The 112807-nt window shown below is 71.1% G+C and carries 110 protein-coding genes (2 of these 110 running past the window's edge); 56 read left to right on the top strand and 54 right to left on the bottom strand.

The features are described 5' to 3' along the window. The 4 genes in view from hutI to hutU are tightly spaced (at most 2 nt apart) and all read right to left on the bottom strand, a layout consistent with a single transcriptional unit that may run on beyond the window. Nucleotides 1-495: the beginning of an imidazolonepropionase gene (gene hutI / locus ACO0E1_RS01605; RefSeq protein ID WP_422872568.1), read on the bottom strand. Its footprint begins 732 nt before the window's first position; only the first 495 of its 1227 coding nucleotides appear in the window; its start codon is at nucleotides 493-495; the stop codon falls past the left edge of the window. Continuing rightward, nucleotides 492-1904 (bottom strand): formimidoylglutamate deiminase, encoded by a 1413-nt coding sequence (locus ACO0E1_RS01600; protein WP_422872567.1) that lies wholly within the window; start codon nucleotides 1902-1904, stop codon nucleotides 492-494. Before ACO0E1_RS01600 ends, hutI begins: the two co-directional genes overlap by 4 nt. Beyond that, the gene (locus ACO0E1_RS01595; protein ID WP_422872566.1) at nucleotides 1901-3115 is read right to left on the bottom strand and encodes an allantoate amidohydrolase; all 1215 of its coding nucleotides are present in this window, start codon (nucleotides 3113-3115) and stop codon (nucleotides 1901-1903) included. The genes ACO0E1_RS01600 and ACO0E1_RS01595 overlap by 4 nt, the downstream gene beginning before the upstream one ends. Before the next feature lie 2 nt (nucleotides 3116-3117). Next, nucleotides 3118-4803 (bottom strand): urocanate hydratase, encoded by a 1686-nt coding sequence (hutU, locus tag ACO0E1_RS01590; RefSeq protein ID WP_422872565.1) that lies wholly within the window; start codon nucleotides 4801-4803, stop codon nucleotides 3118-3120. Between the two features lie 192 nt (nucleotides 4804-4995). On the opposite strand from hutU, the gene ACO0E1_RS01585 reads away from it, so the two are divergent. The 10 genes from ACO0E1_RS01585 (at nucleotide 4996) to ACO0E1_RS01540 (ending at nucleotide 12896) form a co-directional block, all read left to right on the top strand. Beyond that, the gene (locus ACO0E1_RS01585; protein ID WP_422872564.1) at nucleotides 4996-5769 is read left to right on the top strand and encodes an IclR family transcriptional regulator; all 774 of its coding nucleotides are present in this window, start codon (nucleotides 4996-4998) and stop codon (nucleotides 5767-5769) included. A gap of 70 nt (nucleotides 5770-5839) precedes the next feature. Further along, a complete protein-coding gene (locus ACO0E1_RS01580; RefSeq protein ID WP_422872563.1) occupies nucleotides 5840-6502 on the top strand; it encodes an IclR family transcriptional regulator in 663 nt (220 codons plus the stop codon). Between the two features lie 33 nt (nucleotides 6503-6535). After that, nucleotides 6536-8071, top strand: a complete 1536-nt coding sequence (locus ACO0E1_RS01575; RefSeq protein WP_422872562.1) for an HAL/PAL/TAL family ammonia-lyase — start codon at nucleotides 6536-6538, stop codon at nucleotides 8069-8071. Continuing rightward, nucleotides 8068-9411: an MFS transporter gene (locus tag ACO0E1_RS01570; protein ID WP_422872561.1), complete on the top strand. Its 1344-nt coding sequence runs from the start codon at nucleotides 8068-8070 to the stop codon at nucleotides 9409-9411. Before ACO0E1_RS01575 ends, ACO0E1_RS01570 begins: the two co-directional genes overlap by 4 nt. Next, entirely contained in the window at nucleotides 9408-9926 is a 519-nt protein-coding gene (locus ACO0E1_RS01565) for a HutD/Ves family protein (RefSeq protein ID WP_422872560.1), read from the top strand. Before ACO0E1_RS01570 ends, ACO0E1_RS01565 begins: the two co-directional genes overlap by 4 nt. Nucleotides 9927-10018: 92 nt before the next feature. After that, complete coding sequence (locus ACO0E1_RS01560; RefSeq protein WP_422872559.1) at nucleotides 10019-10354, top strand: hypothetical protein; 336 nt, start codon at nucleotides 10019-10021, stop codon at nucleotides 10352-10354. Between the two features lie 260 nt (nucleotides 10355-10614). Next, a complete protein-coding gene (locus tag ACO0E1_RS01555; RefSeq protein WP_422872558.1) occupies nucleotides 10615-10953 on the top strand; it encodes a PadR family transcriptional regulator in 339 nt (112 codons plus the stop codon). Between the two features lies 1 nt (nucleotide 10954). Then, a complete protein-coding gene (locus ACO0E1_RS01550; RefSeq protein ID WP_422872557.1) occupies nucleotides 10955-11311 on the top strand; it encodes a DUF1048 domain-containing protein in 357 nt (118 codons plus the stop codon). Next, nucleotides 11308-12138 carry an ABC transporter ATP-binding protein gene (locus ACO0E1_RS01545; RefSeq protein ID WP_422872556.1) on the top strand — a complete coding sequence of 277 codons (831 nt, stop codon included), beginning with the start codon at nucleotides 11308-11310 and terminating at the stop codon, nucleotides 12136-12138. Before ACO0E1_RS01550 ends, ACO0E1_RS01545 begins: the two co-directional genes overlap by 4 nt. Beyond that, nucleotides 12135-12896 (top strand): ABC transporter permease, encoded by a 762-nt coding sequence (locus ACO0E1_RS01540; protein ID WP_422872555.1) that lies wholly within the window; start codon nucleotides 12135-12137, stop codon nucleotides 12894-12896. The genes ACO0E1_RS01545 and ACO0E1_RS01540 overlap by 4 nt, the downstream gene beginning before the upstream one ends. A 73-nt stretch (nucleotides 12897-12969) precedes the next feature. Here the strand turns inward: ACO0E1_RS01540 and ACO0E1_RS01535 are convergent, their stop codons facing one another. Further along, nucleotides 12970-14445 carry an MFS transporter gene (locus ACO0E1_RS01535; protein ID WP_422872554.1) on the bottom strand — a complete coding sequence of 492 codons (1476 nt, stop codon included), beginning with the start codon at nucleotides 14443-14445 and terminating at the stop codon, nucleotides 12970-12972. A gap of 109 nt (nucleotides 14446-14554) precedes the next feature. Here ACO0E1_RS01535 and ACO0E1_RS01530 point away from each other — a divergent pair, with 109 nt between their 5' ends. The 4 genes from ACO0E1_RS01530 (at nucleotide 14555) to ACO0E1_RS01515 (ending at nucleotide 17816) form a co-directional block, all read left to right on the top strand. Further along, complete coding sequence (locus tag ACO0E1_RS01530) at nucleotides 14555-15136, top strand: TetR/AcrR family transcriptional regulator (protein ID WP_422872553.1); 582 nt, start codon at nucleotides 14555-14557, stop codon at nucleotides 15134-15136. Nucleotides 15137-15234: 98 nt separating this feature from the next. Further along, nucleotides 15235-15933 (top strand): ANTAR domain-containing protein, encoded by a 699-nt coding sequence (locus ACO0E1_RS01525; RefSeq protein ID WP_422872552.1) that lies wholly within the window; start codon nucleotides 15235-15237, stop codon nucleotides 15931-15933. A 12-nt stretch (nucleotides 15934-15945) separates the two neighbouring features. Then, nucleotides 15946-16659: an ANTAR domain-containing protein gene (locus ACO0E1_RS01520; RefSeq protein WP_422872551.1), complete on the top strand. Its 714-nt coding sequence runs from the start codon at nucleotides 15946-15948 to the stop codon at nucleotides 16657-16659. Between the two features lie 83 nt (nucleotides 16660-16742). Further along, nucleotides 16743-17816: a fatty acid desaturase family protein gene (locus ACO0E1_RS01515; RefSeq protein WP_422872550.1), complete on the top strand. Its 1074-nt coding sequence runs from the start codon at nucleotides 16743-16745 to the stop codon at nucleotides 17814-17816. Between the two features lie 3 nt (nucleotides 17817-17819). Here ACO0E1_RS01515 and ACO0E1_RS01510 read toward each other — a convergent pair whose 3' ends face one another. Continuing rightward, the gene (locus tag ACO0E1_RS01510; protein WP_422872549.1) at nucleotides 17820-18302 is read right to left on the bottom strand and encodes an ATP-dependent zinc protease family protein; all 483 of its coding nucleotides are present in this window, start codon (nucleotides 18300-18302) and stop codon (nucleotides 17820-17822) included. 95 nt (nucleotides 18303-18397) lie between these two features. On the opposite strand from ACO0E1_RS01510, the gene rimK reads away from it, so the two are divergent. Next, nucleotides 18398-19588 (top strand): 30S ribosomal protein S6--L-glutamate ligase, encoded by a 1191-nt coding sequence (rimK, locus tag ACO0E1_RS01505; protein ID WP_281265616.1) that lies wholly within the window; start codon nucleotides 18398-18400, stop codon nucleotides 19586-19588. Nucleotides 19589-19649: 61 nt separating this feature from the next. On the opposite strand, the gene ACO0E1_RS01500 is transcribed toward rimK, so the two are convergent. Next, nucleotides 19650-20477 (bottom strand): hypothetical protein, encoded by an 828-nt coding sequence (locus ACO0E1_RS01500; RefSeq protein ID WP_422872548.1) that lies wholly within the window; start codon nucleotides 20475-20477, stop codon nucleotides 19650-19652. Then, entirely contained in the window at nucleotides 20467-21006 is a 540-nt protein-coding gene (locus ACO0E1_RS01495) for an RNA polymerase sigma factor (protein WP_422872547.1), read from the bottom strand. The genes ACO0E1_RS01500 and ACO0E1_RS01495 overlap by 11 nt, the downstream gene beginning before the upstream one ends. A 104-nt stretch (nucleotides 21007-21110) precedes the next feature. Between ACO0E1_RS01495 and ACO0E1_RS01490 the strand changes: the two genes are divergently transcribed. After that, complete coding sequence (locus ACO0E1_RS01490; RefSeq protein ID WP_422872546.1) at nucleotides 21111-22103, top strand: nitronate monooxygenase; 993 nt, start codon at nucleotides 21111-21113, stop codon at nucleotides 22101-22103. A 159-nt stretch (nucleotides 22104-22262) separates the two neighbouring features. Continuing rightward, a complete protein-coding gene (gene pgi, locus ACO0E1_RS01485; protein WP_422872545.1) occupies nucleotides 22263-23981 on the top strand; it encodes a glucose-6-phosphate isomerase in 1719 nt (572 codons plus the stop codon). A 165-nt stretch (nucleotides 23982-24146) separates the two neighbouring features. Here pgi and ACO0E1_RS01480 read toward each other — a convergent pair whose 3' ends face one another. Further along, nucleotides 24147-25064 carry a LysM domain-containing protein gene (locus ACO0E1_RS01480; protein ID WP_422872544.1) on the bottom strand — a complete coding sequence of 306 codons (918 nt, stop codon included), beginning with the start codon at nucleotides 25062-25064 and terminating at the stop codon, nucleotides 24147-24149. A gap of 160 nt (nucleotides 25065-25224) precedes the next feature. Between ACO0E1_RS01480 and ACO0E1_RS01475 the strand changes: the two genes are divergently transcribed. The 4 genes from ACO0E1_RS01475 to ACO0E1_RS01460 all read left to right on the top strand — a co-directional run bounded on the left by ACO0E1_RS01475 (nucleotide 25225) and on the right by ACO0E1_RS01460 (nucleotide 30953). Then, a complete protein-coding gene (locus ACO0E1_RS01475; protein WP_422872727.1) occupies nucleotides 25225-26298 on the top strand; it encodes a 3-oxoacyl-ACP synthase III in 1074 nt (357 codons plus the stop codon). 8 nt (nucleotides 26299-26306) lie between these two features. Continuing rightward, nucleotides 26307-28988 (top strand): alpha/beta fold hydrolase, encoded by a 2682-nt coding sequence (locus ACO0E1_RS01470; protein WP_422872726.1) that lies wholly within the window; start codon nucleotides 26307-26309, stop codon nucleotides 28986-28988. Beyond that, nucleotides 28985-29965: an NAD-dependent epimerase/dehydratase family protein gene (locus ACO0E1_RS01465; RefSeq protein ID WP_422872543.1), complete on the top strand. Its 981-nt coding sequence runs from the start codon at nucleotides 28985-28987 to the stop codon at nucleotides 29963-29965. The genes ACO0E1_RS01470 and ACO0E1_RS01465 overlap by 4 nt, the downstream gene beginning before the upstream one ends. Nucleotides 29966-30047: 82 nt before the next feature. After that, nucleotides 30048-30953, top strand: coding sequence for an NmrA family NAD(P)-binding protein (locus tag ACO0E1_RS01460; protein ID WP_422872542.1), 906 nt, complete (start codon nucleotides 30048-30050; stop codon nucleotides 30951-30953). Here ACO0E1_RS01460 and ACO0E1_RS01455 read toward each other — a convergent pair. Then, entirely contained in the window at nucleotides 30939-31073 is a 135-nt protein-coding gene (locus ACO0E1_RS01455; RefSeq protein ID WP_422872541.1) for a hypothetical protein, read from the bottom strand. The two genes, ACO0E1_RS01460 and ACO0E1_RS01455, sit on opposite strands and share 15 nt — an antisense overlap. A 106-nt stretch (nucleotides 31074-31179) precedes the next feature. Between ACO0E1_RS01455 and ACO0E1_RS01450 the strand changes: the two genes are divergently transcribed. The 5 genes from ACO0E1_RS01450 (at nucleotide 31180) to ACO0E1_RS01430 (ending at nucleotide 36428) form a co-directional block, all read left to right on the top strand. Continuing rightward, on the top strand, nucleotides 31180-31677 hold the full coding sequence (locus tag ACO0E1_RS01450) for a hypothetical protein (protein ID WP_422872540.1): 498 nt from the start codon (nucleotides 31180-31182) through the stop codon (nucleotides 31675-31677). 121 nt (nucleotides 31678-31798) lie between these two features. After that, nucleotides 31799-33253, top strand: coding sequence for a sugar porter family MFS transporter (locus ACO0E1_RS01445; protein WP_422872539.1), 1455 nt, complete (start codon nucleotides 31799-31801; stop codon nucleotides 33251-33253). Between the two features lie 76 nt (nucleotides 33254-33329). Further along, nucleotides 33330-33965, top strand: coding sequence for a hypothetical protein (locus ACO0E1_RS01440; RefSeq protein WP_422872538.1), 636 nt, complete (start codon nucleotides 33330-33332; stop codon nucleotides 33963-33965). 129 nt (nucleotides 33966-34094) lie between these two features. Next, entirely contained in the window at nucleotides 34095-34559 is a 465-nt protein-coding gene (locus ACO0E1_RS01435) for a MarR family winged helix-turn-helix transcriptional regulator (RefSeq protein WP_422872537.1), read from the top strand. Nucleotides 34560-34643: 84 nt separating this feature from the next. Continuing rightward, nucleotides 34644-36428, top strand: coding sequence for a chloride channel protein (locus tag ACO0E1_RS01430; RefSeq protein WP_422872536.1), 1785 nt, complete (start codon nucleotides 34644-34646; stop codon nucleotides 36426-36428). A gap of 101 nt (nucleotides 36429-36529) precedes the next feature. Here ACO0E1_RS01430 and ACO0E1_RS01425 read toward each other — a convergent pair whose 3' ends face one another. From ACO0E1_RS01425 to ACO0E1_RS01410, 4 genes are all read right to left on the bottom strand, one after another. Continuing rightward, nucleotides 36530-37504, bottom strand: coding sequence for a zinc-binding dehydrogenase (locus ACO0E1_RS01425; protein ID WP_422872725.1), 975 nt, complete (start codon nucleotides 37502-37504; stop codon nucleotides 36530-36532). Between the two features lie 18 nt (nucleotides 37505-37522). Next, a complete protein-coding gene (locus ACO0E1_RS01420) occupies nucleotides 37523-37945 on the bottom strand; it encodes an organic hydroperoxide resistance protein (RefSeq protein WP_422872535.1) in 423 nt (140 codons plus the stop codon). A 38-nt stretch (nucleotides 37946-37983) separates the two neighbouring features. After that, complete coding sequence (locus tag ACO0E1_RS01415; protein ID WP_422872534.1) at nucleotides 37984-38433, bottom strand: MarR family winged helix-turn-helix transcriptional regulator; 450 nt, start codon at nucleotides 38431-38433, stop codon at nucleotides 37984-37986. A 75-nt stretch (nucleotides 38434-38508) separates the two neighbouring features. Next, a complete protein-coding gene (locus tag ACO0E1_RS01410) occupies nucleotides 38509-39261 on the bottom strand; it encodes an alpha/beta fold hydrolase (protein WP_422872533.1) in 753 nt (250 codons plus the stop codon). Nucleotides 39262-39327: 66 nt separating this feature from the next. Between ACO0E1_RS01410 and mvk the strand changes: the two genes are divergently transcribed. From mvk to ACO0E1_RS01380, 6 genes are all read left to right on the top strand, one after another. Further along, nucleotides 39328-40305 carry a mevalonate kinase gene (gene mvk / locus ACO0E1_RS01405; RefSeq protein ID WP_422872532.1) on the top strand — a complete coding sequence of 326 codons (978 nt, stop codon included), beginning with the start codon at nucleotides 39328-39330 and terminating at the stop codon, nucleotides 40303-40305. Next, complete coding sequence (gene mvaD, locus ACO0E1_RS01400) at nucleotides 40302-41303, top strand: diphosphomevalonate decarboxylase (protein WP_422872531.1); 1002 nt, start codon at nucleotides 40302-40304, stop codon at nucleotides 41301-41303. The genes mvk and mvaD overlap by 4 nt, the downstream gene beginning before the upstream one ends. Then, nucleotides 41300-42394, top strand: coding sequence for a phosphomevalonate kinase (locus ACO0E1_RS01395; protein ID WP_422872530.1), 1095 nt, complete (start codon nucleotides 41300-41302; stop codon nucleotides 42392-42394). Before mvaD ends, ACO0E1_RS01395 begins: the two co-directional genes overlap by 4 nt. Before the next feature lie 10 nt (nucleotides 42395-42404). After that, nucleotides 42405-43475 (top strand): hydroxymethylglutaryl-CoA reductase, encoded by a 1071-nt coding sequence (locus tag ACO0E1_RS01390; protein ID WP_422872529.1) that lies wholly within the window; start codon nucleotides 42405-42407, stop codon nucleotides 43473-43475. Further along, entirely contained in the window at nucleotides 43472-44635 is a 1164-nt protein-coding gene (locus tag ACO0E1_RS01385; RefSeq protein ID WP_422872528.1) for a hydroxymethylglutaryl-CoA synthase, read from the top strand. The genes ACO0E1_RS01390 and ACO0E1_RS01385 overlap by 4 nt, the downstream gene beginning before the upstream one ends. Nucleotides 44636-44699: 64 nt before the next feature. After that, a complete protein-coding gene (locus ACO0E1_RS01380) occupies nucleotides 44700-45056 on the top strand; it encodes a DUF7882 family protein (protein WP_422872527.1) in 357 nt (118 codons plus the stop codon). 209 nt (nucleotides 45057-45265) lie between these two features. On the opposite strand, the gene ACO0E1_RS01375 is transcribed toward ACO0E1_RS01380, so the two are convergent. The 12 genes from ACO0E1_RS01375 to ACO0E1_RS01320 all read right to left on the bottom strand — a co-directional run bounded on the left by ACO0E1_RS01375 (nucleotide 45266) and on the right by ACO0E1_RS01320 (nucleotide 63861). Then, nucleotides 45266-47047, bottom strand: a complete 1782-nt coding sequence (locus tag ACO0E1_RS01375) for a sulfite reductase subunit alpha (RefSeq protein WP_422872526.1) — start codon at nucleotides 47045-47047, stop codon at nucleotides 45266-45268. Beyond that, a complete protein-coding gene (locus tag ACO0E1_RS01370; protein ID WP_422872525.1) occupies nucleotides 47044-52611 on the bottom strand; it encodes a glutamate synthase-related protein in 5568 nt (1855 codons plus the stop codon). Before ACO0E1_RS01370 ends, ACO0E1_RS01375 begins: the two co-directional genes overlap by 4 nt. 292 nt (nucleotides 52612-52903) lie before the next feature. Continuing rightward, nucleotides 52904-53059, bottom strand: coding sequence for a hypothetical protein (locus tag ACO0E1_RS01365; RefSeq protein ID WP_422872524.1), 156 nt, complete (start codon nucleotides 53057-53059; stop codon nucleotides 52904-52906). A 46-nt stretch (nucleotides 53060-53105) separates the two neighbouring features. Next, nucleotides 53106-54389 (bottom strand): bifunctional glycosyltransferase family 2/GtrA family protein, encoded by a 1284-nt coding sequence (locus ACO0E1_RS01360; RefSeq protein WP_422872523.1) that lies wholly within the window; start codon nucleotides 54387-54389, stop codon nucleotides 53106-53108. 69 nt (nucleotides 54390-54458) lie between these two features. After that, nucleotides 54459-55097 carry an ABC transporter ATP-binding protein gene (locus ACO0E1_RS01355; RefSeq protein ID WP_422872724.1) on the bottom strand — a complete coding sequence of 213 codons (639 nt, stop codon included), beginning with the start codon at nucleotides 55095-55097 and terminating at the stop codon, nucleotides 54459-54461. Further along, nucleotides 55097-57124 (bottom strand): hypothetical protein, encoded by a 2028-nt coding sequence (locus ACO0E1_RS01350; RefSeq protein WP_422872522.1) that lies wholly within the window; start codon nucleotides 57122-57124, stop codon nucleotides 55097-55099. Before ACO0E1_RS01350 ends, ACO0E1_RS01355 begins: the two co-directional genes overlap by 1 nt. A gap of 57 nt (nucleotides 57125-57181) precedes the next feature. Further along, nucleotides 57182-57565 (bottom strand): lactococcin 972 family bacteriocin, encoded by a 384-nt coding sequence (locus tag ACO0E1_RS01345; protein ID WP_422872521.1) that lies wholly within the window; start codon nucleotides 57563-57565, stop codon nucleotides 57182-57184. A gap of 61 nt (nucleotides 57566-57626) precedes the next feature. Then, a complete protein-coding gene (locus tag ACO0E1_RS01340) occupies nucleotides 57627-59069 on the bottom strand; it encodes a sensor histidine kinase (protein WP_422872520.1) in 1443 nt (480 codons plus the stop codon). A gap of 116 nt (nucleotides 59070-59185) precedes the next feature. Continuing rightward, complete coding sequence (locus ACO0E1_RS01335; RefSeq protein ID WP_422872519.1) at nucleotides 59186-59896, bottom strand: response regulator transcription factor; 711 nt, start codon at nucleotides 59894-59896, stop codon at nucleotides 59186-59188. An 11-nt stretch (nucleotides 59897-59907) separates the two neighbouring features. Next, nucleotides 59908-62067, bottom strand: coding sequence for an ArnT family glycosyltransferase (locus ACO0E1_RS01330; RefSeq protein ID WP_422872518.1), 2160 nt, complete (start codon nucleotides 62065-62067; stop codon nucleotides 59908-59910). A gap of 84 nt (nucleotides 62068-62151) precedes the next feature. After that, nucleotides 62152-62964, bottom strand: coding sequence for a fructosamine kinase family protein (locus ACO0E1_RS01325; RefSeq protein ID WP_422872517.1), 813 nt, complete (start codon nucleotides 62962-62964; stop codon nucleotides 62152-62154). 48 nt (nucleotides 62965-63012) lie between these two features. Next, entirely contained in the window at nucleotides 63013-63861 is an 849-nt protein-coding gene (locus tag ACO0E1_RS01320; RefSeq protein ID WP_422872516.1) for a LysR family transcriptional regulator, read from the bottom strand. A 70-nt stretch (nucleotides 63862-63931) separates the two neighbouring features. On the opposite strand from ACO0E1_RS01320, the gene ACO0E1_RS01315 reads away from it, so the two are divergent. Genes ACO0E1_RS01315 through ACO0E1_RS01305 form a run of 3 tightly spaced genes read left to right on the top strand, consistent with a single transcriptional unit; the run spans nucleotide 63932 to nucleotide 66385 of the window. Next, nucleotides 63932-64840 carry a DMT family transporter gene (locus ACO0E1_RS01315; protein ID WP_422872515.1) on the top strand — a complete coding sequence of 303 codons (909 nt, stop codon included), beginning with the start codon at nucleotides 63932-63934 and terminating at the stop codon, nucleotides 64838-64840. 9 nt (nucleotides 64841-64849) lie between these two features. Beyond that, nucleotides 64850-65521 (top strand): NUDIX hydrolase, encoded by a 672-nt coding sequence (locus ACO0E1_RS01310; RefSeq protein ID WP_422872514.1) that lies wholly within the window; start codon nucleotides 64850-64852, stop codon nucleotides 65519-65521. Nucleotides 65522-65530: 9 nt separating this feature from the next. Then, on the top strand, nucleotides 65531-66385 hold the full coding sequence (locus tag ACO0E1_RS01305; protein WP_422872513.1) for a UbiA family prenyltransferase: 855 nt from the start codon (nucleotides 65531-65533) through the stop codon (nucleotides 66383-66385). A 5-nt stretch (nucleotides 66386-66390) separates the two neighbouring features. Here the strand turns inward: ACO0E1_RS01305 and ACO0E1_RS01300 are convergent, their stop codons facing one another. From ACO0E1_RS01300 to ACO0E1_RS01290, 3 genes are all read right to left on the bottom strand, one after another. Next, nucleotides 66391-67596, bottom strand: a complete 1206-nt coding sequence (locus ACO0E1_RS01300) for an FAD-dependent oxidoreductase (protein ID WP_422872512.1) — start codon at nucleotides 67594-67596, stop codon at nucleotides 66391-66393. A 35-nt stretch (nucleotides 67597-67631) separates the two neighbouring features. After that, nucleotides 67632-68831 (bottom strand): acyltransferase family protein, encoded by a 1200-nt coding sequence (locus ACO0E1_RS01295; protein ID WP_422872511.1) that lies wholly within the window; start codon nucleotides 68829-68831, stop codon nucleotides 67632-67634. 67 nt (nucleotides 68832-68898) lie between these two features. Next, nucleotides 68899-69474, bottom strand: a complete 576-nt coding sequence (locus ACO0E1_RS01290) for a TetR/AcrR family transcriptional regulator (RefSeq protein ID WP_422872510.1) — start codon at nucleotides 69472-69474, stop codon at nucleotides 68899-68901. A gap of 90 nt (nucleotides 69475-69564) precedes the next feature. On the opposite strand from ACO0E1_RS01290, the gene ACO0E1_RS01285 reads away from it, so the two are divergent. After that, nucleotides 69565-70470, top strand: a complete 906-nt coding sequence (locus tag ACO0E1_RS01285; RefSeq protein WP_422872509.1) for an SDR family oxidoreductase — start codon at nucleotides 69565-69567, stop codon at nucleotides 70468-70470. A 105-nt stretch (nucleotides 70471-70575) separates the two neighbouring features. On the opposite strand, the gene ACO0E1_RS01280 is transcribed toward ACO0E1_RS01285, so the two are convergent. The 3 genes from ACO0E1_RS01280 to ACO0E1_RS01270 form a co-directional block, all read right to left on the bottom strand. Further along, nucleotides 70576-71874, bottom strand: a complete 1299-nt coding sequence (locus ACO0E1_RS01280; RefSeq protein WP_422872508.1) for an NAD(P)/FAD-dependent oxidoreductase — start codon at nucleotides 71872-71874, stop codon at nucleotides 70576-70578. A 95-nt stretch (nucleotides 71875-71969) separates the two neighbouring features. Further along, nucleotides 71970-72518 (bottom strand): dihydrofolate reductase family protein, encoded by a 549-nt coding sequence (locus ACO0E1_RS01275; protein WP_422872507.1) that lies wholly within the window; start codon nucleotides 72516-72518, stop codon nucleotides 71970-71972. Between the two features lie 16 nt (nucleotides 72519-72534). Beyond that, nucleotides 72535-72951, bottom strand: a complete 417-nt coding sequence (locus ACO0E1_RS01270; protein ID WP_422872506.1) for a hypothetical protein — start codon at nucleotides 72949-72951, stop codon at nucleotides 72535-72537. Nucleotides 72952-73038: 87 nt separating this feature from the next. Here ACO0E1_RS01270 and ACO0E1_RS01265 point away from each other — a divergent pair, with 87 nt between their 5' ends. Beyond that, nucleotides 73039-73770, top strand: coding sequence for an esterase/lipase family protein (locus ACO0E1_RS01265; RefSeq protein ID WP_422872505.1), 732 nt, complete (start codon nucleotides 73039-73041; stop codon nucleotides 73768-73770). Nucleotides 73771-73798: 28 nt separating this feature from the next. Here ACO0E1_RS01265 and ACO0E1_RS01260 read toward each other — a convergent pair whose 3' ends face one another. From ACO0E1_RS01260 to ACO0E1_RS01250, 3 genes are read right to left on the bottom strand one after another with little or no spacing between them, the layout of a single operon-like run. After that, nucleotides 73799-74185 (bottom strand): VOC family protein, encoded by a 387-nt coding sequence (locus tag ACO0E1_RS01260; protein WP_422872504.1) that lies wholly within the window; start codon nucleotides 74183-74185, stop codon nucleotides 73799-73801. After that, nucleotides 74182-75204 carry a LacI family DNA-binding transcriptional regulator gene (locus ACO0E1_RS01255; RefSeq protein WP_422872503.1) on the bottom strand — a complete coding sequence of 341 codons (1023 nt, stop codon included), beginning with the start codon at nucleotides 75202-75204 and terminating at the stop codon, nucleotides 74182-74184. The genes ACO0E1_RS01260 and ACO0E1_RS01255 overlap by 4 nt, the downstream gene beginning before the upstream one ends. Nucleotides 75205-75240: 36 nt before the next feature. Then, nucleotides 75241-75972, bottom strand: a complete 732-nt coding sequence (locus ACO0E1_RS01250) for a class I SAM-dependent methyltransferase (protein WP_422872502.1) — start codon at nucleotides 75970-75972, stop codon at nucleotides 75241-75243. A gap of 135 nt (nucleotides 75973-76107) precedes the next feature. On the opposite strand from ACO0E1_RS01250, the gene ACO0E1_RS01245 reads away from it, so the two are divergent. The 3 genes from ACO0E1_RS01245 to ACO0E1_RS01235 all read left to right on the top strand — a co-directional run bounded on the left by ACO0E1_RS01245 (nucleotide 76108) and on the right by ACO0E1_RS01235 (nucleotide 79657). Further along, a complete protein-coding gene (locus ACO0E1_RS01245; protein ID WP_422872501.1) occupies nucleotides 76108-77106 on the top strand; it encodes an ABC transporter permease in 999 nt (332 codons plus the stop codon). A gap of 80 nt (nucleotides 77107-77186) precedes the next feature. Further along, nucleotides 77187-78029, top strand: a complete 843-nt coding sequence (locus ACO0E1_RS01240) for a carbohydrate ABC transporter permease (RefSeq protein WP_422872723.1) — start codon at nucleotides 77187-77189, stop codon at nucleotides 78027-78029. Between the two features lie 5 nt (nucleotides 78030-78034). Beyond that, nucleotides 78035-79657 (top strand): type 2 periplasmic-binding domain-containing protein, encoded by a 1623-nt coding sequence (locus ACO0E1_RS01235; protein WP_422872500.1) that lies wholly within the window; start codon nucleotides 78035-78037, stop codon nucleotides 79655-79657. Nucleotides 79658-79738: 81 nt separating this feature from the next. On the opposite strand, the gene ACO0E1_RS01230 is transcribed toward ACO0E1_RS01235, so the two are convergent. Next, complete coding sequence (locus ACO0E1_RS01230; RefSeq protein ID WP_422872499.1) at nucleotides 79739-80212, bottom strand: nucleoside deaminase; 474 nt, start codon at nucleotides 80210-80212, stop codon at nucleotides 79739-79741. 63 nt (nucleotides 80213-80275) lie between these two features. Beyond that, on the bottom strand, nucleotides 80276-80944 hold the full coding sequence (locus tag ACO0E1_RS01225; protein ID WP_422872498.1) for a CatA-like O-acetyltransferase: 669 nt from the start codon (nucleotides 80942-80944) through the stop codon (nucleotides 80276-80278). A gap of 36 nt (nucleotides 80945-80980) precedes the next feature. Here ACO0E1_RS01225 and ACO0E1_RS01220 point away from each other — a divergent pair, with 36 nt between their 5' ends. The 4 genes from ACO0E1_RS01220 (at nucleotide 80981) to ACO0E1_RS01205 (ending at nucleotide 83236) form a co-directional block, all read left to right on the top strand. Continuing rightward, a complete protein-coding gene (locus ACO0E1_RS01220; RefSeq protein ID WP_422872497.1) occupies nucleotides 80981-81526 on the top strand; it encodes a YbaK/EbsC family protein in 546 nt (181 codons plus the stop codon). 2 nt (nucleotides 81527-81528) lie between these two features. Further along, nucleotides 81529-82038: a P-loop nucleotide/nucleoside kinase family protein gene (locus ACO0E1_RS01215; RefSeq protein ID WP_422872496.1), complete on the top strand. Its 510-nt coding sequence runs from the start codon at nucleotides 81529-81531 to the stop codon at nucleotides 82036-82038. Nucleotides 82039-82117: 79 nt separating this feature from the next. Further along, nucleotides 82118-82675 (top strand): hypothetical protein, encoded by a 558-nt coding sequence (locus ACO0E1_RS01210; protein ID WP_422872495.1) that lies wholly within the window; start codon nucleotides 82118-82120, stop codon nucleotides 82673-82675. 12 nt (nucleotides 82676-82687) lie between these two features. Then, nucleotides 82688-83236, top strand: a complete 549-nt coding sequence (locus ACO0E1_RS01205) for a hypothetical protein (RefSeq protein ID WP_422872494.1) — start codon at nucleotides 82688-82690, stop codon at nucleotides 83234-83236. Between the two features lie 156 nt (nucleotides 83237-83392). Here ACO0E1_RS01205 and ACO0E1_RS01200 read toward each other — a convergent pair whose 3' ends face one another. The 10 genes from ACO0E1_RS01200 to ACO0E1_RS01155 all read right to left on the bottom strand — a co-directional run bounded on the left by ACO0E1_RS01200 (nucleotide 83393) and on the right by ACO0E1_RS01155 (nucleotide 95347). Further along, nucleotides 83393-83764: a phosphotransferase family protein gene (locus ACO0E1_RS01200; protein WP_422872493.1), complete on the bottom strand. Its 372-nt coding sequence runs from the start codon at nucleotides 83762-83764 to the stop codon at nucleotides 83393-83395. Nucleotides 83765-83768: 4 nt separating this feature from the next. Then, a complete protein-coding gene (locus tag ACO0E1_RS01195; RefSeq protein WP_422872492.1) occupies nucleotides 83769-84155 on the bottom strand; it encodes a hypothetical protein in 387 nt (128 codons plus the stop codon). Next, a complete protein-coding gene (locus ACO0E1_RS01190; RefSeq protein WP_422872491.1) occupies nucleotides 84156-84524 on the bottom strand; it encodes a VOC family protein in 369 nt (122 codons plus the stop codon). Next, the gene (locus tag ACO0E1_RS01185) at nucleotides 84521-85273 is read right to left on the bottom strand and encodes a CPBP family intramembrane glutamic endopeptidase (RefSeq protein ID WP_422872490.1); all 753 of its coding nucleotides are present in this window, start codon (nucleotides 85271-85273) and stop codon (nucleotides 84521-84523) included. Before ACO0E1_RS01185 ends, ACO0E1_RS01190 begins: the two co-directional genes overlap by 4 nt. A gap of 33 nt (nucleotides 85274-85306) precedes the next feature. Further along, nucleotides 85307-89155, bottom strand: coding sequence for an ATP-dependent RNA helicase HrpA (gene hrpA, locus ACO0E1_RS01180; protein WP_422872489.1), 3849 nt, complete (start codon nucleotides 89153-89155; stop codon nucleotides 85307-85309). 25 nt (nucleotides 89156-89180) lie between these two features. Next, complete coding sequence (locus ACO0E1_RS01175; RefSeq protein WP_422872488.1) at nucleotides 89181-91046, bottom strand: thioredoxin domain-containing protein; 1866 nt, start codon at nucleotides 91044-91046, stop codon at nucleotides 89181-89183. Between the two features lie 79 nt (nucleotides 91047-91125). Then, nucleotides 91126-91656 carry an AAA family ATPase gene (locus tag ACO0E1_RS01170; RefSeq protein ID WP_422872487.1) on the bottom strand — a complete coding sequence of 177 codons (531 nt, stop codon included), beginning with the start codon at nucleotides 91654-91656 and terminating at the stop codon, nucleotides 91126-91128. A 3-nt stretch (nucleotides 91657-91659) separates the two neighbouring features. Beyond that, entirely contained in the window at nucleotides 91660-92724 is a 1065-nt protein-coding gene (locus ACO0E1_RS01165) for an NAD-dependent epimerase/dehydratase family protein (protein WP_422872486.1), read from the bottom strand. Nucleotides 92725-92774: 50 nt separating this feature from the next. Further along, a complete protein-coding gene (locus tag ACO0E1_RS01160) occupies nucleotides 92775-93635 on the bottom strand; it encodes a sulfurtransferase (RefSeq protein WP_422872485.1) in 861 nt (286 codons plus the stop codon). A gap of 173 nt (nucleotides 93636-93808) precedes the next feature. Continuing rightward, nucleotides 93809-95347, bottom strand: coding sequence for an MFS transporter (locus ACO0E1_RS01155; protein ID WP_422872484.1), 1539 nt, complete (start codon nucleotides 95345-95347; stop codon nucleotides 93809-93811). A 166-nt stretch (nucleotides 95348-95513) separates the two neighbouring features. Here ACO0E1_RS01155 and ACO0E1_RS01150 point away from each other — a divergent pair, with 166 nt between their 5' ends. Next, nucleotides 95514-96176: a TetR/AcrR family transcriptional regulator gene (locus ACO0E1_RS01150; protein WP_422872483.1), complete on the top strand. Its 663-nt coding sequence runs from the start codon at nucleotides 95514-95516 to the stop codon at nucleotides 96174-96176. A gap of 115 nt (nucleotides 96177-96291) precedes the next feature. Here the strand turns inward: ACO0E1_RS01150 and ACO0E1_RS01145 are convergent, their stop codons facing one another. Continuing rightward, nucleotides 96292-97923: a dolichyl-phosphate-mannose--protein mannosyltransferase gene (locus ACO0E1_RS01145; RefSeq protein WP_422872482.1), complete on the bottom strand. Its 1632-nt coding sequence runs from the start codon at nucleotides 97921-97923 to the stop codon at nucleotides 96292-96294. Nucleotides 97924-97977: 54 nt separating this feature from the next. On the opposite strand from ACO0E1_RS01145, the gene rsmI reads away from it, so the two are divergent. The 4 genes from rsmI (at nucleotide 97978) to rsmA (ending at nucleotide 102259) form a co-directional block, all read left to right on the top strand. Then, nucleotides 97978-98799, top strand: coding sequence for a 16S rRNA (cytidine(1402)-2'-O)-methyltransferase (gene rsmI, locus ACO0E1_RS01140; protein WP_422872481.1), 822 nt, complete (start codon nucleotides 97978-97980; stop codon nucleotides 98797-98799). Nucleotides 98800-98919: 120 nt separating this feature from the next. Further along, nucleotides 98920-100497, top strand: coding sequence for a methionine--tRNA ligase (gene metG / locus ACO0E1_RS01135; protein ID WP_422872480.1), 1578 nt, complete (start codon nucleotides 98920-98922; stop codon nucleotides 100495-100497). Further along, nucleotides 100494-101411 (top strand): TatD family hydrolase, encoded by a 918-nt coding sequence (locus ACO0E1_RS01130; protein ID WP_422872479.1) that lies wholly within the window; start codon nucleotides 100494-100496, stop codon nucleotides 101409-101411. Before metG ends, ACO0E1_RS01130 begins: the two co-directional genes overlap by 4 nt. Then, nucleotides 101408-102259, top strand: coding sequence for a 16S rRNA (adenine(1518)-N(6)/adenine(1519)-N(6))-dimethyltransferase RsmA (gene rsmA / locus ACO0E1_RS01125; protein ID WP_422872478.1), 852 nt, complete (start codon nucleotides 101408-101410; stop codon nucleotides 102257-102259). Before ACO0E1_RS01130 ends, rsmA begins: the two co-directional genes overlap by 4 nt. Nucleotides 102260-102315: 56 nt before the next feature. Here rsmA and ACO0E1_RS01120 read toward each other — a convergent pair whose 3' ends face one another. Both ACO0E1_RS01120 and ACO0E1_RS01115 read right to left on the bottom strand, forming a co-directional pair. Then, nucleotides 102316-102786, bottom strand: coding sequence for a YbaK/EbsC family protein (locus tag ACO0E1_RS01120; RefSeq protein ID WP_422872477.1), 471 nt, complete (start codon nucleotides 102784-102786; stop codon nucleotides 102316-102318). Next, complete coding sequence (locus tag ACO0E1_RS01115) at nucleotides 102783-103310, bottom strand: hypothetical protein (RefSeq protein ID WP_422872476.1); 528 nt, start codon at nucleotides 103308-103310, stop codon at nucleotides 102783-102785. Before ACO0E1_RS01115 ends, ACO0E1_RS01120 begins: the two co-directional genes overlap by 4 nt. Before the next feature lie 114 nt (nucleotides 103311-103424). Between ACO0E1_RS01115 and ACO0E1_RS01110 the strand changes: the two genes are divergently transcribed. Further along, a complete protein-coding gene (locus ACO0E1_RS01110) occupies nucleotides 103425-103628 on the top strand; it encodes a hypothetical protein (protein WP_422872475.1) in 204 nt (67 codons plus the stop codon). A 189-nt stretch (nucleotides 103629-103817) separates the two neighbouring features. Here the strand turns inward: ACO0E1_RS01110 and ACO0E1_RS01105 are convergent, their stop codons facing one another. Beyond that, nucleotides 103818-104162 (bottom strand): SDR family oxidoreductase, encoded by a 345-nt coding sequence (locus ACO0E1_RS01105; protein WP_422872474.1) that lies wholly within the window; start codon nucleotides 104160-104162, stop codon nucleotides 103818-103820. 54 nt (nucleotides 104163-104216) lie between these two features. Here ACO0E1_RS01105 and ACO0E1_RS01100 point away from each other — a divergent pair, with 54 nt between their 5' ends. Further along, complete coding sequence (locus ACO0E1_RS01100) at nucleotides 104217-105059, top strand: helix-turn-helix transcriptional regulator (protein WP_422872473.1); 843 nt, start codon at nucleotides 104217-104219, stop codon at nucleotides 105057-105059. A gap of 132 nt (nucleotides 105060-105191) precedes the next feature. On the opposite strand, the gene ACO0E1_RS01095 is transcribed toward ACO0E1_RS01100, so the two are convergent. After that, nucleotides 105192-105905, bottom strand: a complete 714-nt coding sequence (locus tag ACO0E1_RS01095) for a DUF3800 domain-containing protein (RefSeq protein WP_422872472.1) — start codon at nucleotides 105903-105905, stop codon at nucleotides 105192-105194. Between the two features lie 95 nt (nucleotides 105906-106000). On the opposite strand from ACO0E1_RS01095, the gene ACO0E1_RS01090 reads away from it, so the two are divergent. The 4 genes from ACO0E1_RS01090 to ACO0E1_RS01075 all read left to right on the top strand — a co-directional run bounded on the left by ACO0E1_RS01090 (nucleotide 106001) and on the right by ACO0E1_RS01075 (nucleotide 110373). Continuing rightward, nucleotides 106001-106999, top strand: a complete 999-nt coding sequence (locus ACO0E1_RS01090; RefSeq protein ID WP_422872471.1) for an ATP-grasp domain-containing protein — start codon at nucleotides 106001-106003, stop codon at nucleotides 106997-106999. A 90-nt stretch (nucleotides 107000-107089) separates the two neighbouring features. Then, nucleotides 107090-108127: an LLM class flavin-dependent oxidoreductase gene (locus ACO0E1_RS01085; RefSeq protein ID WP_422872470.1), complete on the top strand. Its 1038-nt coding sequence runs from the start codon at nucleotides 107090-107092 to the stop codon at nucleotides 108125-108127. Beyond that, the gene (locus ACO0E1_RS01080; RefSeq protein ID WP_422872469.1) at nucleotides 108127-109431 is read left to right on the top strand and encodes an O-acetylhomoserine aminocarboxypropyltransferase/cysteine synthase family protein; all 1305 of its coding nucleotides are present in this window, start codon (nucleotides 108127-108129) and stop codon (nucleotides 109429-109431) included. The genes ACO0E1_RS01085 and ACO0E1_RS01080 overlap by 1 nt, the downstream gene beginning before the upstream one ends. Before the next feature lie 9 nt (nucleotides 109432-109440). Further along, nucleotides 109441-110373, top strand: a complete 933-nt coding sequence (locus ACO0E1_RS01075; RefSeq protein WP_422872468.1) for a 4-(cytidine 5'-diphospho)-2-C-methyl-D-erythritol kinase — start codon at nucleotides 109441-109443, stop codon at nucleotides 110371-110373. Between the two features lie 29 nt (nucleotides 110374-110402). Here the strand turns inward: ACO0E1_RS01075 and ACO0E1_RS01070 are convergent, their stop codons facing one another. Further along, a complete protein-coding gene (locus tag ACO0E1_RS01070) occupies nucleotides 110403-110918 on the bottom strand; it encodes a GNAT family N-acetyltransferase (protein WP_422872467.1) in 516 nt (171 codons plus the stop codon). A 40-nt stretch (nucleotides 110919-110958) separates the two neighbouring features. Next, the gene (locus ACO0E1_RS01065) at nucleotides 110959-112620 is read right to left on the bottom strand and encodes a glycosyltransferase family 39 protein (protein WP_422872466.1); all 1662 of its coding nucleotides are present in this window, start codon (nucleotides 112618-112620) and stop codon (nucleotides 110959-110961) included. A 129-nt stretch (nucleotides 112621-112749) separates the two neighbouring features. Between ACO0E1_RS01065 and ACO0E1_RS01060 the strand changes: the two genes are divergently transcribed. Continuing rightward, nucleotides 112750-112807 carry the start of a TOBE domain-containing protein gene (locus ACO0E1_RS01060; RefSeq protein ID WP_422872465.1) on the top strand. It continues 350 nt past the right edge of the window, so 58 of the gene's 408 nt are visible here — the first part of the coding sequence; the start codon lies at nucleotides 112750-112752; its stop codon lies off the right edge, out of view.

The raw sequence follows: 112807 nt of genomic DNA, 5'->3' as shown, positions 1-112807 counted from the left end.
GACGTCCGCGACCTGCGCGGCGATCCTGGCGAGCCGGAGCTCGGTGTCGACGTCCAGGCCGTAGCCGGTCTTGGCCTCGATCGTCGTCGTGCCCTGTGCGACGGCCTCGTCGACGAGGGCCGCGGCGCTCCGGCCGAGCTCGTCGCCGGTCGCGTTCCGGGTCGCCGCGACCGTGGTCATGATCCCGCCCGCCTCGTACGGGCGCCCGGCCATCCGGTCCACGAACTCGGTCGCGCGGTCGCCGGCGAAGACGAGGTGCGTGTGCGAGTCGACCCAGCCGGGCAGGCAGGCGCGGCCACCGACGCTCGTGCGGTGGTCGGCGGGAGGAGCGCCGGCTGCCGGGCCGATCCACGCGATGCGGCCGTCCTCGACGACGACGGCGTGGTCGCGGCGGACGACGGACGCGGCGGCTGCGTCGGACGTGCCGGGGCCGTCGGCGTCCGCCGGGTCCATCGTGCGGAGTTCGCCGATGTCCGTGATGAGTTCGCTCGTCATACGCGCGGTCCCTTCGTCGGGTCGATCGGGTCGGTCGGTTCGGCAGGGTCGGCAGCGTTGGTCGGGTCGGTCGAGTCGATCACGTCGATCGCGTCGTGGAGCAGCGCCGCGGGGGAGCGGCCGTCGACGAGCACGCCGCGGTCGGCGACGACCCGGCCACCCACGACCACCCGGAGCACGTCGGACGCCGTCGCCGCGAGCAGGAGCTGCTCCGTCCGGGCGCCGACGGTGCGGACGGTCGCGGGGTCGATCTCGACGAGGTCGCACACGGCGCCGACGCGGATGCCCCCGGTGACGCCCAGGGACCGGTAGCCGGCGGTGGACCGCACGGCGTCGAGCTCCCGCGGGGAGAAGACCCCGCGCTGCCGGGCGTGGAGGCGTTCGCCCGCCTCGAGCCCGCGGACCTCGAGGAACGGGTCGACGACGGCGTTCTGGTCGGACCCGAGCGCGATGGTCGCACCGGCGTCGGCGAGCCGCCTGGCTGGGCCGACGCCGTCGCCGAGGTCCGCCTCGGTCGTGGGGCAGAGCACCGCGGATACGCCGGCGTTCCCCAGCAGGACGATCTCGTCGTCGGTCAGGTGCGTGGCGTGCACGACGCTCAGCCGAGGACCGAGCGCCCCGGCGTCCGCGAGCACCCGCGTCGGGCGGACGCCGTAGGCGGCGACGCTCTGCTCGTTCTCGGCGGGCTGCTCGGACAGGTGCACGTGGAGCGGGACGTCCTCGGGGAGCCCGCTCGCGATCACCGCGACGTCGGAGGGTGCGACGGCGCGGACGGAGTGCACCGCGGCGCCGACCGTCACGAGCGGGTCGTCGCCGACCGCGGCTCGGAGGCCGTGCCAGCGGTCGAGCCATGCCGCCGCCGACCCGTCACCGAACCGGCGTTGCTCCCCCGCGAGGGGCAGCCCCGGCGCTCCGGTGAGGTAGCAGGTGTCGAGCAGGGTCAGGCGGATGCCGACCTCGCGCGCGGCGTCGGCGAGGGCCAGCCCGACGGCGTTCTCGTCGTCGTACCGGGACCCGTCGGGGCGGTGGTGCACGTAGTGGAACTCCCCGACGGCGGTCCAGCCGGCGGCGACCATCTCCGCGAAGACGCCGACCGCGAGCTGACGGTACGTGTCCGGGTCGAGGGCTGCGGCGGTTCGGTACATCGCGGTGCGCCACTGCCAGAAGTCGCCGCCGTCCGCGTGGGTCCGGCCGCGGAGCACCCGGTGGAACGCGTGCGAGTGGGCGTTGCCGGAGCCGGCGAGGACGGTGCCGAGCCGCAGGTCCCCGACGCGGGGCGAGACGCCGACCGCCACTGCGGTGATGCGACCAGCCCCGTCGACGTTGAGGCGGACGTCGGACCGTGCGACGCCGTCGACGACCGCGGTCCCGCAGTGGACCGCGGCCGCACCGGCGGTGCTGCCGGTCACGTCGACGCCCGCATCACGGTCGTGAGCGCCTCGACCCCGGCGGCGCAGTCGTCGGCGTCCGACCACTCCTCCGGCGCGTGCGAGACGCCGGTGGGGTTCCGGACGAAGAGCATCGCGGACGGGACGTGCGCGGAGAGGACCCCGGCATCGTGGCCGGCGCCCGTGGGGAGCACGGGGACGTCCCCCGCGAGCACGCGGTCGATCGCCGCCCGCGGTCCCTCCGGGAAGTCGACGCGGCTCGACCAGGACTCCTCGGTCACCTCGAGTGTGCAGCCGTTCGCGGTGGCGGCGTCCTCGGCCGCGGCGACGATCGCCTCGACGACGGCGCGGGTCACGGTGTCCTCGCCGGCTCGGGCATCGAGCCAGAACTCGGCGGTCGACGCGATCACGTTCGTCCCGCCGGGGACCGTTCGGAGTCGTCCGACCGTCGCTCGGGCGTCCGCCGCGGCACGGGCGATCCCGGGCACGCCGGCGATGGCTGCTGCGGCCGCGACGACCGGGTCGCGCCGGTCGCTCATGAGCGTCGCGCCCGCGTGGTTGCCCTGCCCGGAGAACCGGAAGCGCCAGCGGCCGTGCCCGAGGATGCTCGACGCGAGCGCGACGGGCGACCCGAGGTCGACGAGTCCGCGTCCCTGCTCGACGTGCAGCTCGACGAACGTGCCGATGCCGGCCAGACGATCCGGATCCGGACCGACGGCGGACGGGTCGATGCCGGCGGAGGCGAGCACTGCCTCCAGGCTGGTGCCGTCCGCATCGGTCAACGCGAGCGCGCGTTCCGGGCTGATGGCACCGCTCAGCAGGCGCGACCCGAGGCAGGCGACACCGAAGCGTGCGCCCTCCTCCTCGGCGAAGACGGCGATCGCCGTCGGTCGCGACGGGCGGTGCCCCTCCTGCTGCAGACGCGCGACGGCGTCGAGCGCCGAGACGACGCCGAGCGGGCCGTCGAAGGCGCCGCCGCCGGGGACCGAGTCGAGGTGCGAGCCCGTGACGAACGCATCGGGCCCAGGTACGCCCCACCACGCCCAGGTGTTGCCGTTCCGGTCGTGCTCGACGTCGAGGCCGAGGCGCTCCGCCCGCTCGACGAACCAGTCGCGGAGGTCGCGCTCGGCGTCGTCGAGCAGGTGCCGGGAGTACCCGCCGCGGACGGTGTCCCGCCCGACCTCGGCGATCTCGGCCAACCCCGGGAGGACCGTCGCGCCCGAGTCGGTCACGCTCAGACCTCCCACATGGGGACGCGGAGGCCACGTTCGCGGGCGACCTCCTCGGCACGCTCGTAGCCGGCGTCGACGTGGCGCATCACACCGGTGCCCGGGTCGTTCACCAGCACGCGGGCGATCTTCTCCGCGGCGAGGTCGGTGCCGTCCGCGACGATCACCTGCCCGGCGTGGATGGACCGGCCGATGCCGACGCCGCCGCCGTGGTGGATGGACACCCAGGTCGCGCCGGACGCGGTGTTGAGCAGGGCGTTCAGGAGCGGCCAGTCGGCGATCGCGTCCGAGCCGTCCCGCATCGACTCGGTCTCGCGGTAGGGGGACGCGACCGATCCGGAGTCGAGGTGGTCGCGGCCGATGACGATCGGTGCGGAGATCGTGCCGTTCGCGACGAGCTCGTTGAACTTCAGGCCGGCGAGGTGCCGCTCCTGGTAGCCGAGCCAGCAGATGCGTGCGGGGAGCCCCTCGAACTGCACCTTCTCGGACGCCGAGGTGATCCAGCGACGGAGCTTCTCGTCCTCGGGGAAGAGCTCGAGGATCGCCTGGTCGGTCGCCGCGATGTCGGCGGGGTCGCCGGACAGGGCCGCCCAGCGGAACGGGCCCTTGCCCTCTGCGAAGAGCGGGCGGATGTAGGCGGGCACGAAGCCGGGGAACGCGAACGCGCGGTCGTAGCCGGCGAGCTCGGCCTCGCGCCGGATGGAGTTGCCGTAGTCGAAGACCTCGGCGCCTGCGTCCATGAACCCGACCATCGCCTCGACCTGCTTCGCCATGGACCGGCGCGAGTCGTCGATGAACGTGTCGCGGTCCTGCTCGGCGCGGTCGTGCCACGTCGGGACGTCGTAGCCCTCCGGCAGGTAGCTCAGCGGGTCGTGCGCGCTGGTCTGGTCGGTGACGACGTCGATCGCGACGCCGCGCCGGAGGAGCTCGGGGAAGACCGTGGCCGCGTTGCCGACGAGCCCGACCGAGAGCGCCCGCCGCTCCGCCTTCGCGCGGGTGACCCGCTCGATCGCGTCGTCGACGTCGTCCGTCATCTCGTCGAGGTACCGGTGCTCGACGCGGCGCTGCAGGCGGCTCGCGTCCACGTCGACGACCAGGGCGACGCCGCCGTTGAGCGTCACCGCGAGCGGCTGTGCGCCGCCCATGCCGCCGCAGCCGCCGGTGAGCGTGATCGTGCCGGCGAGGGTGCCCCCGAACCGCTTGTCGGCGACGGCGGCGAAGGTCTCGTAGGTGCCCTGCAGGATGCCCTGCGTGCCGATGTAGATCCACGATCCCGCGGTCATCTGCCCGTACATCGTCAGGCCCTCCGCCTCGAGCTTGCGGAACTCGGGCCACGTCGCCCAGTCGCCGACGAGGTTCGAGTTCGCGATGAGCACCCGCGGCGCCCACTCGTGCGTGCGGAAGATGCCGACGGGCTTGCCGGACTGCACCAGGAGCGTCTCGTCGGACTCCAGGTCGCGGAGTGCGTGCACGATCGCGTCGAACGCCTCCCAGCTGCGGGCGGCGCGGCCGGTGCCGCCGTAGACGACGAGGGCGTCCGGGCGTTCCGCGACCTCGGGGTCGAGGTTGTTCATCAGCATCCGCAGCGGTGCCTCGGTCTGCCAGCTCTTCGCGCTGAGCTCCGTGCCGCGGGCCGCACGGACGGGGCGGGCGCCGACCGTGCTCGGGGTGGGCTGTCCGGTGGGGGTCATGGTGCTCCTTCTCGGGCTGTGCGTCGTCGCGTGGGGGCCGGGGGCCGGCGGAGGTGCCTGGCGGCCGGGGCGTGTGCCGGCCGGTCCACGGCTGCCACGACCATCCGACACGAACGCCGCGCTCCGCAGGGCGCTCCACGACAGGTAGTGTCCGGGATACCGGACACGAAACACGGCGGCGACAGGAGGACCGTGCCCAAGGCCCCTGCGGCGGACTCGACGCTGCGCATCCTGACCGTGCTCGGCGCACAGCGTGGTCCGATGGCGGCGACCGTCATCGCGACGCGGCTCGGACTCCCGCGTTCCACCGTGTACCAACTGCTGGCCACGCTGGTCGACCACGGGTTCGTGATCCACCTCCCCGAGAGTCGGCGGTACGCGCTCGGCCTCGCGTCGTTCGAGCTCGGGTCCGGGTTCACGCGCCAGCAGCCGCTCTCGTTGCTCGGCGCACCGCTGCTCGCGACCCTGGTGGACCGGACCGGGGAGAGCGCCCACCTGGCGGTCATGCACGGCGCCGAGGTCGTGTACGTCGTCGAGGAGCGCGCGCGGCACCGGCCGACGCTCATCACCGAGGTCGGGGTCCGGCTGCCGGCGCACCTCACCGCGAGCGGGAAGGCGATGCTCGCCGCGCTGCCACCGGCACAGCTCCGTGCGCTGTACCCGTCCGACTCGGCGTTCGTGTCGCGGACCGGCACGGGGCCGTCCGACGGTCGCGCGCTCCGGGCCGAGCTGGCGTTGATCCGGGAGGCAGGGGTCGCCACCGAGGTCGGCGCCGTCACGCAGGGACTCGCCTCGGTCGGCGTGGCCGTGCTCGACGGGAGCGGGTGGCCGGTTGCGAGCGTGGCGTGCACGTACCGGTCCGACGACGACGGCACGCCCCCGGACGGTCTGGTGCAGGAGGTGGCGCGCGTCGCGGGGGAGCTGTCGCGGCGGATCGGCGGATCGGACGGTCCGGCACAGAAGTGAGCGATCCGATTTCATCCACCCGAAACGACAACTGCTACTCAGTGGCAGCACGTTTGCATAGGGTGGCAGCATGGAGCAGGAACCCACCGGCGGGCCCGGCATGCGGACGATCGACCGAGCGCTCCGCCTGCTCGGGCTGGTGTGTGACGCGGACGGACTCACCCTCACCGAGGTCGCACGGCGCGCCGACCTGTCCGCGAGCACGGCGCTCCGACTGCTCCGGGCGCTCGAGTCGCACGAGTTCGTCCGCCGCGACGAGGACGGGCTGTTCACCGCCGGCCCGCACCTCGTGCAGCTCGGCGCCGCAGCACTCTCGAACACGGCCCTGGTCGTCCAGGCCCGCGATGCGATGCGACGTGTCGCGGACGGCACGACCGAGTCCTGCTACCTCAGCGTCTTCGGGACGGGGAACACCGCGGTGCACCTCGCGATCGCGGAGGGCACGCAGTCCATCCGACACGTCGGGTGGGTCGGGCGCGCCATCCCCGTGGAGGACACGGCGGTCGGCAGGGTCCTGCTCGGCGACGTCGGGCCCGACGGGTTCGTCGTGGTCGTCGAGGGCGCCGAGAAGGACGTCACCGCGGTCTCCGTGCCGATCTCCGCCGGCAGCCGGGTCGTCGCCGCGATGTCCTGCCTGGTCCCGAGCTACCGCCTGACCACCGCCGACGACGTCGCCCGGATCGGCGGCTGGCTCGTCCGCGAAGCAGCGTCGGTGTACGAACCCGCCCGCTGACACCCTCCGTCCCGCAGGAAAGAACGACGCCCGATGCAGCCCACCGATGTGCACCTCGACGACGCGCAACTGTCGATCGAGCAGGTCGTCGCCGTCGCCAGGCACGGCGCCGCGGTCTCGTTCTCGGCCGCGTACGAAGCCCGGGTCGACGCCGCGGCGGCACTCGTGACGAAGTTCGTCGCCGACCGGCGCGTGGTCTACGGCGTCACGACGGGGTTCGGCGACAACTACACCGAGACGATCTCCCCGGAGGACACCCGGCGGCTCCAGGAGAACATCATCGTGTCCCACGCCGTGTCCGTCGGCGCGCCGATCCCCGACGAACAGGTCAGGGCGATCCTCGTCACGATGCTCGGCCACCTCGGCCGCGGGTACTCCGGCACCCGCCTGCAGACCCTCGAACTCGTCCGCGAGCTGCTGAACCGCGGCGTCACGCCGGTCGTGCCCGGTTCGGGTTCCCTCGGCTACCTCGCGCTCGAGGCGCACATCGCCCTCGTCCTGATCGGTCGCGGGCGCGCCCGGTTCGGCGGCGCGGTGCTCCCGGGGGCGGACGCGCTGCACGCCGCGGGACTGTCGCCCATCCGGCTCGAGGCCAAGGAGGGGCTGACGCTCCTCAACGGCATCATGAGCGTCACCGGCATCGCCGCCCTCGCCGTGCACGACGCCACGAGCGCACTGCGGCACGCGGACGTGATCGGCGCGCTGTCGTTCGAGGCGCTCCGCGGCACGACCAGGGCCCTCGACCCGCGCCTGCACGCACTCCGCCGCGCCCCCGAGCAGCAGCGGTCGGCCAGCACCATCGCGCGGCTGCTCGACGGCAGCTCCCTCGCCGAGCGGCACCGGGACCACCGCGTGCAGGACCCCTACCTGATCCGCGCGATGCCCCAGCTGCACGGGTCCGTCGCACGGGCCTTCGGCGACGCTGCGACGATCGTCGACGAAGCCCTGGGCTCCCTCGGCGACAACCCGGTGCTGTTCGGCGACGGCAGCGGTGACGGTGACGCGGTGATGGGCGGGAACTTCGACGCGACGTCGATCGGCCTCGCGATGGACTCGCTCAAGGCCGCAGCCGCGGTCCTCGCCCACCACAGCGAACGCCGGGTCGACCGCATGGTGAACAGCACGGTCAGCGAACTGCCGCCGTTCCTGGCCGGGAACCCGGGGCTCGACAACGGCCTGATGATCCCGCAGTACACCGCCGCCGCCCTCGTGATGGAGATCCGCGGCGAGGCGTCCCCGGCGACGATCGACTCGATCCCCACGTCGGCCGGGCAGGAGGACCCGATCAGCAACGCGTACCTCGCCACCCAGCAAGCGACCCGTACTGTGGACCGCCTCCGGTACGTGCTCGCGATCGAGCTGCTCACCGCCGCACAGGCCACCGACCTGCTCGACTCGATCGACGCGAGCTCCCCGGCGCTCGCCGCCGTCCGGACCCGCGTCCGCCGTGACGTCCCCTTCGCCGAACACGACCGTGCGTTCGGCGAGGACATCGAGACCCTCTACGCCCTGGTCTGCTCGGACGAGCTCATCGAGATCACGGGAACACCGACCATCGGAGCACCATGACATCGTCCTCGACCGGCACCCCCGCGGTGCACCAGGACCGTCCCGAGAAGCTCAGCCGCTTCCACCTCCGCATCACCGCGCTCACCTTCGGTGCGAACTTCTCGGACGGCTACGCCCTCGGCAGCATCGGGATCGCACTGACCCTCATCGGCCCAGGCATGCACGTCGACGCCCTGTGGTCGGGCCTCATCGCCAGCTCGGTGCTCATCGGCATCTTCGTCGGCAGCATCACGTGCGGGTGGCTCGGCGACCTGTTCGGCCGCCGACTCATCTACATGCTCGACTTCGTGCTCATCGTCGTCGCGTCGGCAGCGCAGTTCTTCGTGCACGAACCCGTGTCGCTGTTCGTGCTGCGCCTGCTCATCGGCTTCGGCGTCGGCGCGGACTACGCGCTCGGGCCGACCCTCGTCGCCGAGTTCGTCCCGGCACGCTTCCGCGGCGGCCTGCTCGCCTCGCTCACCGTCGCGTGGACCGTCGGGTACACGGCGGCGTACTTCATCGGCACCTGGATCAGCACGATCCCGTCCGACCTCGGCTGGCGCTTCCTGCTCGCGAGCGGCGCGATCCCGGCCATCGTCGTGCTCATCCTGCGGGTCGGCACGCCGGAGTCACCGCGGTGGTTGATCACGAAGGGCCGCATCGAGGAAGCCCGCGCGATCGTCGCGGAGTACCTGCCGGGACAACTCGACGTCGACGCGGTGGCGGCGACGCACTCGACCGCGCGCCCCGGTCGCTACCGGGACCTCTTCACCGGTCGGAACCTGCGGCGGACCGTCTTCGGCACCGTGTTCTACAACGCGCAGGTCATCCCGTACTTCGCGATCTACACGTTCCTGCCCGTCATCCTGCTGAGCCTCGGGATGGACGCCGACGGGTTCGCGTCAGGACTGCTGCTCAACGTGTTCCTGCTGCTGGGCGGGATCGCGGGACTCTGGGCGGTCGCCAGGATCGGTCGTCGTCCGCTCGTGATCTGGACGTTCGGCATCATGGCCGTCGCGCTCGCCGTGGTCGCACTCGGCAGCCACGCACCGGTCTGGGCGGTGCTCCCGCCGTTCCTGGTCTTCACGTTCGTGATGTCGGGCAGTTCGAACCTCGACCAGGTCTACCCGCCTGAGCTCTTCCCGACGAACGTCCGCGCGGCCGGCGTCGGCCTCCTCAACGGGGTGAGCCGCATCGGGTCGGCCATCGGCACCTTCCTGCTGCCGATCACGCTCGCCGGGTGGGGCATCAGCGCGACGCTGCTCGCCCTCGCCGCCGTGCTCGTCGTCGGCATGGTCGTGTCGATCCTGCTCGCGCCGGAGACCTCGCACACGTCGCTCGACGACGACGGACTCGCGTGACGGTCGTCCGCTTCGCCGAGACCGGGTCGACCCGGTGGGCGAACGGACTCGGGGAGACCGTGGAGCTCTGGCGGACGCCGTCAGCGGGGGACTTCGACGTGCGGCTCAGCATCGCGACGGTGGGTTCGTCGGCGCCGTTCTCCCCGTTGCCCGGCGTGGACCGGATGCTCGTGGCCCTCGGTGAGCACGGGCTCGTGCTCGACGTGGACGGCGTCCGCACGGTGCTCGGGCAGTACGACGGCATCGCCTTCGCGGGGGAGTCGGCGGTCGCAGCCGTCGGGGTGACCGAGGCCGCGTACGACCTCAACCTCATGGTCCGCCGTGGGGTGGGCCGACCCGACCTGTGCGTCGCGACCGTCGCCGGGTCGTTCTCGCCGGGCGCCGACGCGCTCGCCGTGGTCCTGCTCGACGGCGACGTCCGGTGCGACGGGCGACCGCTCGCGTTCGGGGACACGTGCATCGGCCAGGGAACGCTGACGGGCTCCGGCCGGGTTGCGGTGGCCCGCACGTCCTGAGCGGGCGCTACCGCATGTCGGTGTGTGGACGTATCCTGATCGTGGAAGCAACGGCGGTTCCCATCCCTGCATGCCGACCCGAAGCCCCTTCTGTGACCGAACACATCATCGAGTACGTCGCCCGCGACCGAACGGGCATCACCGCCGTCGTCACCACGACGAGCGTCATCGACGTGGACACGGTGATCCGCAACATCCACTCCGGGCACTCCGGGTACGTCGTCCGAGCGGGCGAGTGGCACCGGGCACGGGTCCGCAGCCTGTCGATGATCGGCGGCTCGTACCTCTTCGCCAACTGGGACGGCTCCAAGCGCAACAACCTGCACGACGTCGCCTTCCAGGCACCGCAGCGCGTCGCCCGTCCGGCGAAGCCGTCCGGTGGCCTCCGCGCGGTCGCGCGCTTCTTCTTCCGCCGCACCGCGCGCTGATCGCGACCTCCTGACGGACAGGAGGCACAGTGCCAGCCGGCACCGGGCCTCCCGTCCGTCTGTGCCAGGCCGCGGACGGCGTTGCGCCCCGCTGCGGACACCGCGCCCGCGCGCGACGGGGCGCGATGTCCGCACGGGGGCGCGACCCGAGCCGGCTCCTCGAAGGAACCGCGGATTTGTCGGTACTCGGTGTTGCTATGTACCGGTAGTCAGTGTTACTTTGTACCGGTAGTCATCAATACTGAGTAGCAGGAGGGGTCATGGGCAAGCAGGACACCGAGATGCTCAAGGGCGTCCTCGAGGGCATCGTCCTCGCCGTCGTCGCATCCACACCATCGCACGGAGCCGACATCACCGCATGGTTGCGGGACCAGGGCTTCAGCGACATCGCCGAGGGCACCGTCTACGCACTCCTCGTCCGCGTCGAACAGCGCGGCCTGGTCGACGTCGAGAAGGTGCCGTCGGAGAAGGGCCCGCCACGGAAGGTGTACTCCATCACCGACCAGGGGCGGGACCGTCTCACCGAGTTCTGGAGGACTTGGAGCTTCCTCGCAGAACGACTCGACCAGCTCCGCACACAGACCACGCAGGGGAACTGACATGTCCATCATCACCAAGCTCATCGGCGACAAGCGGGAGTGGCGCGAGTACAAGGCTTGCGTCAAGGCGCTCCCGGCCGGCTACGGCACCGCGGTCGAGGGCATCGAGCGCTACCTCATGGTCACCGGCCCGAGCGACGCCGAGCGTCTCATGCGCATGCTCGACGACCTCGCGGACCTCTTCGAGCGCGCAGCCGCGGACGGTACCCCCGTCGCGAGCGTCGTCGGGGACGACGCGATCGAGTTCGCTGAGGAGTTCAAGCGCAACTACGGCCTCGGCGCCTGGCTCAGCAAGGAGCAGCAGCGGCTGCAGGACGCCATCGCCCAGGCGACCGAGGAACAGGCGGCGGAGTCATGACCGCCCGGGACACCGCCGCCCGGGACACCGCCGCCCGGGACACCGCCGTCCGGGACACCGCCGTCGCGGCGATCGCTGTCCGGGGGCTCGACAAGTCCTTCGGCACCCTCCACGTCCTCCGTGGCCTCGACCTCGAGGTACAGCGGGGCAGCATCACCGCCCTGCTCGGCTCGAACGGCGCCGGAAAGACCACGGTGGTGCGGATCCTCGCCACCCTGACCAAGCCGGACGGCGGCACCGCGAGCGTGCAGGGGCACGACGTCGTGACCCGTGCCTCGGACGTCCGTCAGGCGATCAGCCTCACGGGGCAGTTCACCGCGGTGGACGACGTCCTGACCGGCCGCGAGAACCTCGCCCTGATGGCGCGGCTCCGGCACCTGGCCGATCCCGGCGGGGTCGCGGACCGCCTGCTCGCCCGGTTCGACCTCGTCGACGCCGGGGCCCGGCGTGCGGGCACGTACTCCGGCGGGATGCGGCGTCGACTCGACATCGCGATGAGCCTGATCGGGGACCCCGCCGTCGTGTTCCTCGACGAGCCGACCACCGGCCTCGACCCCCAGGCCCGCATCGAGGTCTGGACGGCGGTCCGCGAGCTCGCCGCCGCCGGCACGACGGTGCTCCTCACCACGCAGTACCTCGACGAGGCCGAACAGCTCGCCGACCACATCGCGGTCCTGCACGAGGGTCGGATCATCGCCGACGGCACCCTCGCCGACCTGAAGCGACTGCTCCCACCGACGCGCGTGGAGTACGTCGAGCAGCAGCCCACCCTCGAAGAGGTCTTCCTGGCGATCACGACCGGGACGAGCACCAGGAGCGCAGCATGAGCACGCACGTCATCGCCGACACCACCGCCCTGACCGGCAGGTCGCTGCGCCACGTGCTGCGGAGCCCGGACACGATCATCACGACCGCAGTGATGCCGATCGCGTTCCTGCTGTTGTTCACGTACGTGTTCGGCGGCGCGATCGACACCGGCACGGGGTCGTACGTCGACTACCTGCTGCCGGGGATCCTCCTGATCACGGTGGCATCGGGCATCGCGTACACGTCCTACCGCCTGTTCCTCGACATGCAGAAGGGCATCGTCGAGCGGTTCCAGTCCATGCCGATCGCCCGGTCGAGTGCGCTCTGGGGGCACGTCCTGACGTCGTTGGTCGCGAACACGGTCTCGCTCGTCGTGGTCGTCGGTGTCGCGTTCGCCATGGGGTTCCGCACCGGTGCGGGTGTCGGAGCGTGGCTCGCGGTCGCCGGGATCCTGCTGCTCTTCACGCTGGCGCTGACCTGGGTCGCGGTGATCGCGGGGCTGTCCGCCAAGACGGTCGACGGCGCGAGCGCCTTCAGCTACCCGTTGATCTTCCTGCCGTTCATCAGCTCGGCGTTCGTCCCGACGGACACCATGCCGGGGCCGGTCCGCTGGTTCGCCGAGCACCAGCCCGTGACGTCGATCGTCGACACGATCCGCGCCCTCTTCGCGCAGCAGGCGGTCGGATCCGACATCTGGGTGGCGCTCGCCTGGCTCGTCGGGATCCTCGTGGTCGCGACGGTCGTCGCGACCCTGCAGTACCGACGCAAGGTCGGCTGAGCGCGGGCCACCCACCGGACGGGAGGCTCGGTGCCAGCTGGCACCGAGCCTCCCGTCCGTCACCGGTCCGGTGCTACTCGGCGACCTCGTCGAGGTCGGTGATCCCGGCCGCCCGGGCTGCTGCCCGGCGGGCGCGCATCGACGGCGCGGCCAGTGCGGCGAGCACCGCGAGGACCGCCACACCGGTGCACGCCCAGAACCCGATCGTGAACGCGTCGTCGGTCGGCAGCCCCTGGGGCGTGCTGTGCGAGGTGATCAGGGCGGCGATGACGGCGGTACCGACGCTCGAGCCGATCGTGCGGACGACGGTGTTGGCGCTGATCGCCTCGCCGGTCTGGTTCGCCGGGACGCTCTCGATGATCGCGTTCGAGCACGCCGCGAGCGCCAAGCCGATGCCGATGCCGGTGAGGACGCCCGAGACGACGACCTGCCAGAGCTCGCCGTGCGCGATCGCGGGCAGCAGGAACGCGGCGACGATGGCGATCCCGCCGAGGAGCATCGGCGGCTTCGGGCCCACCTTCCGCACGAGCACGCCGGCGATCGGCCCGGCGACGACCATCATGACGACGGTCGGCAGCAGGAAGAGCCCGGCCTCGGTGACGTCCTTGCCGAAGCCGTACCCGACGGCCGTCGGGAGCTGGAGCAGCGTCGGGACGAGGACGAACGTGCCGAACATCGCGAAGCCGAACACCAGCGCGACGACGTGCGCGGTCCAGACGCCACGGACGGCGAAGAGCCGCACGTCGATGAGGGGTTCGGCGACCCGGAGCTCGACCAGCACGAACGCGACGAGTGCCACGGCGCCGAGGACCAACAGCCCGATGGTCTTGCCGTCGCCCCAGCCCCAGGTCTCGCCCTCGCTGATCGCCATCAGGATCGACACGAGCGAGACGGCGAGCACGAGGGTGCCGACCATGTCGAGTCGACCGGGCTTGCGGACCGGGGACTCCGGCATGCCGAAGATCGCTCCGAGCAGCGCGATGACCACGAGCACGGCGGGCAGCCAGAACAGCCAGTGCCACGACAGGTGCTCGACGATCGGGCCTGCGGCGACGATGCCGACCCCCGCGCCGATGCCGAAGATCGCCGAGAGCAGGCCGATCGTCACGCTGACCTTCTCCTTCGGGAGCTCGTCACGGACGATGCCGATGGAGAGCGGCATCACGGCGCCAGCGGCACCTTGCAGGGCACGCCCGACGATGAGCGTCCCGAGGTTCGGTGCGAGGGCTGCGGTGCCCGCGCCGACCAGGAGGATCGTGAGGACCACGATGAGCACCTTGCGCTTGCCGATCATGTCGCCGAGACGACCGAGGATCGGCGTGAGCACCGACGCCGACAGCAGGTAGGCGGTGAGCACCCAGCTCGCGGCGCTCGTCGAGACGCCGAGGTCCTGGCCGATGGTCGACAGGGCGGGTGCGACCAGCGACTGCAGGACGGCGAAGGACAGGCCGCCGAGGGACAGGTAGACGATGATCGCCGTGCTGTTCGGTCGGCGTCCGTCGGTGGTCGGGTGCGATCCGGTCCGCGGGCTCTGCAGTGTCTCGGTCATCGTGCTCCGTGCTCGTCGTGTAAACAGTTGTTGACTCGACGATCGTACGGAGTTCCCGCCAGATGTCAACAGTTGCTTACATCGTGGCTCGTCCCGGTACGCTTCGACCATGAGCAAGGACGCTGCGGCCACCCGGCGGCTCCTCGTGGAGGCCGCCAGGCGCCGGTTCGCCTTCGACGGGTACAAGGCGACGACGGTGCGGGACATCGCGGCGGACGCCGGGGTCAACGTCGCGTTGATCAACCGGTACTTCGTGTCGAAAGAGGGCCTGTTCCGCGCGTGCCTGGACCGCGTGGTGCACGACCTCGACCCGGACGTCGTCCGTCCCCCCGACCTCGAGCACGCGCTGCGCGAGCTCGTCGGGCACAGCGTTCGGTCGCCGAGCGACGACGACTCCGTCCAGCTCATGCTGCTGCTGCGGTCGTCCGGCGACGACGGTGCCGACGCGATCCGGCGGGAGACGCTCCGGCGCTACGCGGAACGGCTCGCGGGCGTGGTCGCCGCCGACGTCACCGAGGACCTGCTGCTCCGCGCCGAGATCGCATTGTCGGTCGTGCTCGGCATGACGATGCTCCGGACGTCCACCCGGGTGGAACCGCTCGCGTCCGCCTCGGACCCGGCGATCGCCGGGCCGCTCGACGACGCGCTCCGTGCCCTGCTCCGTGCACCGGGTACCGACCAGGTCGAGTAGCGTGGAGCGCGAATCGGACAGTGCCGTGCGCGGCGTCCGATCGCGCGGCCGAAGGAGCGCTTCATGTCCAGCACGGTCTACCTCCACCGAAGGCCCCGATGAGCGAGTTCACCGCCGCCGCGAATTCCATGCAAGCCGCCCCCGACGGTGCCGACCTCTGCCCGGCGTTCCTCGCCGTCCTGCCGGTCTCCGGAGTCGGTATCTCGACGCTCGGCGACCCGCTCGGCTCCGCGACGGTGTGCGCCAGCGACGCCATCGCCGAACGGGTCGACGAGATCCAGCTCGACCTCGGTGAGGGGCCGTGCTGGGAGTCGCTCGCGATCCGCCGGCCGGTGCTCGAACCGGATCTGTCGGCGACGACCGGTGACCGCTGGCCCGCAGCGCTGGAGGCACTGCTCCGCGCCGGCATCGGCGCGGTGTTCTCGTTCCCCATGCGGATCGGGAACATCCCCGTCGGTGCGGTCGACCTGTCCGTCGACCGGGCGCACGTGCTCACCGTCGGGCAGATCCGTGGCGCGGTCGAACTCACCGAGGTGGCGGCCAGGCGTGTCCTGCGCGGCGCCCTCCTCGACGCGGCGTCCGACGGACGCGCTGACATGGACCAGGGACGATACTCGCGGAGAGAGGTCCACCAGGCGACGGGGATGGTGGCCGCGCAGCTCGGTGTCACCGTCGCGGACGCGCTGCTCGTCCTGCAGGCGCACGCGTTCGCCACCGAGCGGACCGTGCGGGAAGTGGCATCCGACGTCATCGCCAGACGCATCGACCTCGACCGACCGTACGGTCACGAGAGCTAGGGAGCACACATCATGGCATCGACACGCGAGCACCGCCTCGTCGAGACGTTCGTGGCGCTCACCGACACCCTCGTCGACGACTACGACGTCGTCGAACTCCTGCAGAACCTCGTCGACACCGTCGTGGACCTCTTCGACGCGTCCGCCGCAGGGATCCTGCTCGTCAACCAGCACCAGGAGCTCGAGGTGCTGGCGTCGACGAGCGAGCGGTCGAGCTTCGTCGGGTTGCTGCAGCTCAACGCCGGCGAGGGGCCGTGCGTGGAGTGCTTCGCCACCGGACGACAGGTCTCCGTCCGCAACCCCGCCGAGATGCAGGAGCGGTGGCCGCGGTTCGCGAACGCCTCGGCGCAGTTCGGCTACGCGTCCGTGCTCTCCATCCCGATGCGACTGCGCGAGACGACCCTCGGGTCGCTCAACCTGTTCCGTGAGTCCGAGGGGGAGCTGAACCCGGACGACGCCCTCGCCGCGCAGGCCCTCACCGACGTCGCGACCATCAGCATCCTGCAGCAGCGGACCCTCGAACACGCCGACATCGCACAGCGCCAGCTCCAGCACGCTCTGGACAGCCGGGTCGTCATCGAGCAGGCGAAGGGCTTCGTGGCGCACACCCACCAGGTCGACATGGAGACGTCGTTCGCGCTGATCCGCCGGTACGCCAGGTCGCACCAGGAACCGCTGGCCGACGTCGCGCGGGCGATCATCGAGCGGCGGCTGGTCCTGCCCTGAGGAGCGCGAGGATCGTCGGCGTACGATCCGGTGTGTAGCCCTGGTCCCTGGTTACGGCAGCGGAGCCGAACCAGGAGGCCACCATGGCTGAGACGTACACTCCCACCGGGCACCGGCCCGCGGGACCGAGCGGGACGTCGAGCTACACCGCGCTCCTCGGCCGCATCAAGGACGAGGGGCTCCTCGCGCGGCGTACCGGCTGGTACTGGGGGCTGATCGTCGTCCTCACGGCCGTGCTCGCGCTCGCCGGGGGATCGTTCGCCGTGCTGGGCGATTCCTGGTGGCAGCTGATCGTCGCCGGCGTCCTGGGCCTGGTCTTCACGCAGTTCGCGTTCCTGTCCCACGAGGCCGCGCACCGGCAGGTCTTCGCGTCCCACACCTGGAACGACCGTGCGGCTCGGTACGCGGGCACGTTCCTGACCGGTGTGAGCTACGCGTGGTGGATCACCAAGCACAACCGGCACCACGCCAACCCGAACACCGTCGGCAAGGACCCGGACATCTCCTTCGACGCGATCTCGTTCCGACCGGAGGACGCCGCGAGCCGCACCGGGTTCCTCAGGGTGCTCGTGCGGGTGCAGGGGTACGCGTTCTTCCCGATGCTCCTCGTCGAGGGCGCGAACCTGCACTGGCAGTCCATCCGCACCTACACCAGTGGCGACGGTGTGAAGCGGCGCTGGGCGGAGGGTTCGGTGTTCCTCGGACGGTTCGTCCTGTACTTCGGCGCCGTGTTCTGGTTCCTGCCGCTCGGCGTGGCGTTCGCGTTCCTCGGCGTCCAGCTCGGCGTCTTCGGGTTCTGCATGGGCATCGCGTTCGCGCCGAACCACAAGGGGATGCCGATCATCGAGGCCGGTCGCCGCGTGGACTTCTTCTCGCGCCAGGTGCTGACCTCCCGCGACATCACCGGCGGCCGGTGGGTGGAGTACTTCATGGGCGGGCTGAACCACCAGGTCGAGCACCACCTGTTCCCGAGCATGGCGCGGCCGAACCTGCGGGCTGCGCGAGGGATCGTCCGGCAGTACTGCGCCGAGCAGGACGTGCCGTACACCGAGACGACGCTCGTGCACTCGTACGCGATCGTCGTCCGGTACCTCAACGAGGTCGGGCTGTCCGCGTCCGACCCCTTCGCGTGTCCGATGGTCGAGCGGTTCCGCTAGGCGTCAGACCCGTCCGCGGTTGCGTCGGCGGATCTCCTTCGGTGCCCGTCCGGCGAGGAACGACCGGGCGGGGTCGACGACGAAGCCCTGTCGCAGTGCTTCTCGCCCGATGAGCATCCGGAAGCCCATCTGGTCGCGGTTGCTCAGCGTGACCTCGGCGTCGACCGAGTGACCCGCGAGCTCGATCGCCATGCGGACGACGATGCGCTCCTGGGTGTGCCCCGAGGAACTGCGGATCACGCGACGGTCGTGGACCTCGCACTCGACGGTCTGCGGGTCGGCGTCGGAGTCCTGCCAGGGGTGCACCGAGAAGCGGACCCGGTTCCCCGGGAGCTCGTCGAGGTCGAACGCGTGCAGGGCGGAGGTCCGTGCACCGGTGTCGAGCTTGACCTTGATCCACGGGATGTCGAGGTCCGGCAGCGCCGCCCACTCACGCCACCCGGAGACGATCGGCCCGCGACGGGTGGTCTTCGGGGCGTCGGCCATGTCCCCATCCTGGCAGGACCACGCGCGGTATGCGTGGTCCGTCTGACAGCATGGAGCGTCGCCGTCGCCATCCCAGAACCCGCGGAGCCTCCTCGATGAAACTCGCCATCCTCTCGCGCGCCCCGCAGGCGTACTCGACGCAGCGGCTCCGGGCGGCAGCGCTCGACCGTGGTCACGAGGTGAAGGTCCTCAACACCCTGCGCTTCGCGATCGACCTGACCGGGGACGCGCCCGACCTGCAGTACCGCGGCAAGCTGCTCTCGGACTACGACGCGATCCTGCCCCGCATCGGGAACTCGATCACGTACTACGGCACCGCGGTCGTCCGGCAGTTCGAGCAGATGGACGTGTACACGCCGAACACCGCGAACGGCATCACGAACTCCCGTGACAAGCTCCGCGCGAACCAGATCCTGTCCCGCCACGACATCGGCATGCCGGCCACCACGTTCGTCGCCGGGCGTGCCGACGTCCGCGGAGCGATCGAGCGCGTCGGCGGAGCCCCGGTCGTGATCAAGCTCCTCGAGGGCACCCAGGGCATCGGCGTGATCCTGGCGCCGGAGGCGAAGGTCGCCGAGTCGATCGTCGAGACCCTGCACTCCACCAAGCAGAACGTCCTCATCCAGAGCTTCATCTCGGAGAGCCGCGGCAAGGACATCCGCGCGCTCGTCGTCGGCGACCGGGTCGTGGCGGCGATGCGCCGGAGTGCGAGCGGCGACGAGTTCCGCTCGAACGTGCACCGTGGCGGCACGGTCGAGCAGGTCACGCTGACCCCGGAGTACGAGGAGGCGGCGGTCCGGTCGGCGCAGATCATGGGCCTGCGGGTCGCCGGGGTCGACATGCTCGAGGGCAACGACGGGCCCCTCGTGATGGAGGTCAACTCGTCCCCGGGGCTCGAGGGCATCGAGCGGGCGACGGGCCTCGACATCGCCGGCGCGATCATCGACTTCATCGCGAACCAGGTCGCGTTCCCCGAGATCGACGTCCGGCAGCGGCTGTCGGTGTCGACGGGCTACGGCGTGGCCGAACTCCTCGTGCACACGAACGCCGACCTGGTGGGCAAGACCATCAAGGACTCCGGGCTCTGGGACCGTGACATCACGGTCCTCACCCTGCACCGTGGGTCGAACGTCATCCCGAACCCGCGGAGCGGCGTCGCACTCGAGCCGGGTGACCGGTTGCTGTGCTTCGGCAAGCTCGAGGAGATGCGCTCGATGATCCCCGAGCGTCGGAAGCGCCGTGCCAAGCTGCGGAAGCTGCCGAAGGAGCCCCTGCCCGAGCAGTGACCCCACGCCGGGCGGGAAGCGCCCCCCATGAACGCTTCCCGCCCGGCACGTTCCGGCGCCCTCAGTCGCAGGAGACGCTGGACATCTCCCCGATGAGGACGTTGTCCACGTGCACCCCGTCGTCACCGAGGACGAACGTGATCCAGCCCGTCTCGGTCTCGGTCTTCCACGCCTTGTACGCATCCGGGGCGGGGAGGGGCTCGATGTCCTTGGTGTTGACGGGGTCGTCGACGAGGTCCGGGTAGGCCGCGCGGAGTTCGTCGATCGTCGACCCGATCCCGATGCCGGACGACGTGGTCGGGCCGATGACGCCGCGTTCTGCGACTCCGGGCGGTACCCATGCGTTCACCCCGATGACCCGTCCGTTCGCGGACCAGACGAGAAGGGTCGGCTGGCCGTCCCGTACCCAGGAACTTCCGAACTCCGGGCCGCAGACGTCGTCGGCGCTGTCGTGCTGGTAGGCGCCCACGAGGTCGTCCGTCTCGGCTCCCGTCTCACCTCCGATCGCGAGGGGGCCGAACTCGTCGCCGCTGATCGTCCAGGTGGACGGATCGTCGAGCGCGAAGGGCTTGCGGGTCGGTGTCGGCGTGGGAGTGGCCGTCGGCTCGCTGATCACGGGTGCGGAGGACTTCGTCGGGGTCTCCGGCGGCTCGGTCACGGTCGGCGAGGGTGCCGGTGCGGCGGTGAAGGGCTGCGGGACCATGCCGAGTGCGACGGCACCGCTGCCGACGCCGATGCCGAGGACCGCGATGATGCCGATCACGATGCCGGCGCGACGTCCGCGGCGCTCGGGTGCCGGTCGATCGGCCTCGGCGCGGGCGAGCACGTTCTGCTTCATCGAGACGAGCATCCGCTGCAGGTCGTCTCCCTGGGGAGGTTCAGTGTTCATCGTGCGTCACCGCCTTCCTGAGTCGTGCACGTGAGCGTGAGACCCGTTGGGTGACCGCGCCGACACTCAGACCGAGCATCGTGGCGGCTTCGGAGTAGGTGTGCCCCTGGAGGAGGCAGAGTTCGCAGATCTCCCGGTCGACCTCGGGGAGCGCGGCGATCTCGTCGCGGACCCAGCGGAGCCGTTCGCGGGCGTCGTCGGCATCGGCCGGCGCGGCGAGCTCCTGGGGGAGTTCGTCGCCGGCGTTCTTGGCGATGCGGCGGGCCTGGTTCTTGGCGTGGTTGCGGCAGACGACGAGCAGCCACGGCAGGAGTGTGCCGGTGGGCAGGTCGATCGTCGCTGCCTTCTGCCAGAGCGTGAGCATCGTGTCCTGCACGAGTTCCTCGACGTCCTGCTTGCTGGCTGCCAGGGCCCAGGCGTAGCGGGTCAGTGTCGGTGCGAAGCGGTCGAACGCCTCGGCCAGTGCGGCGCGGTCGCCGAGTGCGAGCCGACGTGCCAGTGCGGCGTCGGCGTCGGTGGGTTGGTCCACGGTGCCCCCTCTCACCCCAGAAGTGTCGAGGAATCCGCGATCCTGACAGCGGCCGGCACGACTCCGGCGTGTCGGGCGTGCCACCGCGGGTGCAGGATCGAGGGGTGACCGACCTCCCCGCACCGCTCCGCACGCCCGTGCACGTCGCCCCGATGGCGGGCGGTCCGACGACCCCGGCGCTGGTGGTGGCCGCCGCCCGTGCCGGTCACTTCGCACAGCTCGCCGCCGGCTACCGCACCGTCGACGACCTCGCCATGCAGATCGCCGAGGTCCGCAGCGCGACCGACCGCTTCGGTGTGAACCTCTTCGCGCCGAACCCGGTGCCGATCACCGACGATGCGTACGACCGGTACCGCGATGCCCTCGGAGTCGAGGGCCTGCCGGACAAGTGCGAGGACGACGACGCCTGGGCGGACAAGGTCGCGCTGCTCCTCGACGACCCGGTGCCGGTCGTGTCGTTCACGTTCGGGCTGCCGGACGCCGACCTGGTGTGGGAGTTCCGGAAGCGCGAGACCATCACGATGCAGTCCGTGACGAACCGGGCCGAGGCACTCGCCGCCGCCGAACGCGGTGTCGACGTCCTGGTCGTGCAGGGCGAGGCCGCCGGCGGACACTCGGCCGTGCTGGACCCGGCCGCCGAGCCGCTGTGGGAACCGCTGCCGGAACTCGTCAGGGCCGTCCGTCGCGCGGTCGACCTGCCCGTCATCGCTGCGGGCGGCATCGGGGGAGCGGCCGACGTCGAGGCCGTCCGGCTCGCCGGCGCCGGTGCCGCGATGGTCGGCACCCTCGTGCTCCGTGCCGACGAGGCAGGGACGAACCGGACCCACCGCGATGCCCTCGCCGACCCGGTCTTCGACCGGACCGCGTTGACCAGGGCGTTCACCGGACGTCCGGCACGGGCACTCGTGAACCGCTTCGTCCGCGAGCACGAGGACGCGCCGCTCGGGTACCCGGCCCTGCACCACCTGACGAAGCCGATCCGCACCGTGGCCGCCGCCGCGGGCGATCCGCATGCGCTCCACCTCTGGGCGGGTCGGTCCTGGCGAGCGGCGGCCGACCGGCCGGTCGCGGACATCCTGGAGGCCCTGCTCACGTGAGCCGCGCCGGCCACCCGACCCGGGCCTCCCGTCGTTCTCCACAGGCCTGACCGTGCGGTGCACGCGCCGTCTCGGAGCGCACTACGCTCGGATGCGGCCCGCGTCGCAGCGTTGCGGAGGTCTGCGGACCGTTCCCGTTCATGCGCTCAGGAGGAATCCGTGACCGAATCCGCACCCGTCGACCCCACGACGACCGAAGCCTGGAAGACGCTCGCCGGCATCGCCGACGGCTTCTCGCCGGACTTGCGAGGGTGGTTCGACAGCGACCCGGGCCGGGCCGAGCAGTACACGTTCCAGGCCGGTGACCTCACGGTCGACCTGTCCAAGGGCCTGGTGACCGAGGAGATCCTCGCCGCGCTGCTGCAGCTCGCCGAGGACACCGGCGTCGCCGCGCGCTACCAGGCGATGATCTCGGGCGAGCACGTCAACCCGACCGAGGACCGTGCCGTCCTGCACACCGCGCTCCGTCGTCCCAAGGGCGGCGACCTCACCCCGGCCGCGCCGCTCGTCGTGGACGGCCAGGACGTCGACGCCGACGTGCACGCCACGCTCGACAAGGTCTACGCCTTCGCCGAGCAGGTCCGCTCCGGTGCCTGGAAGGGCGTCACCGGCAAGCGCATCGAGACCGTCGTGAACATCGGCATCGGTGGCTCGGACCTCGGCCCCGTCATGGTCTACGAGGCGCTCAAGCCCTACGTCCAGGCCGGCATCGAGGCACGCTTCGTCTCGAACATCGACCCCGCCGACATCTACGAGAAGACCGCGGACCTCGACCCCGAGACCACGCTCTTCATCGTCGCGTCGAAGACCTTCGGCACCCTCGAGACCCTGACGAACGCCCGCCTGGCGCGGCAGTGGCTCTGGGAGAAGCTCGGCCTCACCGATGCTGCGGACGACGCGAAGAACGACGCCGTCGCCAAGCACTTCGTCGCCGTGTCGACCGCGCTCGACAAGGTCGCCGCGTTCGGCATCGACCCCGAGAACGCGTTCGGCTTCTGGGACTGGGTGGGCGGCCGCTACTCGGTCGACTCGGCCATCGGCACGAGCGTGGTCATCGCGATCGGCAAGGAGAACTGGCAGGACTTCCTCGCCGGCTTCCACACGATCGACGAGCACATGCGCACCACCCCGCTCGCGCAGAACGTGCCGGTCCTGATGGGTCTGCTCAACGTCTGGTACTCGAACTTCCTCGGTGCCCAGAGCCACGCGGTCCTGCCGTACACGCAGTACCTGCACCGCTTCGCCGCGTACCTGCAGCAGCTCACCATGGAGTCGAACGGCAAGCGCGTCCGCTGGGACGGCTCGCCCGTCACGACGGACACCGGCGAGGTCTTCTGGGGCGAGCCCGGCACGAACGGCCAGCACGCGTTCTACCAGCTCATCCACCAGGGCACCCGCCTGATCCCCGCGGACTTCATCGCGGTGGCGAACCCGGCCCGTCCGCTCAAGGACGAGACCGGCGACGGCAAGGCCGTGGAGCCGGGGCAGGACGTCCACAACCTGTTCCTCGCGAACTTCTTCGCGCAGACCAAGGCGCTGGCGTTCGGCAAGACCGCCGACGAGGTCCGCGCAGAGGGCACCACCGACGAAGCGATCGTCGCGGCGCGCACGTTCACGGGCAACAAGCCGTCGACGTCGATCCTCGCGCCGGCGCTCACCCCGAGCGTCGTCGGGCAGCTCATCGCGCTGTACGAGCACATCGTCTTCACCGAGGGCACCATCTGGGGCATCGACTCGTTCGACCAGTGGGGCGTCGAGCTCGGCAAGCAGCTCGCACTGCAGATCGCTCCCGCGGTCGACGGTGACGCCGATGCGCTGGCGTCGCAGGACTCCTCGACGAAGGCCCTCATCGCGAAGTACCTCGAGCTGCGCAAGTAGCACGAACCCCTACGACACCCCGTCGCCCTCGTGCGGCGGGGTGTCGTCGTGTCCGGCGGCCGCCTTGCCGCGGCGCCGAGATCGCACTTCGTGTCGGTTCCCGACGCGCGGATGCGACACGAAGTGCGATCTCACCGGCGCTGTGACCGGCGTCGGGGGTCCGCGTCAGCGTCGGAGCGGGTCCAGGTTGAGGGTCGTGCCCTCGTAGAGGTACTGCTGCCTGCCGTACACCTGCATGCCGTCGTTGAGCCAGATGAGCGTCTCGACGGTGATCCCGAACCGGGCCGCGACGTCCCCGATCAGGTCGCCAAGGGCGATCACGTAGGTCGCCGGCGCTCCCGAGGCCGTGGTCGTGGCGACCGATCCGCTCGCGTTCGCCGTCGCGCCGCCGTCGACAAGGTGCACGTTCGTCGTCCTCGCGGGCACCGACCACGAGACCTTCGTCACCGCGAGCACCTTGTCCGGGCCGATCTCGACCGGGAGGGACGGGTCAACCGTCGCCGACGAGTACGTCACGAGGGCGCCGAGCCACGACGGGTCGGAGCCGGCCGCGTCGATCGGCACGGATACGGCGGCCGACGGCGTGGTCGTGGCTCCACCGAGCTGATCGTCGCCGATGCCGTGGTAGGTCAGCCCGTCGCCGACCGCGGGTGGGTCCTGGAGGAACGTCGCACTCACGGGAACCGGGAGCGTCGACGTGAACCCGGAGTACTGCACGACGAAGTGGTCATCGGCACCGGCGACGACCCGGTAGTGGAAGTGGACGCTGCCCTTCGGCGAAGCGACGTCGCCCTCGGTGACGACCGTGCCCGCCGGGATGGTCGAGATCGTCGGCGCTGGTGCTGACGCCTGCGACGGTTCCGGCGTCGGCGGGCGCGGCGACGCTGACTCGCGCAGCAGGTCCGCGGCCGAGTCGCCCGCATCGGCCGAGGTCGACGGGGTCGGAGTCGGTGATGCGGAGATCGAGCGCGTGGGAGCAGGCAGGTCGCCACCGCCACCCCGCAGCAACGAGCACCCGCCGAGGCTCGTGGCGACGACGACGGCCACACCGACCACGGCGATCGCGTTCTTCCTGACGTGCACGGTTCCCCCTCGCCGAAAGATCGTATCCGACGGATCGTCACGGCACCGGTCCGTCTCCACCGCCTGTGTCGAACGGCCCATGCGGACGGCGTCCCCCACCGCTCAGCGCATCCGGATCGCGCATCCAGCCCGGATGCGGAAGTATGTATCGGTGACGATCATGACGGAACGGCCGGTCGACCAGTCGACGAGCAGCGAACCGGAGCGGCCCGGCAATGCCACGGCCAAGCACGACAACGTCGCTCTGCTGTCCGTCGCGACCACTGTTGCTGAGCGGGTGACCACCTCGGCGGACATCGAGGAGCGGCTCCGCGGGGTGCTCCGGCGCCTCCGCCTGCCGATGGGCCTGCTGGAGCGTGTCGCCGGGGTGAAGGAGCGCCGCAACTGGGGCGACGGCCAGACCTTCCAGGACGCGGCGATCGATGCCGGACGCCGTGCGATGGCCGAGGCCGGCATCCGCCCGGAGGACGTCGGGCTCCTCATCAACACCTCGGTGACCCGGCCGCACCTCGAGCCGAGCGTCGCCGTGCGCCTGCACCACGGGCTCGGGCTGCCCTCGTCCGCGATCAACTTCGACATCGCGAACGCGTGCCTCGGGTTCGTCAACGCGATGAGCGTGGCCGCGGGCATGATCGACTCCGGCCAGATCAAGTACGCGCTCGTCGTGGACGGCGAGGACGCCGACCAGGTCCAGCTCAACACGATCGACCGCCTGAACCAGGGTGGGCGGAACCGCAAGGACTTCATGAGCGAGTTCGCCAGCCTGACGCTCGGCTCCGGTGCCGCCGCAGCCGTGCTCGGCCCGGCGGACATGCACCCGGGCGGCCACCGGATCGTCGGTGGCGTCACCCGCGCGGCGACCCAGTGGTACGACCTCTGTGTCGGCAGCGTCGACGGTATGTTCACCGACGCGAAGATGCTGCTGAAGGGCGGCATGGAGCTCGTCGTGGCCGCCTGGAACGAGGCGCGCTCGCACTTCGACTGGGCCGACATGGACCGCTACGTCCTGCACCAGGTCTCCGACGTGCACACGAACGCGTTCGTCGAGGCGATCGGCGTCCCGCGCGACAAGGTCCCCACCACCTACGAGCGCTTCGGCAACGTCGGCCCGGCGTCGATCCCGATCACCCTCGCCGACGAGGCCGCGAACGGGCGGATCCGCCCCGGCGACCGCGTCTTCCTCGGCGGTGTCGGCTCCGGCATCAACACGGCGATGATGGAACTCCGCTGGTGACACCCGGGCTGCCCCGCGTGGCCGCGAGCACCGCTCCGGCCACGCAGCCGCCCTCCCTGCCCGGACTCGACCCCGCGTGGTCGCGCCTGGTGACGGCCGTGCCTGGAGGGACGGATCCGGTCCGGCGGACCTGGCACCTCCTCGACACGGCCGGGTCCCTCGCCGCACTCGGCGTGGAACCGGTCGGCACGCTGCTGTGCGTGCACGGCAACCCGACGTGGTCGTACCTGTGGCGGTCGGTGCTCCGCACCTCGCTCGAGGTCGCCGCGGCCGGCGGTCCCGCGTGGCGCGTCATCGCCGTCGACCAGCTCGACATGGGCTTCTCGGAGCGGACCGGGGTCGAGCGGGGGCTGCCCCAGCGCGTCGCCGACCTCGGCGCCCTGACCGACGAACTCGGGCTCACCGGACCCGTGGTGACCCTCGGCCACGACTGGGGCGGCGTGGTGTCGCTCGGCTGGGCGGTCGACCACCCCGACCTCGTGGTCGGCGTGACGACGTGCAACACCGCCGTGCACCAGCCCGACGACGCCCCGATCCCCGCTCCGCTGCGCCTGGCGCTCCGTCCGGGCCTCCTCGGTCGTGCGACCGTGGTGACCCCGGCGTTCCTCGAGACGACCCTCGCGATCGCGCACCCGAAGCTCGAGCGTCCCGTCGCCGACGCCTTCCGTGCGCCGTACCGGGGTGCTGCGCGCCGCGGTGGCATCGGCGGCTTCGTGGCGGACATCCCCGTCGACATCGGGCACCCGAGCGCGCGGGAGCTCGACCGGGTCTCGTCGGGCGTCGCTGCGCTCGACGTCCCCGCGCTGCTCATGTGGGGGCCGCGAGACCCGGTGTTCCTCGAGCGCTACCTCGACGACCTCGCCGAGCGGCTCCCGCACGCGGACGTGCACCGGTTCGAGGGGGCCGGGCACCTGCTGCCGGAGGACGCCGACGTCGCCGGGACCGTGTTCGACTGGCTGGGCGACCGCCTGCCGGACGGTCGCGGGCCCGCCGGGGCCGAGCCGAGCCTCCAGACCGACGCTTCCGAGGCGGCCGCGAGCCGCCCGCTCTGGGCCGCACTCGACGAGCTGCGCGACTCGGACGAACCGGCGCTCGTCGAGATGGCGGCACCCGGCGGGGCCCGGACGATCAGCTGGCGGCTCCTCGCCCGGCGGGTCGACGAGGTCGCCGCTGGGCTCCTCGACGTCGGCGTCCGCCCCGGCGACCGCGTCTCGCTCCTCGTCACCCCCGGAGCCGACCTCACGGCGGCGCTCTACGCCTGTGTCCGCGTCGGCGCGACGGTCGTCGTCGCCGATGCCGGGCTCGGGCTCCGCGGCCTCACGCGTGCCGTGAAGGGCGCGCGGCCGGACTGGGTCATCGGTGCGCTGCCCGGCCTGGTCGCGGCGCGTGCGCTCGGGTGGCCGGGACGGCGGATCGCGACCGTGGCGCTTCCCGCTCCGGCGCGTGCCGCGCTGCGTGTCGAGCACACCCTGGCATCGGTCGCACGGCGCGGAGCGCGTCGTCTCGCGGCCGGGACGGCGCTGCCGGACGCACCGCCGTCCGACGCACCGGCGGCCGTGCTCTTCACCTCGGGGTCGACCGGTCCGGCGAAGGGCGTCGTGTACACGCACGGCCAGCTCGGCGCCGTCCGTGACATCCTGTCGGCGCAGTACGACGTCGGAATCGGGACCGGCCTCGTCGCCGGGTTCGCGCCGTTCGCGCTGCTCGGTCCGGCGCTCGGTGCGCGGTCCGTCGCGCCCGACATGGACGTCACCGCGCCCCGGACCCTCACGGCGAAGTCGGTGGCGGACTCCGTCGCCGCGGCCGACGCGACCGTGGTGTTCCTGTCGCCGGCGGCCATCGCGAACGTCGTGGCGACGGCGCCCGCGTTGACGGGTGCCGACCGTGCCGCGCTCGGCCGCGTCCGCCTGTTCCTGTCGGCGGGCGCTCCCGTGTCGGCCGCGCTGCTGACGGCCGCGACCGAGCTGATGCCGAACGCGAGTGCGCACACCCCCTACGGCATGACCGAGGGACTGCTCATGACCGACGTCGACCTCGACGGCATCCGTGGTGCCGCTGCGCCGTCGTCGGGTGCGGGTGGGGTGTGCGTCGGTCGACCGGCCGCCGGCGTCTCCGTCCGCATCGCAGCCCTGTCGGCATCGGGAGCGCCGACGGGCGAGCTCACGGACGCCCCCGACGTCACGGGGGAGATCGTCGTCGTCGCCCCGCACGTCCGCGACCACTACGACCGGCTCTGGCGGACGAACCGTGCAGCGCGGCTGGGCATCGCCGATCCCCGTGGGCACCGCACCGGCGACGTCGGGCACCTGGACGCGTCCGGGCAGCTCTGGGTCGAGGGACGGCTCCAGCACGTGATCACGACACCGGCCGGGGTGCTCACGCCGGTCGGTCCCGAGCAGCGCATCGAGGGCGTGACCGGGGTCGGCCGTGCCGGTGTCGCCGGGGTCGGCCCTGCGGGGACGCAGCAGGTCGTCGCCGTCGTGGAGACGGTCCCGTCGGTGCGTCGTCCGGGGCTCGCCCCGTCCGCGTTGGCCGCGTCGATCCGTGCCGCTGCGGGGGTGCCGATCGCCGCGGTGCTCGTCGTGCCCGTGCTGCCGACGGACATCCGGCACAACTCGAAGGTCGACCGCACACGACTCGCCCGCTGGGCTGCATCGGTCCTCGGCGGTGGACGGATGGTGCGCCCGTGACGGTCCTGGTCACCGGCGCGAGCGGCTTCCTCGGTCGAGCGGTCGCTGCCGCCGTGCGGGACGCCGGACACGACGTGCGCACGTTCCAGCGCCGCCCGTCCGGCGTGGCCGGTGTCGTCGACGGTGCAGCGGTGACCGACGTGCTCGGCTCCATGACGGACCCGGCTGCGGTCGCCCGTGCGGTCGAGGGCGTCGACGCCGTCGTGCACCTCGCCGCGAAGGTCTCGCTCGCCGGCGACCCCGCCGACTTCAGCCGGGTGAACGTCGAGGGCACGCAGACGCTGATCGACGCCGCACGTGCAGCCGGTGTCTCCCGGTTCGTGTTCGTGTCGTCGCCGTCGGTGGCGCACACCGGGTCGTCGATCGCGGGTGCCGGCGCGTCCCCCGCCTCGCCGGACGGTGCGCGAGGGGACTACGCCAGGACCAAGGCGGCCGCCGAGCTCCTGGCGCTCGCCGCGGACGCACCCGGGTTCGCCGCCGTCGCCGTCCGCCCGCACCTGGTGTGGGGACCCGGCGACACGCAGCTCGTCGGCCGCATCGTCGACCGGGCCCGTCGCGGCCGGCTGCCGTTGCTCGACTCCGGCGCTGCACTCATCGACTCCTGCTACGTCGACAACGCGGCATCGGCGATGGTCGCCGCGCTGGCCCACGCGGCCGACGAGGACGTCCACGGGAACGCGTACGTCGTCACCAACGGCGAACCACGGCCCGTCGCGGACCTGCTCGACGGGATCTGCCGGGCGTCCGGTGTGCCCACGCCGAGGTGGCACGTCCCAGCGGGTGTCGCCCGTGCGGCCGGTTCCCTCGTCGAAGCGCTCTGGCGGGTCCGGCCGGGGGTGGACGAGCCGCCGATGACGCGGTTCCTGGCCGAGCAGCTGTCGACGTCGCACTGGTTCGACCAGCGGCGCACCCGGCGCGACCTGCAGTGGGAGCCCACGGTGTCGATCGACGAAGGGCTGCGGCGCCTGGCGGGCTGAGCGCCCCCGTCGTTCCCCGCTGTTCCCCGCCCGTCACCGCCGCCTGAGCCCGCACGGGCACCGCGTCCGTACTGTCGGGAGCATGACCACCACCGTCCTCGTCGCCGGCGCGACCGGCGACCTCGGCGGGCGCATCGTCCGCGAGCTCCTCGCCCGTGACACCAGCGTCCGCGTCCTCACCCGACCCGGCAGCACGACCGCCGCCGAGCGCTTCGGCGGGGACGACCGCGTCGAGGTCGTCACTGCCGCGTACACCGACGGCACCGCGCTCCGAGCCGCACTGACGGGCGTCGAGGTCGTGGTGTCCGCCGTCAGCGGCACCCGCACCGTGATCGTCGACGCCCAGCGGGCACTGCTCGCCGCCGCCGTCGACGCCGGTGTGGAGCGCTTCGTCCCGTCGGACTACTCGGCCGACTACCGACGGACCACGCCGGGCACGAACCGGAACTTCGAGCTCCGGCGGGAGTTCGCCGCGGACCTCGACGCCGCGCGGATCCGGGGCACGTCGGTGCTCAACGGCGCGTTCACGGACATGCTCACCGGGCAGGCGCCGATGATCCTGTTCGACCGGCAGCGGGTGCTGTTCTGGTCGTCCGCGGACCAGGTGCTCGACTTCACCACGAAGGACGACACCGCACGGGTGACGGCCGCGGTCGCGCTCGATCCCTCGGCGCCACGGGTCGTCGAGGTCGCCGGGGACCGGGTGACCGCACGCGAGATCGCGGGAACGATGTCTCGGCTCACGGGCACCGTGTTCCGGCTGCAGTGGGCCGGGACCGCCGGGACGCTCTCCGCGATGGCCAGGGTCGGGCGCCGGATGTCACGGGACACGGACGAGCCGTTCCCCGCGTGGCAGGGGATGCAGTACTTCGTGACGATGTTCAGCGGGGACGGCGAGCTACGCCACGTCGACAACGCCCCGTTCGGTGACGAGTGGACGAGTGTGCGGGACGTCCTCGCCGAGCACGTCGGCTCAGCGCCGGAGTGACCTGCTCCGGTCCTCGTCGTTCGTGATCCCCACCCCGAGCACGACGAGGTCGGTGATGTCCAGCGGCGCGGTCGGCGGCAGGTGCAGGTCGGCCGGGTCGATGCGACGGTGCGTGTTCATGGTCCCCTTCTTCCACGACGGCGTGTCCGGCAATACAACAGCATCCGGACGCTGGAATGCAAGCGGCCGGTGCGGCGCTGTCGCAGGCGCGGGGTACCGTCGTCGCATGGACAGGTCGGAGATCCTCGCAGCAGCCGCGGCCGCGCACGCCGCACGCATCGCGGAAGCCGGTGGCGACGACACCGATGCCCGGGCGCGTGCCGCGGGTGTGTCGGGCGCGCAGCACGACCGCGCGACCGACCGAGACCGCGAACGAGCTCGTGCGGCGGAGTCGGACCGCGCGGCCGACCGGACCGAGGGGGCGCTGTCCGACTGGCACCGGATGGGCACCCGACGCGGTGTCACCCCGGATGAGCAGGTGCGTTCCGCGTGGTCGATCGCCGGCGTCCCGGATCCCGGTGCCGGCCGTGCCCTGGCGAACGTCCTGCTGTCGACGGCCGGTCACGCGGGTCGCGTCGCCGATGCCGCACGTCGCAACCAGGCGCTCTCGGGGGCGGCTCGCGCGGCGGCGCGTCGAACGGTCCGTCGGTACACGGACCACGGCGCGGACATGTCGTCGCTCGGCGACGTGCTCGGGGAGCAGGGTCGAGGCGACCGAGCGTGACCAGGGCTTTCGATGGACCGATCCAATCGACCTGACATGAGAATGTGTGGTTGACAGGACAAAGTACTCGGCTACGATCGACCCCAGCAAGGGCGCACGATCACTGACGAAGGAGTCCCCGATGGTCGACATCAAACCGACATCCACGAGCACGCTTCCACCGCTCGGCACCGGCCCGTACCGCAAGCGTCTCGGCGTGCTGGCACTCGTCGCCACCTTCGGCGGCCTGCTCTTCGGGTACGACACCGGCGTGATCAACGGCGCCCTGCTCCCGATGAAGCAGGAGCTCGGCCTGACGAACCTCACCGAGGGTGTCGTCACCAGCTCCCTGCTGTTCGGTGCCGCCATCGGCGCGATGCTCGGCGGTCGGATCGCTGACGGGTGGGGACGCCGCAAGACGATCATCTTGCTCGCGGTGACCTTCTTCGTCGGCACCCTGACGTGCGTCTTCGCCCCGGCCTTCGGCGTGATGGTCATCGGCCGTGTACTCCTCGGGCTGGCGGTCGGTGGTGCGTCGACGGTGGTGCCGGTGTTCCTCGCCGAACTCGCCCCGTACGAGATCCGTGGGTCCCTCTCCGGCCGGAACGAGCTCATGATCGTGATCGGGCAGCTCGCGGCCTTCGTCGTGAATGCGATCATCGGCACCCTCTGGGGTGAGGGCAACGGCGTCTGGCGCGTCATGCTCGCCGTGTGTGCGCTCCCCGCGATCGCGTTGTTCATCGGCATGCTCCGCGTCCCGGAGTCGCCGCGGTGGTTGGCGTCGAAGGGTCGGAACGACGAGGCGCTCGAGGTGCTCGGTCAGATCCGCTCGAAGGAGCGCGCGGTCGCCGAGCTCGACGACATCAAGCGGACGAACGACCTCGAAGCGAAGATCCAGCGCGTCAGCGGCTGGCGCACCCTGCTCGGCAACAAGTGGCTGATCCGCATCGTGCTCATCGGCGCCGGCATCGGTGTCGCGCAGCAGCTCACCGGCATCAACTCGATCATGTACTACGGCCAGACCGTGCTCATCGAGTCCGGCTTCGAGCAGTCGGCGGCGCTGATCGCCAACATCGCGCCCGGGATCATCGCGGTGATCGGTGGCGTGATCGCGATCACCAACATGGAGCGGATCAACCGCCGGACGACGCTCATCATCGGTTACTCGCTGACGACCGTGTGCCACTTCCTGATCGGCATCGCGTCGATCACCCTCCCCGCCGGCAACCCGGCCCGCCCCTGGGTGATCCTGTTCCTCGTCGTCGCCTTCGTCGGCTCGATGCAGACCTTCCTCAACATCGCCACGTGGGTGATCCTGTCCGAGATCTTCCCGACGCAGATCCGTGCGCTCGGCATGGGCATCTCGGTGTTCTGCCTCTGGATCGCGAACGCGTTCCTCGGGCTGTACTTCCCGTCGATCGTCGCTGCGACCGGCATCACCGGGACGTTCTTCGGATTCGCCATCGTCGGTGTGCTGGCGCTGTTCTTCATCTGGAAGTTCGTGCCGGAGAGCCGCGGCCGCACCCTCGAGGAGGTCGAGGAAGGCGTCACGACCGGCAACATCTTCACGGTCCCCGACAAGAAGGCCCGCCGCTGACCCGTGCCACCGGAGCCGACCACACCAGGGGGTGTGGTCGGCTCCGTCCGTTCCTCGCGCATGACACCATCGGGACATGGTGACCGAGACGCCCCGAGTGCCCCGTCGGCGGGTCTTCGACCGGATCCGGACCGTGGTCGGCGTCACGGCGCTGGTCCTGCTGCCGATCGTGGTCGTCGGCGGCATCGTCCTCGAGCGGTCGACCTCGGCCGCGCTCGGTCAGCCGGTCGTCGTGGACGTCGCCGGGGAGCACGCTCGGGCGTCGGTGCAGATCGACTCGTTCCACGAGATCGAGCGGAAGCGAGCACGGTCGCTGGGCATCGACCTCGACGAGTCCACGCGGGCGTACATCGCCCGCGGCTCGGTGCGGCTCGTCGGCGGCACCCTCGACGACACTCCGGTGTTCTCGTCCCGGCACTGGGTGCTCCACGAGCGCAACCACAGTGGCAAGTCCGGTGTCTCCCCGGACTGGGCCGTAGCAACCGAGGAGTCCCTGCCGGTCGGCGATCCGGCGTTCGACCGCCTCTGCCCGTCGACGCAGAACGCCTCGGACCTCCGGCGCGGCCGCACCGTCCGGCTGTGCGAGGTCGTCTTCCTCGGTACCACGATCCAGCCCGGATCGCTGGAGTGGGAGGGTGACGCCGGTTCCGGGATCCTGCACCGCACCACGCGGTGGCGGTTGCCGCTGCACCCGACGCCACTGACGTCCTGAGGGGAACCCCGCCGACGCGAAGAGCGTGACCGCCAACGGACGGGAGGCACGGTGCCGGCCGGCACCGTGCCTCCCGTCCGTTGGCGGCGCACGCGGTCTCCACTGCAGGCGGCCTGCGAAGATGGGGCCATGGCTGACACCGCGCCCAGGGGTACCGACGAGCTGCTGGCCGCGTCACGGGGGCTGCTCGGCGTGGTGGCCCGGTCCCTGGCACCGGCGCTCGAGGACGTCACCGTCCCGCAGTTCCGACTGATCGTCCTCGTGTCGACACTCGGTCCGACCCGCGCCGGTGACCTCGCAGAGCGATTGGCGGTCGGTCCGTCGACGTTGACCAGGAACGTCGACCGGCTGGTCGCGGGCGGCTGGGTCGAACGTCGCTCGAGCGAGGAGAACCGACGAGAGGTCCTCGTCGTCGCGACCGACCGGGGCAGGGAGCTGGTCGACGAGGTGAGCGAGCGGCGTCGTCAGGAGCTCGCGGCGATCCTGGTGCGGATCCCCGAGGGTGAGCGTGACGCGGTCGTCGCGGGCATGGCTGCGCTCCGACGGGCGATGGGGGAGCCACTGCCGGAGGAGATCTCGGCGTTCGGCGGCTGACGAGGCGCCACGGATCCGCCGAGTGGGCCAAAGTTAATTGCATGAGTACAATCATTGTGCCCGTGCAATTGACTCTGGAGGACCGTGTCCACACACGACGTCACCCGCCCACACCTCCACCGCGCCGGAACGCGCTTCGGCGGTGCCGCCGTCCGGCTCGCGTTGCCCGCCCTCGTCGTCGGAGCCGGGGCCGGCGTGGCTGCCGTCGTCTTCCGATGGCTCATCGAGCACGCCACGTGGGTCTTCAGCGGCCACGCCGACTACTCCGCCAGGCACGGGAACCCCGCGAACCAGTGGGTGCCGTGGCTCGGGGCCGGCTTCGTCGTCCTCGCGCCGGCCGTCGGCGGTCTGCTCTACGGGCCGCTGATCCAGCGCTTCGCCCGTGAGGCGCGCGGCCACGGCGTCCCCGAGGTGATGTTCGCCGTCGCCCGCAACGGCGGCAGGATCCGCGGGAGCGTCGCGGTCGTGAAGGCCGTCGCGAGCGCGATCTGCATCGGGGCCGGCGGTTCGGTGGGTCGCGAGGGGCCGATCATCCAGATCGGCTCGGCACTCGGTTCCACGATCGGCCGCTGGATGCGGATGCCGGAGGTCCGGCTGCGGACGCTCGTGGCGTGCGGGGCGGCCGGCGGGATCTCGGCGACGTTCAACGCCCCCGTCGCCGGGGTCTTCTTCGCGCTCGAGCTCCTGCTCCGCGACTTCACGCCGACCTCGTTCGGCGCCGTCGCCATCGCAAGCGTCACGGCAGCGCTCATCGGCCGTGCGGCGTTCGGCGACACTGCGTTCCTGCACTTGCCCGCGATCGGGTCCATCACCCCGCCCGAGTACCTGCTCTTCGCACTGCTCGGGCTCCTCGCGGGCGCGATCGGCATCGGCTTCGCGCGGGTGCTGTACCTCGTCGAGGACCTCTGTGACGCGCTCTGGCGGGCCACGAAGGGGCCGGAGTGGCTCCGGCCGATCGCTGGCGGCCTGCTGCTCGGCCTCCTGCTCCTCGTCCTGCCGCAGATGTACGGCGTCGGCTACCCGGTGCTCGAGCGGGGCGTCGGCGGCGAGTACGCGATCGGGTTCCTGGCGCTGCTCGTGATCGGGAAGGTGGTGGCGACGTCACTGACCCTCGGCATCGGCGGGTCGGGAGGCGTGTTCGCGCCGTCGCTCTTCGTCGGCGCGATGACGGGAGCCGCCTTCGGCGAAGTGGTCGCGATGGTCGATCCGTCGATGCGCGGGCAGGTGGCGGCCTTCGCCGTGGTCGGCATGGCCGCGGTCTTCGCCGGGTCGACCCGTGCGCCGATCACGGCCGGCATCATGCTGTTCGAGCTCACCGGTGATGACGCGCTGATCCTGCCCGTGTTCGTCGCGATCGTGATCGCCACCGCAGTGTCGCGGGTGCTCTCGCGCGACACGATCTACACGCTCAAGCTCAGTCGACGCGGGGTGGACCTGATGGACTCGGCGGTGGAGCCTCGTCGGCGTTCGGGGGCGACGGCCGGGTCGTCGGCGCGGCCGCTCGCCGACGTGCTGACGACCGAGGCGACCGCCGCGCAGGCGCTCGAGGTGCTGGAGGGTTCCGGCGGCCGTCCGGTCGTGGTCGTCGGTGTCGACGGGCAGTTCGCCGGGGTGGTCTCCGCGAGGTCCGTCGGGGACGCCGTGCTGGGGGACGTCGGCTTCGCCTCGCGCTCGGTCGTCGACGTGGTCGCCGACGTCCGCGCGGTCCCCGCGGACTCCGCGCTCGAGGCCGTCGTCACCGACGTCGTCGACGCCACTGAGACGGTGGGGCTGCCGGTGGTCGACGAATCCGGGCGGCCGGTCGGCTGGCTCGGAGCGGCGGACGCGCTGCGCGCCCTGGTGCCCGACAGTCGGACGAATCGCGCGTAGGAAGACGAATCGCGCGTAGGAGGCCGGATGTTCCGGTCACCTACGCGCGATTCGGCTTTCCACTGCGGGCGCGATGGGTCGGATCGCAACCAACGACCGCGTTACGGGCGCAACAGCACCTTGCCGACCCGGCCGGCGGTGTCCGAGGCGCGGACCGCGTCCTGGACGTCCTCGAACGCGAAGGTCTCCGCGACGGGAAGCGTCAGCGAGCCGTCGAGCACCCGCGTGATGAGCTCGCCGAAGAGTTGCTGCTTCGTCTCGGCGGGCATCGTGCGCGAGACCACGCTGCCCCAGAAGCCCTTCACGGTGAGCTGGCCGAAGATGACCTTGCCCGACGGGATCTCGAGCGTCGGCGACGCCATGGCGCCGAAGACGACGAGCGTTGCGTCCTCCCCGAGGACGGACGCGATGTCCCCGGCGGCCTTGCCACCGACCGACTCGACGCCGGCGACGATCGGAGCGCCACCGGTGATCGCGGCGACCTGGTCCTTCCAGTCCTCGGCGTCGGTGGCGACGATGCGCTCGATGCCCTGGCCGCGGAGCTCCTCGACACCGGCGGCGCGACGCACCAGACCGATGACGTTGATCCCGCGTGCCTTGCCGAGCTGCGCGACCATGCGGCCGACGGCACCGTTCGCGGCGTTCTGGATGAGCCAGTCTCCCTCGTGCAGGTCGAGGGAGTGCAGCAGGCTGATCGCGCTGAACGGCATCGAGACGAGCTGTGACGCGGCCTCGTCCGTCATCGCGTCGGGCACCGGGACGAGCCCGGCGGCGTTGGCCGTGTAGTACTCGGCCCAGACGCCGAACGCGCCGCCGGCGACGCGCTGGCCGACCTGCAGGTTCGTCACGCCGTCACCGAGGGCCTCGACGACGCCGAGTGCCTCGGTGCCGGATGCGGCGGGCAGCTCCGGCTTGAAGCCGTAGGTGCCGCGGACGGTCCAGAGGTCGTGGTTGTGGATCGGGGAGAGGACCGTGCGGACGAGGACCTCGCCGGCGCCGGGCGTGGGGACCGGACGCTCCTCGACGTGCAGGACCTCGGCGGGCTCGGCGAAGGTGTCGTGGACGACGGCGCGCATGGTGGTGTCGGTCATGGACTAGTCCTCCGAGACGGTGATCGTGACGTCGATGTTGCCGCGCGTCGCGTTCGAATAGGGGCACACCTGGTGCGCGGCGTCCGCGAGGGCCTGGGCTTCGTCGTGCTCGATGCCGGGCAGGACGACCTCGAGCAGGACGGCGAGCTGGTAGCCGCCGTTGCCGTTCGGGCCGATCTGGACGCGGCCACCGACGGAGGACTCGTCGATCTTCACCTTCTTGGCGCGCGCGACGCCCTGCAGTGCGGAGTGGAAGCATGCAGCGTAGCCGGCGGCGAAGAGCTGCTCGGGGTTGGTGCCGTTGCCGGAGCCGCCCATCTCCTTCGGGATGGCCAGGTCGAGCTCGAACGAGCCGTTGCTGGTCGCGACGCGGCCGTCACGGCCGGCGCCGGTGGAGAGGGCCTCGGCGGTGTAGAGGGCTTCCATGTGGTGTTCCTTCCTTCGTGGGGTACTGGGGCGGGCGCTCAGGGGTGCCCGGCGGGCTGCGCGGCCGCGGCGTGCATCGTCTCGGTGAGGCGCTGCAGCGTGTGGATGAGGTCGGCGGCGGACTGCTCGTCGGGGAGCCCGGTGCCGCGGGCGATGCGTGCGGGGATGTCGGCGAGTTCGGGGCGGAGGGCACGGCCGCGGTCGCCGATCGTCACCGTGACGACCCGTTCGTCGGCGCTGCGGCGCTCGCGACGCACCAGGTCGGACTGCTCCATGCGACGGAGCAGCGGCGACAGCGTGCCGGAGTCGAGCTGCAGGTGGTCGCCGAGGGTCGAGACGGTCTGGTCGCCCTCGACCCAGAGGGTCACGAGGACGAGGTACTGCGGGTACGTCAGGCCCCACGGCTCGAGCATCGTGCGGTACGCCTGGGTGGTCGCCCGGGTCGCCGCGTAGAGCGAGAAGCACACCATCTCATCGGTCACCGGCATGCACCAAGCATTGCATGCAACCGAGTTGTGCACAACCTTTCTGGTGCGACGGACCAGCGCGGCGCTCCGTCGCGGTCACGATCGGGCGCGGGCGACCGTCTCCTCGATCAGCGCGGCGCACGTCGCGGCCTGGTCCTCGACGAGCATGTGGCCGGTGTCGGGCACGATCACGAGCCGGGAGCCCGGGATCGCCTCGTGGATCGCCCGTGTGTGTTCCGGCCGGACGACGTCGTTCTCCCCGGCGGCGACGAGCACCGGTGCCGTGATCCGCGCGACGTCCTCGGCGGTCATGCGGGGCTCGGTCAGCCACAGCTCGACGGTCTTCGCGGCGATGACCGGGAAGTACGAGCGGTCCTGCGGGGCGATCGCCGCCCAGTCGTCCCCGATCGCCTCGTCGAGCTCCTCCGCCGTGACCGACCCCGGCTGGTACCCGGACGGGTCGAGGTTGCCGGAGAACGCCGAGACCGACGCGACCAGGTCCGGCCGTGCGATCGCGAGCAGCAGGGCGGTGTTCGCGCCGTCGCTGTGGCCGACCACGTGGACCGGGCCTCCGATGCGCTCGTCGACGAGGGTGGCCGCCTCGGACACCATCGACGCGAAGCCGAGCGGCTCGTCGGTGTCCGGCGTCCGTCCGTGCCCACGTCGGTCGTACGTCCAGACCTCGAGCGCCGGGTCGAGACGAGCGAGGATCGGGTCGAACACCCGTCCGTCCGAGACGCCGCCGTGCAGGAGCACGACCTTCGGTGCGGACGGCCCCGAGCCGGCCCGCATGCGGAACCACACGGGGACACCGTCGACGTCGTGGGTGCCGGTCTCGAAGTCGCTCACCGGATCAGCGTAGGGCCGTCGCTGAGCGGAATGACACGAACGACGATTAGGCTTGCCACACCAACGATGACCAGCAACCACCCAGCCACAGCACGAACAACGACGCCTCGAGTCGGATCGTCGTCGTCCCACGGCAAGACGATCCTGATCGGCGAGCACGCCGTGGTCTACGGTGCACCCGCGCTCGTGCTGCCGGCGAACGACGTGCTGGTCACGGCGACCGTGACGCCGATCCCGGGGAGCGCCGGACACCAGCTCGAGTCGGCGGTGCACACCGGCCCCCTCGACCTCGCTCCGGCCGCCGTCATGCCGACCGTGACGGCCGTGACGGCCACGCTGCGGCACCTCGGCGAGACCGGGCAGCAGTTCCACGTCCGGGTGGACAGCGACGTGCCGACGGCGCGGGGCATGGGGTCGAGCGCCGCGGTCGCCGCCGCCGTCACCGCAGCGGTCGCCGATGCCCTCGGTGTCGTCCTGGACCCGGAGACCCACCACGAGCTCATCCAGGAGTGCGAGCGCGTCGCCCACGGCCGTCCGTCCGGACTCGACGCACGGGGCGTCGTCGCGGACGTCCCGGTCTGGTTCGAGGGCGGCCGCATCGAACCGGTCGAGGTGCGCGGCGAGTTCGTCTTCGTGATCGCCGACACCGGTGTGCCCGGCCACACGCGCGAGGCCGTGACGGCGGTCCGTGAGCGGCACGACCGCGACCCCGGAGCGGTGGACGCGGTCATCGGTCAGATCGGCGAGCTGTCGCGACGGGCGCGGGGGACACTCGGGGATGGCGACGCACAGGCACTCGGTGCCACGATGGACGCCGCGCACGAACTGCTCACCACCCTCGACGTGTCGAGTGATGACCTCGACCGGCTCGTCGGCGCCGCACGCAGCGCGGACGCCCTCGGCGCGAAGCTCACCGGCGGTGGGCGGGGCGGTTGCGTCCTCGCACTCGCCGCGGACGGTGAGCACGCGGACCGCATCGCGGTCGCGCTCTGCGGCAGCGGCGCCGCCGCCACCTGGACCACTCGGATCGGAGACCGCGCTTGAGCACTGCCACCGCCGTCGCGCACCCCAACATCGCACTCGTGAAGTACTGGGGCAAGGCGGACGCCGACCTCGCGCTGCCCGCGACGGGCAGCGTCTCGATGGGCCTCGACGTCTTCCCGACGACCACCACGGTCACGCTGGTGGACGGGAAGGAGGCTCGTGATGCGCTCGTCCTGAACGGTCACGTCGCCGACGACGGGGCGTTGACCCGCGTCCAACGGTTCCTCGACATCGTCCGGCAGCTGGCGGGCAGCGACGCGCACGCGCTCGTCGAGTCGACGAACGAGGTGCCGACGGGTGCCGGCCTGGCGTCGAGCGCATCCGGCTTCGCCGCGCTCGCCACCGCAGCCGCCGCCGCGTACGGCCTCGACCTGTCCGAGCGTGACCTGTCCCGCCTCGCGCGCCGTGGGTCGGGATCGGCGACGCGCTCGATCCCCGGCGGGGTGTCGGTCTGGCACGCCGGCGACGACCTGGGCTCGTACGCGGAGACGATCCCGGCGCCGCCGATGGCGATGGTCGTCGTGACGATCGACGCCGGGCCGAAGGAGATCGGTTCGCGCGAGGCGATGCGACGGACGATCGCGACGTCGCCGTTCTACCCGGCATGGGTGACGTCGACGACGGAGACGGTCGGCGACATGCTTGACGCCTGTGCCGCCGGTGACTTCACCCGCGTCGGCGAGCTCACGGAGAGCAACGCGCTCCGCATGCACGCCACGATCGAGGGCTCGTTCCCCCCGATCCGCTACCTGAACGCCCGCAGCGTCGCCGTGTTCGACGCCGTCGCCGAACTCCGCGCCGCCGGCACCGAGGCGTACGCGACGGCCGACGCCGGACCGAACGTCGTCGTGCTCACGAAGCCAGAGGACCGTGGTGCCGTCGCCGGTGCGCTCGCGGGCTTCGGCGACGTCATCGAGTCCGGCACCGGACCAGCCGCTCACGTCGTCCGCTCCGAAGGAACGGGGAGCCACCCCGACCAGAAGGAGTCCGCCGAGTGATCGAGTTCCGTGCCCACGGCAAGCTGTTCGTCGCGGGGGAGTACGCCGTCGTCGAGCCGGGGCAGCCCTCCGTCATCATCGCCCTCGACCGCACCATCACGGCCCGTGTCGCCGAGGGGCACGGTGCCGGCAGCGTGCACTCGGAGGAGTACGGGCACCTGCCGCTGACGTGGACCCGCGCCGAGGACGGCATCGCGCTGGACCGGGAACACCACCCGTACGACTACGTGATGGCGACGATCGACCTCGTCGAGAAGCTCCGTGGTGAGCTCGGCATCGAACCGCGGTTCCACGACCTCCGCATCTCCAGCCAGCTCGACGACGCCAGCGGTCGAAAGTTCGGACTCGGCTCGTCCGCAGCGGTGACCGTCGCCACGGTCGGCGCCCTCGACCGGTTCTACGGCCTGGGGCTCTCGCAGCGTCAGCGCTTCCAGGTCGCCCTGCTCGCGACCATCCGGGTGAACCCCCGCGCGTCCGGCGGGGACCTGGCGGCGAGCACGTTCGGCGGGTGGCTCCGCTACAGCGCCCCCGACCGCGAACGTCTGGCAGCGCAGCTCGACGCGCGCACCGTGTCGGAGATCCTGCACGACGCGGACGCGTGGGACGGCTTCGACGTCCAGCGCCTGCCTGCACCCGAGAACCTGCGCCTGCTCGTCGGCTGGACCGGTTCGCCGGCGTCCACCACGAAGCTCGTGGGCGTGGTGCGGCGGCACCGGAACGGCGGCTACCAGGCGTTCCTCGACGACAGCCGGGCCTGCGTCGACGACCTGACCACGGGCCTCCAGACCGGCGACGCCGCGCGCACCCTGGACGCCCTGCGGCGCGCCCGTGGCCTGATGCAGCGCCTCGGCGACTCCGTCGGCTCCAGCATCGAGACCGAGCGCCTGACCACCCTGTGCGACGTCGTCGAGCGTGCCGGCGGGGCGGCGAAGCCGTCGGGCGCCGGTGGCGGCGACTGCGGCATCGCCCTCGTCCCGATCGAGGACGACACCGCGGAGAGCGACACCGCCGGGATCCTCCGCGAGTGGGAGGCGCACGACATCCGGCACCTCACCATCGCCGTGCAGCCGCCGGAAGGCCCGATCGAATGAGCACCGTCGAATGAGCGACAAGACCATCACGCAGACCCCGATCCCCACGCGCTGGGTCGGTCCCCTCCGGGTCAGCGGCAACGCCGTCGAGGGCGAGCACGAGGTGCCCCTCGCGACGTACGAGTCGCCGCTGTGGCCGTCCGTCGGACGCGGTGCCCGCATCTCCCGCATGGTCGAGGGCGGCATCGTCGCGACGGTCGTCGACGAGCGCATGACCCGCTCCGTGGTCGTGCGTGCGACGAGCGCCGCCGCCGCACACATCGCGGCCGGACAGATCCTCGCGCGGCAGCCGGAGCTCGAGGCGGTCGTCACCGGGCAGAGCCGCTTCGCGAAGCTCATCGAGGTGCACCCGGAGATCGTCGGCGACCTGCTCTTCCTGCGCTTCGCGTTCACGACGGGTGACGCGTCCGGCCACAACATGGTCACGCAGGCCGCGGACACGCTGCTGCCGACGATCCTCGGCTGGCACCCCGAGCTGTCGTACGTGTCGATCTCCGGCAACTTCTGCTCCGACAAGAAGGCGACGGCCGTGAACGGCATCCGTGGCCGCGGGCGGAACACGATCGCCGAGATCGTCCTGCCCGGCATGGTCGTCGAGCGGTTCCTGAAGTCCTCGACCGAGCGGATCGTCGAGCTGAACACGGCGAAGAACCTGGTCGGCTCCACGATCGCCGGTGCCCTGCGCTCCGCCAACGCCCACTACGCGAACATGCTCCTCGGGTTCTACCTGGCGACGGGGCAGGACGCCGCGAACATCGTCGAGGGCTCCCAGGGCATCACGTTCGCCGAGGCCCGCGGCGACGACCTGTACTTCTCGTGCTCGCTGCCGCACCTCATCGTCGGGACGGTCGGCAACGGCAAGGGCAACGACCTGCCCGTGGTCGAGGACGCCCTGGTGCGCCTCGGCTGCCGCGAGGACCGCGAACCCGGCGCGAACGCCCGACGGCTCGCCGGCCTCTGCGCCGCGACCGTCCTCTGCGGCGAGCTCTCCCTGCTCGCGGCACAGACCAACCCCGGTGAGCTCATGGCGGCGCACGTCGCCATGGAGCGGGGTTCTGCTCGGAAAGAAGAGAAGGCATGACCGGCATCGGCATCCACGACATCGCGGTCGCGACCGGGCACCACGTGCTCGAACTCGACGACCTGGCCGTGCAGCTCGGCGTGGACCCGGCGAAGTACCACGTCGGCATCGGCCAGGACGCCTTCAGCGTGCCCGCCCCCGACGAGGACATCGTCACGATGGGGGCAGCAGCTGCGAAGCAGGTCGTCGACCGCCACGGCTCGGAGGGCATCCGCACGGTGCTGTTCGCGACGGAGTCCGGCATCGACCAGTCGAAGGCCGCCGGGGTGTTCGTGCACGGACTGCTCGGCCTCCCGACGAACGCCCGCGTGGTCGAGCTGAAGCAGGCCTGCTACGGCGGGACCGCTGCGCTGCAGCTCGCGCTCGGCATCGTCGCGCGGGACCCCCGCGAGCGCGTCCTCGTGATCGCCGCGGACGTCGCCCGCTACGACGTCGACACCGCCGCCGAGCCCACGCAGGGTGCTGGCGCGGTCGCCATGCTCGTCACCGCCGACCCGGACCTCATCGAGATCGAGCCGCTGTCCGGCCTGTTCACCGCCGACGTCGACGACTTCTGGCGTCCGAACGACCGCTCGACCGCCCTGGTCGACGGCCGCCTGTCGGTCAGTGCCTACGTGGACGCCTTCATCGGCGCCTGGGACGACCTGGCGGCGCGCGGCGGCCCGGCGATCGACGACATCGACCGGTTCGTGCACCACCAGCCGTTCACGAAGATGGCTTTGAAGGCGCACCGGAAGCTCACGCAGCACGTCGGCACGGAGTTCGACGAGTCCGAGCTGGTGACGGGGTTCACGTACAACAAGCAGGTCGGCAACACGTACACGGCGTCGCTCTGGATCGCGCTCGCCGCCCTCCTCGACCTCGACGACGACCTCGCCGGCAAGCGGATCGGCATGTTCAGCTACGGCTCCGGCAGCGTCGGCGAGATGCTGACCGGTGTCGTCCGCCCCGAGTACCGGCAGCACCGCCGTGACGGCTCCGTCCCCACGGCGCTCGCGGCCCGGGTACCGCTGACCGTGGCCGAGTACCGGGCCCTGCACGCGACGGGTGCCGCGACCAGCGACGACGTCGAACGGCCGCGCGTGACCACCGCCCCGTTCCGGTTCGCCGGCGTGCTCGGCGGCGCGCGGCACTACGAGGCGACCACCCACCAGGGGTGACGGACGGGGCGGACCCGACCAGTGCCTCCAGGCCGAGCAGGGGACGCACGGTGTAGACAGACGCATGGGACAGCTCATCTACGCCGGGGAGGCACTCGACCTCCACATCGATGACCGTGCCCTCACGCACCTGCAGATCGTCATCGTGAACATGCTCCGTCGTGACCACCGCTTCGTGTTCTCGTGGAAGGACGACGCACTGCACGGTGACGGCCGGTCGAGCATCTGGCTGCACCCGAACGTCAGCCTGCACTTCAAGTTCGCCGGCAGCCGGGCACCGTCCGTCAACCGGTCGTGGCTCGAGGAGCTGTACACCTCGGCGTCCTCCGGGTCCGGACTGGTGCTCACCCCGGAGCCGCCGGACACCGGGACGGGTGACGACTCGCCGTGGTCCCGTGCCGTGGTCCCCGGAGATGCTTAGCATTCCGATCGGTATGTGTCAACGGGTACCGCGCACCGGCGAACCCCAGTACGGTGCAGAGACCGCTCGATGTTCCCGTCGTCGTCGGCTCAGGGTGCCGTGACGGCGGGGGAGACCCGGATCAGGGGGCTCCCCGCAGGCGCCGGGCGGTCAGGGTCGCCGTCCCGCCCGAGGATTCGGGTTCCGAAGGCCGGGACGGCGGCCACCTCTCAGTACACGTCGCGGACGTACCGCTTCGCGCGACGCAGGTCGGCGAGGTACTCGGCGGCGTCGTCGTCGCCCTTGCCGCGTTCGGTCGCGATGACCTGCAGCAGCGCAGACTCGACGTCCTTCGCCATCCGTGACGCGTCGCCGCACACCGTGAAGGTCGCACCGTCCTCGAGCCACGCGTAGAGCTCCCTGGACTGCTCGCGCATCCGGGTCTGCACGTAGACCTTCTCGGCCTGGTCGCGCGAGAACGCCAGGTCCATGCGGGTGAGGACGCCCTGCTCCTGCAGCGCCGTGAGCTCGTCCCGGTACACGAAGTCGGTGTCGCGGTGCTGGTCGCCGAAGAACAGCCAGTTGCGCCCGGTGGCGCCGCTCGCCGCCCGCTCGTGCAGGAACCCGCGGAACGGCGCGATGCCGGTCCCCGGGCCGACCATGATGAGCGGTGCGTCGTCGTCGGCGGGGACACTGAACGCGGCGTTCGGCTGCAGGTACACGCCGACCTCGTCGCCGATCGCCACCCGGTCGGCCAGGTGCGTGGACGCGACGCCGGAGTGCCGACGGTTCACGTCGCCGTACCGGACGGAGGCGATCGTCAGGTGGATCCGGTCCGGGTGCGCGAGCGGGCTCGACGAGATCGAGTACTGGCGTGCCTGGAGCGGCCGGAGGAACGGCAGCAGCTCGTCCAGCCCCGGTGCCGCGGGGCCGGCGTCACGGAGCAGGTCGAGCACGTCACGGCCCCAGAGCCAGCGGTCCAGCTCGTGCTTGTCGCCGTGCGCGACGACTGCCGCGAGCTCGCTGGACGGGGCACGCTGCACGAGGTCCGCGACGAGGTCCTTCGACGGCGTCCGGATCTCCCGGTCGCCGCGGAGCACGTCGACGACGGCCCGACCGTCGAACCGCTCGTCGCCGGTGGCACCGAGGTGGTCCAGCAGCTCCGACACCAGGGCGTCGTCGTTGCGCGGCACGACGGCGAGGGCGTCGCCGGCGGCGTACGTGATGCCGCTGTCGCCGAGGTCGAACTCGTAGTGCCGGATCTCCTTCGCGCTGCGCGGGTCGGAGAGCAGCCGGTTCGCCACCAGACGGGCACGGTACGGGTTGCGCTTGTTCCACTGGGAACCCGGCCTGGAGGCTCGGCTCGCGCCCGCCCCGCCGGCTGGGGTCCCGTCGCTGGTCGCGCCGATGGCCGCGGTCGCGCCGGTCGCGCCGGCCTGCGTCTGGATCAGGTCGAGGACGCCGGCGGTCCAGAGGGCTGCCGGGTCCTCGAAGTCCACGTCGCAGTCGACGCGGTCGTGGATCCTGGTGGCGCCGAGCTGCTCGAACCGGGTGTCGAGGAGCTTGCCGGCCTGGCAGAACTCGTCGTAGCCGCTGTCGCCGAGCCCGAGGACCGCGAACTGCAGTCCCTCCAGCCGCGGGGTGGCGTCGGACTGGATCGCGTCCCAGAACAGGCCGGCGTTGTCCGGCATCTCGCCCTCGCCGTACGTCGAGGTGACGACGAGCACGTGCGACAGCCCGGCGAGCTGCTCGGGGGAGACGTCGTCGAGCGCCGTGGTCCGGCCACCGAGTCCACGGGCCCGCGCACCGGCGACGAGCTGGTCGGCCAGGAACTCGGCGTTGCCGGTCTGGGTGCCGAACAGCACGTCGATCGTGGTGGTCGGCGCCGGTGCCTGGGACTTCTTGCCGGCGGCGGCGATGCCCGCGATGAACCCGGCGAGCCAGGACTCCTGGGCAGCGGAGAACGGGGCGTCGACCGGGATCAGCGAGCCGGTCGGGGGCAGGAGGGTCACGCGGTCACCGCCTCGGCAGGGGCCTCTGGGGCGCGGCGGGCGATGTCCTCGAGCGCCGCGGTGGCGAGCAGCTCGTCGAAGCGTGCCGCACGGACGCGTCCGTCGTTCTTGGCGTTCTGGTGCATGATCCAGCCGGTCGTTCCCGGTGCGTCCATGCTGCGGTTGTTCCGCTGCGTGAGCGCACGCTTGTAGTCGTCGAGTCGCTTGATCGCGATGAGGGTGGCGAGCTCGTCGTCCGCGAACTTCTCGAGCGTGCCGCGCAGGTACTTCACCACGCGCTGCTTCACGAAGAAGTCCTCGGTCAGGACGAGGTTCTTGACGGCCTCGGCGACGCGGGGGTCGTTCGGGTCCGTCGCGCCGGGGACCCGCTCGAGCGCGATGTCCTGCGCGGCGCCGAGCACCGTGTACGACGACAGCAGCGAGAACATGTCGTCGCCCTGGTCGCCGAGCGCGGGGGCACGGCCGTCGAGCACGGTGCGACGGTCGCGGTAGTCGACCTTGAACGCGCGGAGCTTGTCCGTCGCGGTCGACGTCGCGAGCTCGTCGAGCAGCTCGTTCCTCGTCGCGGCCGCCAGGATCGCCTCCGCGTCCTGCGTGAGCAGGAGCGCGCGGGGCATACCGACGAACACGTGCGTGCGGGCCGTGTCCCAGTCGGCCAGCAGCCGGGCGGCGAGCTCGGAGCCGGTCGCCTCGAGGTGCCAGGCGAGGAGCAGCCGCGCCGCGTCCTCGTGGAACGCGCCGCGGTCGGTGTCGGTGACGGGGAAGACCAGGAGCGAGTCGGTGCTGGCGCGCTCGGTGACCTGCCCTGACGGGTCGTACTGGTACAGGAAGCCGCCGGACATCCCGTTCCCGAGTCCCTTGCCGAAGCCGCCGAGGTTGAACACCGCGCCGCCCGTCATGTACTCGCAGCCGAAGTCGCCGAGCCCCTCGACCACCGCGGTCGCGCCGGAGTTCCGGACGGCGAACCGGTCGCCGGCCTCGCCCTCGACGAACGTCCGCCCGCCGGTGGCGCCGAACAGCGCGAAGTTGCCGATGAGGACGTTCCCGCCACGGACCGTGCTGCCGCCGCCCGGCGCACGCACGACGATGCGGCCGCCGCTCTGGCTCTTGCCGACGCCGTCGTTCGCGGTGCCCGTGTGGTCCAGCAGGACGCCGTCGTTGTTGAAGACGCCGTAGGACTGCCCGGCCGAGCCGCTCGTGCGGATCGTCACGGCACCGTCGACCAGGCGCCGGCGACCGCGGTCGTCCGTGGTGACGGCGGGGACGTCCTCGAACGACGCGTCGCGGAGCTCGTGGTTGAGGATCCGCTCGACGTCGATGCCGAACTGGCCGCCGACCGACTTGTCGGCGTTGCCGAGGACCACGCCGTCGATGGTGACGGAGTGCTCTCGGTGGGTCAGGAGCGCCGTGCGGACCCGCTCGATGAGCGCGTCGTCGGTGCGGAAGTCCTTCTCCAGGTACTCCGGGTCGGTGACGACCTGCTCGGGCACCTGCGCGAGCAGGTTCCGCACGTCCAGCCGCCCGACGCTCGCCGGGTGGTCGAGGAGCTGCAGCAGGTCCGTGCGACCGCGGGCCTCGCGCAGGGATCGCAGACCGAGGCGCGCGAGGATCTGCCGGACGTCGTGCGCGATGTTCAGCAGGTACTGCGCGAGCGCGCGGGGGTCGCCCTCGAACGCCTCGGCGTTCGTGGTGAGGCCGGCAGGGCACTTCACGTTGCAGTTCTTCGCCATCACGCAGCCGAGCATCATCAGCGCGGTGGTGCCGAACTCGAAGCTGTCACCGCCGAGGAGCGCGCTCGTGACGACGTCGCTGCCGGTCTGGTGCGCGCCGGAGCAGCGGAGCGTGACCTTCTGCCGGAGGCCGTTCGCGACGAGGGCCTGGTGGACCTCCGCCACGCCGATCTCCGCGGAGCGGCCCGCGTACTTCAGGCTCGTGACGGCCGCAGCGCCCGTGCCGCCGGTGTTCCCGGCGACGTTGATGACGTCCGCGCCGGCCTTCGCGACGCCCACGGCGATGGTGCCGATGCCCTCGGAGGACACCAGCTTGACGATCACCCGGACGCGGGCGGCCTTGCAGTCGTGGATGAGCTGCGCGAGGTCCTCGATCGAGTACGTGTCGTGGTGCGGGGGCGGGGAGATGAGCTCGACGCCGGGGGTGCCACCGCGGGCAGCGGCGATGTCGACCGTGACCTTCGGCGCCGGGAGCTGGCCGCCCTCGCCGGGCTTCGCACCCTGGCCGATCTTGATCTCGAGCTCCTCGAGCATGGGGTCGGCGAGGTAGCCGGCCCAGATACCGAAGCGGCCGGAGGCGAACTGCTTGATGCGCGAGCCGCGGATGGTGCCGTAGCGGGAGTGGTGCTCGCCGCCCTCGCCGCTGTTCGACATGCCGCCGACCATGTTCGTGCCGTGCGCGACCGCCTCGTGCGCGGTGGCGACGAGCGCCCCGTGGCTCATCGCACCCGACGCCAGCGTCCTGGTGATCTCGTGCGCCGGCTGGACGTCGTCGAGTTCGACGCTCTCCGGTGCGCTCTCCAGGAGCGCCAGGAGGTCGACGGCGAACCCGGTGGTGCGGAGCGTCACCTGGGTGTCGTCGACGTCGTCGACGTCGACCTGGCCGGGGAAGACCAGCGCCAGCCCGCTCGCGAGGGCCGTGTGGCGCTCGGTGCCCAGCGATCCTGCGGACGTGAGCCGCAGACGGAACCGCACCGGGCCTCCCGTCGGACCGCCGTCCCCGACCCGTGAGCCGAGCAGACCGCGCACCGTGACGCTGCTGTTGCCGGTGAGCGAGAACCGGCCGAGTTCGCGTGCGAAGTCCTCCGCGGTGTCGAGCCCGGTGACGTCCGCGGGCAGGGCCAGCACGTCGCGGAGCGCGCTCGGGCGGCGGGAACGCTCCTCGTGCGTGGTCTGCAGGAAGGTCCGGTAGCCCGGTGTCGTGCGGAAGGCGTCGATCTCGGCGTCGCTCAGCCGGTCGTAGCCGGTGTTCCGGTACGCGGCGTCGGAGATGCCGAACGCGTCGTCGAGCTGCCCGAGCGTCAGGAGCTGGAGCGCTTCCGAGTCGCCGGAGCGCTCGAAGGACGGACGCTCCTCGGTCATGCCGCCGAAGCCGCGCACGCTCGCGACGCCGAACGAGTGCCCGGCACCGTCCGAGCGCTCCTTGAAGAGCCCGAGGAGCGGGACCTGGGCGTCGCCCTGCACACTCCGCGCGCGCTCGTGCCAGTCCGTCGCCGCCTGGGCGATGCGGGCGAAGCCGACACCACCGACCGGGGCGTCCATGTGCGGGAAGACCCGGGCGAACAGGTCGTCGCGGGTGTCGAGGTAGTTCGGCTCGAAGAACTCGCCGCCGATGTAGCTCTCCGCGGTGCAGAGCCCGACACGGCCCATCGTCTTCGCGAGGGCCTTCTCGGCTGCCTTCCTGAACTGCTTCAGCGCCTGGTCGGTGGCGGTGAGCTCGCCGGCCGGTGCCGGGGCTGCCGGGTACTTCTCCTCGGCACGGAGGCGCGCGGACAGGCTGTAGACCGCTGCGGCACCGAAGCCGAGCGCCGTCGCCACGTGGTGCGACGATGGGAGCTGACCGCTCTCCGCGACGATCGAGACGCGCAGCCGCAGACCCGTCTCGATGAGGCGCTGGTTCACCGCCGCGACGGCGAGGATCACGGGGAGGGCGGCGTGGGTGCTCGAGACACCGCGGTCGGTCAGCACCGCGATCCCGCCGCGCTGCTCGGCGAACGCCACGACCGCGTCGGCGAGCCGCTCGGTCGCGGTGCGCACCGCGTCGGCGTTGGCCTGCTCGTCCCCGAGGACGGGGACGTAGAGCATGGCGAAGCGCTCGAGCGGCACGATGTCCTGGTCGCGGAGCCGCACCATGTCGAGGTGCCCGAGGATCGGGGACTGCACGACGAGCTGCCGGGTCTGCGCGCCGGTGCCGTCGGGGCTGTGCCCGTCGAGCTTGGCTCCGAGGGCGACGCGCATGCTCATGCCGTCTGCCTCGCGGATGGAGTCCAGCGGCGGGTTCGTCACCTGGGCGAAGCGCTGCGAGAAGTACTTCGCCATGCCGCCCTCGGTGTCGCTGAGCGCGTTGATGGCGTTGCCGTAGCCCATCGCCGAGATCCGCTCCGAGCCGTTCTGCAGCATCGGGTCGAGCATGAACCGGAAGCTCTCCTGGTTCAGCGAGTACGCCACGTAGCGGCCCTGCAGCGACAGGTCGCCGTCGTAGCCGAGGGTGTTCGTGGTGCGGTCGTAGTCTGGCGCGGGCAGGTCGTCCAGGTTGACCCGGGCGTCGTCGAGCAGCGTGCCGTAGTCCCGGCGGGCGGCGAGCATCTCGAGGACCTCGCCGGTGCGCATCTGCGTGCCGGTGCGGTGGTCGACGACGAGCATGCCGCCGGCCTCGATGCGGCCGCGGTGCACGACCTCGTCGTCGGGGAACGTGACCTGACCGGCCTCGGACGACACCATCAGGTACTCGGCCGTCTCGACCGTGCGGAGCGGGCGGAGCCCCAGGCGGTCGAGTCGGGCACCGACGACGTCGCCGTCGCTGAAGATCACGGCGGCGGGACCGTCGTTCTTTTCCTCGTACAGCGAGAAGTACTCGAGCATCGCGCGGACGTCGTCCGTCAGCGTGCGGTCGTTCTCCCACGCCGGCGGCATGAGCGACACGACGGCCTCGACGATCTCCAGGCCGTCGTCGAACACCCGACTCTGCAGGGTCTGGTCGAGGCGGCTCGAGTCGGACTGTCCCGGTGGACGGACGATGCTGCGCGTGCGTGCTCGGGCGAGCGCCTCGTCGGAGAGGCGGTTCTTCCGGTCGGTGTTGAGCTCGCCGTTGTGCGCCATCAGGCGGAACGGCTGCGCCATCGTCGGGTGCGGCTCGGTGTTCGTCGAGAAGCGGGTGTGGAAGTACAGCGTCCGGACGGAGTGCCGGGGGTCGCGGAGGTCCGTGAAGTACCCGATGACCTCGCCGGAGTTCAGGCGGCCCTTGAGGACCTGCGTGCGGGCGCTCAGGGACAGCGGCGACAGGGCGGCGTGCTCGAGGTGCTGCTCGGCCGCCTCGCCGTAGGAGATCGCCTCGATCGCGAGCAGGGCACGGTTGGCGGCGGCGTCGACGTCGGCCCGTTCCCATCCGGACGGGGCGCGGAACACCCACTGCACGATGGGCAGCTGGTACTGCTCGGCCTCGGGGCGGGCGACGGTGTGGTCCACCGGGACGTCGCGGACGAGGAGGAGCTCGAAGCCCTGCTGCTCGATCTGCTCGGTGACGGTGCGGACCGCGCGGTCGCGCTCGTCGGACCGGCTCGGGACAAAGCAGTTCGCGACGCCGAAGTGGCCCGTGCGGAGTTCCTCGCCGGTGAGCGCGCTGAAGAACTCCACCGACAGGTCGATGCTGACGCCGGCGCCGTCGCCGACCCCCTCGGAGGACTTGCCGCCGCGGTGCGGGATCGCACAGAGCGCTTCGTCGCCCTTCACGATGACGTCGTGGCTCGGCGTCCCGTCGAGGCGGGTGATGAAGCCGACGCCGCAATCGGAGTTCTCGCGGGCAGGGTCGTACAGACCGAATGGGGAGGGGTTCACGTGCGGGTCCTGAGGAGCGAGTGCCGGCAGCGGACGGACGGAGGCTGCAACGGTGGAGCGCTCGCCGCGGGCGGACCGGTGGTGTCGGTCGGGCCCTGTGGGGTCGTGGTGCGGTGAGGCGATGCTAAGCGTTGGTATACCGACAGCGCAACACCGCTGCGTCCTGCTCGCGTGGCGATGCGGACGGCACCCGTGGTGCGCTGCGGCGCCGAACAACGGAAACCGATCCGCACCACGGACTTCCGCGGTTCGGATCGGTTTCGGTTGTGCTGCGTTCCTCGGCTGTGCCGTGCTACTCGGCGTCTTCGTCCTCTTCGGGGTTGAAGTGCGACTCCTCGTCGGTGATGCCGGCGGCGACACCCTCGGGGTGGTTCGGGATCGTGCTGTCCTTGCCGAGGCCGTCCGTCTTCTCGGTGCCGTCCGGGTCCGGGGTGCTGGTGTCCGTCATGAGGTGCTCCTTCGCGTCACGGGACGCTCACGGTACCCGCGCTGCCTCAGCGCGTCGTCGGAGCGGTGCGCGTCGTGGCGTCCGTCACGGGCAGTGCCTCGGTCGTGGCCTCGGCGGCCGGTGTCGTCCCCGGGCGGATGATCTCCGGACGACGACGCGTGCGGAACACCCACGCCTTGAACAGCACGAAGCGGACCAGGGTCGCGAGCAGGTTCGCCCCCGTCAGCACCGCGATCTCCGCGCCGTGCGACGACCCGGGCGCCGCGGCGTGCAGCACGACGAGGGACCCCGACGTGATCGCCCATGCGATGCCGAACACGACGAGCCCCTGCACGTGGTGGCGTCCGGCGCCGGACCGACCGCGCACGCCGAACGTGAACCGGCGGTTCAGGGCGGTGTTCCCGATCGCGGTGACGAGGAGCGCGAGGAAGTCGGCGGTCTGCGCACCGATCGCCGGGCGGAACAGCGCGTAGAGCACCGCGAACGCGATCGTCGACGCGACGCCGATCGCACCGAATCGGAGCACCTGGCCCACGATGCCCACGTGCGGCGTCGTGAACGGCTGGCGGCCGATCGCCTCGTACACGGGTGCGACGGGGATCCGCCCGGTCGCCAGCCCGCGTGACACCCGCCACATGCCCCTGAGGTCCTCGGTCGCGGTCGACGCGATGTCCACGGACGAGTTCACGTCGTCCACCCAGTCGACCGGGACCTCGTGGACGCGCAGCCCTGCGTGTTCGGCGATCACGAGCATCTCCGTGTCGAAGAACCACGCGTCGTCCTCGCACAGGGGCAGGACGTGCTCCGCCGCCTGCCGGGTGATCGCCTTGAAGCCGCACTGGGCGTCGGAGAACGAGACGCCCATCGTGGTCCGGAGCAGCAGGTTGTACGAGCGCGAGATGAACTCGCGTTTGCCGCCCCGCACCACCCGCGACGAACCGGCCAGCCGGGTGCCGATCGCCAGGTCCGAGTGCCCGGACAGGAGCGGTGCGACGAGCGGCTCCAGCGCGGCCAGGTCGGTGGAGAGGTCTTCGTCGAGGTAGACGAGCACCCGGGCGTCGGACGCGCCCCACACCGCCTTGAGCGCCCGACCGCGGCCCTTCTCGGGCAGGTGCACGGCGTGGACCCCGTCGAGCATCGCGGCGAGGTCGTCGGCGATGCGGGCGGTGTCGTCGGTCGAGGCGTTGTCCGCGATCGTGATCCGCCACGTGGAGGCCAGCGACGTCCGGCAGAACGTGTGCAGGCGCCGGACGTGGGCGGCGAGCGTGTCCTGCTCGTTGTAGCAGGGGACGACGATGTCGATGTCGAGGGTGGGGTTCGTCTCCGTCATACCGCTGATGCTCGGCAGCGGCCCTACGGGAAGCGGAGCACGCTCCTGTGCCGACGGTAAGAACCCGTGTCAGTCCGAGGGGGCCGCACCCAGCTCGAGTCGGCTGTCTGCAATTGCCCAGACCTCAGCGGAGTGCGTGGCGATGACGACAGCAGCTCCGTCCTCGGCGAACGCTCCGAGGACGTCGAGGACGACGCGCGCATTGGTGGCGTCCAGTGCGCTCGTCGGCTCGTCCGCCAAGATCAGTCGCGGTCGTTTCACGATGAGACGTGCCAGCGCGACTCGCTGCTGTTCGCCACCGCTCAGCTCGAACGCTCGATGGCCCGCCCGACCCTCGAGACCGACCCGCGCCAGCGCGGCCTCGGTGGATGTCTGGCGCTCGCGTCGCTTCCGACCGGACCGAGCGATCAGGACGTTCTCCGCGACGGTCATGTCCGGCACGAGTCCGAAGTCCTGGAACAGGAAACCCAACACGTCGCGCCGCACGAGCCGAGCATGTCGCGGTGATCGTCCCGCCTCGACACCGTCGATGTGGATGGTCCCGGCGTCGAGGTGGTCGATCAACCCCATGCAGTCCAGCAGGGTCGACTTCCCGGAGCCGCTCGGACCGGTCACGGCGAGGATTTCCCCGTCGGAGACGTCGACCGACAACCCGTCCCAGAGCTGCTTGCGTCCGTGTCGTTTGCTGGCTCCCCGGAGTCGGAGCATCACGTTTCCCTTCCTCGGGTCTTCACAGCGCGGCGGCCCGTCCATGAGAGGAATGCGACGTCGATCGCGGCGATCGCGATGACGATGCCACCCGCCAGCAGGCCCGCGGCTCCAGCGCTCCTCGCGACCGGGTCGAGCGCGGAGACCTGACCGCTGCCGTCCGGACGTCGGTCCCACCAGCCGTCGACGACGACGGCTGCCGCCGCGGTGAGCAGGATCGTCTCGACGAGCACGAGCGATGCGTTCGTCCGGACGAAGGAGCTCCCTGCTGTGAAGCGGGCGAACAGCGCGCGCCCGTGCCGTCTGCGATGCGCGATCATCCCGAACGCGCTCAGCATCACGGTCACTGCCCCCGCTCCGATCAGTGCCGCTGTGTCGATCCTGACCGCGGTCGCCGCATGCTGTGCACGTTCCGCTGCGTCCTGACCAACCGCCACGACAGCGCTGAACTCGTGACCGACGTCGGACGATCGGATTGCACGCTCGGCGACGGCGTTCGATGTGAAGACGACGTCTCCGGTCGACAGCCATGAACCCAGCTGGTCGTCCGAGAACACCGTCGCGGGGTCCGGGACGACGATGACGACGGCGTCACGCAGCCACGTCGCGGTCGAAGCATCACCGGGATGTGTGTAGACCTCGGACTCCGCAAGCGTGCCTCCGCCGATCGCCGACCGCTCGCTGGGAGGAGCGTTCCTGAGCTCCCACTTGCCGAGGCTGCGGACGAGGGGTGCGCGCTCGATGGCTGATCCGTGCGGGAGCCACACGCTGATCCGGCCCGGGTCAGCGGTGATGAGCGAGCCGTCGGCTGCGTGGAGCCGGTGGAGCTGCAGGTAGGTGCCGTCGACGATCAGCGCCGGGGATGTGCCGCGACCGCGTCCGGTGCCGATCTCCGTGGCGGCGGTGAGCAACGCATCGCCGTCGTCGAGCGACCGACCCGTGAACGCACCGATCCGGTCCCAGTACTCCTGCGACTGGCTGTCCGGTCTCGGATCCGGTGTCACCCAGAGCTGCACGGTGCGCCCGGCTGCGCGGAGGTCACGCGCTGCGGCGCCGCTGTTCGCGACCGCGATGCTCCCGACCATCGTGAACGTCGCAGCGATCAGGAGCGCGATCGCGGGTGCGCGCGCGAGTTGTACGGCGATGACGAGTGCGCCCGAAGGCCGTGTCCCACGCATCGCGGCGGGGATGGGTGTGCGGCACGACAGGACCGTTCCGAGAGCGTGCAGGACGATCACGGGGATCGTGAGGGCGGTGCAGAACGCCGCGACCGCCACGGCGAACACGACGATCGATGCGAAGCCGTTGTACAACCAGAGGGCGAGCGCCACGAACGGCGTGACCGCTGCGAGCACGGCCATCGCGACCCGGAGCTCCTTGAGCTCTGTCAGGACCACGGAGGCGGTGCTCCGGCCGGTCAACCGATGGACGGCGGAGCGTCGCGGGCTCCCGACCGTACCGAGCATGCAGAGTGCGCCACATCCCATCATCAGCGCGGCGATGAGTCCCCAGCTGCCGTCGAGGCCGCTCGAGATGCCGAATCGCGCGGCGATCGGGATCGACTCGGCAGTCACGACGAACCCGGCTTTCTCGAGCGCGTGCACGAGCGCTCGGCGGGACGCATCGGCGCCCAACACCTGGTACGAGCCGGCGGTGTCGTAGTGGACCAGATCGGCCATCGGCTCGACACGAGTCGTCATCGTGCGAGCGAAGTCGCGATACCCACGATCGAGCCACGCCGCTCCCGAAGTCGATGGCGCGCCGGTGACGAGCGCGACACGTCTGGTGTTCGGCTCGCGAGGGTCCGCGACGACGCGAGCGATCGTTGCGCCCTGGTCGCTCGCCACGGCCTCCAGCGACTCGGCAACTCGCACGTTCGACGCGGCGCCGGACTGGGCGACCGCGGTGACCACGGACGAGACGCCGAGAAGACCGCTCTCGCTCGCCTGGACGAGTCCGAGGAAGCCGAGCAGGAACGCGAGCAGTGGCGGAACCGCGTACGCGACTCGAGTGGATCGAAACGACACGTGTACCTTCCCGATGACGTCGCGAGGGTGCACCCGGTGCACCCTCGCGACTGACGATCAGCAGTTGTGGTAGTACGCCTTGTTGCCGCTGCTCGCCTTCGGTGTGAGAGCCTTCGAGTACACCCCGCCCCGCACCCCGGTGACGCGCTTCGTCTTCTTCCCGACCGCGGTCGAACCGTGACAGCTGGACTCCCGGAAGTAGTTCGAGTACGTGTCGTCCCGACCGACTCCCCACTCCCAGTAGCTCCCGTCGGCGACCCGCGTCTGGATGCCGCCGACGGTGCTCGAGGACCCGTGCTGGGTGCCGGTGATCTCGACCCCGCCCGCTTGACTTCCCGTACCGAGTACTTCGGTCGGCGCGGCAGACGCGATCGCAGCCGGAGCGATGACGAGTCCTGCGGCCAGGCTGATCCCGATGACCAGCTTCTTCTTGGTGTTCATGCTTCTCCTCTGCCCCATAGTGGATTGGGCAGAGCAAGCCTGGTGAAGTATCAGCGTTAAGTCAAATATGCTGCAATTGCAGTAGCACGGTGAACGCCGTCCGACCCGGCTCCGACACCACCCGCACCGTGCCACCGTGCGCGTCCACGACCCCGCGCACGATCGCCAACCCGAGTCCGCTCGTCCCGTGCTCCCGCGAGCGAGACGCCTCACCACGGGTGAACCGGTCGAACAGCGTCGGCAGCACGTCGGCCGGGATCGGCGGCCCGTCGTTCGCGACGACGAAGCGCACTCCGGCGCCGGAGCCGGGCTCCGTCCCGGCCACCCGCTGCAACGACACCACCACGGCGGTCCCCGCGGGTGTGTGCGTCCGCGCGTTCGCCAGCAGGTTCGTCACCACGCGGCGCAGCTGGACCTCGTCCCCGGACACGACGATCGGCTCGTCGTCGACCTGCAGCGTCCAGCGGTGCGACGGCGCGGTTGCTCGAGCGTCCATCGTCGCCTCGACGACCACGGACGTGAGGTCCACGGGCTCGGCGGCACGGACGACCGTGCCGGACGACGCCGCGTCGAGCCGGGCGAGCAGCAGCAGTTCGTCGACCAGCGACCCCATGCGGACGGCTTCGCGTCCGATCCGGTCGACGTTCTCGTGGAGTGCGTCCACGTCCGACGACGACGAGGACAGCTCGGCGTACGCCCGCACGGTCGCGATCGGCGTGCGGAGCTCGTGCGACGCGTCGGCGATGAAGGTGCGCATGCCGGCCTCGGCATCGCGTCGGACCGTGAGCGCGCGGGCCACGTGCCCGAGGAGACGGTTGAGCGCCGACCCGACGGCGCCGACCTCACGGTTCTGCGCGAGGTCCACGTCGGCGACCCGCACGGGGATGTCGGTGTCGCCCCGCTCCAGGTCGAGCCCGGTGACGCTCGATGCGACCTCGGCCACGCGTTCGAGCGGACGCAGGGAGCGGCGGACGAGCATCGCGCCGGCCCACACGGCGACGAGGAGCCCGACGAGTGTGACGCTGCCGATCACGATGACGAGCCGGACCACGGACGCACGCAGGTCGTCGAGGGGCAGCGCGGTGACGTAGACGTCTCCGGACGACCCGATCGCCTGTGCGCGGTAGGTGCCGAGTGACCCGAGCGACACGGTCACCTGGGCGCCGTCGGCGTCGACGGACGACAGCGTGGACTCCTGCGCCGACGTCAGTCCGTGCTGCTGGCCGCTGCTGTCGGTGTAGCCGGCGAGCACGGAGGAGCCGTCGCGGTAGATCGCCACGACCGTCCCTGCGGCCTGTCCCGGAGCGCCGATGAACGCGTTCCCCGGGTCCGGCCGGTCACCGGAGCCCGCACCCGGCGGCGGCGACGGGGACCCACCGGGCCCGAGCGTCCGGTTCGCCGCCGTGGAGAGCTCCGCGTCGAGCCGCCCCACGAGGTACCCCCGGTAGGCGACCACGGTCACGACCCCGACGACGAGGTTCGTCGCCACGAGCAGCAACGCCACGGCACCCACGATCCGCCACCGCAGCGACGGCACCCGCCGAGCACGAGCACCCGCACGAGCACGAGCACCCGCACGAGCACGAGCAACCGGGACCCCACCCGCACGACGACGAGCGCTCACGGCCGCAACACGTACCCGGCGCCGCGCACGGTCTGCACGAGCGGCGGGCGCCCGACGTCGAGCTTCTTCCGCAGGTACGACACGTACATGTCCACCAGGTTGGACGACGACCCGAAGTCCATGCCCCACACGTTCGTCAGGATGTTCTCCCGTGACAGCACCCGGTTCGCGTTCCGCGCCAGGTACCGCAGCAGCTCGAACTCGGTCGGGGTGAGCTCGATCGCGTCCCCGCCGCGCGAGACGGTGCGCGCGTCCTCGTCGAGCACCATGTCCCCGACGGTGATCCCGACCGGCGCAGCGGCGACCCGCGCCGACGTCCGCGCCAGGATCCGTGCCCGCACCAGCAGCTCCGCCACCCCGAACGGCTTGGTGAGGTAGTCGTCACCGCCCCGGGTGAGCCCGGCGAGCCGGTCCTCGGACGAGTCCCTGGCGGTGAGGAACAGCACCCGGACGTCGTCCCGCGCGTCCCGGAGCCGGTCGAGGACCTGGAACCCGTCGATGTCCGGCAGCATCACGTCGAGCACGATCACGTCCGGTTGGAAGTCCCGCGCGGCGAAGAGCACGTCGCGTCCGCGGTGCACCGTGCGCACGGACCAGCCGTCCGCCTCGAACGCGAGGCGGACGGCATCGGCGAGCGCGTGCTCGTCGTCCACGACGAGGGCCCGGACGGGGCTCCCGTCGGTACGCTGCAGCGGTCGGTCGGCCATCGAGGCCGAGCCTACTTCCCGCTCGTCAGGTCGTAGACGGTCTGCCCGCCGACGGTGGTGGATTCGTAGTTCGCTGCGACCCACTCCTGGATGGCGCTGGCGGTGGACGATCCGCCGCCCATGCCGCCGCCGTTGCCCGAGGAGATGTAGTACGCGATCTTCCCGTCGGCGACGTCCGCCTTGAACTCGGCGAGCGTCGGTGTCGGGTCGCTGGACCAGCCGCCGATCGCCATCACCGCGGTGTCGGTGTCGAGCTCCAGCTGCGCGGCGGACTGTGATCCGTTCACCGCGGCGGCCCACTTCGTGTCCGTCGCCTCGAGCAGCTTCTGCAGCGCCGACGACGTCGATGCGCCCTCGCCTCCGCCACCGGTCGCGCCGCCACCGGACGGGAGGCTCGTCCCCGACTCCGATCCGCTGGTCCCGTCGCCGGGTGCCTCGCCCGTTGCCCCGCCCGGCATCTCGCCGGAGGTCCCGTCCGGCATCTCCGGCGGCGTACCGCCGGGACCCGCCTGCGTTCCGGAGTCCGCGCTGTCGGAACCGTCCGTCTCGGAACCGGAGGTGGTCCCGCCTGGTCCACCCGTGCCTCCCGGCATGCCCCCGCCGCCCATCCCGCCACTGGACGATCCCGACGGACCGACGCTCGGGATCGAGCCGGAGTGCGCCACCGTGGTGGTGGCCAGCGCGTAGGCGGTGGTACCGGTGAGCCCGAAGAGCGTCCCGGCGAGGACGCCGACGGCCACCAGCTTGCGGAGCGAGGGGACGCTGCCGATGACGATCGCGACGGCGGACAGCAGCCCGCCGGCGAGCATCACCCAGCGGAGCCACGGCAACCAGGTGGGGTTCTCGTTCAGCAGGCACCAGCCCCAGAACGCCGTGATGCCGATCATGCCCGCGAGGCCCAGGCGTCCGGTCATCCGGTTCCTGGCGTTCCAGAGCAGCGCGCCGCCGGTACCGACGAGGCCCGCGATCGCCGGGGTGAGCGCGACCGTGTAGTACGGGTGGATCGTGCCGGACATGAACGAGAACACGAGCCCGGTGACGATGAGCCATCCGCCCCAGAGGACGAGTCCGGCACGGACGGGATCGCCGATCGTCCGGCGTCCGACGACGACCAGGCCGAGCACGAGGGCGATGAGCGCCGCGGGGAGCAGCCAGGAGATCTCGAGGCCCATCTCCGAGGAGAACAGCCGGTCGAGGCCGGTCGACCCGCCGAACGACGAGCCAGCGGTCCCGCCGGTCATCCCGCCGCCACCACCGCCGTTGCCCGAGCCGCCGAAGATGCGGCCGAGCCCGTTGTACCCGAACACCAGGTCGAGCACGGTGTTGTTCGTGGAGCCACCGATGTAGGGGCGGGAGTCGGCGGGCCACAGCCACACCGCGACGACCCACCAGCCGGCGGCGACGACCAAGGACCCGGCCGCGATGAGCAGGCCCACGATGCGCTTCGGCCACGTGGTGCGTGCCGCGATCAGGTACACGAGCCCGAACGCCGGCAGGACGAGGAGACCCTGCAGCATCTTCGTCAGGAAGGCGAACCCGAGGGCGACACCGGCGAGCGCGATCCACCTCCAGCTGCCCGTCGGGAGTGCCCGCACCGTGCAGTACGCCCCGGCGGTCATGAGCAGCACGAGGAGCGCGTCCGGGTTGTCGAACCGGAACATCAGTGCCGCGGCCGGGGTCGCCGCGACGGCGAACCCGGCGAGCAGCGCGCCGACGTTCGCGGTCGTCGATCCCAGTCGCGTCAGGGTCCGTCGGACCGTGCCCCACACCAGCGCGACGGACCCGACGGCCATCAGGGCCTGGGGGAGCAGCAGGCTGAAGGACGAGAAGCCGAAGAGCCTCGCGGAGAGGACCATCACCCACAGCGACGCGGGTGGCTTGTCCACGGTGATGAAGTTCGACGAGTCGAGCGAGCCGAAGAAGAAGGCCTCCCACGACTTCGTGCCGGCCTGCACGGCTGCGGCGTAGAACGAGTTCGCGTACCCGGATTCGCTGAGGTTCCAGAGGTACACGACGGCGGTCACGACGAGGAGCGCCCAGAAGGCCGGCCGGAGCCAGCGGGCGTCCTCGCGCTCGCCGAGGAAGAGGCGGGCAGCGGCTCTCCGACGTGTCTGCGCACCCGAGTGCGCACGGTCGCGTCGATCGGTCACGGGGATCGGGTACGTGGTCATGTCCATGAGCATCCGGGGCGTTCCCCGAACAGCCCCATGCGTGACCTGTGCGCCGGGTAAGTGTGCTGGGGCTGGTCTCGCCCGTCAGGCGTAACGCGAAGCGGCCCGGAGCGTGGCGGACTTGTACGACCCGCCGAACAAGAACACGTGCAGGAGCAGCGGGGCGAGCTGGTGGAGCTCGACGCGCTCCTGCCACCCCGATGCCAGACGCGACTCGGCGTCGTAGCCCGCCAGCACCGTCTCGAGCCGGGGCAGCCCGAACAGCCCGAGGAGCGCCAGGTCCGTCTCCGCGTGCCCGCCGTGCGGGTTCGCGTCGATGAGCACGGCTCCCGTCGGCTCGGAGTCGTCCGTCGGCCAGAGCACGTTCCCCGCCCAGAGGTCCCCGTGCAGTCGCGCGGGCCGGTCACCGACGAGCGCTGGCTGGGTCGACGAGAAGTCCCCGTCCTGGACGCGTTGCGCGACCCGTTCGAGCAGTGCCGCTTCGCCCGGGTCGAACCCGCCCCGGTCGACGATCCGCCGGACGAAGTCGCGGATGCGGTACTCCGCGAAGAACTCGCCCCACGTGGCCGGGGCATCGGCGGCGGCGACGAACGGGGTGCCGGACCGACCCATCCGCAGCGGTACGCCGGACGGGAACCCCGGCGCCGGCGCTCCCCAGTGCGGTGCGCCGGACGCGTGCGTGTGCGCGAGTGATCGCCCGAATCGTTCGGCCTGCGCTCGGGAAGGTGAGCCGTCGGAGATCAGCTCCAGGTCGAGCACAGTCGGGCTCGGTCGGTCGAGGACCCGGGCAATGCGGGTACCGCCGGAGTCCTCTGCGGCGGCGAGCCACTCGAGCCCCGCGGCCTCTGCGGCTGCCTCGTTCGGATCGGTGAAGGTCTTCACGTGCGTCTCGGCCATCGATCCATCCTTCCAGCGCCGACCGGAGGACGACTCAGACCACGTCGCTCAGACCGCGTCGACGAGCGCCTTCGCCAGCGGGTGCCACGGCCGCGACGACGGACCGCTCAACACCAGCGTCCGCTCGAGCCTCGGCGTCGTCGGCACCATCACGAGGTCGTCCGGCAGCATCACCCTCCCGAGCGTCGGGACGACGGACACCCCCTCGCCGCGCTGGATCATCCCGAACATCGTGCTCATCTCCCGCACCCGGTGGGCGTAGCGGAACGGCTGCCCGGCGATCTCGTGCATGCGCTGGATCTGGTGCTCGCACCCGCCGCCGCCGGCGACCAGACCGTCCTCGTGCAGGTCATCGAGCGTCAGGGCCGCCACGTCGGCGAGGGGGTGGTCGCGTCGGATCACCGCGGCCATCTCGTCGCGCGCGACGACGACCGCGCCGTCGGGCACGGACATCGGGTCGACGAGCACGGCGGCGTCGACCGTGCCCGCCTCGAGCCACTCCGGCATCTCGTCATCATCACCCTCGTAGACCTGGACGTCGACGTCCGGCAGGGTCACCGCCCACAGCTCTCGGAGCCGCGGCAGCAGGCCCTGGCACACGGTGGGGACGGCGGCGAGTCGCACGGTGCCGCGCGCCGTACCGGGCCGGACCACTGCCTCCAGGGCGTCGACGGAGGCGAGCACGCTGCGGGCGTGACCGATCAGCCGTTCCCCGAGTGGCGTCGGGGCGGCCGCACCGCCGCGGCGGAGGACGGGCCCGCCGACCTCGCGCTCCAGCCCGGCGACGGCGTGCGAGACGGCGGACTGGCCGATCCCGAGGGTCGCAGCGGCGAGGGTGAACGATCCGCGGTCGACCGTGGCGACGAGTGCGCGGAGCTGGGCGAGCGTGATGTTCATGTGCTTCCTTCATGCCGCCATGAATCGGATGCGTTTGCTTCATGTCGGCGGCTGGCTCGACACTAGCGGCATGAACGGCATCCTGTTCGTGCTCGTCGCACTCACCTGGGGATCGAGCTTCCTCTTCATGAAGATCGGGCTCGAAGGGCTCTCCCCGCAGCAGGTCGCGCTCGGACGAGTGCTCCTCGGTGCCGTGACCCTCGTCGTGATCCTGCTCGCCACCCGTCGTCGCTGGCCGCGCTCGCCGCGGCTCTGGGGCCACCTGCTCGTCGTCGCGGTGTTCCTCAACGCGATCCCGTCGTCGCTGGTGGCGTGGGCGGAGCAGACGGTGCCGAGCGGCCTCGCGAGCATCTACAACGCGACGACGCCGATCATGGTGTTGCTCGCGATGCCGCTGCTGCTGCCGGCGGAGCGTCTGCGCGGCAAGCAGCTCGTCGGCGTGCTGCTCGGGATCGTCGGCGTGCTCGTCCTGGTCGGGCCGTGGGACCTCATCGGCGACCCGGCGGTCCTCGCGACGGTGCCTGCACAGATCGCCCTGCTCGGGATGACCGCCTGCTACGGGTTCGGACTGTCCTACATGCGCCGGTTCGTCGCGGGGAGCGGCCACGACGCGATCACCCTCACGACCGTGCAGCTCACGTTGGGTGCGGGGCTGATGCTGCTGGTCGCGCCGTTCACGGCGCTCTCGCCGGTGCAGCTGGACTGGAGGATCGTGGCCGCGATGGTCGCGCTGGGCTGCGTCGGCACGGGGCTGGCCTACATGTGGAACACCGGGCTCGTGCAGGCATGGGGCGCCGCCAGGGCCTCCACGGTCACCTACCTGACGCCCGTGGTCGGGGTGGTGCTCGGCGTCCTCGTGCTGGGGGAGCGGGTCCGGTGGAACGAGCCCGTCGGTGGCGTCGTCATCCTGCTCGGCATCGCGCTGGCGTCCGGGGTCGTGCGGTGGCGGCGGCCGGTCCGGACACCGCAGCACGCATAGGCTGCAGGGGTGAGCGCGCGGACCGAACTCGCGGGGGTCGCCCGGCAGGAGGTCGCCGCGGCGCCCGCGGACGGCAGCTCCTCGTTCCGACGTGCAGCGGTCCTCATCCTGTTCGGGGTCCTCGACCGGGTGCCGAGCGACAGCACAGCGCGGGACGCCGCCGTCTCGCGCGACCTCGACGTGCTGCTGCTCGCCAGGGCCACGACGCTCCGCGCGCATCCGGGGCAGGTGGCGTTCCCCGGTGGACGCGTCGACCCCGGTGACCGTGACGCCGTGGCCGCTGCCCTCAGGGAAGCGCGAGAGGAAACCGGGCTCGACCCGTCCGGCGTCGAGGTCCTCGGCACCCTGCCCGCGCAGCCGCTCGACTTCTCACGGCACCTCGTCACCCCGGTCCTCGGATGGTGGCGTGACCCGACTCCGGTCCGGGTCGTCGACGCCCGGGAGTCGGCCGCGGTGTTCCGGGTCCCGGTCGCGGACCTGCTCGACCCGGCACACCGCGGCGTCACGGTGATCCGCCGGGACGGACGCGAGTGGCGTGGGCCGGCCTTCAGCGTCGACACCGCCTCGGGAACGCACGTGGTGTGGGGGTTCACCGCGATGCTGCTCGACGGGCTGTTCGACCGGCTCGGCTGGACGGAGCCGTGGGACGGGGAACGGGTCGTCGCGCTCCCGCCCACCTAGGCTGACGGCATGACCTCCACGGCGCGGTTGCTCCTGGCCTCGTCGCACCCCGGCCCGACGCTCACCGTCACGGTGCTCGCGGCGGTCATCGCGAGCGCCGTCGGCCACCCGGCGCGGCTCGTCGTCCTCGTCGCCGCGGCCGTCGTCGCCGGGCAGCTGTCGATCGGCCTGGCCAACGACTGGATCGACGCCGACCGGGACCGCAGCGTCGGGCGGTCGGACAAGCCCGTCGCGCAGGGGTTGATCGCCGTGTCGACCGTCCGGACCGCGGCGTTCGTCACCGCCGGGATCGCCGTGCTGCTCTCGCTGTTCCTCGGCCCGGTCGCGGCGGTCGCGCACCTCGTGCTCGTCGGTGCCGGATGGGCCTACGACGCCGGTCTGAAGCGGTCGGTCTGGTCGGTCGCGCCCTTCGTCGTCGCGTTCGGGCTGCTCCCCGTCGTGGCGGTCGCGGCAGGTCCCGCTGCACAGCTCCCGGCACCGTGGGCGATCGCCACGGGGGCGGTGTTCGGCATCGCGATCCACTGCACGAACGTGTTGCCCGACCTGGTCGACGACGCGGCGACGGGGGTCAGAGGATTCCCGCACCGCCTCGGGCTGCACGCCGCCGGGGTGCTCGCCTTCGCGTCGCTGGTCGTGGCCGCGGGGCTGGTGCTCGTCGGGCAGCTCGGCGGCGACGATCCCGTGCGCGGTGTCGGGGTCGTGCTCGCGCTCGTCGGCACGCTCGTCGTGGTCGTCCTCGCCGTGCTCGGGATCCGGCTCGTCCTCACCGGCCCACCCACCAGGACGCTCTTCCGACTGGTGATCGTCTCGTCACTGGTGCTCGTCGTGGAGCTCGGGTTCGCGGGCGCGCGACTCGTCGCCTGACGCGGTCAGGACCACCGCATCGCGTAGACGCGGGCGAGCAGGTGCGATGACGGGAGGCCGAGGGCCGTCCGCAGCAGGACTTCGCGTGCCAGCGCCGTCGGCCCCGTCGCCGGCCGTCCGAGGGCCATGTTCGCCTCCGCCTGGCGCGCGGCACGCCGTGCGACCGCCTGGCGGCGGGCGGCGTACTCCGGCCAGGGTCCGGCTGTGCCGGTCCGGACCGCCTCCGTCAGCAGGGGAGCGAGTGCGGCGGCGTCGAGCCACCCGAGGTTCATGCCCTGGCCGCCGATGGGGCTGATCTCGTGCGCGGCGTCCCCGATCAGGAGCGCCCGTCCCACGCCGATCCGCGCCGCCTCGGTGCGGCGCACCCGGAACGCGCCGAGCATCGAGCAGGTGTCGGCGGCCACGTCGGCGCCCGTCCGCTCCCGGACCGCACGGACGAGCGTCGCGGCACGGGCTTCGATGGTGCTGGCTTCGACGGTGCTGGCCTCGTCGGTGCTGGCCTCGTCGGTGGTGGTCGCACCACGCCCGGCGAGCACGACGTACCGGCGACGCGCCCCCGGCAGCGGGAACGACTCGACGACGCCGTCGGGGCCGACGTCGACGAGCGCGGAGCTCCTCGCCGAGGCCGGCTCCGGATCGGCGAAGTCGCCCATCACGTACTGCTCGGGGTACTCACGACCGGTCGTCCCGATCCCCAAGAGACCGCGGATCGTGCTCCTGGCGCCGTCCGCCCCGACGACGAACGCGGCTCGGAGCCCGATCGGGCCGTCCTCCCCGGTGCCGATCACGTCGACGTGGTCGGCGTGCCGCGTCAGTTCGGTCAGCCGCGTGCCGGTGCGGAGCGCGTCCGGAGCCGCGGCGGCGAGTCTCGCTCGGAGGATCGCCTCGGTGCGGTGCTGGTCGAGGGTGGCGACGTACGGGTGCGTGGCCGAGGCGTGTGCGAACGACAGGGTGCCGAGGGTCCGCCCGCGACTCCGGGCGACACCGGTCCGGACCAGGCAGGCCTCGTCGAGCACCGGCCGCGCGGCGCCGATCCTGTCGAGTGCGTCGAGCGACGGCGGGTGGATGCCGATCGCCCGTGAGCCCGACGGCGCCGAGGACCGTGCCTCCCACACCTGCACGTCGACACCCGCGTGCGCCAGGAGTGCGCCGAGGAAGAGTCCGACCGGCCCGCCGCCGGCCACCAGGACTCCGGTTCGCGGGGCGGTCACGGGCCGAGCCTACGGAGCGGCGCGTGTCCGGGGGCTCAGCCGCCCGTCTGTGCAGCGGAACGCTCCGCTGCCAACAGGCGCCGAGCCTCCCGGAAGCGGCGGCGGAGCCGCTCGACCGGCACCTCGACGGCGTAGGCCGCACCGACGGCGACCAGGATCGCGCCGGCCATCAGCCAGATCCAGTCGAAGGCCCCGAAGGCGCTCGCCGCGACGGTCCCGAGCAGGGCGATCACGAGCGGGTGCCAGAGGTACGCGGAGTACGAGACGCGCCGACCGAACCAGGCCACCGGGGTCCACGACAGCGCGACCGACAGGGGGCTCTTGACCGACACGAGGCCGCCGATCAGGACGGCGGACACGACGCCGGTCGCCGGCAGGAGCAGGCCGAACGTCCACGCGTGCTGCGTCCAGTCGTCGTCGATCCAGTCCTGCACGCCGACGAGCAGCGCGATCCCGACCCAGGTTCCGAGGTGCCCGGCGGGCCCTCGAACCCGTGCACGGACCCGCTCGTCGTCGAGCAGGAGCGCCAGCAGGCACCCGGTCGCCAGCGGGACGAGCCCGAGCACGGGGGAGAAGTAGACGTCCGGCGTCGAGCCGCCGCTCGGGGTCCGGTAGCTCAGCCACGATGCCGTCGCTCCGCCCGCGATCACGCCACCGAGCCCGACCATCAGGAGACGACGGCGTGCACGGAGGGCGAAGAGCGCGACCAGCACCACCGGCCACACCAGGTAGAACTGCTCCTCCATCGACAGGCTCCAGGTGTGCGCGAACACGCCCTGCGTCGTGTTCCAGAACGCCCGGAAGAGGTTGCCCGTGTACGACAGGGCGATCACGGCGGCCTCACCGGCGGAGAACGACGCGCCCTTGTAGTCGCCGACCCACGACCAGAGTGCGAGGCCCGCGGCGACGAGTACCAGGAGCGCCGGGTAGAGCCGCAGCATCCGCTTCAGCCAGAACGTGCCGAGCCGGACGCGCCCGGTGCGGCGGTGCTCGCCGAGGAGCAGCGTCGTGATGAGGAAGCCGGAGAGCACGAAGAAGACGGTGACGCCGATGAAGCCGCCCTCGAAGCCGGGGACGTGCAGGTGGTAGAGCATCACGGCCAGGATCGCGACCGTGCGGAGGCCGTCGAGTGCGGTGGCGCGGTGGGTGAGTGGGCCGTGGGTGTCCGGTGTCCGGCGGCCGTCGGGACGCGCGGCTGCGGTGGTGGTGCTCCGCTCGAGCGTGGTCGTCGACACATCGCCTCCTCGACAGGATCGGGTTCGCTGACCCGTGTCAGGATGCCCCGCTCGGCCAAGAACGACCTCAGAGTGCGGTAGCGGTCACCATGCTCGTCAGGGCGTCGAGTCGCTCCCGGGCGATGTCGGCGAACGGACGGACCTCGTCGCCGGCGATCCACTGCTGGAACGACAGGTGGAACACCGTCACACCGGTCTCCGCGGCGAGCGTCGCGGCAGGCTCGCCGATCCCGCGGTCGCGCAGGACCTCGCTCAGCCGGACCTTGAGCGTCGCCAGCTTGGCGAGCTCGCGTTCGCCCAGCGACGGTTCGGAGTCGATGATCGTCTGCCGGATCCGCGAGAACGGACGGCGCTCTTCGGGGAAGAACTGGCCGGCCGAGTCGAGCGACCGGGCGATCAGGGCGAACGGCGGCGCATCGGCAGGGGCGTCGGCGATCGGGTCGATGAACATCGCGAGGAAGTCGTCCTGCCCGGCGAAGATCACCTCGCGCTTGTCCGCGAAGTGCCGGAAGAACGTGCGCTCGGTGACGTCGGCGGCCGCGGCGATCTCCGCGACCGTGGTCCGGTCGTACCCCTGCTCCTGGAACAGACGGAGTGCGGTCGCCTGCAGCCGTTCACGCGTTCCGGGTTGCCATCGAGCCATGGTTGCGAGTCTACTGATGACAGCGCATGACATCGAGGTGTACGGTTTCTGATGTCAGTCAATGACATCACTGTTCTGGAAGGACACACCATGCGCGTATTCGTCACCGGAGCCTCCGGTTGGATCGGCTCCGCCACCGTCGACGAGCTCGTCGCCGCCGGCCACCAGGTCGTCGGTCTCGCCCGGTCCGACGCCTCCGTCGCCCGCGTCGAGGCGGCCGGCGCCACCGCACTCCGCGGCGACCTCGACGACCTCGACGCCATCCGCCGCGGCGCCTCCGAGTCGGAGGGCGTCGTCCACCTCGCCAACAAGCACGACTGGGCGAACCCGGTCGCGACGAACGCGGCCGAGCGCGCCGTCGTCGAGACCATCGGCACGGCGCTCGCCGGCAGCGACCGGCCGTTCATCGTGGCGTCCGGCGTCGCGGGGCTCGCGTCCGACCGCCCGGCGACCGAGGCGGACCCGAACCCGTTCGTCGGCCCGGACTCGATGCGCGGCGGGAGCGAGAACCGCGGCTTCGACTTCGTCGGCCAGGGAGTCCGCACCGTCGCCGCCCGCTTCGCGCCCACCGTGCACGGCATCGGCGACCACGGGTTCATCGCGGCGATCGTCGCGGCCGCGAAGCAGCAGGGTGTCTCGGGTTACATCGGCGACGGGACGAACAACTGGTCGGCCGTGCACCGCTCCGACGCGGCCCGACTCGTGCGTCTCGGGCTCGAGAGCGCCCCGGCCGGCACCAGACTGCATGCCGTCGCGGAGCCCGTCGTCTCCACGCGCTCGATCGCCGAGGCCATCGGCGAGGGACTCGGGCTACCGGTGACCTCGATCGACCCGGCGGACGCGGAGTCGCACTTCGGGTTCATCGGGCGGTTCTTCGGGCTCGAGATGTCCGCCACGTCGACCGAGACGCAGGAGCGCTTCGGCTGGACCCCGACGGGCCCGACCCTCGCCGAGGACATCGCCGCGGGCGCGTACTTCGACGTGCGGGTCTCGTAGCGCGTCCGTGGGACGACGAAGTCGCTGTCGGACGACAGCGACTTCGTCGTTCCGAGTCGGAACCCGCCGGACGCCGGACTCCGGACGCCCGACCCCGCTCCCGCGCTACTCGGCCTTCTGCATCTGCCAGGGCTCCGGCTCGCGGTCGCCGTTCGGGCGCACCGGGCGGACGTCGCCGACGATGGGGATCGCCCGCTTCCGCATGAACCACAGGTACCGGACGAAGAAGTGCGACAGCGTCGAAAGACGGTTGCCGTTGCCGAGCAGCGACGCGATGTGCACGACGACCCACGCGGCCCAGGCCACCGGCCCGACCATCGTGATCCCGCCGCGGAGTTGGGCGACTGCGGCGTTCGTGCCGATCGTCGCCATGGTGCCCTTGTCGAAGTACTTAAAGTGCTCGGTCGGCTTGCCCTCGAGCGAGCGGACGATCTGCCGGGCGATGTGCTTCCCGCCCTGCAGTGCCGGCTGGGCGAGCTGCGCGAGGGCGTCGTCCTGCGCGGCGATGTCACCCGCCGCCCAGATCCCGTCGACGCCCTGCACGCTGAGGTCGTCGTTCACCTTGATCCGCCCGCCGTGCGTCTGCGGCATGTTCCAGTTCGACACTTCCTTGTGCGCGGCGACCCCGGTGGCCCAGATGACCTGCGACGCGGGGATGAACTCGCCGTCGGCGGTCTTCACCCCGTCGGGCAGGACCTCGGCGACGCCGGTGTTCAGGCGGAGGATGACCCCGCGCTTCCGCAGCACCTTCGCCGCGTACCGACGGAGCCGCGGTGCGAACGGCTTCAGCAGCTCACCGCTCCGGTGCACGAGGGTGATCGTGATGTTGCCCGGCAGGATCTCCGGGTAGGCACCCTCGAGTGCCTGGTCGCGGAGCTCGGCGAGGGCACCGGCCATCTCGACGCCGGTCGCGCCGCCACCGACGATGACGATCTTGATCTCGTCTGGGCCCTGGTTCGCCGCTGCTTCCTCGAGCCGGGTGAAGAGCTCGTCGCGGATGCGGAGCGCCTGCGAGCGGGAGTACATCGAGTACGCGTACTCGTACGCACCCGGGGTGCCGAAGTAGCTCGTGTTGACGCCGTTCGCGAGGATGAGCTGGTCGTAGTGCAGGTGCTCGCCGTCGGACATCTCGGCGACCTTGCCGACCGGGTCGATGCCGGTGAGGAGCCCGTGCCGGAACTCGGCGTTGTCCTGCTTCGCACGGAGGCTCCGCAGGAAGTACGTCACGTCCCCGGCGTTGAGCCCACCCGTCGCCACCTGGTACATGAGCGGCTGGAACATGTTGTAGACGTGTCGGTCGACGAGCGTCACCCGGACCGGAGCGTCCGCGAGCTCGCGCATGGCGGCGACGCCGGCGAATCCACCGCCGACGATGACGACGTGCGGGCGGGTGTCCTGCGGCATGTGAGCTCCGGGGGTGATGCGGTCAACGGCACCGTCAACGGTACGCCGCTTCTGGCCGCTCCCGGTTCACGGACGGGAGGCTCGGATCGCCGCCGTCAGACCGCCAGCGGCGCGTAGGTGCTCACCACGTTGCCCTTGCTCGTCACGGTGCTGTCGACCAGACGCAGGCGCGTGGCCGGGTCGGTCGGCTCGAAGAGCTTCCGCCCGCGTCCGGCGATCGCCGGGTGCACCATGAGCTGCAGCTCGTCGAGGAGCCCAGCGAACAACAGGCTCCGGACGAGCGTGACGCTGCCGCACACCGCGATGTGGTCGCCGTCGCGCTGCTTGAGGTCCCGCACGAACTCGTGCACGTCGCCGTGGATGCGCGTCGAGTGCTGCCACGCCAGGTCGTCGCCGAGCGTGGTCGACGCGACGTACTTCTCGATCGGGTTGATCCACTGTCCGAAGGGGTCCTCCGGGTGCGCCGGCCACCACTCGGACCACTCGGTGTAGCTGTTCCGCCCGAGCAGGACCGTGTCGGTGCGGGCCATGAACGACCCCATCCCGGCGCCGAGCTCGTCGTCGAAGCTGTCGTACTGGAACTCGTAGGGGTCCTGCACGACGCCGTCGACCGACGTGAACAGCCCTGCCGTGACCTTCCGCATGCTCGGAGGGTAGTCCTCAGCTGCCCTGCCCGGGGAACTGGTTCGTCCCGCCCTCGGTTCCGCCGTTGCTCCCGCCGGGGAACTCGTTCGAGCCCTGCCCGGGGACCTGCGTGGTCGACGACCGCGACTGGTGCTCGCCGATCGCGTGGCCGATCGCGAAACCAGCACCCCCGCCGACCAGGAGCGCCGCCACACCGATCACGATCGCGAGCACCGGCCAGAACCACGGCGGGCGCGGCCTGCCGGAGCGCTGTCCGGTCGGTGCAGCAGCCCCGTACCAGGCTGTCGGGCCGACGGGAGCCGGTCCCTGGCCGTACCAGCCGTTCGGTTCCGCTCGGTACGGCTGGTGGGGGTCGACCGTCGAGGTCGGCGCCGGTGCCGCGCTCCAGTCGGTGGCCCGGTCAGCCGGAGCGTTCTCGTTCTTCTCGTCCATGGCGGCAGTCCACGCCCGTCGGCTATGGGAGTCCGATGACCGCGCTGCCGAGCGCCTGCGAAACGAGACGTGCGTACTGTCGGTCGGGTGACGGACGAGGCGAGTGCAGGTGGAGGCGAGCCGCCGCTGACGGGTCGGCCCGTGCCTCCCGGCCCCGGACTGGCGCAGCGCGCGTGGTGGGCCGTCCTCGACTGGATCTACGCGGCCAGGTGGCAGATCAGCAGCCTCGGCCCGACCACTGCGGACGACTACCGGGACGGCGACCAGAGCCCCGTCGTCGTGATCCCCGGTGTGTACGAGACCTGGCACTTCATGCGCCCGCTCATGGACGCCCTGCACGATCGGGGACACCCCGTGCACGTCGTCGCGGTGCTGCGGCACAACGTGCGGCCGGTGCCGGTCTCGGCAGCGGACGTGATGGCGTACCTCGTGGAGCACGACCTCCGGGACGTCGTGGTCGTCGCCCACAGCAAGGGCGGGCTGATCGGCAAGTACGCGATGACCGAGCTCGACGACGGCGGCCGCATCGACCGCATGGTCGCGGTGTCGACGCCGTTCGCGGGGTCGGTGCTGGCGGACCTCGCCCCGGTGCCGCACCTCCGGGTCTTCCGGGCGACGGACCCGGTCATCGCGGGCCTGGCGCAGCAGCTCGGGACGAACGTGCGGATCACGTCGGTCTACGGCGTGTTCGACACGCTCATCCCGGGTGGCAGCGAACTGACGGGAGCCCGCAACGTCCGCGTGCCCGTCGGCGGGCACTTCCGGATCCTCGGCGATCCGCACACCCGCGACGTGGTGCTCGACGCCGTCGCGGACTGACCCCGCTGCGCGACCGGTCCCGCCGGTGTCAGGCTCCGGGCAGGAACAGGCAGAACGGGTGACCGTCCGGGTCGAGCATCACCCGGACGTCGTCCTGCGGCTGGTACTCGGCCTGGGTCGCACCGAGTGTCTCGGCACGTTCGACCGCCGCGGGCAGGTCCTCCACCTGGAAGTCGAGGTGCAGCTGCATCCCGGGGGCGTCCTTCGTGCCCGGCCAGATCGGCGGGACCCACTCGGGCTCGAACTGCACGGACAACCCCGGGCCGTCCTCGGGGCGGATGCGTGCCCAGGTGGGATCGTCTTCGTACACGGTCCAGCCCGTCAGCGCCCCGTAGAACCGGGCGAGCACGAGCGGCTCGGGGGACTGCAGGACGGTTGCGGCGAGGGTCGGCATCGACGCGTCGGCGGTGGTCATGGCGCGGAGCGTACGCTCTGGCGCTCGACGATGCGGTGCGGGATCACCACCGTGGCGGGTGGGGCGTCGCGGTCGGCGATGCGTGCGGTGAGCAGGTCGAGCGCGGCGTCGGCGAAGGCCCTGCGGTCGAAGGACACCGTCGTCAGGGCGGGGATCGCGTAGGCGGCGCCGTCGATGTCGTCGAACCCGATCACGCTGACCTGGTCCGGCACGCGGACGCCCCGGGCTGCCAGGACGTGCAGCACGCCGAACGCGATCGAGTCCGTGAACGCGAAGACCGCGTCGGGCAGCGGGTGCTCGTCGAGCCACGCGGCGAACGCGGTGGCGGCGTCCGAGGTCGACCACGACGGCAGCGGGACCCGCAGCGACGGATCCGGCGTGACCCCCGCGGCGGTCAGGGCCGCTTCGTACCCGCTCACGCGCAGCTCGCTCGTGGCGGTGATCCTGGTGTGGTCGGCGGTGGGCTCGGGGGCGCCGACCGCGGCGATCCGGCGGTGGCCGTGGTCGAGCAGGTACCGCGTGACCTCGGTCGCGGCCGCGACGCTGTCCACGTGCACCTGGTCGACGTGCTCCGGCTCGACCTCGCCGATGACGACCGTCGGCGGGAGCCCGGCGGTCGACGCGAGGACACTGGCGCTCAGCGTCACGGGGTTCAGGATCAGGCCGTCGACGAGGTGCGCCCTGGCGCGGGACACGAGTTCGCGCTCACGTTCCGGGTCGTTCGCGGTCTGGTCGAGCTGCACGACCCAGTCGCGGTCGCGAGCGAGTTCGACGAACCACCGGGCGAGCTCGGCGGAGTACGCGCTGCTCATCTCGGGCAGCGTCAACGCGATGGCGCCCGAGCGGCCGTTGCGCAGGCCCCTGGCGGAGAGGTTCGGCACGTAGTCGAGCTGCGCGAGGGCCTGCTCCACCCGCTCCCGGGTCTCCGGGCGGACGACGACACCGCCGTTGATGACGTTGGAGACGGTCTTCGGCGAGACCCCGGCGAGGGCCGCGACGTCCCGCACGGTCGCACGCATGGTGCAACCGTAGCGCCAGCCGGTGTCGATCCCGGTTCAGGGACGGACGTACCGGTGCACGTGGGTGACGTACGGGACCGCGATCGTCGCGCTTCCGGCCGTCGTCGGGTCGGTGTCGAGTAGGTCGGCCACGTCCCGGAGCAGGGCGTCACGCTCGGCCGCGGGGAGCACGATCACGTAGCTCCGCGAGGCCACCATGTCGAGGAAGTCCGACCGGGACTGCTCGTGCACCCAGGTGAACGCCCGGTACTCGCCGTCGTGGAACGGCGCGCCGACGATCGGTCGGTCGTACGCCGTCACGCGGGACTCCGGGCGCCTGATGATGTTCCCGAGCTGCTCCGACCAGGGTTCCGATTCGTCGCGCACGTTCCAGATCAGCCCCAGGACCCCGCCGGGGCGCAGCACGCGGGCGACCTCGGCCGCGCCGGCGACGGGGTCCACCCAGTGCCACGACTGCGCGAACGTCACGAGGTCGGCGCCGCCGTCCGGGAGCGGGATCGACTCACCCGTGCCCTCGAGCGCCTCGACGCCCGGGACCACGGCCGACAGGCGTTCCCGCATCGCCGCGTCGGGTTCCACCGCCGTGACCGAGGCAGCACGGGACAGCAGCGTCGCGGTGAACTTCCCGGTGCCGGCTCCCACGTCGACTGCTCGGGCGACCCGGTCCGGCGCGAGCCACTCCGCGACCGACGCCGGGTACCCGGGCCGACCGCGCTCGTAGGCGTCGGCGGCGGCTCCGAACGCGTGCGCGTGCTGCTCGAAGGTCATGCGCTCAGCCTGCCACTCCCGTGCGGGTGAGCGATCACTGGACCGTTACAACGATGGAAACGTTTGGCAACGAGTTGCCGCAACGTTGCCGCGACCGACAGGGTCACCTCAGGAATCCAACGGAGGAGGCCAGGAGTGACGAAGCTCGACGACCGCGTGCAACCCGCGGCAGGGACCCGCAGGACGGCGCCGAACCCGGCACCCGTCCTGCGGCGACGGAACACGTGGGAGCGCATCAAGCGGGACAAGGTGCTGCTCCTGATGGGGCTGCCAGGTGTCGCGCTGCTGCTCGGCTTCCACTACCTGCCCCTGCTCGGCAACCTCATCGCCTTCCAGGAGTACCTGCCGTTCGTCCCGCTCGGACGGAGCCCCTGGGTCGGGTTCGAGAACTTCGCGGTGATCTTCAACGGCGACCCGGAGTTCCTCGGGGCGCTGCGGAACACGCTCGTCATCACCCTCGTGCAGGTCGTGTTCGTGTTCCCGGCGCCGATCGTCCTCGCGCTGATGCTGAACTCGTTGCTCTCGGAGCGCATCAAGAAGGTCGTGCAGTCGGTCCTCTACCTGCCGCACTTCCTGTCCTGGGTGATCGTCGTCGCGGTGTTCCAGCAGATCCTCGGCGGCTCCGGCCTCGTGAACAACGCCATCCGAGCCGCCGGCGGCGACGCGATCGACTTCCTCGGCAACCCGAACGGGTTCATCGCCCTGCTGACCAGCCAGGTGATCTGGAAGGACACCGGCTGGGCCACGATCCTGTTCCTCGCGGTGCTCTCGCAGATCGACTCGAGCCTGTACGAGGCCGCGAAGATGGACGGTGCGAGCCGGATGCGGCAGCTCTGGCACGTCACCCTCCCCGGCATGCGGGGGATCATCATCCTGCTGCTCATCCTGCGGCTCGGGGACTCCCTCACCGTCGGGTTCGAGCAGATCCTCCTCCAGCAGGCAGCCGTCGGACGGGCCGCCAGCGAGGTCCTCGACACCTACGTCTACAACAACGGCGTGCTCGGCGGGCAGTGGGGTGTCGCCGCTGCCGTCGGACTCGTCAAGGGCGTCGTCGGCGTGCTGCTCGTGCTCGGCGCCAACAAGCTCGCCCACGTCTTCGGTGAGTCGGGCGTCTACCAGAAGGAGTCCCGATGAGTGTCACGCGCAGCGTCACCGTCCCCGGGTCGCGGAACACCAAGCGGAAGCGACTCGACGCCCCGCCGCTGCCCGGCCGCATGCTGACCGGCTTCGTGCTGTTCGTCATCTGCCTCGTCGTACTGCTGCCGTTCCTCGGCATCGTCTCGACGTCCGTCGCCCCGACCAGCCAGGTGAACGACGCCGGCGGGTTCGTGATGTGGCCGAAGGGGCTCGACTTCGGCGCGTACGAGAGCATCTTCGCGGGCGGCGTCGTCACCCGGGCGCTGCTCGTCAGCGTCGGGATCACTGTCGTCGGCACGCTGATCAGCCTGTTCGTGAGTGCGATGCTCGCGTACGCCCTCAGCCGACCCGGCTCGTACGGCCACGGTGTCGTGCTCGGCCTGGTGCTCGTCAGCCTGCTGTTCGCCCCCGGGCTCATCCCGAACTACCTCGTCGTGAAGCAGTTCGGCCTGCTCGACTCGTACTGGGCGCTCATCCTGCCGACGGCCCTCAGCGCGTTCAACGTCATCGTGATGCGGTCGTTCTTCATGAACATCCCGAAGGAGCTCATCGAGAGCGCCAGGATCGACGGCGCCGGGGACTTCGGGGTCTTCCTGCGCATCGTGCTCCCGCTGTCGAAGGCCGTCCTCGCGGTGATCGGCCTGTTCTACGCGGTCGGCTACTGGAACGCCTTCTTCAACGCGCTGCTCTACATCAACGACACCGCGAAGTGGCCCCTGCAGCTCGTGCTCCGCACCTACGTGATCAACAACGCGCAGCTCGGCGGCGCCGACCTCGGTACGAGCTCCGACGCCCTGCCTCCGCAGGCGTCCATCCAGATGGCGATCCTCGTCGTGTCGATCGTCCCCATCCTCATCGTCTACCCGTTCCTGCAGCGGCACTTCGCCAAGGGTGTCCTGACCGGCGCGGTGAAGGGCTGACCAGCGTGACGAATAACGGAATCACCCGCCGCGCACTGTTCGCAGGCGGCCTCGGGATCGCGGCCACGAGCCTCCTGGCCAGCTGCTCCACCGTGACCCGCTCCACCGACGTCACGGCGATCAACAAGGCGGTCGCACTGCCGGACTACGTCCCGTGGACCGGAGGGCCGGAACCCGTCCTGCCGAAGACGAGCGCGCTCATGCCGAGCGCGTTCCGACGGATCCCGGAGCGGCTCGTCCCGACCGCCCACAAGCCGGGGGACGGCTCGACCGTGCACGGCAGCGTCCCGACGAACTCGCCCGTCCCGCCGACCAAGGGCAGCAACCCGTACTGGCAGGGCCTCGACGAGCGGATGGGGATCGATCTCGACCTGACGATCACCCCGAACGCGGACTTCGGCAACAAGTTCGCCACGCAGGTCGCCGGCGACACGCTCGGCGACGTGTTCACGGTGTTCGGGTCGTTCCCGTACCTGCCGCAGTTCCTCGAGGCGAAGGCCCAGAACCTCACCGAACACCTCTCCGGCAGCGGCGTGCGGGACTTCCCGTACCTCGCGAACCTGCCGACGGCGTCCTGGCGCGGGACGGTGTTCTCCGGCGGCATCTACGCCGTGCCGGTGCCCCGCGGGCCGCTCACGTCGCAGGTGCTCTACCGGCGCCAGGACCTGTTCGAGGGGCTCGGCGTCGACCCGGCGTTCAGCAGCCTCGACGAGTTCGTCCAGCTCTGCCGCGAGGTCTCCGACCCGCACGCGAACCGCTGGGCCCTCGCCTCGGTGCCGACGAGCATCCTCGCGCCGATGCTCGACCTGCCGAACCAGTGGGAGCAGATCGGCGGCAAGCTCACCCACATGTACGAGCTCGACGCGTACCAGGACCTCCTCGACGTGTCGCGCCGCCTCATCGCCGAGGACCTCGTGCACCCGGACAGCATCACGGCCTACAACGGCAAGGTCTGGCTCGTGCAGGGCTCCGCGCTGATGCTGTCGGACACGTACAGCGCGATCCCCGGCATCGTCCAGCAGGCGACCCCCGGCAGCGGCTTCGACCTGACGACCGCGCCGTTCGTCGGTCCGTCCGGCGCGAAGGCCAAGCCGTGGCTCGGCGATCCGAACAACGCGATCACGGCGCTCGCCGCAGCGCCGGACGACCGCGTCCGCACCCTGCTCGAGGTCCTCAACTGGTGCGCGTCACCGTTCGGGACCGAAGCCTGGATGTACCGCAAGTTCGGCATCGAGGGACGGGACTACGAGATGCAGGACGGGTCGCCGACGCTCACGAAGACGGGCAACAGCGAGACGGCGCTCGGCGAGTTCCCGCTGCAGTACTTCACCGAGTGCCCGCTGCCGCTCTTCTACTCGGGCCGCCCCGGCATGACGGACACCGTCTACGAGTCCCTGGCGTCGTGGCTCGACGACGGGTTGCCGAACCCCACGTACGGGCTCTACTCGCCGACGAACTCCACGAAGGGCCCGGCGGTCGGCACGTACGCGTCCAACGCGATCAACGACATCCTGCTCGGCCGCGCTCCGGTCTCGTCCTGGAAGGGCGTGGTGCGCGCATGGCGCCGCCGTGGCGGCGACGCCATGCGCGCGGAGTACGAGGAGGCGCTGCAGGCGCGCGCCGCCTGATCGCGACGTGCGTGCCGTCGGACTGGAGGCTCGGGACGACTCCGCCCCGAGCCTCCAGTCCGGTGTCGGTCCGGTCGGTCGTCAGCCGGCGTGGCGGGCGGTCCACGCGCGGAACGGTGCGGTCGGGTCCGAGGCCCGCCCCTGCTCGGTGCGCAGCGTGCGGTCCTCGAGGGGCTTCGCGTACTCGTCGTAGAACGTCGCGAGGGTCATCAGGCGGTTGCCGTCCTCGTAGTGCTCACCCTCCTGCTCCCGCGTCGCGGCGAAGACCACGCGCCCGGGCTGGGCGTAGTACAGCGCACCGAGGCACATCGGGCACGGGTAGGCGGTGACGAAGACGTCGTACTCACCGAGGTCGGTGATCCCCTGCTCCGCCGCCGCCCGGATCGCCCGGATCTCGGCGTGCGCGGTCGGGTCACCGGTCTGCGCGACGTGGTTCACCGCCTCGACGACGACCTCGCCGTCCCGGACGATGAGGCACGCGAAGGGCTTGCCGCCGTCCTCCACGTTGTCGAGGGCGCTGCGGACGGCTCGTTCGGTGAGTGCGGTGTCGTTCATCGATCCAGCCTGCTCGTGCCGACTCCCCGCCCGGTGGGCGACCGGGGGACGCGGTGGGGACCGTCAGGACGCGAGCCAGGACGGGTCGGCGAGGAGGGCCTCGACGTCGGCGATCAGGCGGGTCGTGTGGAAGCCGTCCGCGGCCGCGTGGTGGACCTGGACCGAGAGCGGCATCAGCGTCCGGCCGTCGCGCTCGTGGTACCTGCCGATCGTGAAGATCGGGAGCAGGTGGTCCCAGCCGTCGCGCACCTGGATCGTGAAGCCCGAGAACGAGCGCCACGGCAGGCTCGAGACGTCGAAGAGGTTCGCCGGGCGGGGCTGTTGCGGGAACATCGTCGTCGCCGTCCGGTACGTCGCGAGTGCCTCGACCGCGGTGTCGTGGAACGTCCCGAAGTCCTCGTCGTACGGCACCCACACCGCACTGAACGTCTCACGCTCGGGGTTGAACACCGTGAACACCGGGTGCACGACGTCCCAGACGGCGGGGGAGCGGTCCGGCTGCAGCGTCATCCGGAACTCCCGGTGCCGGTTCACGGCGGTCGCGAGCGCCCAGATCTGCGCCGGGTAGGTCTTCCGGCCGGTGTCGCCGAGAGCGCCGACGAAGTCGGTGACGTCCACGTCGACGGTCATCGCGTATGTGCACGGCACAGCGTCGCGGTAGTGCTCGAAGTGCTCGCGTCGCGGCCATGTGTCGAGGTTGATCGGCGTCACTGCCGGGGTCATCGCGTCCATGGCACCACTCTGGCCCAGATCCCTAGGCTGGCGGGTATGCCGATCCTGCAGCGTCTCCCCGCCCTCCAAGCCGTCGACCTGCTCGCCGTGCCCGTGGCACAGGCGATCGCAGCGCTCCCGGCGGACCTCGCGAGTGGGATCGAGGCCGCTGCGATCGACCCGGAGCTGGCCGACACCGCCGCGTTCTCCGAGGCGTACGGGTTCCCGCTCACCGGCGGAGCGAACTGCATCGTCGTCACCGGCAAGCGCGGGAGCGACGTCACCTTCGCCGCGTGCATCGTGCTCGCGTCGACCCGGCTCGACGTCAACCGCACCGTCAAGCAGCTGCTCGGCGCTCGGAAGGCCAGCTTCGCGCCGATGGACGAGGCGGTTGCCCGCACCGGGATGGAGTACGGCGGGATCACCCCGATCGGGCTGCCCGCGGAGTGGCCCGTGTACGTGGACTCCCGGGTGTCGGGGGTCCCGGACGCGGTCATCGGTGCCGGGGTCCGCGGTGCGAAGCTGTTCCTCCCCGGCGCCGTGCTCGCCGCGCTGCCGCACGTCGAGGTGGTCGAGGGGCTCGCGAACCCCGTCGAGGCCTGACCGTGGCGGCGACCATCGCGCTGCTGAGCGGAGCCCCCGGGAGCGGCAAGAGCACGCTCGCCCGAGCGCTCGCTGTGGAACTCGGGTGGCCGCGGGTGCACCGAGACGAGCTGTACGCGGGGCTGATGGCCGGCGGGGCGATGTCGCGCGACGAGGTCGTCCCACACGGGATCCGGCTGTTCTGGACGGCGACGGCCGGGTACGCGGCGGCGGGGTGCAGCGTCATCGCCGATGCGACGCTCTACCGCGACCAGTCCGAAGCGGACGTGCGGGAGTTCCTGGCGCCGGTCGGGGCCGTACGCAACGTGCACTGCCGGTCGGACCTCGCGTACGAGCGGTTCGTCGCACGCGGTCACGGCGAGGCGCTGAACGCCCGTGTGGCCGGCAACCTGCCGCTGGTGGCCGACCCGCTGGACCTCGGGGTGCCGGTGCTCCAGGTCGACACGACCGACGGGTACGACCCGGTGCTCGCCGACGTCATCGCGTGGGTGACGGGACCCCCTGCGCGCTGAGCGCCAGCCGAAGTCGATACCGCTGGTACTTGTGTACCACCCCAGAATCTGGAATGTTAACGCCAGAACAAGGAGGGGTATGGGGAAGATCACCGCATACGCAGCTGGGGTGGCCATCTGTGCCGCATTCGTCGTCGGTTCGGCCACGCCGGCCAGCGCGGTGACGTCCGACGAGCGGGCGATGACCGTGCAAGGGATCGACGTCGAAGCGGCCCAGGCGGCCGGCGCGATCGTCCGCACGAGTACAGACGGCCGTGATGAGGTCACGCTGCCGTCCGGGCGGAGCCTCACCGTGGTTGACGGGCGTGTCCTGCCTGGCGAGGGACGGGGTACTTCCGTCGGGAACTGCGGAACATCGACCGTCTACGGCAACCGGACCACCCGGAAGTACAGCACCGGGTACGTCATCTCGCCGGCTTGGGGTGCCCCTGTGTCGCACACGTGGAGCGTCACTGTGTCGACCTCGAACTCGGTCCGGGCGTACAACAATTCCGGACTGGCGCCGATTTCTGCGTCGTGGAATTCGGGCTGGAAAGCGATCAGCCAAGCCGGAAGCATCAATTCGATGATGGCCTCGGGTAACGTGCTGACGTCCTGGGGGCTCATCTGCTCCTCAGGGAACCCGACCTGGAAGTGACGGAGCGCCGGGATGGTGGATGCCCGCCGGTACCTGCCATTCGAGGCAGACGACGTGGCGACAGCAGCGGAGCGCTTCGGTGCTCGCGTTGCCCTTCCGATGGACTGCCCGGGCTTCGAACTCGCAGGGGTCGGCTCGTACGGCGTCGATGAGACGATCGACTACGTCGACGTGTACGTCTTCGACCATGTCGCGAATGAGAAAAGCGACGATTGGCAGTGGGCACGAGTCCGCACCGAACGCCTCCTCGAGTCGGACAGCGTGGTCATGGCCTGCGAGCGGGCCGCGGAGGAGTTCATACAGGAGGTCCTCCGGGGCGACTCGATCGAAGAAGCGGTCATGCGCGCTGTCGAAGAGCAGACGGAGCGTGAACTCCTTCGCTGTGACAGGTCCGACGTCACCGTGGTGGTGGACGATCATCTCCTCAGCGGTGTGCGCATCGAGTGGTCCGATCCAGGGTCGGGGTTGGGCTATTGGTTCACAACGGTGGCAGGGCTCGACGCAGGGCACGCCGTCACGATCATCGGCCCTGCGGGGTGGAATCCGGGCTTGCGTGCGTGATCTCGCCCAACGGTGACGGGACCTCCTGCTGTACGAGCGCCTGCCGGGGGCCGCTGACTCCGGTGAAGTGGTGCGTCACCATGCCGACCTCGGCAGCCCCGGTGAGCTTTCGCTCCGAGTCGTCGGTGAAGAAGACCTCGGACCTGTCGATCAAGCCTACGAGTACCGGTCGAACAGGTCGAGGACGCGGGAACACGCGTCGTCGAACTGCTCGATCGTCCGGTGCTCGGCCAACCATGCGGGGTTGTTGACGCTGACGGCGACGAGGCAGGTGGTGAAGACCCCGTCGCCCGCGATCGTCAGGGCCTCGTCGGCGAGCACGGCTTCGGCCTCGGTCGAGTCCCACGTCGCGAGGGCACACTGGCGGAGCAGGTCGGCGAGGTCGCGGACACGGGTGCCTCGTCCGACGGTCTCGGTGTCGACGAATCGGATCCGCCCAGCCGGGTCCCGGAGGAGGTTCGCTGCGCTGAGGTCCCCGTGCACGACGTCGTCGACAGGCAGCGTCTCCGATCCGCGGGCACGGAGCATCTGGTCACCGCGATCGATGACCGCTCGCCCTTCGTTCGACCGGTTGGCCACGGCCGAACGCCAGGGGTGGCTCCGCCGCCGCGCGGTCGATGGTGGTGAGCGGCTCCCCGTCGACGAACTCCTGGACGACGTACGCGGTCCCGTCCGGCAGCCGCCCGGTCCGGAGCCAGGCTGCGGCGGGCCATCCACGGGAAACCGCGTCCCGCATCACCGGTTCGGCGTCGAGGAGCCGTGCCGTCTTCCAGGGCTCCGACTGCAGCGCGACGGCGAGTGGCAGACCGTCCGCGTCCTCCGCGAGGAGCGCGCCGCCCTGCTCCCCGCCCCGGAATGGGCGGACGAGCCGGAGTCGGATACCGGCGGCGGTGCCGACGGTCTCGATGACGTCGTGCACTCAGTCGTTCGGGACGATCAGGCAGAAGGGGTGGCCGGCGGGGTCGAGGTACACCCGGAACCCGTCGGACCCCTCGCCCGTGGCGGTCGCGCCGATCGCCAGGACCGCTGTTTCGCCCGCGTCCATGTCCTCGACCTTCACGTCGAGGTGGATCTGCTGCGGGACGACCTGGCCGGGCCACTCCGGCGCGCGGTAGTCGTCGACGTGCTGGAAGGCGAGGAGCGGGCGGCCGCCCTCGATCGGCAGGACCACCTCGGCCCAGTCGTCGTCGAACTGCACGATCTCGCCGCCGAGGACCTCGGCCCAGAACCGCGCGAGCGCCCGGGTGTCCGGGCAGTCGAGGACGATGACGTCGAGTGAGCCGATCACGAGTGCACCGAGGCCGCGATGATCGTGCTCGTGAAGAGCACCCAGTCGTTCAGGATGTGTGCGCCGGTGCTCACGGCGATGTTCTTCGTGCGGATGTACGCGAGCGTCAAGACGAGCCGTGCGACACCGATGACCAGGAAGGCCTGTGCGACGTTCCACCCGTACGTCGGCAGGTGCGCGGCCCCGAACCAGATCGCGGTCGCGAGCCAGGCGATGAGGATGCCCTGGGTGCGCGTGAGTCCGATGCGGTGGCACAGGGCCATGACCGCCAGGAACGGCAGGATCGTGAAGAGCTCCTCGCCCAGGAGTTGGATCGCCGTCCCGACGTAGAAGGCGATGAGCTGGGCCGCCCCGTGGATGCCGTCGGCCGCCGTGTTCGCGTTGCTGCCGAAGATCCCGTTGACGATGATCCCGACCGCGAACGAGACGATGAGGTTCGCGATCGCGAACAAGACCATGGCGCCGACGTCGCGGCCGGTCGTCCGCTGGAAGATCCGGGACCAGTGTCGCCGCGTGACGGCGATGAGGACCGCGAGCATGATCGCGGTGAAGAGGAACCGCGGGACGAGGGACTGGACGTTGTCCGCGGCGGGGTAGAAGCTCAGGACGGTGATCGCCGCGACGCAGGCGACGACGATCGCCACCCACTGCCACGCGCGGATCCCGATCGGATCACCGTCGTAGAACGGGAAGTCCCGTCCGTCCGCTCGCTCGATCGCCCTGCCGTACCGGTCCGCGCGTTCCACCATGGAGCCCCCTTGCCTCGGGGGAGAACCTACCGGTCAGGCAGCGGCGGCGGCCAGGGCCTTCGTGATGCGCTGCAGCGAGACCGTCTCGGCGGTCCCGAGCTCCTGCGCGAAGAGACTCAGACGGAACTCCTCGAGCATCCACCTGGCGTGCACGAGCTCCGGGTGCGCTCCGACCGCTGGCGGGAACGTCCCCCCGGCGTCCTCGTACCGGCCGGTCGCCGCCGAGACCTCACGCATCCAGGTGGCGTCCCTGCCCGGGTTCTGCAGGAGCTTCGTCACGCGGGCCTCGACGCCCTGCAGGTACACGCGGATCCGACGGAGGCGGTCGAGCCCGGCCACGGACACGAACCCGGGGAAGACGAGGCGTTCCAGCTGCTGCCGCATGTCGTTGAGCGCCGGCAGCAGGGACATGTTCGTCGCCTGCTTGAGCGCTCGCTCCGCGGACCGCTGGGCGGCGAGCACCGCGGCGACCTCGGACACGGCGGTGAACATCGTGTCGACGACGGATGCGGACACCGCGTCACGGACGGCCTCGAACTCGGCCTTCGTGAAGAGCAGTCCATCCGGGTGCGCTCGCCGGATGCCGGCGTCCACCACGGCCGCGAGCACGTCGTCGAAGAGCGCGTTCGTCGACGGGTACGGGCTGGCGGCGAGCGCGAGCTTCTCCTGCGAGGTGAGGTGCGACTGGATGTACGACACCGGTGACGGCACGGCGAGCATCACGAGTCGTCGGACGCCCGCCGGCATCTGCACGACGCGGTCGGACTGGTTCGCGAGCAGCTGCACGCCGACGGTCGCCTTCGGGCCGGAGCCCTCTTCGACGAGCGCCGGGTACGCACGGATCACCCCGCCCGCCTGCTTGGTGTCCAGGATCTCCGGCAGGTCCGTGTCGGGCCAGGCCACGAGCCCCGAACGCTCCACCTGACGGCCGGAGGACGCCTCGGCGACCCGCGCCGAGCCTCCTGCGCGACCCGGACGCTGTGTCGCGGCGGCGACGCTCTGCTGCGTCCGGTCCTTCAGCTTGGTCTGCAGCGCGGAGAGGTCCTTGCCGGCCTCGACGCGGCGGCCGCGTTCGTCGACGACCGCGTAGGTCGGCAACAGGTGTGCGGGCACGCGGGACATGTCGAAGTCGCGCTCGGAGACCTGCACGTAGGTCATGCGCTGGATCGTCTTCGCGAGGGTCGCGCGGAAGCTCTCCGTCGGGGTCGTCGGAGCATCGTCGGGGAGTTCCTCGACGATCTTCTCCGCCCAGTCGGCCGCGGGGACGACGTTCTTCCGGATCTGCTTCGGCAGCGCCTTGATGAGGGCGGTCACGAGTTCCTTGCGGAGGCCGCGGACCTGCCAGTCGAAGCCCTCCTCGCGCATGCGGGGGAGCAGCGCCAGCGGGACCTGGACGCTGACCCCGTCGTCCGCGGCACCGGGCTCGAACCGGTACTTGACCGCGAGGCGCTGGTCGCCTGACCGCCACTGCGTGGGGTACTCCTGCTCGTCCTGTGCGGCTTCGGCAGCGTCTTTGTCGAGGAGGTCCTCCCGCCGCATCGTCAGCAGCTCGGGCTCGTCCCGTCGGGTTCGTCGCCACCAGCCCTCGAAGTCGCGCGTCGTGGCGACCTCGGCGGGGATCCGGGCGTCGTAGAACTCGTAGACGGTCTCGTCGTCGAGCAGGATGTCGCGGCGGCGGGTGCGTTCCTCGAGCTGTTCGAGTTCCTTGCGGAGCTTGCGGTTCGCACGGTCGAACGCCTGTTGCGAATCCCACTCGCCCTCGACCAAGGCGTGCCGGATGAAGAGCTCCCGCGAGTGCACGGGGTCGATCCGGGCGTACTGCACGCGGCGGCGCTGCACGATCGGAACACCGAACAGCGTCACGCGCTCGTAGGCGACGACGGCGCCATGCTTCTTCTCCCAGTGCGGCTCGCCGTAGGTGCGCTTGAGGAGGTCGCCGGCGAGCTGCTCCGTCCACGCAGGGTCGATCCGCGCGGCGGTCCTCGCGAACAGTCGGCTCGTCTCGACGAGTTCGGCGGCCATCACGGCGTCCGGCTGCTTCTTCGCCAGGACGCTGCCCGGGAACAGCACGAACCGGGTGTTCCGTGATCCGAGGTAGTCGCGCTTCTCGCGGTCGCGCAGGCCGATCTGGCTGAGGAGCCCGGCCAACAGCGATCGGTGCACGGCGTCGGGGTCCTCCTTGCGCTCCTTGCCGACGTGGATCCCGACCTGCTTCGCCGCACGCGACAACTGCCGGTACAGGTCCTGCCACTCGCGGATGCGGAGGTAGTTCAGGAACTCGGCCTTGCACAGCCGCCGGAACGCACTCGACGACAGTTCGTCCTGCTTGTCCTCGATGTAGTTCCACAGGCCGAGCAGGGTGAGGAAGTCGCTCGTCGGGTCGGCGAAGCGCGCGTGCAGCTGATCGGCGTGCGCGCGCTTCTCGAGGGGGCGCTCCCGGGGGTCCTGGATGCTCAGCGCGGAGACGACCGCGATGACCTCTCGCCCGACACCCTGTCGACCGGCCTCGAGCACCATCCGTCCGAGCCGCGGGTCGATCGGCAGACGGGTCAGTTGCCGGCCCGACTTGGTGATCGCGCCGTCCTTGTCCACGGCGCGGAGTTCGCGGAGGAGGTCCAGGCCGTCCTTCACGCCACGGGAGTCCGGCGGCTGCAAGAACGGGAAGGACTCGATGTCGCCGAAACCGAGCGAGATCATCTGCAGGATGACCGCGGCCAGGTTCGTGCGGAGGATCTCGGGGTCGGTGAACTCGGGACGCCGCTCGAAGTCGTCCTCGGAGTACAGCCGGATCGCGATACCGGCGCTCGTGCGTCCCGCGCGGCCGGACCGCTGGTTCGCGCTGGCCTGGGAGATCGCCTCGATCGGGAGCCGCTGGACCTTCGCGCGGGGCGAGTACCGGGAGATGCGGGCGGTCCCGGTGTCGATGACGTACTTGATGCCGGGCACGGTCAGCGAGGTCTCGGCGACGTTCGTCGCGAGGACCACTCGCCGTCGGACACCCGGGGTCGCACTGCGCTGGAACACCCGGTGCTGGTCGGCGGCGGACAACCGGCCGTAGAGCGGAAGGACCTCGGTGCCGGGGTAGCGCTTGCCCTCGATCGCGTCCTGGGCGTCGCGGATCTCGTTCTCGCCGGACAGGAACACGAGGACGTCGCCCGGGTCTTCGCGTGCCAGCTCGTCGAGTGCATCGGTGATGCCGGTGAGTGCGTCGCGGTCGTCGGCACCGTTGCCGGCGTCCGCCGTTCGCGAATCGGTGTCGTCGTCCCCGTCGTCGTCCGGGTCCTCGGCGACGAGGGCGCGGTAGCGGATCTCCACCGGGTAGGTGCGCCCGGAGACCTCGATGATGGGGGCGTCGCCGAAGTGCTTCGAGAAGGACTCCGGGTCGATCGTCGCACTCGTGATGATGAGCTTGAGGTCGGGTCGGCGGGGGAGCAGCCGCTTGAGGTACCCGAGGAGGAAGTCGATCGTCAGCGAGCGCTCGTGCGCTTCGTCGATGATGATCGTGTCGTAGCGCTTCAGGTCGCGGTCGAAGTGGATCTCGTTCAGCAGGATCCCGTCGGTCATGAGCTTGACCCGGGTGTTCGCGCTGACCTTGTCGGTGAAGCGGACCTGGTACCCGACGAGGTCGCCGAGCTCGCCACCGAGTTCCTCGGAGACGCGCTCGGCGATGGTGCGCGCGGCGATGCGTCGGGGCTGGGTGTGCCCGATGTGCTCGCGCCCGAGCTCGAGGCAGATCTTCGGCAGCTGTGTCGTCTTGCCGGACCCCGTCGCACCGGCGACGATCACGACCTGGTTGTCGCGGATGGCGGCGGCGATGTCGTCCCGCCGCTGCGAGACCGGCAGCTCGGGCGGGTAGGTGATGACGGGCGGCGTGGGAGACATGAGCATTCCAGGATACCGTGCGAGCTCACACAGACGTGAGCTGGGCGGCGAGCTCGTCCGCGTTGCGGGCGGGCAGGGCGCACACACGGTCGTGGCAGACGTACGCTGCGGGGTCGAGCGTGTCGCGTGACTCGAGCAGCGCGAAGCCCGCGGCGGCCCATGCGCCCGCTTGTTCCGGCGTCACGAGGACCGTCACCGTGCCCGGACGCCGCTCGGTCAGTGCGGCCCGGCGCATCGCGCCCGCCGACCCCGCTGTACCGGGTGACGCCGGCGATCCCGGCGACGCCACGACGACGACCTCGCGCGACGGGCGCTGCAGTGCCAGCGCGACGCCGAGCGCGTCCGCGTGCCCGAGCGGTCGATCCACACCGGTCCGCGCGCGATCCGCGATGAGCGACGCCGCCGCCGTCCGGTAGTCCTCGACGCCGGTCAGTGCCGCGAGGGTCAGCGCCGCGTTCGCCAGCGCCACGGTGCCCGATCGCATCGCCGTCTGCGGCTGCTCCCCGGTCACGGTCCCGGAAGCGGCCAGCACCGGGTCGACGGTCAGCGTCCCCGCGAGCCCGTCGTCGACGAGGGTCCGCGCCGTCTCCGCGTAGGCGAGCTCGCCGGTGACCACCGCCAGTTCCAGGAGGCCCTCGGCGACGAGCCCGATGTCCTCGATCGTGGGCGGCGCGGACGAGGAACCCCGCGGGGTACTGGAACGCACCACGACGTGTCCGTCGCGCAGGTGCCCGGCGATCACGGCATCGGCGGCGGATCGTGCGAGGGCGATCATCTCGTCGTCCCCGTGCCGTGCGCCGGCGATCGCGAGACCGCGGATCGCCAGCCCGTTCCACCCGGTCAGCACCTGGTCGTCGAGGGGCGGTGGATCCAGCGCGACCCGGTCCGCGAGCGGGCGTCGGTACCACTCGCCCTCGACGCGGCGCCCGTCGATCGTGGACTCACTGTCCTGGGCCGCGACGAACGCGCCGTCCGGTCGGCGGAGCGTGTCGCGCAGGAAGTCCGCGATCCCCCGAGCCTGGTCCCGAGGTGCGATCGCCAACAGCCCCGCGTTGTCGTAGAGCATGCGCTCGTAGTGCGGCACGCCCCAGTCCCGCTGGGTCGCGTACCGGAACACCCCACCGTCGGCATCGGTCAGCTCCGAGGAGGCGATCACCCGGAGCGAGCGGTCGAGCAGGGGAGGCGCGGCTGCGACGCCGTCGGCCCCGGCATCGGCGAGGAACTCCAGGAGCGGTGCCGAGGGGAACTTCGGCGCGCCGCCGAAACCACCGTAGACGGTGTCCTCCGCCTGCAGCAGGGTGTCGACGACGCCGTGGACCGCGTGGACGGACGGGAGGCTCGGGTCGGCCCCGGCACCGTCGGCACCTTCCGGAGACGCCGCGTCCACGGCCCCCTGTCGGATGGCCCCGGCGAGTGCGGTCGCGTTGGCATCCACCTCTGCACGGCGGTCGCGCCAGGCGTCGACGACCGCGGCGAGCACCTGCCGGAACGACGGGTGACCACCGACGGGCGTCGGCGGGGAGTAGGTGCCCGCGAAGAAGACGTGGGCATCGGGGGTCATGAAGGCGGTCAACGGCCATCCGAGTTGTTCGGTGAACGCCGCGGCGGCCGCCATGGTGCTCGCGTCGACGTCCGGCCGTTCTTCACGGTCGACCTTCACGGCGACGAAGTCCCGCCGCAACAGCTCGGCGATCTCCGGGTCGGCGAAGCTCTCACGTGCCATGACGTGGCACCAGTGGCAGGTCGCGTAGCCGATCGACACCAGGACCGGGACGTCCCGTTCGCGCGCTTCCGCGAACGCCGCCGGACCCCACTCCCGCCAGTCCACCGGGTTGTCGGCGTGCAGTCGGAGGTAGGGGCTGACGGCGGTGCCGAGCCGGTTGTCGTTCATGTGTCCAGCCTGCACGGTCGGCGCTGAGCGGGACGGGCGGCGGGACTATCTGTGGACGGATGGTCCGTCTCCACAGGGTTCAGGCGGGAAGCCACCCGGTCAGGGACGCGAGCCGACGCGCCACGTCGGCTGGAGCCATGGCGTCCGTGTCGATCCGGGTGACCCGGCCTGGGGAAGCCGTGTCGAGCCTCCCGGCGGTCCGTGTCGAGTGCGCGAGCTGCGCCACCGGGAGCTCGCCGCCCGCCCGCCGCTGCAACCGGGACGCCGTCGTCTCGTCTGCGGCCCGGAGCAGTACGGCGACCACGACGGGGTCGTCGCCCATCGCAGCGGCCAGGCGGTCCGCCTCGAGGACGGACACGGTGTTCGTGTACACGAGACGGTGGTGACCGAGCGCGCGGTAGTTCGCCCACATCGCCGCGAGGTTGCGTTCCGCGAGCCTCGCCTCGGGGTGCTCGACGTGGGGCGCGGGGTGGGCGAGGTCGAGCGTGTCGCCCTCGATCACCGCGTGCCGGACGTCCGCTTCCGTGAGCAGGTCGTGCAGTGCCTCGGCAGCTGTCGACTTGCCGACACCGGACCGGCCGCCGATGAAGAGCACCTCGGAACGCGGCACGTCTCAGCCGCCGATCGAGAGGAGGACGAGTGCGGCGTCCTCCGGGCCGTAGTCGAACATCCGGTCCCAGAACGGGTCGGACGCCCACGGCACGTCGCCGTCGGCAGGGGTGCGGTGCGCCGTCTCGACGAGCCAGTCGAGTTCGGGCACGACCGCAGTGGCGAAGCGGGGCGGCTCCCATCCGAGCGACCTGGCCGCGGTGGTGTCGAGGACGAACGGCGACGGGGACGACCACGGGGTCACCCCGACGAACGCCGGTGCATCGGCGTCGAGCAGGACCTCGTCGAACCGGTGGTCGAGGTGGCCGGCGATCGTCCGGATGATCTCGAGCGCAGAGGGGGCCGTCTCGTCCCCGACGTTGAGGATCCGGCGGTCCGGGGCGTCCGCGACGAGCCGGACCAGCGAACCGACACCACTGGCCGCCGTCGTGTGGTCGATCCCGCGGCCGCCGTCGGCGAGGAGGACTCGCTCTCGGCCGTCGAGGACCCGGCGCACGACGAACCACTCGCGGGGACGGCCGACACCGACCCCGTAGACCTTCGACGGGCGGAGCACCGTGACGGGAGCACCGTGGTCGAGCAGCAGCTGTTCGGCTGCCACCTTCGCCGCGGCGTACCCGTCGCGACTCGTCGGGTCGGCGTCCGCAGCTGTCACCGTCGGCTGGAGTTCGGTGACCGGACCGCCGAACACAGGCTTGTCGAGCGAGTTCGCGTGGCGTCCCTGCTCGTCGACGTAGACCGCCTTCGACGAGACGAAGACGGTCGAGCCGACGTCGCCCAGGAACGGCAGGAGCTGCGCTGCGTCGTCGCGGGTGGCGCCGACGGTGTCCACGAGCAGGTCCGCACCGGGACGCAGGAGATCGCGGAGCACGGTCGAGTCGCGGCGGTCGCCGGGGACGAACGTCGCCCCGTCCTTCGTGAGCGTGTCCGCGATCGCACCACCCCGGCGTGCGACGACGTCGACCTGCCAGTCGTCACCGCCACGGCCGGAGGATTCGAGGAGCTCGCGCGCGACGGCGGAGCCGATCCCACCCGTTCCGCCGAGGATGACCGCACGTCTGGAGCTCATGACGGCAACGCTAGTGCCGCACGGGTGAGCTCACGACGCGAGTTCTGGTCTCAGGAGGCCAGTTCGGGTTCGCGGCGCCACCAGTCGGCGAGTGAGCCGTCGTACACCTGCACCCGGTCGTGTCCGAGCACGGTGAGCGCGAGGGCGTCGACGCACGCGGCGCTGCCCACTCCGCAGTACGTCACGATCTCGTCCGCGTCGAACACCGGAGCGAACGCGTCCGCAAGGGCAGCCGGCCGTCGCAGCGTGTTCGAGTCCTGGTCGACGATGCGCCGCAGGGTGATCGGGGTGGTGCCGGGGACGATCGGGGCGTGTCCGTCACCGAGGGCGGTCTCGTCCGCGGCCAGGACCAGCGCGGCCGGCTGCGTGCCGTCCACCGCGCGTTCGACCCGGTCGCGGTCGGCCCAGAGCGGCCGTTCCTCGCCCGCGAGGAACGTGTGCTGCGTGTCGGGGTCGTCCGCGCGGGAGGTCAGCGCGCCGACCCGGACCGGGCGTCCTTCGTCCCGCCACTTCACGAACCCGCCGTCGAGCACGGCGACGTCGTCGAACCCGAACGACCGGAAGATCCACCAGAGTCGTGCCGACCATTCGCCGACACTGTCGTCGTAGACCACGACGGTCGACGTGTTCGTGATGCCGAGTGCCCGGGCCGCCTGCTCGAACTGCTCGGATCCGGGGCGCGTGAACGGGAGGTCGGAGTCGGGTGCCGAGAAGTCGTGGACGAGGTCGGCGTAGCGGGCACCGGGCACGTGTCCGTGCTGTTCGTACGCGTCGCCGGCGGCGTGCCAGGTCGTCCCGAGGCCGACACCGGACGTGTGCACGGAGACGTCGAGGACGACGAGCTCATCGGCACCGAGGTGGTCGGCGAGCCACTGCGTGGAGACGAGTGGCGAGGTCAGGACGGGGGCCATGGCGCACACGATAATGCCCACCCCTGACGTGCGACAGGAAAACCGCAACAGTGCGCAATCGGGGCGCCGTGTACCCCTTCGGAACCGCGGAACGGACACGGCACCGCGAGAGTTCGCGGTGCTGTGTCCGTTCCGAGGTGCTGTGGCGCTGAGGTGCGGTGGCGCGGGCGGCGTCAGTGCGCGGCGGCCGGGATGCTGCCCGTCGCGTTGGCGCTGAGGTGCTCGAGCTTCGCCAGCCGTACGGACTGCCGGTTGATGAGCAGCCCGCTGGCGATCGCGACGATGACCAGCACGCCGGCCGAGATCGCGAAGGCGACGTGGTAGCCGTCGAGCGTGGCCTGCGCCTGCTGGAGCTTCGTCGGCGCCGCGGACAGCCCCGAGAGGCTGTTCTTGACGACGTCCGCGAAGATCGTCGACAGGAGCGCGGTCCCGATGGAGCCGCCGATCTGCTGCATGGTGTTCACCGTCGCCGACGCGACACCCGCGTCCGCACGGGCGACCCCGGTCGTCGCGGTGTTCATCGCGGAGGAGAAGATCGTGCCCATGCCGAGGCCGATGACGATGAGCGCCGGCAGGACCGTGCCCGCGTAGGAGCTGTCGAGGTCGGTGCGCAGCAGCAGGAGCAGACCGGTGGCGGCGACGAGCGCGCCGGCGAAGATCAGGAGCTTCGGGCCGACGCGGGGCAGGAGCCGCCCGCCGATCTGCGTCGCGGAGATCATGATCGACAGCGGCATCGGCAGGAACGCCAGGCCGGTCTGCAGCGCGGAGAACCCGAGGGTCTGCTCGAGGTAGTAGGTCAGGAACAGGAAGATCCCGAACATGCCGATCGCGACGAGGCCGATGGCGATGAACGAACCACCGCGGTCACGGTCGAGCACGACGCGCAGGGGGAGCAGCGGGTGCGCCACGCGGGTCTCGATGAACACGAAGGCCGCGATGAGCACGACACCGACCGCGAGCATGACGATCGTCAGCGGATCGTCCCAGCCGTTGGTCTCGGCGTTGGAGAAGCCGTAGACGACCCCGACCAGGCCGAGCGTGATCGTGAGGACGCCGGCGACGTCGATGCGCGGACGCTCGACCTTCGGTGGCTTCGCCATGAAGACCAGCGCGCCGATCACGCCGAGGACGGCGAAGACGACGTTGACGTAGAGGCACCAGCGCCACGACGCGTACTCGGTGAGCACGCCGCCGAGGAGCAGGCCGATCGCAGCACCCGAGCCGGCGATCGACCCGAAGATGCCGAACGCACGACCGCGCTCCTTCGGGTCGCGGAAGGTCGTGGTGAGCATGCCCAGCGCGGACGGGGCGAGCAGTGCGCCGAACGCACCCTGCAGTGCGCGGGCCGCGACGAGCAGACCGAACGAGTCCGCCAGCCCGCCAAGCACCGAGGCGACGGCGAAGCCGACGAGCCCGATGATGAAGGTGTTCTTGCGGCCGAAGAGGTCACCGAGTCGACCACCGAGCAGCAGCAAGGAGCCGAACGCCAGCGAGTACGCGGTGACGATCCACTGGCGCTGGTCGGTGCCGAAGCCGAGGTCCTGCTGCGCCGAGGGCAGCGCGATGTTCACGATGGTGGCGTCGAGCACCACCATGAGCTGCGCGAGGGCGATCACCGCGAGGGCGATCCAGCGGTGGTCCTTGCGGGGCGCGGGGCCCGCGGTCGTGGGCGCCGAGCCGGTGGGCGCGGGCGCAGTCTGTTCTGCCGTCACGGCAGGCCTCCTTGAGAAGGATGGAACGGAGTCGAAGCGCGCGCCGTCGAGCACTTCAGGTCGGGGAGGAGAAAGCGGATGCGAGGCATCCGGTTCGCACCAGTGTATGCCCAAACGGACGCGTTGCATCCGCTTATTCCCAGAAAGTTCAACTACGTTTGCGAGCGTGACCACGATCGACCAGCACGCGGAGCTCGAGCGGCCCCTCCGCGCCGACGCTGCCCGCAACCGCGAGCTGATCCTGCAGACCGCGCGCAAGTGCTTCGCGGAACGCGGGCTCTCGGTCACCCTCAACGACATCGCGCACGAAGCCGGGGTCGGCGTCGGGACGGTCTACCGCCGGTTCGCCGACAAGGACTCGCTCATCGAAGCGCTGCTCGCGACCAAGTTCGACGCGATGAACGCCGCCGCCGCGCGTGCTGCGGAGGAGATCGACCCGCGCGAGTCGCTCCGGCTGTACCTGATGGGTGTGTTCGAGTTCCGCGCCAGGGACCGCGCACTCGCCGACGCGATCGTCCGGGCAGGCAAGGGGCGCCCGTCGATCGTGCAGGAGCGCGACCGCCTCGAGACCCAGGTCGCCGAGATCATCCGCCGAGCGCACGACGCCGGCGTGGTGCGGGTCGGGTTCGACTACCGCGACCTCCCGATGCTCACGACCATGGTGGGTGCGGTCGCCGACGCAACCCGCGCACACGACCCGAACGCCTGGCGCCGCTACGCCGAGGTCCTGATCGAGGGCGTGCTGCCGCAGCACGTCGACGACCACCGGATGCTCGGCGAGCCGCTCGACCGCGAGTCGATCGAGCGCGCGCTGCACGCCCAGTCCTGACCCACCGGACCGGAGGCCCGTGGCGGGCCCGCACCGAGCCTCCCGTCCGGCCGGAACGCGACCAGAGCACGCAGCGCGACGCGCACGCAGCGCACAGCGCACGCAGCGCGCAGCGCTACAACCAGCTCGGCAGCCAGTAGTGCGACCGGACGAAGTCCCACGGCACCTGCAGGGCGGTCCACATCGGGTACCAGTACGCGCTCGCGAGCAGCACCACGACGAGGTACACCCCGACCCACACGATCGCCTTCGTCCGACGCCGCCGCGGATCGTCGCGTGAGCCCAGCACCAGCCCGATCGTCGCGGCCAACGCCATCACCATGAAGGGCTCGAACGCGATCGTGTAGAACTGGAAGACCGTCCGGTTCACGTACAGCAGCCACGGCAGGTACCCCGCCGCGACGCCCATCACGACGAAGCCGTACTCCCACCGGCGCCGGGTGATGAACAGCACGAGCACCGCGACCACCGCGGCCACCGCCGGGTACCAGATGAGCGGGTTCGCGACGCCGGTGATCGCCGCACCGCACCGCACGGCCTCGCAGCCGTCCTGCCCGGCGTTCGTCCCGACGTAGTACATCGACGTGGGTCGCTGCATGAACAACCACAGCAGCGGGTTGGCCTGGTACGAGTGCGGCGTGTGCAGGCCGATGTTGAAGCCGTAGATCTCGGACTGGTAGTGCCACCAGTTCTGCACGCTGTCCGGGACCCACGACAGGATCCCGCCCCAGCGCTGCCCGCCCGAGGCGATCCAGTTCCGGTCCCAGCCGTCCTTCGACACGAACCACCCGGTCCATGACGCCAGGTAGGTCGCGGCGGCGATCGGCACCGTGAGCAGGAACGTCACCGGCGCCTGCTGCAGGAACGCGCTCGACGACCAGAACTCGATCCCGGCGCGCTTCCGCAGCATCATGTCGGTCAGCACCGAGTAGACGGCGAAGAACGCCAGGAAGTACATCCCGGACCACTTCGTGCTCGTCGCGAGCCCGAGGGCCAGCCCCATCGCGAGCAGCCACGGCCGCCACCACAGGAACGGTCCCCAGAGGGTGTCCCGTCCGGCAGCGACCCGGCGGGCGACCCACGCGTCGAGTCGTCGAGTGGTCCAGCGGCGGTCGAGCAGCAGCGCGCCGAACCCGAGCACGACGAAGAACGTGACGATCCCGTCCAAGAGCGTGACGCGGGACATCACGATCGCCTGGCCGTCGACCGCCAGGAACCCGCCGGCGAGCGTGCCGACGAGGGTCGAGCGGAACAGGGACCGGGCGATCACGGCGACGAGGAACACCGTCGCGATGCCGAGCACCGCGACCGCGAACCGCCAGCCGAACGAGTTGTCCGGCCCGAACAGCAGCATCCCGAGCCCGATGAGGTACTTGCCGAGCGGCGGGTGTGCGATGAACTCGGCGGCACTCGTGAACAGGTTGGTCTGCCCGTCCGCGAACCGTTCGTCGGTCGTCGGGAGCGAGTCGTCGGTCGGGTTCGCGGGCCAGGTGCCCTCGTACCCGAGGTGGACGATCGACCACCCGTCCTTGACGTAGTACGTCTCGTCGAACACGAGCGAGTGCGGGCGTCCGAGGTCGATCAGCCGCAGCAGGGCCGCGAGCACGGTGACCGCGATCGGCCCCGCCCAGCGCCAGGCGGCGACCCGCCAGCCGACCGACATGACGCGCACCCACCAGTCGTCGAGGCGCGACCCACGGGGCACTTCGGGCGCAGAGGGGAGTGCGTCGGCCAGGTCCGTGGTCACCCGCAGCATCCTACGGATGCGGCGCAGTGATCCGCTGCGTCCACAATGGGGCGTGTGATCGTCCTCGCAGCAACTCCCATCGGCAACCTCGGCGACGCGTCGCGCCGACTCGTCGAGACCCTGTCCAACGCGACGGTCGTGGCGGCGGAGGACACCCGCACCGCGATTCACCTGATGCGAGCGCTCGGGATCGAGAACCGCCCGCGGCTCATCGCCCTGCACGAGCACAACGAACGGGCGAAGGCCGCGGAGGTCGTCGAGCTCGCCCGGGACGAGGACGTCGTGGTCCTGACCGACGCCGGCATGCCCGCGATCAGCGACCCCGGGTTCCCGCTCGTCGAGGCCGCAGCGGCCGCCGGGGTCACCGTGACCGCGCTCCCGGGGCCGTCCGCGGTGCTGATGGCGCTCGCCGTGTCCGGGTTGCCGACGGACCGGTTCACGTTCGAGGGGTTCCCGACGCGGAAGCCGGGGGAACGTCGACGCACGTTCGAGGCACTCGCCGGCGAGCAGCGGACGATGGTGTTCTTCGAGTCACCGCACCGGCTGGCGGACACGCTGACCGACATGGCTGCCGGGTTCGGGGACGGGCGCCGGGCAGTGGTCTGCCGAGAACTCACGAAGCTGTACGAAGAGGTCCGCCGCGGAACCGTCGCCGAGCTCGCTGCGTGGGCGGCCGACGGGGTCAAGGGCGAGATCTGCATCGTCGTCGCGGGAGCGTCCGGCTCCCTGGACGAGGTCTCGCTCGACGAGGGGGTCCGGCTGGTGCTCGAGCGGGTGGCCGCCGGAACCCGCATGAAGGAGGCGTCGGCCGCCGTCGCGGACGCGACGGGGCTGTCGAAACGGGACCTGTACGAAGGCGCGCTGGCGGCGCGGTGACACGGCGGAGCGCCGGACGGGAGGCTCGGGGCGGGCCCGCCACGAGCCTCCAGTCCGGGTTTTCCACAGACGGTCGCCGGGCGCGTCATGCGGTCGCCGCGCGCCCGTAGGATGGTCCGCATGTCCGACGGCTCCTCGTTCAGCATCACCACGCCGATCTTCTACGTGAACGACGTGCCCCACATCGGGCACGCCTACACCGAGGTCGCCGCGGACTTCATGGCGCGCTGGCACCGTCAGCGCGGCGACGACACCTGGCTGCTCACCGGCACGGACGAGCACGGCCAGAAGATCCTGCGCACCGCCTCGGCGAACGACGTCTCCCCGAAGGAGTGGGCGGACCGACTCGTCACCGACGCGTGGAAGCCGCTGCTCGACACCGTCGACGTCCGGAACGACGACTTCATCCGCACCACCGACGAACGGCACGAGCGCGGCGTGACCGCGTTCCTGCAGAAGCTCTACGACGACGGCTACATCTACGCCGGCGAGTTCGAGGGGTTCTACTGCGTGGGCTGCGAGGAGTACAAGCAGCCGAGCGACCTCGTCCCCGGCACCGGTGCGTACGAGGGACAGCAGGTCTGCGCGATCCACTCGATCCCGGTCGAGGTCCTGTCCGAGCGCAACTACTTCTTCCGGATGTCCGACTTCGAGCAGCGCCTGCTCGACCTCTACGAGTCGAACCCGGAGTTCATCCAGCCGGAGAGCGTCCGCAACGAGATCGTCTCCTTCGTCAAGCAGGGCCTGCGCGACCTGTCGATCTCGCGGTCGAGCTTCGACTGGGGCATCACGATCCCGTGGGACCACGACCACGTGCTCTACGTGTGGTTCGACGCGCTCCTCAACTACGTCACCGCGCTCGGCTACGGCAGCGACGACGACGAAGCGTTCCAGCGCCTCTGGCCGAGCGTCCACATCGTCGGCAAGGACATCGCCCGGTTCCACGCGGTGATCTGGCCCGCCATGCTCATGGCCGCGGGGCTGCCGGTCCCGAAGCGCGTGTTCGGGCACGGCTGGCTGCTCGTCGGCGGCGAGAAGATGTCCAAGTCGAAGCTGACGGGCATCGCGCCGTCGGAGATCACCGACACGTTCGGGTCCGACGCCTTCCGGTACTACTTCCTGCGGGCGATCACCTTCGGGCAGGACGGGAACTTCAGCTGGGAAGACATCTCGGCGCGGTACCAGGCCGAGCTCGCGAACGGCTTCGGCAACCTGGCGTCGCGGATCCTCGCGATGATCGACAAGTACTTCGACGGTGCCGTGCCGTCTCGTGGCGAGCTGTCCGCGTCCGACCAGGCGATCGACGATCTCGCAGTCGACGTCACGACGCGCGCCGACGCCGCGATCGCCGCCTTCGCGCCGCACGACGCCATCACGACCACGTGGGAGCTCGTCGATGCGCTGAACGGGTACATCACCGAGCAGCAGCCGTGGGCCCTCGCGAAGGACGACGCCCAGCGCGAGCGCCTCGGGACCGTGCTCACGACGGCGCTCCGCGGGCTCGGTACCGTGGCGGTGCTCGCGTCACCGGCCATGCCGAAGGCGACCGAGAAGCTCTGGGCCTCGATCGGTGCCGGCGGCTCCATCGCCGAGCAGCGCGTGGATCGTGCGTGGGAGTGGCAGGGCGCGACCCGGATCACGTCGCTGGAGTCCGGCCTGTTCCCGCGCGTCGAACAGGCGGAACAGGGCGCAGCGTGACCGACGCCCATCTCCGTTCCCGGTCCGGCGACGGCGGCGGCGGGTCCAAACGTGACCTGACCTACCCGCCGTTGCCCGAGGCGCTCGTGGTGCCGGTGTACGACAACCACACCCACATGGAGATCGCCGACGGTGGAGACGACGGCGCGCTCGACTACCGGGAGCACCTCGACCGCGCGTCGAGCGTCGGTGTGCGGGGCGTCGTGCAGGTCGGCACCGACCTCGCGACTTCGGAGTGGTCCGCTGAGATCGCCGCGCGTGAACCCCGGGTCCTCGCCGCCGTGGCGCTGCACCCGAACGAAGCGCCCGTGCTCCACGAGCAGGGCCTGCTCGACGAGCACCTGGCCGGCATCGAGCGGCTCGCCGCGCTGCCCCGCGTCCGGGCCATCGGGGAGACCGGGCTCGACTTCTTCCGCACCGGTGACGACGGCCGCGACGCCCAGATCCGGTCGTTCGAGGAACACATCCGGATCGCCAAGGAACACGACCTCGCGCTGACGATCCACGACCGCGACGCGCACGACGCCGTCGTCGAGGTGCTCGACCGTGTCGGTGCCCCGGCGAAGACGGTGTTCCACTGCTTCTCCGGCGGACCGGACCTCGCCAGGCTCTGCGCCGAGCGAGGCTGGTACATGTCGTTCGCCGGGACCGTCACGTTCAAGAACGCGCAGCAGCTCCGTGACGCCCTCGAGGTCGCGCCGCGGCACCTGCTGCTGGTCGAGACCGACGCGCCGTACCTCACGCCGACGCCCTTCCGCGGGCGGCCGAACGCGCCGTACCTCATCCCGTTGACGCTCCGTTCGATGGCCGAGACGCTCGGCACCGATCCGTCGATGCTCGCCGCGCAGATCGCCTCGAACACCGAACTCGTCTACGGCGCGTGGGACGCCGAACCCGTGACGGTGTCCGGATGAGCGCGCTGCTCGGCCCGACCGAGATCCGAGACCTCGCCGCGAAGCTCGACGTCACCCCGACGAAGAAGCTCGGGCAGAACTTCGTGCACGACGCCAACACCGTCCGGCGCATCGTCGCATCCGGTGGCGTGACGGCGGACTCTCGCGTGCTCGAAGTCGGACCGGGCCTCGGCTCCCTGACCCTCGGCCTGACCGAGACCGGCGCTCCCGTCACCGCCGTCGAGATCGATGCCCGCCTGGCGGCGCAACTCCCGGCGACCGTGTCCGCGATGCAGCCGTCCGCGCAGCTGACGGTGGTGCACCAGGACGCCCTCAAGGTCTCCGCGGACGACCTCCCGGTCGCGCCGACGCACCTCGTCGCGAACCTGCCGTACAACGTGTCCGTGCCGGTGCTCCTGCACCTGCTCGCGACCTTCCCGTCGATCGAGCGGTCGCTCGTCATGGTGCAGGCCGAGGTCGGGTACCGCCTGGCCGCCGACCCGGGCAGCAAGGTCTACGGGTCGCCGAGCGTCAAGGCCGCCTGGTACGGCGACTGGCGGATCGCAGGTCAGGTGAGCCGTCAGGTGTTCTGGCCGGTGCCGAACGTCGACAGTGTCCTCGTCGGGTTCGTGCGGAAGGACCCGCCGGGCGACGAACTCCTGCGCTCCCGCGTGTTCGCCCTCGTCGACGCCGCGTTCCAGCAGCGTCGGAAGATGCTCCGCCAGGCGCTGTCCGGGGTGCTCGGTGGGAGCGCCCACGCGTCCGAGGTGCTCGAGGCATCGGGCATCGCCCCGACCGCCCGTGGTGAAGAGCTCGGCGTCGACGACTTCGTGCGCCTCGGCCGGACGGTCCTCGCCGCCGCTGGCTGAGTGTCTGCCGGCTGCGTGGCTTCCGGCTGCGTGTCTTCCGGCTGCGTGGCTGCTGGCTAGTTCGCTGCGACCTGCACGGTCTCGCCACCGGTCAGCGCGACCAGCTGGTCGAACGTCAACGGCATGACGGAGTTCGCGGTCCCCGCGGCCGACCACACCGGGTCGTAGTCGGCCAGCGCCACGTCGACGACCGTCCGGATCGGTGCCGGGTGACCGACGGGGGAGACCCCTCCGATCGGCTGGCCCGTGATCTCGCGCACCTGCTTTGCGGTCGCCATCGTGAGCTCCTCGACACCGAGGCTGCCGGCGAGCAACCCCGTGTCGACGCGGTGGCGCCCTGACGTCATCACCAGGAGCGGCTCACCGTCCGCCAGGAACAGCAGGCTGCTGGCGATCGCACCGGGCTCGGTACCGAGCGCCGCCGCTGCCTGCGCCGCGGTGTGCGTGGAGTTGGGGAGTTCGCGTGCCGTCGTGTCCACGCCGGCCTCGGCGACGATCCGCTGGATCTCGTGCATGCGTGCGTTCATCGGTGCTCCGTCCGTGTCGCGGTGCTGGTGATCGTCGCGCCGCGCCCGGCGAGTGCGGCGATGAGTCGTTCGGGATCGCCGCACCGGAAGGACAGGTCGCGCTTCCCCGTGATCGACAGCCGGACGCCCGGCCCGTTGTCCATCAGGACCACCGTGCCACGACCCGGGCCGAACCGGACACCCCACCCGCCGACGTCCGTCCCGCGCAACGCGATCGGTGACGCCGAGGTGATCGTCCGCGGGTCGATGGTGCGTCGGTACCAGAACGGTGTCAGGCGGACCGAGAGTCGGTCGTCCAGCGCGACCGTCAGACGCGTGGTGGCAAGGACGGTACCGAGCCCTGCGACCACGACGAGCGCGACGCTGCTGATCACGAGGTCGGACATCGACGGCTCCTTGCCGGGGGAGGGCGGCACGAGGGCGATCGTCATGGCGATCGCGATGCTGCCGACCGCCGTCGCGATCCCGAGGACGCGGAAGAGCGTCGATGTCGTGCTGGTCTCGGTGTACCCCGTGTTCCCCATGCACCCATCCTCGCGGACGCTCGGATGGCAGTCCAGTTGCATGTCGTATACCGATTCGTTGCGGTGCCCGGTCAAGCGCTCCTACCGTGCGATGACCGACGAAAGGAGCACCCCATGACCATGACCAGCCCCGATCAGCATCGCTACCACTCGGACGAAGTCCCGATCCGTCTCCTCACCGCTGCGGAGATCGAGGCAGGACGCAACCACCCCGTCGGGACGCCGGAGGACCGTGCGCGAGAGGTGGCCGAGATCCTCCGCCGCTCCACGTTCACGCACACGAGTCGTTTCGATCGGCGTCCTGTCTGGTACCTCTGAGATGTGCGTCGATCCCGCTGGCCATCCCCTCGAAGTCGGTGTGCACGCGATGGAGGGCTGCGATCCCCTCCCGTCCGGAGTCGTGCTCGAGACGGGTTTCATCGTGAGTGCGCTGGAGTCGTCCGACCGGCATCACCAAGCGTCCGCAGCCTTCCTCGAGCGGCTCATCCGAGCGCGCACCGCGCTCTTCTACAACGACCTGTTCGAGCTCGAGCTCCACGAGAAGGCGTTCGAACTCGGCGCGCAGGAGGTCCGCCTCCGGATGGACGCGGACACGGTGGCCGCCGCGGCGGTGATCGACTCCGGGTCGGTGACGTCGAGCTCGACGGTGCCGAAGCCGTGCTCGGCGGCGAGCGCGTCGAGGAGGGCGCGGCGACGTCCGCCGATGACGACGGTGCTGCCGGCCTCCTGCAGACGGAGGGCGAGACCGAGGCCGATGCCCGAGGTCGCGCCGGGGATGAAGACGGTGGCGTTCGTGATGTCCATGCCGTCAACGATCGGGCCACCGGCGGAACCGGACCAGAGTCCGTTCATCGGGGGACCGCCGATCCCTGGCAACCGCCGCCGGGCAGCAGCAGACTGGACGCCATGGACCGCCCAGCGCTCGCCGACTTCCTCCGCCGTCGCCGCGAACTCCTGCGCCCGGAGGACGTCGGCCTCGGCACCGGTGCCAGGCGCCGGACGCCCGGGCTCCGTCGCGAAGAGGTCGCCGCACTCGCCGGGATGTCCGCCGACTACTACACGCGCCTCGAGCAGCAGCGCGGCCCGCAGCCCTCCGAGCAGATGGTGCAGGCGATCGCGAGGGCCCTGCGCTGCAGCCTCGACGAGCGCGACCACCTGTTCCGTCTCGCCGGGCACAACGCTCCGGCGCGGGTGCACCGCTCCGACCACGTCGACCCGGCGATCCTCCGCGTGCTCGATCGGCTGGAGGACACCCCGGCCATCGTGGTGAGCGACCTCGGCGAGACCCTGGTGGAGAACCGGCTGGCCGTCGCACTCCTCGGGAGCGGGCTCGGACTCTCGGGCAACGAGCGGTACCAGCCGTGGCGCTGGTTCATGACCGGGTCCGAGCGCGCCAAGTACGCGCCGGAGCAGCACGAGCGACTGGCGCGGTCACAGGTCGCGGGGCTCCGCGCGGCGGTCGGCGCAGCGGGACCGAGTGACTCGCGGGCGGTCGAGCTGATCGCGGACCTCGAGGCGAACAGTGAGGAGTTCCGGGCGATCTGGTCGCTGCACGAGGTCGCCAGCCGGTGGGAGGACCACAAGACCTTCGTGCACCCGGAGCTCGGCCGGATCACCGTCGACTGCCAGGTGCTGCACACCACGAGCCAGACCCAGGCGCTGCTGCTCTTCACGGCACCCGCCGGCAGCGAGGACGCCCAGAAGCTCGAGCTCCTCGGCGTGCTCGGCCAGCAGGTGTTCAGCCGCTAGCCGTGGCCGATCAGGACGGCTAGTATGTTCCATGCAGGACGCTTCGAGCCTCCCGCACCCAGCCAACGCCCCGCCCACGAGCGGGGCGTTGTGTCGTCCATGGGCATCGTGTCGTCAGCCGGCATGTGTCGTTCAGGGCCGCCAGATGTACTCCTTGCACGTGATGGAACGGATCCGGCCCACGATGTCAGCCATCGCCTTCTCCGATCGTGGATCGGTCTCCTGGATGGTGTGCGATCGGTTCAGGAAGTACGTCGCGACGTCGGCCGCCTGCAACACCCGGCTCTCGTGGGACGGGCCGAAGTAGATCGTGTCGGCGATGTGCGTGAGCGGCCGACTCGTGTAGCCGGCGACCTTGGCGACCTTGAAGGTCCGCAGACTCCGTCGAGCTCCCGCTGCACCGTGGTGCTCGTCGGCAAGCACGAGACCGAGGCGATCCGGCCGATCGATCCATCCGAGCCGGTCGTCAACCGACTGCAGGAGCTGCGCGAGTGCGATCTCGTGCGGAGGGAACGCGTGATCTCGGTACCGTGCCCGGTGCGCTTCGAGGTCGATGCCGCGGAAGACGAACGCGGCCGATGAGCGCGCGAGGACCTTGGCGACGAGTCTGCACGCCTTCACGCGCCACCCGATGGGTACCGACCGCCAGGGACCCGTGCCGTGGAACATCTCCACCGCGTGGAACTCCGTGGCGGGGTCGAAGCCGTCCACTTCGTTCGCGACGAGCTCCGCGATGCCGTCCAACCCACGTTCGATCGAACGGACCGCGCCTGCGTCTGCGATGAGCGCGCCGAAGAAGTAGTAGGCATCGTCTCGGGCCGATTCGTCGATGAAGATGAGCCGCACGGCAGAACGTTACCGCTGAAATACCGAGTGGTGCGGCGAGCAACACCGCGTCACACACCTGGCAACCCCTCCGAGGCCGTGCCTAGGGTGGGTCCGTGAGCACTCCGCGCGTGTACGTCATCCACGAGAACCCCGAGTGGTTCCCGCCGCTCGCCGCTGCCTTCGAGGCCGAGGGCGTGCCGGTCCAGGAGATCCTCCTCACCGAGGGGCAGGTCGACCTGGCCTCCGAGCCGGAACCGGGCGTGTACTGGTCCCGGATGTCGGCCAGTTCCCACACCCGCGGCCACGAGCACAGCAAGGAGTACACCCGTGCGCTCCTCGGACACCTGGAGCGCGCCGGCCGGCAGGTCGTCGGCGGCAGTCACGTCCTCGAGCTCGAGGTGTCGAAGGTCGCCCAGCACGGGTTGCTCCAGCAGGCCGGGTTCGACGTGCCCCGCACGACGGCGGTGTTCGGCACGGCGCCGCTGAAGGACGCGGCCCGCACCTTCACCGACGGCCGTGACGTCCCCTTCATCACGAAGCACAACCAGGGCGGCAAGGGCCTCGGCGTCCGCCGCTTCGACTCGCTCGCAGAGTTCGACGCCTACGTCGACAGCCCCGAGTTCGAGGAGCCCGTCGACGGCATCACCCTGCTGCAGGAGTACCTGACAGCTCGCGAGCCGTTCATCACGCGCGTCGAGTTCGTCGGCGGCGAGTTCGTCTACGCGGTCCGCGTCGACACCAGCGCCGGCAGCTTCGAGCTCTGCCCGGCCGACGCGTGCGAGGTCCCCCAAGTCATCGCGGGAGCCGTCTGCGACGTCCCGGGAACGGACGCCGCAGGAGCACCCCCCGCGTTCTCGGTCCGCACCGAGGTCACAGCGCAGCACCCGCTCGTCCAGCAGCTCCGCACGTTCCTCGCCGACCAGCGCATCACGATCGCGGGCGTCGAGTTCATGGAGACCACGGACGGCCGCACGGTCGTCTACGACATCAACACGAACACGAACTACAACCCCGCCGTCGAGGAGACCGCGCCGGCCTCCGGCCCGCGCTCCATCGCCCGCTACCTGGGCGGTCTGCTGGCGGCCGAGTACGCGCCGCAGCTCACGGCCTGAGCACGCAAGAACCACCGGACCGGAGGCTCGTGGCGGGCCCGCCACGAGCCTCCAGTCCGACCCTCCTCACCTCCCCAAGGAACTCACCCCGTGCGATTCGGATACTGGACCCCGCTCTTCGGCGGCTGGCTGCGCAACGTCGACGACGAGCACATGCCGGTCACCTTCGACTACGTGAAGCGGTTGGCGCAGCGCGCCGAGCGCATCGGCTTCGACCTGACCCTGGTGCCGGAGCTGAACCTCAACGACATCAAGGGCACGGCCGCGCCGAGCCTGGAGGCATGGGCGCTCGCCGCGGCCATCGCGGCGACGACCGAGCGCCTGGAGATCATGGCGGCGATGCGGCCCGGGTACCACCTGCCGGCCGTCACCGCGAAGCAGGCGGCGACGATCGACGACATCTCCGGCGGTCGCTTCACGTTCAACGTGGTGAGCGCCTGGTGGGCCGAGGAGGCGCGCCAGTACGGCGGCATCTTCTCGGAGCACGACGACCGCTACAAGCGCACGGCGGAGTTCGTCGAGATCATGAAGGGCCTGTGGCGGGAGACCCCGTACTCGTTCCACGGTGAGTACTACGACATCGAGAACGCCCACCTGGAACCGAAGCCTCGGGTCACCCCGCGCATCTACGCCGGCGGCGAGAGCGAAGCGGGCAAGGCGAGCATCACGCACTACGCGGACGCCTACGTGACCCACGGCGGCACGGTCGAGGAGCTCCGGACGAAGATCGCGGAGATGCGTCGTCGTCGTGCGGACGCCGGCCTGCCGCCGTTCGAGGCGTTCGGCATGGCCGCGTACGCGATCGTGCGCGAGACCGAGGAGGAAGCGCAGGCGGAGCTCGCGCGGATCACCGACGTGCAGCACGGCAAGGCGTACGAGTCGTACCAGGACTTCATCTCGAAGTCGCAGCTCGAGCACGTGCCGTCGCTCGAGGACTACTCGGTGTCGAACCGTGGGCTGCGGCCACAGTTCGTCGGGACGCCCGCGCAGGTGGCGTCGCGCATCCGCGAGTACGAGAACGCCGGCGTCGACACGCTGCTGCTGCAGTTCTCGCCGCAGCTCGAGGAGATGGAGCGCTTCGGCGAGCAGGTCATCCCACTGGTCAGGTCCTCGGTGGTTCCTGCCTGATGGGGACCACGGAAGAGGGCTGGGCGTTCGAGACCCGGCAGATCCGCGCCGGCTTCAAGGCCGATCCCGGGTTCGGCGGGAACGTGCCGCCGATCGCGCAGAGCGCCGCGTTCGTGTACCCGTCGTCGGAGGAGGCAGCGGGGCGCTTCATGCTCGACGTCCCCGGCCACACCTACTCGCGCGTCAACAACCCGTCGGCGGCAGCGCTCGAACGACGGATCGCGGACCTCGAGGGCGGTGTCGGTGCCTTGGCGACGGCCTCGGGTCAGGCGGCGACCACCCTGGCGATCCTCGGGGTGGCCCGGGCCGGCGCGCATGTGGTCTCGAGTGCGTCGTTGTACGGCGCCACGTACACGCTGTTCGCCTCGACGCTCCGGGACCTCGGCATCGAGTTCACCTTCGTGCAGGACCCGACCGACCTCGACGAGTGGGCAGCGGCCGTCCGGCCGGAGACCCGCGCGTTCTTCGGCGAGTCGATCCCGAACCCGCGTGGCGACGTCCTCGACTTCGCGGGCGTGGCGGGGGTCGCGCACGACGCCGGTGTCCCGCTCATCGTCGACAACACGATCGCGACGCCCTACCTGGTCCGTCCGTTCGAGCACGGCGCGGACATCGTCGTGCACTCGGCGACGAAGTACCTCGCCGGACACGGCAGCGCGATCGCCGGGCTGCTGGTCGACGGCGGCACGTTCGACTGGGCGGCGCACGCCGACAAGTACCCGCAGCTGACCACGCTCGACTCCGGCTTCGCGGGGACCAACTTCGCCGAGCGGTTCGGCAACCGTGCGTTCATCATGCGCACCAGGACGAAGGTCGCCGCCGACCTCGGTCCCGCGATCGCCCCGTTCAACGCGTTCCTCGTGCTGCAGGGCATCCAGACCCTGTCGCTCCGGATGGACCGGCACGTGTCGAACGCGGCGACGGTGGCCACGTGGCTGGACGCACACGACCAGGTGGACCGCGTGCACTACGCCGGGCTGCCCGACTCGCCGTGGCACCACCTGCAGCAGCGCTACGTCCCCGCAGGGCCGTCCGCGGTGATGGCGTTCGACCTCGCCGGGGGTGTCGAGGCCGGTCGGCGCTTCGTCGGCGCCCTCGAGCTGTTCGACCACGTGTCGAACATCGGCGACGTCCGGTCGCTCGTCGTGCACCCCGCGTCGACGACCCACGTGCAGATGACGACCGAGCAGCGGGCTGCAGCGGGCGTCGGCGACGGGCTCATCCGGCTGTCGATCGGCCTGGAGCACGCGGACGACATACTGGCCGACCTGGAGCGGGGTTTCACCGCAGCGCGCGCGGGATAGGTTGGTCGTATGACCTCGCTGGCCGCACCGACCCGCGTGCGGACGCGCGCTCCCGGCAAGATCAACGTGTTCCTCTCCGTCGGCGCCCTGCAGGAGGACGGCTACCACGACGTCGCCACGGCCTACCAGGCGGTGTCGCTGTTCGAGGACGTCGTCGCCGAACCCGCCGATGACTTCTCAGTGCGGTTCACCGGTCCGATCGACACGTCGGCCGTGCCCGTGGACGACACGAACCTCGCGCTCCGTGCTGCCCGGCTCGTGGCTGAGTCGGCGGGGTACCAGGGCGGTGTCCGGCTGACGATCGACAAGCAGGTCCCGGTCGCGGGCGGCATGGGCGGTGGCTCAGCGGACGCGGCCGCGACGCTCCTCGCCGTCGACACGCTCTGGGGCACCGCGCTCGGGCGCGACGAACTCCTGCGGCTCGCCGCCGAGCTGGGGGCCGACGTGCCGTTCGCCTTCGTGGGCGGGACCGCCGTAGGGACCGGCCGCGGGGACGAGCTCAGCCCGGCGCTGGCGAAGGGTGAGTTCCACTGGGTCCTCGGGCTGAGCGACGACGGGCTCTCCACGCCGGCCGTGTACCGCGCGCTCGACGAGCACCGCGAACGCTACCGCGCCGACATCGCCCCGGCCCCGTCGAACCCGGTGGTCGAGGCGAACGTGCTGCAGGCACTGCGCGCGGGGGACCCCGACCTGCTCGCGGACTGCCTGCACAACGACCTGCAGGCACCGGCGATGCGACTGCAGCCCGCGCTCGCGAAGACCCTGGAGCTCGGCGAGAAGTCCGGAGCGCTCGCCGGGATCGTCTCCGGCAGCGGACCGACGGTGGCGTTCCTCGTCGCCGACACCGACACCGCGCTCGAGGTCCAGGTCGCGCTGAGCGCCATCGGCATGGTCGCGGTCCGCGCCACCGGCCCGGTGCACGGCGCACGCGTCGTGCACTGAGCCCAGGAACAGGATCGACGGTCGGGCCGTCAGTCGGACAGTCGCTGGAACAGGACGTGGTCCTGCCACTCGCCGGCGATCCTGAGGTACCGCGGCGCGTAGCCGTACCGCTCGAAGCCGTTCTTCTCGAGGACCCGCTGCGACCGTGCGTTGTGCGGCAGGGTCCCCGCCTCGACCCGGTGCAGCCCGAGCTGGTCGAAGGCACGGCGCACCGCGAGCCCCACGGCGGCGGTGGCGGCCCCGTGTCCGGCGGACTCCTCGGCGACCCAGTACCCGAGCGTCCCCGACATGAACGCGCCGAGGACGATCGAGTTGATGTTCAGGCGCCCCACGACGACGTCGTCGGTGGTGATCACGAGCGGCAGCATCTGTCCCCGCTCGCGACGTCGGACGCACGCCAGGATCTCGGCGCGCTGCCCGTCGGCGGTGAAGAAGGTGTCCGGGCGCACCGGGTCCCACGGTGCGAGGTACGCGCGGTTCTCGACGAGGAGGTCGGCGAGCCGGTCGGCGTCGGACAGAGCGATCGGTCGGACGTCGTGGCGCATCCCGGCAGCATCCCACACCGAACTGCCGGCAGGGCTCGTGTCAGGAGGCGCGGACGTACTCGGTCATGATCACCGTGCCGGTCTTCCAGTGCTCGCGGGCGCTGAACCCGTGCTCGGCGAGGACGGACGCCGCCTCCGGCTCGATGTTCCGCGAGGTCCCACCGACGAACCACACGGTGTCGATGTCGTCGAGCCGAGCGGGGACCGTCGTGGCGAGGTCGCCGGTCTGGTTCCACAGGACGCCGGACTCCGCGCCGTTCTTCCGGACGCCGAGGTCGGTCATACCGGTGAACGCCCACGGGTAGGACACCCGGATGATGTCCGACGTGGCCCCCGGGTGCTTGTACACGCTGCCGAAGATGACGCCCTCGTCGGCGTCCGGTCGGGCGTCCCGAACCGACGCGATGATCGACGCGGCCTTCGCCCACGTCGAGTCCTGCTTGGACGTCGGTGTCTTGACGTCGTAGGCGGACGGGAGCGACAGGACGAGGAGTGCTGCGACGGACGCGGACAGCCACACCCGCGGGCGGATCGCGGTCAGCGCGAGGGCGATCAGGATGGCGACGAACGGCAGGCTCAGGCTCGCGTACTTCGGGGAGTACAGGTGCTCCCCGAGCGCGGTCGCGCCGACCAGCACGATGGTCGGGACGAGTGCCAGGGGGAGCGCGACGCGGACGGTCTGTGCGCGGAACAGGTCACGGACGGCCGGAGACGCCCGATGTGCCCGCACCAGCGCGGTGACGACGCCGACGGCCAGCAGCGCCCATGCGACCGCTGCGTAGGCGTCGTCGCCACCGAACCACGCAGTGGCGAAGACCTGGGCGACGGTCCGCGAGGTGATGCCGGCGATCCAGGCGACCTGCTTCGACTGCGACGCGACCTCGATCACCAAGGGCGACACCACGACGGCCGCGGCCACCCCGGCGATCGCCCAGCGGACGAGTGCGCGCCGTGTGACCAGCGGTGCGGGCATCGAGCCGCCCCGTTCCGAGAGCGCGGATCGACGAACGGCGGACCTGCGGGCCGCGAGCGTCCAGAGCAGGACGACCGCGTGTGCGACGACCGCCAGCGCGAGGTAGACGTTGAGCGTCACGGCGACGGCGGCGAGCGCGCCGTACGCGATCCACCACTGGACGGGATGCCGTCCGTTCGCGCGGGTCCGTCGCACCGCCGTGAGCCCGACGAGGGTCAGACAAACCGAGAGTGCCGTGACGGTGGCGTACGGTCGGCCCTCGCTGCCGGCCCACTGCACGCGGGGGAGCGCGATGAACACCAGACCGGCGACGATCCCGAGTCGTCTGCCGCCCAGCCGTCGGCCGAGGGCGACGACGAGTCCGGCGGCGACGCCGATGGCGAGCGCGCTCGGGAAGCGGAGGGTGAACGGGGTGTACCCGACGAGCCAGAACCACACGTGCATGAGCGCGTAGTAGAGGCCGTGCACGGCGTCCACCGAGTGCAGTTCGGCCCAGAGCTGCGGCCAGGAGCGCTGCGCGCTGGTGACGGTCGCGGCCTCGTCGTACCAGAGGGACGGCACCCAGGCGAAGGCCGCCGAGACCAGCGCTCCGATCGCACCGACGGACAGCTCCGGCGTCCGGACGACCGACAGGCCGAGCGCCCCGGCTGCGCCGCGCAGCCGCGAACGGACCACGGGTGCGTCGATCGGACGGGGCACCCGGATGCTGCCGGTGCGGGGGGAACTCACGCGCTCGACGGTAGCGACGGCCCCTGGGCGGCCCCCTGGGGAATCGGCGTGCCTGGCTGTGAATGTCACATTCGGATTCGGAGCCCTCACAGGAACCGACGGGTCGTGGAGACGGGTTAGGGTCTGGGCATGAGCCGCTTGCGCATCAAGGACGCCGCCCGCTACCTCGGTGTGAGCGATGACACGG

It is taken from the genome of Curtobacterium guangdongense, from assembly GCF_049341845.1.
In the GTDB taxonomy this organism is placed as follows: Bacteria; Actinomycetota; Actinomycetes; order Actinomycetales; family Microbacteriaceae; genus Curtobacterium; species Curtobacterium guangdongense.
This window is presented reverse-complemented; position numbering and strand designations above follow the sequence as displayed.

What these genes read in the sequence shown, in the direction of transcription:
- ACO0E1_RS01365 (WP_422872524.1), bottom strand. Translation starts at nt 53,059, where the DNA reads ATGACGGACACCAGCACCCCGGACCCGGACGGCACCGAGAAGACGGAC.
- ACO0E1_RS01570 (WP_422872561.1), top strand. Translation starts at nt 8,068, where the DNA reads ATGACATCGTCCTCGACCGGCACCCCCGCGGTGCACCAGGACCGTCCC.
- ACO0E1_RS01555 (WP_422872558.1), top strand. Translation starts at nt 10,615, where the DNA reads ATGGGCAAGCAGGACACCGAGATGCTCAAGGGCGTCCTCGAGGGCATC.
- ACO0E1_RS01520 (WP_422872551.1), top strand. Translation starts at nt 15,946, where the DNA reads ATGGCATCGACACGCGAGCACCGCCTCGTCGAGACGTTCGTGGCGCTC.
- ACO0E1_RS01355 (WP_422872724.1), bottom strand. Translation starts at nt 55,097, where the DNA reads ATGCTCCGACTCCGGGGAGCCAGCAAACGACACGGACGCAAGCAGCTC.
- ACO0E1_RS01425 (WP_422872725.1), bottom strand. Translation starts at nt 37,504, where the DNA reads ATGCGCGCCGTCGTCCACGACACCTTCGCCGAGCCCGCCGAGGTCCTG.
- ACO0E1_RS01120 (WP_422872477.1), bottom strand. Translation starts at nt 102,786, where the DNA reads ATGAACGCACGCATGCACGAGATCCAGCGGATCGTCGCCGAGGCCGGC.
- ACO0E1_RS01270 (WP_422872506.1), bottom strand. Translation starts at nt 72,951, where the DNA reads ATGGACGAGAAGAACGAGAACGCTCCGGCTGACCGGGCCACCGACTGG.
- ACO0E1_RS01380 (WP_422872527.1), top strand. Translation starts at nt 44,700, where the DNA reads ATGGGACAGCTCATCTACGCCGGGGAGGCACTCGACCTCCACATCGAT.
- ACO0E1_RS01285 (WP_422872509.1), top strand. Translation starts at nt 69,565, where the DNA reads ATGCGCGTATTCGTCACCGGAGCCTCCGGTTGGATCGGCTCCGCCACC.
- ACO0E1_RS01325 (WP_422872517.1), bottom strand. Translation starts at nt 62,964, where the DNA reads ATGGCCGAGACGCACGTGAAGACCTTCACCGATCCGAACGAGGCAGCC.
- ACO0E1_RS01460 (WP_422872542.1), top strand. Translation starts at nt 30,048, where the DNA reads ATGACCACCACCGTCCTCGTCGCCGGCGCGACCGGCGACCTCGGCGGG.
- ACO0E1_RS01200 (WP_422872493.1), bottom strand. Translation starts at nt 83,764, where the DNA reads ATGCTCCGTGCCCGCGGATCGGAGACGCTGCCTGTCGACGACGTCGTG.
- ACO0E1_RS01110 (WP_422872475.1), top strand. Translation starts at nt 103,425, where the DNA reads ATGACCATGACCAGCCCCGATCAGCATCGCTACCACTCGGACGAAGTC.
- ACO0E1_RS01525 (WP_422872552.1), top strand. Translation starts at nt 15,235, where the DNA reads ATGAGCGAGTTCACCGCCGCCGCGAATTCCATGCAAGCCGCCCCCGAC.
- ACO0E1_RS01260 (WP_422872504.1), bottom strand. Translation starts at nt 74,185, where the DNA reads ATGACCACCGCCGACGCGTCGATGCCGACCCTCGCCGCAACCGTCCTG.
- hrpA (WP_422872489.1), bottom strand. Translation starts at nt 89,155, where the DNA reads ATGTCTCCCACGCCGCCCGTCATCACCTACCCGCCCGAGCTGCCGGTC.
- ACO0E1_RS01315 (WP_422872515.1), top strand. Translation starts at nt 63,932, where the DNA reads ATGAACGGCATCCTGTTCGTGCTCGTCGCACTCACCTGGGGATCGAGC.
- ACO0E1_RS01240 (WP_422872723.1), top strand. Translation starts at nt 77,187, where the DNA reads ATGCTGACCGGCTTCGTGCTGTTCGTCATCTGCCTCGTCGTACTGCTG.
- ACO0E1_RS01185 (WP_422872490.1), bottom strand. Translation starts at nt 85,273, where the DNA reads ATGGTGGAACGCGCGGACCGGTACGGCAGGGCGATCGAGCGAGCGGAC.
- ACO0E1_RS01075 (WP_422872468.1), top strand. Translation starts at nt 109,441, where the DNA reads ATGACCTCGCTGGCCGCACCGACCCGCGTGCGGACGCGCGCTCCCGGC.
- ACO0E1_RS01510 (WP_422872549.1), bottom strand. Translation starts at nt 18,302, where the DNA reads ATGGCCGACGCCCCGAAGACCACCCGTCGCGGGCCGATCGTCTCCGGG.
- ACO0E1_RS01165 (WP_422872486.1), bottom strand. Translation starts at nt 92,724, where the DNA reads ATGAGCTCCAGACGTGCGGTCATCCTCGGCGGAACGGGTGGGATCGGC.
- ACO0E1_RS01250 (WP_422872502.1), bottom strand. Translation starts at nt 75,972, where the DNA reads ATGACCTTCGAGCAGCACGCGCACGCGTTCGGAGCCGCCGCCGACGCC.
- hutU (WP_422872565.1), bottom strand. Translation starts at nt 4,803, where the DNA reads ATGACCCCCACCGGACAGCCCACCCCGAGCACGGTCGGCGCCCGCCCC.
- ACO0E1_RS01390 (WP_422872529.1), top strand. Translation starts at nt 42,405, where the DNA reads ATGAGCGACAAGACCATCACGCAGACCCCGATCCCCACGCGCTGGGTC.
- ACO0E1_RS01275 (WP_422872507.1), bottom strand. Translation starts at nt 72,518, where the DNA reads ATGCGGAAGGTCACGGCAGGGCTGTTCACGTCGGTCGACGGCGTCGTG.
- ACO0E1_RS01080 (WP_422872469.1), top strand. Translation starts at nt 108,127, where the DNA reads ATGGGGACCACGGAAGAGGGCTGGGCGTTCGAGACCCGGCAGATCCGC.
- ACO0E1_RS01205 (WP_422872494.1), top strand. Translation starts at nt 82,688, where the DNA reads ATGGTGGATGCCCGCCGGTACCTGCCATTCGAGGCAGACGACGTGGCG.
- ACO0E1_RS01445 (WP_422872539.1), top strand. Translation starts at nt 31,799, where the DNA reads ATGGTCGACATCAAACCGACATCCACGAGCACGCTTCCACCGCTCGGC.
- ACO0E1_RS01230 (WP_422872499.1), bottom strand. Translation starts at nt 80,212, where the DNA reads ATGAACGACACCGCACTCACCGAACGAGCCGTCCGCAGCGCCCTCGAC.
- ACO0E1_RS01385 (WP_422872528.1), top strand. Translation starts at nt 43,472, where the DNA reads ATGACCGGCATCGGCATCCACGACATCGCGGTCGCGACCGGGCACCAC.
- ACO0E1_RS01070 (WP_422872467.1), bottom strand. Translation starts at nt 110,918, where the DNA reads ATGCGCCACGACGTCCGACCGATCGCTCTGTCCGACGCCGACCGGCTC.
- ACO0E1_RS01515 (WP_422872550.1), top strand. Translation starts at nt 16,743, where the DNA reads ATGGCTGAGACGTACACTCCCACCGGGCACCGGCCCGCGGGACCGAGC.
- ACO0E1_RS01535 (WP_422872554.1), bottom strand. Translation starts at nt 14,445, where the DNA reads ATGACCGAGACACTGCAGAGCCCGCGGACCGGATCGCACCCGACCACC.
- ACO0E1_RS01280 (WP_422872508.1), bottom strand. Translation starts at nt 71,874, where the DNA reads ATGCCGCAGGACACCCGCCCGCACGTCGTCATCGTCGGCGGTGGATTC.
- ACO0E1_RS01160 (WP_422872485.1), bottom strand. Translation starts at nt 93,635, where the DNA reads ATGGCCCCCGTCCTGACCTCGCCACTCGTCTCCACGCAGTGGCTCGCC.
- ACO0E1_RS01440 (WP_422872538.1), top strand. Translation starts at nt 33,330, where the DNA reads ATGGTGACCGAGACGCCCCGAGTGCCCCGTCGGCGGGTCTTCGACCGG.
- ACO0E1_RS01450 (WP_422872540.1), top strand. Translation starts at nt 31,180, where the DNA reads ATGGACAGGTCGGAGATCCTCGCAGCAGCCGCGGCCGCGCACGCCGCA.
- ACO0E1_RS01255 (WP_422872503.1), bottom strand. Translation starts at nt 75,204, where the DNA reads ATGCGTGCGACCGTGCGGGACGTCGCGGCCCTCGCCGGGGTCTCGCCG.
- ACO0E1_RS01455 (WP_422872541.1), bottom strand. Translation starts at nt 31,073, where the DNA reads ATGAACACGCACCGTCGCATCGACCCGGCCGACCTGCACCTGCCGCCG.
- ACO0E1_RS01105 (WP_422872474.1), bottom strand. Translation starts at nt 104,162, where the DNA reads ATGAACGGACTCTGGTCCGGTTCCGCCGGTGGCCCGATCGTTGACGGC.
- ACO0E1_RS01220 (WP_422872497.1), top strand. Translation starts at nt 80,981, where the DNA reads ATGCCGATCCTGCAGCGTCTCCCCGCCCTCCAAGCCGTCGACCTGCTC.
- rsmA (WP_422872478.1), top strand. Translation starts at nt 101,408, where the DNA reads ATGAGCGCGCTGCTCGGCCCGACCGAGATCCGAGACCTCGCCGCGAAG.
- ACO0E1_RS01330 (WP_422872518.1), bottom strand. Translation starts at nt 62,067, where the DNA reads ATGACCACGTACCCGATCCCCGTGACCGATCGACGCGACCGTGCGCAC.
- ACO0E1_RS01545 (WP_422872556.1), top strand. Translation starts at nt 11,308, where the DNA reads ATGACCGCCCGGGACACCGCCGCCCGGGACACCGCCGCCCGGGACACC.
- ACO0E1_RS01500 (WP_422872548.1), bottom strand. Translation starts at nt 20,477, where the DNA reads ATGAACACTGAACCTCCCCAGGGAGACGACCTGCAGCGGATGCTCGTC.
- ACO0E1_RS01335 (WP_422872519.1), bottom strand. Translation starts at nt 59,896, where the DNA reads ATGGCCGACCGACCGCTGCAGCGTACCGACGGGAGCCCCGTCCGGGCC.
- ACO0E1_RS01320 (WP_422872516.1), bottom strand. Translation starts at nt 63,861, where the DNA reads ATGAACATCACGCTCGCCCAGCTCCGCGCACTCGTCGCCACGGTCGAC.
- ACO0E1_RS01415 (WP_422872534.1), bottom strand. Translation starts at nt 38,433, where the DNA reads ATGCCGGTGACCGATGAGATGGTGTGCTTCTCGCTCTACGCGGCGACC.
- ACO0E1_RS01115 (WP_422872476.1), bottom strand. Translation starts at nt 103,310, where the DNA reads ATGGGGAACACGGGGTACACCGAGACCAGCACGACATCGACGCTCTTC.
- rimK (WP_281265616.1), top strand. Translation starts at nt 18,398, where the DNA reads ATGAAACTCGCCATCCTCTCGCGCGCCCCGCAGGCGTACTCGACGCAG.
- ACO0E1_RS01360 (WP_422872523.1), bottom strand. Translation starts at nt 54,389, where the DNA reads ATGACGGAGACGAACCCCACCCTCGACATCGACATCGTCGTCCCCTGC.
- mvk (WP_422872532.1), top strand. Translation starts at nt 39,328, where the DNA reads ATGACCAGCAACCACCCAGCCACAGCACGAACAACGACGCCTCGAGTC.
- ACO0E1_RS01475 (WP_422872727.1), top strand. Translation starts at nt 25,225, where the DNA reads ATGACGGAACGGCCGGTCGACCAGTCGACGAGCAGCGAACCGGAGCGG.
- ACO0E1_RS01225 (WP_422872498.1), bottom strand. Translation starts at nt 80,944, where the DNA reads ATGGACGCGATGACCCCGGCAGTGACGCCGATCAACCTCGACACATGG.
- ACO0E1_RS01175 (WP_422872488.1), bottom strand. Translation starts at nt 91,046, where the DNA reads ATGAACGACAACCGGCTCGGCACCGCCGTCAGCCCCTACCTCCGACTG.
- ACO0E1_RS01540 (WP_422872555.1), top strand. Translation starts at nt 12,135, where the DNA reads ATGAGCACGCACGTCATCGCCGACACCACCGCCCTGACCGGCAGGTCG.
- metG (WP_422872480.1), top strand. Translation starts at nt 98,920, where the DNA reads ATGTCCGACGGCTCCTCGTTCAGCATCACCACGCCGATCTTCTACGTG.
- ACO0E1_RS01550 (WP_422872557.1), top strand. Translation starts at nt 10,955, where the DNA reads ATGTCCATCATCACCAAGCTCATCGGCGACAAGCGGGAGTGGCGCGAG.
- ACO0E1_RS01435 (WP_422872537.1), top strand. Translation starts at nt 34,095, where the DNA reads ATGGCTGACACCGCGCCCAGGGGTACCGACGAGCTGCTGGCCGCGTCA.
- ACO0E1_RS01305 (WP_422872513.1), top strand. Translation starts at nt 65,531, where the DNA reads ATGACCTCCACGGCGCGGTTGCTCCTGGCCTCGTCGCACCCCGGCCCG.
- ACO0E1_RS01290 (WP_422872510.1), bottom strand. Translation starts at nt 69,474, where the DNA reads ATGGCTCGATGGCAACCCGGAACGCGTGAACGGCTGCAGGCGACCGCA.
- ACO0E1_RS01420 (WP_422872535.1), bottom strand. Translation starts at nt 37,945, where the DNA reads ATGGAAGCCCTCTACACCGCCGAGGCCCTCTCCACCGGCGCCGGCCGT.
- ACO0E1_RS01345 (WP_422872521.1), bottom strand. Translation starts at nt 57,565, where the DNA reads ATGAACACCAAGAAGAAGCTGGTCATCGGGATCAGCCTGGCCGCAGGA.
- ACO0E1_RS01210 (WP_422872495.1), top strand. Translation starts at nt 82,118, where the DNA reads ATGGGGAAGATCACCGCATACGCAGCTGGGGTGGCCATCTGTGCCGCA.
- ACO0E1_RS01575 (WP_422872562.1), top strand. Translation starts at nt 6,536, where the DNA reads ATGCAGCCCACCGATGTGCACCTCGACGACGCGCAACTGTCGATCGAG.
- ACO0E1_RS01580 (WP_422872563.1), top strand. Translation starts at nt 5,840, where the DNA reads ATGGAGCAGGAACCCACCGGCGGGCCCGGCATGCGGACGATCGACCGA.
- ACO0E1_RS01100 (WP_422872473.1), top strand. Translation starts at nt 104,217, where the DNA reads ATGGACCGCCCAGCGCTCGCCGACTTCCTCCGCCGTCGCCGCGAACTC.
- ACO0E1_RS01530 (WP_422872553.1), top strand. Translation starts at nt 14,555, where the DNA reads ATGAGCAAGGACGCTGCGGCCACCCGGCGGCTCCTCGTGGAGGCCGCC.